88 protein-coding genes, 1 tRNA gene and 4 pseudogenes (2 of these 93 cut by a window edge) are annotated in these 115,343 nt (G+C 67.1%); 58 read left to right on the forward strand and 35 right to left on the reverse strand.

Annotated features, from left to right (window positions below; genetic code table 11):
• Window positions 1–629: the 3' portion of a chitosanase gene (locus F9C41_RS15925; RefSeq protein WP_330164770.1), read on the forward strand. 343 nt of this gene lie to the left of the window's left edge; the window shows 629 of its 972 coding nt (coding positions 344–972); its start codon lies off the left edge, out of view; its stop codon occupies window positions 627–629.
• A 188-nt stretch (window positions 630–817) separates the two neighbouring features.
• Here the strand turns inward: F9C41_RS15925 and F9C41_RS15930 are convergent, their stop codons facing one another.
• The 3 genes from F9C41_RS15930 to F9C41_RS40685 all read right to left on the reverse strand — a co-directional run bounded on the left by F9C41_RS15930 (window position 818) and on the right by F9C41_RS40685 (window position 2,206).
• Complete coding sequence (locus tag F9C41_RS15930; RefSeq protein WP_155387590.1) at window positions 818–1,117, reverse strand: hypothetical protein; 300 nt, start codon at window positions 1,115–1,117, stop codon at window positions 818–820.
• Between the two features lie 439 nt (window positions 1,118–1,556).
• Entirely contained in the window at window positions 1,557–2,030 is a 474-nt protein-coding gene (locus F9C41_RS15935; RefSeq protein WP_196279795.1) for an RNA polymerase sigma factor, read from the reverse strand.
• Complete coding sequence (locus tag F9C41_RS40685; RefSeq protein ID WP_196279796.1) at window positions 2,027–2,206, reverse strand: hypothetical protein; 180 nt, start codon at window positions 2,204–2,206, stop codon at window positions 2,027–2,029. The genes F9C41_RS15935 and F9C41_RS40685 overlap by 4 nt, the downstream gene beginning before the upstream one ends.
• 342 nt (window positions 2,207–2,548) lie before the next feature.
• Between F9C41_RS40685 and F9C41_RS15940 the strand changes: the two genes are divergently transcribed.
• Window positions 2,549–2,917 carry an effector-associated constant component EACC1 gene (locus F9C41_RS15940; protein WP_196279797.1) on the forward strand — a complete coding sequence of 123 codons (369 nt, stop codon included), beginning with the start codon at window positions 2,549–2,551 and terminating at the stop codon, window positions 2,915–2,917.
• A 2-nt stretch (window positions 2,918–2,919) separates the two neighbouring features.
• A complete protein-coding gene (locus tag F9C41_RS15945) occupies window positions 2,920–4,845 on the forward strand; it encodes a caspase, EACC1-associated type (RefSeq protein ID WP_155387593.1) in 1,926 nt (641 codons plus the stop codon).
• An 817-nt stretch (window positions 4,846–5,662) separates the two neighbouring features.
• On the opposite strand, the gene F9C41_RS15950 is transcribed toward F9C41_RS15945, so the two are convergent.
• The 4 genes and pseudogenes from F9C41_RS15950 to F9C41_RS15965 form a co-directional block, all read right to left on the reverse strand.
• A tRNA-Pro gene (locus F9C41_RS15950) sits at window positions 5,663–5,736 on the reverse strand.
• Between the two features lie 418 nt (window positions 5,737–6,154).
• Window positions 6,155–7,186, reverse strand: a complete 1,032-nt coding sequence (locus F9C41_RS15955; RefSeq protein WP_230689659.1) for a tyrosine-type recombinase/integrase — start codon at window positions 7,184–7,186, stop codon at window positions 6,155–6,157.
• Between the two features lie 193 nt (window positions 7,187–7,379).
• Window positions 7,380–7,700: a helix-turn-helix domain-containing protein gene (locus tag F9C41_RS15960; protein ID WP_155387594.1), complete on the reverse strand. Its 321-nt coding sequence runs from the start codon at window positions 7,698–7,700 to the stop codon at window positions 7,380–7,382.
• Between the two features lie 255 nt (window positions 7,701–7,955).
• A pseudogene (locus tag F9C41_RS15965) lies at window positions 7,956–8,648 on the reverse strand (IS6 family transposase).
• A 333-nt stretch (window positions 8,649–8,981) separates the two neighbouring features.
• Between F9C41_RS15965 and F9C41_RS15970 the strand changes: the two are divergent.
• The 5 genes from F9C41_RS15970 (at window position 8,982) to F9C41_RS15990 (ending at window position 18,193) form a co-directional block, all read left to right on the forward strand.
• Window positions 8,982–10,070, forward strand: a complete 1,089-nt coding sequence (locus F9C41_RS15970; protein ID WP_155387595.1) for an IS110 family RNA-guided transposase — start codon at window positions 8,982–8,984, stop codon at window positions 10,068–10,070.
• 466 nt (window positions 10,071–10,536) lie between these two features.
• Window positions 10,537–14,055, forward strand: a complete 3,519-nt coding sequence (locus tag F9C41_RS15975) for an NACHT and WD repeat domain-containing protein (protein WP_155387596.1) — start codon at window positions 10,537–10,539, stop codon at window positions 14,053–14,055.
• A 473-nt stretch (window positions 14,056–14,528) separates the two neighbouring features.
• Window positions 14,529–15,161, forward strand: a complete 633-nt coding sequence (locus tag F9C41_RS15980) for a hypothetical protein (RefSeq protein WP_155387597.1) — start codon at window positions 14,529–14,531, stop codon at window positions 15,159–15,161.
• Window positions 15,162–15,184: 23 nt separating this feature from the next.
• Window positions 15,185–16,279 carry a helix-turn-helix domain-containing protein gene (locus F9C41_RS15985; RefSeq protein ID WP_155387598.1) on the forward strand — a complete coding sequence of 365 codons (1,095 nt, stop codon included), beginning with the start codon at window positions 15,185–15,187 and terminating at the stop codon, window positions 16,277–16,279.
• A gap of 66 nt (window positions 16,280–16,345) precedes the next feature.
• A complete protein-coding gene (locus F9C41_RS15990) occupies window positions 16,346–18,193 on the forward strand; it encodes a hypothetical protein (protein ID WP_155387599.1) in 1,848 nt (615 codons plus the stop codon).
• Between the two features lie 69 nt (window positions 18,194–18,262).
• Here F9C41_RS15990 and F9C41_RS15995 read toward each other — a convergent pair whose 3' ends face one another.
• The 6 genes from F9C41_RS15995 to F9C41_RS16020 all read right to left on the reverse strand — a co-directional run bounded on the left by F9C41_RS15995 (window position 18,263) and on the right by F9C41_RS16020 (window position 28,320).
• Window positions 18,263–20,200: a CHAT domain-containing protein gene (locus F9C41_RS15995; RefSeq protein WP_196279798.1), complete on the reverse strand. Its 1,938-nt coding sequence runs from the start codon at window positions 20,198–20,200 to the stop codon at window positions 18,263–18,265.
• Window positions 20,201–20,638: 438 nt separating this feature from the next.
• The gene (locus F9C41_RS16000; protein ID WP_155387601.1) at window positions 20,639–22,648 is read right to left on the reverse strand and encodes a hypothetical protein; all 2,010 of its coding nucleotides are present in this window, start codon (window positions 22,646–22,648) and stop codon (window positions 20,639–20,641) included.
• A gap of 136 nt (window positions 22,649–22,784) precedes the next feature.
• Window positions 22,785–23,726 carry a protein NO VEIN domain-containing protein gene (locus F9C41_RS16005; RefSeq protein ID WP_155387602.1) on the reverse strand — a complete coding sequence of 314 codons (942 nt, stop codon included), beginning with the start codon at window positions 23,724–23,726 and terminating at the stop codon, window positions 22,785–22,787.
• A 6-nt stretch (window positions 23,727–23,732) separates the two neighbouring features.
• Window positions 23,733–25,622 (reverse strand): DEAD/DEAH box helicase, encoded by a 1,890-nt coding sequence (locus tag F9C41_RS16010; protein WP_155387603.1) that lies wholly within the window; start codon window positions 25,620–25,622, stop codon window positions 23,733–23,735.
• A complete protein-coding gene (locus F9C41_RS16015) occupies window positions 25,619–27,079 on the reverse strand; it encodes a hypothetical protein (protein ID WP_155387604.1) in 1,461 nt (486 codons plus the stop codon). Before F9C41_RS16015 ends, F9C41_RS16010 begins: the two co-directional genes overlap by 4 nt.
• A complete protein-coding gene (locus tag F9C41_RS16020; protein ID WP_155387605.1) occupies window positions 27,076–28,320 on the reverse strand; it encodes a hypothetical protein in 1,245 nt (414 codons plus the stop codon). Before F9C41_RS16020 ends, F9C41_RS16015 begins: the two co-directional genes overlap by 4 nt.
• Before the next feature lie 177 nt (window positions 28,321–28,497).
• Between F9C41_RS16020 and F9C41_RS16025 the strand changes: the two genes are divergently transcribed.
• Together F9C41_RS16025 and F9C41_RS16030 are read left to right on the forward strand one after the other, a co-directional pair.
• Window positions 28,498–28,701, forward strand: coding sequence for a hypothetical protein (locus F9C41_RS16025; RefSeq protein ID WP_155387606.1), 204 nt, complete (start codon window positions 28,498–28,500; stop codon window positions 28,699–28,701).
• Between the two features lie 749 nt (window positions 28,702–29,450).
• Window positions 29,451–32,021, forward strand: coding sequence for a DEAD/DEAH box helicase (locus F9C41_RS16030; protein WP_155387607.1), 2,571 nt, complete (start codon window positions 29,451–29,453; stop codon window positions 32,019–32,021).
• Between the two features lie 166 nt (window positions 32,022–32,187).
• Here F9C41_RS16030 and F9C41_RS16035 read toward each other — a convergent pair.
• Window positions 32,188–33,063 (reverse strand): annotated as a pseudogene (locus tag F9C41_RS16035) (TRM11 family SAM-dependent methyltransferase); the annotation flags it as partial.
• Between the two features lie 68 nt (window positions 33,064–33,131).
• Window positions 33,132–33,641: pseudogene (locus F9C41_RS42175) on the reverse strand (PEP-utilizing enzyme); the annotation flags it as partial.
• Window positions 33,642–34,352: 711 nt separating this feature from the next.
• On the opposite strand from F9C41_RS42175, the gene F9C41_RS16045 reads away from it, so the two are divergent.
• The 8 genes from F9C41_RS16045 to F9C41_RS16080 all read left to right on the forward strand — a co-directional run bounded on the left by F9C41_RS16045 (window position 34,353) and on the right by F9C41_RS16080 (window position 49,275).
• Window positions 34,353–34,610 (forward strand): hypothetical protein, encoded by a 258-nt coding sequence (locus F9C41_RS16045; protein ID WP_155387608.1) that lies wholly within the window; start codon window positions 34,353–34,355, stop codon window positions 34,608–34,610.
• Window positions 34,589–35,764: a hypothetical protein gene (locus F9C41_RS16050; protein ID WP_155387609.1), complete on the forward strand. Its 1,176-nt coding sequence runs from the start codon at window positions 34,589–34,591 to the stop codon at window positions 35,762–35,764. Before F9C41_RS16045 ends, F9C41_RS16050 begins: the two co-directional genes overlap by 22 nt.
• A 1,197-nt stretch (window positions 35,765–36,961) precedes the next feature.
• The gene (locus F9C41_RS16055; protein ID WP_155387610.1) at window positions 36,962–37,279 is read left to right on the forward strand and encodes a hypothetical protein; all 318 of its coding nucleotides are present in this window, start codon (window positions 36,962–36,964) and stop codon (window positions 37,277–37,279) included.
• Between the two features lie 534 nt (window positions 37,280–37,813).
• Window positions 37,814–39,316, forward strand: coding sequence for an ATP-binding protein (locus F9C41_RS16060; RefSeq protein ID WP_155387611.1), 1,503 nt, complete (start codon window positions 37,814–37,816; stop codon window positions 39,314–39,316).
• Complete coding sequence (locus F9C41_RS16065) at window positions 39,313–40,296, forward strand: PD-(D/E)XK motif protein (protein ID WP_155387612.1); 984 nt, start codon at window positions 39,313–39,315, stop codon at window positions 40,294–40,296. Before F9C41_RS16060 ends, F9C41_RS16065 begins: the two co-directional genes overlap by 4 nt.
• On the forward strand, window positions 40,293–43,133 hold the full coding sequence (locus tag F9C41_RS16070; protein WP_230689660.1) for a Z1 domain-containing protein: 2,841 nt from the start codon (window positions 40,293–40,295) through the stop codon (window positions 43,131–43,133). The genes F9C41_RS16065 and F9C41_RS16070 overlap by 4 nt, the downstream gene beginning before the upstream one ends.
• A 215-nt stretch (window positions 43,134–43,348) precedes the next feature.
• Window positions 43,349–44,206, forward strand: coding sequence for a lipase family protein (locus F9C41_RS16075; RefSeq protein WP_155387613.1), 858 nt, complete (start codon window positions 43,349–43,351; stop codon window positions 44,204–44,206).
• Complete coding sequence (locus F9C41_RS16080) at window positions 44,203–49,275, forward strand: caspase family protein (RefSeq protein WP_155387614.1); 5,073 nt, start codon at window positions 44,203–44,205, stop codon at window positions 49,273–49,275. The genes F9C41_RS16075 and F9C41_RS16080 overlap by 4 nt, the downstream gene beginning before the upstream one ends.
• Before the next feature lie 78 nt (window positions 49,276–49,353).
• Here F9C41_RS16080 and F9C41_RS16085 read toward each other — a convergent pair whose 3' ends face one another.
• Window positions 49,354–50,160 carry a hypothetical protein gene (locus F9C41_RS16085; protein WP_155387615.1) on the reverse strand — a complete coding sequence of 269 codons (807 nt, stop codon included), beginning with the start codon at window positions 50,158–50,160 and terminating at the stop codon, window positions 49,354–49,356.
• Between the two features lie 125 nt (window positions 50,161–50,285).
• Between F9C41_RS16085 and F9C41_RS16090 the strand changes: the two genes are divergently transcribed.
• Window positions 50,286–51,242 carry a NaeI family type II restriction endonuclease gene (locus F9C41_RS16090; RefSeq protein WP_196279799.1) on the forward strand — a complete coding sequence of 319 codons (957 nt, stop codon included), beginning with the start codon at window positions 50,286–50,288 and terminating at the stop codon, window positions 51,240–51,242.
• On the opposite strand, the gene F9C41_RS16095 is transcribed toward F9C41_RS16090, so the two are convergent.
• Window positions 51,172–52,377, reverse strand: a complete 1,206-nt coding sequence (locus F9C41_RS16095; protein WP_155387617.1) for a DNA cytosine methyltransferase — start codon at window positions 52,375–52,377, stop codon at window positions 51,172–51,174. The two genes, F9C41_RS16090 and F9C41_RS16095, sit on opposite strands and share 71 nt — an antisense overlap.
• 10 nt (window positions 52,378–52,387) lie before the next feature.
• Entirely contained in the window at window positions 52,388–52,939 is a 552-nt protein-coding gene (locus F9C41_RS16100; RefSeq protein ID WP_330164771.1) for a very short patch repair endonuclease, read from the reverse strand.
• Window positions 52,940–53,259: 320 nt separating this feature from the next.
• Here F9C41_RS16100 and F9C41_RS41275 point away from each other — a divergent pair, with 320 nt between their 5' ends.
• A complete protein-coding gene (locus tag F9C41_RS41275) occupies window positions 53,260–54,108 on the forward strand; it encodes an NgoMIV family type II restriction endonuclease (RefSeq protein WP_155387618.1) in 849 nt (282 codons plus the stop codon).
• Window positions 54,109–54,367: 259 nt separating this feature from the next.
• On the opposite strand, the gene F9C41_RS16110 is transcribed toward F9C41_RS41275, so the two are convergent.
• The 6 genes from F9C41_RS16110 to F9C41_RS16135 form a co-directional block, all read right to left on the reverse strand.
• Entirely contained in the window at window positions 54,368–55,909 is a 1,542-nt protein-coding gene (locus F9C41_RS16110) for a HEAT repeat domain-containing protein (protein ID WP_155387619.1), read from the reverse strand.
• 270 nt (window positions 55,910–56,179) lie between these two features.
• Window positions 56,180–57,316, reverse strand: a complete 1,137-nt coding sequence (locus tag F9C41_RS16115) for an IS701 family transposase (protein ID WP_155387975.1) — start codon at window positions 57,314–57,316, stop codon at window positions 56,180–56,182.
• A gap of 443 nt (window positions 57,317–57,759) precedes the next feature.
• Entirely contained in the window at window positions 57,760–58,866 is a 1,107-nt protein-coding gene (locus tag F9C41_RS16120; RefSeq protein WP_155387620.1) for a tyrosine-type recombinase/integrase, read from the reverse strand.
• The gene (locus F9C41_RS16125) at window positions 58,863–59,216 is read right to left on the reverse strand and encodes an AbrB/MazE/SpoVT family DNA-binding domain-containing protein (RefSeq protein WP_155387621.1); all 354 of its coding nucleotides are present in this window, start codon (window positions 59,214–59,216) and stop codon (window positions 58,863–58,865) included. The genes F9C41_RS16120 and F9C41_RS16125 overlap by 4 nt, the downstream gene beginning before the upstream one ends.
• Window positions 59,217–60,426: 1,210 nt before the next feature.
• Entirely contained in the window at window positions 60,427–64,779 is a 4,353-nt protein-coding gene (locus tag F9C41_RS16130) for a response regulator (RefSeq protein ID WP_155387622.1), read from the reverse strand.
• A 63-nt stretch (window positions 64,780–64,842) separates the two neighbouring features.
• Window positions 64,843–66,498 (reverse strand): hypothetical protein, encoded by a 1,656-nt coding sequence (locus F9C41_RS16135; protein WP_155387623.1) that lies wholly within the window; start codon window positions 66,496–66,498, stop codon window positions 64,843–64,845.
• A gap of 412 nt (window positions 66,499–66,910) precedes the next feature.
• Between F9C41_RS16135 and F9C41_RS16140 the strand changes: the two genes are divergently transcribed.
• The gene (locus F9C41_RS16140) at window positions 66,911–67,402 is read left to right on the forward strand and encodes a hypothetical protein (RefSeq protein ID WP_155387624.1); all 492 of its coding nucleotides are present in this window, start codon (window positions 66,911–66,913) and stop codon (window positions 67,400–67,402) included.
• 431 nt (window positions 67,403–67,833) lie between these two features.
• The gene (locus F9C41_RS16145; RefSeq protein ID WP_155387625.1) at window positions 67,834–68,505 is read left to right on the forward strand and encodes a DUF7002 family protein; all 672 of its coding nucleotides are present in this window, start codon (window positions 67,834–67,836) and stop codon (window positions 68,503–68,505) included.
• A gap of 129 nt (window positions 68,506–68,634) precedes the next feature.
• Here F9C41_RS16145 and F9C41_RS16150 read toward each other — a convergent pair whose 3' ends face one another.
• Both F9C41_RS16150 and F9C41_RS16155 read right to left on the reverse strand, forming a co-directional pair.
• On the reverse strand, window positions 68,635–69,513 hold the full coding sequence (locus tag F9C41_RS16150) for a TRM11 family SAM-dependent methyltransferase (RefSeq protein ID WP_155387626.1): 879 nt from the start codon (window positions 69,511–69,513) through the stop codon (window positions 68,635–68,637).
• Window positions 69,510–70,133 carry a hypothetical protein gene (locus F9C41_RS16155; protein WP_155387627.1) on the reverse strand — a complete coding sequence of 208 codons (624 nt, stop codon included), beginning with the start codon at window positions 70,131–70,133 and terminating at the stop codon, window positions 69,510–69,512. The genes F9C41_RS16150 and F9C41_RS16155 overlap by 4 nt, the downstream gene beginning before the upstream one ends.
• A gap of 344 nt (window positions 70,134–70,477) precedes the next feature.
• Between F9C41_RS16155 and F9C41_RS16160 the strand changes: the two genes are divergently transcribed.
• The gene (locus F9C41_RS16160; protein WP_155387628.1) at window positions 70,478–71,251 is read left to right on the forward strand and encodes a hypothetical protein; all 774 of its coding nucleotides are present in this window, start codon (window positions 70,478–70,480) and stop codon (window positions 71,249–71,251) included.
• Window positions 71,252–71,567: 316 nt separating this feature from the next.
• On the opposite strand, the gene F9C41_RS16165 is transcribed toward F9C41_RS16160, so the two are convergent.
• Complete coding sequence (locus F9C41_RS16165; protein ID WP_155387629.1) at window positions 71,568–72,275, reverse strand: hypothetical protein; 708 nt, start codon at window positions 72,273–72,275, stop codon at window positions 71,568–71,570.
• 837 nt (window positions 72,276–73,112) lie between these two features.
• Between F9C41_RS16165 and F9C41_RS16170 the strand changes: the two genes are divergently transcribed.
• The 7 genes from F9C41_RS16170 to F9C41_RS16200 all read left to right on the forward strand — a co-directional run bounded on the left by F9C41_RS16170 (window position 73,113) and on the right by F9C41_RS16200 (window position 81,534).
• Window positions 73,113–73,532, forward strand: coding sequence for a pilin (locus F9C41_RS16170; RefSeq protein ID WP_155387630.1), 420 nt, complete (start codon window positions 73,113–73,115; stop codon window positions 73,530–73,532).
• A gap of 1 nt (window position 73,533) precedes the next feature.
• Window positions 73,534–74,511, forward strand: a complete 978-nt coding sequence (locus F9C41_RS16175) for a hypothetical protein (protein WP_155387631.1) — start codon at window positions 73,534–73,536, stop codon at window positions 74,509–74,511.
• A gap of 20 nt (window positions 74,512–74,531) precedes the next feature.
• Window positions 74,532–75,419: a PrgI family protein gene (locus F9C41_RS16180; protein WP_155387632.1), complete on the forward strand. Its 888-nt coding sequence runs from the start codon at window positions 74,532–74,534 to the stop codon at window positions 75,417–75,419.
• A gap of 23 nt (window positions 75,420–75,442) precedes the next feature.
• Window positions 75,443–77,272 carry a VirB4 family type IV secretion system protein gene (locus tag F9C41_RS16185; protein WP_155387976.1) on the forward strand — a complete coding sequence of 610 codons (1,830 nt, stop codon included), beginning with the start codon at window positions 75,443–75,445 and terminating at the stop codon, window positions 77,270–77,272.
• An 18-nt stretch (window positions 77,273–77,290) separates the two neighbouring features.
• Window positions 77,291–79,804: a type IV secretory system conjugative DNA transfer family protein gene (locus F9C41_RS16190; protein ID WP_155387633.1), complete on the forward strand. Its 2,514-nt coding sequence runs from the start codon at window positions 77,291–77,293 to the stop codon at window positions 79,802–79,804.
• A 203-nt stretch (window positions 79,805–80,007) separates the two neighbouring features.
• A complete protein-coding gene (locus F9C41_RS16195) occupies window positions 80,008–80,838 on the forward strand; it encodes a replication-relaxation family protein (RefSeq protein ID WP_155387634.1) in 831 nt (276 codons plus the stop codon).
• A 63-nt stretch (window positions 80,839–80,901) separates the two neighbouring features.
• Window positions 80,902–81,534, forward strand: a complete 633-nt coding sequence (locus F9C41_RS16200) for a hypothetical protein (RefSeq protein WP_155387635.1) — start codon at window positions 80,902–80,904, stop codon at window positions 81,532–81,534.
• 213 nt (window positions 81,535–81,747) lie between these two features.
• Here the strand turns inward: F9C41_RS16200 and F9C41_RS16205 are convergent, their stop codons facing one another.
• Entirely contained in the window at window positions 81,748–82,416 is a 669-nt protein-coding gene (locus F9C41_RS16205; protein ID WP_155387636.1) for a DUF6308 family protein, read from the reverse strand.
• A 228-nt stretch (window positions 82,417–82,644) separates the two neighbouring features.
• Window positions 82,645–83,052 carry a hypothetical protein gene (locus F9C41_RS16210; protein WP_155387637.1) on the reverse strand — a complete coding sequence of 136 codons (408 nt, stop codon included), beginning with the start codon at window positions 83,050–83,052 and terminating at the stop codon, window positions 82,645–82,647.
• Window positions 83,053–83,960: 908 nt separating this feature from the next.
• On the opposite strand from F9C41_RS16210, the gene F9C41_RS16215 reads away from it, so the two are divergent.
• Window positions 83,961–84,674 carry a hypothetical protein gene (locus F9C41_RS16215; RefSeq protein WP_155387638.1) on the forward strand — a complete coding sequence of 238 codons (714 nt, stop codon included), beginning with the start codon at window positions 83,961–83,963 and terminating at the stop codon, window positions 84,672–84,674.
• Window positions 84,675–85,081: 407 nt separating this feature from the next.
• Entirely contained in the window at window positions 85,082–86,236 is a 1,155-nt protein-coding gene (locus F9C41_RS16220; protein ID WP_155387639.1) for a M23 family metallopeptidase, read from the forward strand.
• Window positions 86,237–86,467: 231 nt separating this feature from the next.
• Here the strand turns inward: F9C41_RS16220 and F9C41_RS16225 are convergent, their stop codons facing one another.
• Window positions 86,468–86,611, reverse strand: a complete 144-nt coding sequence (locus F9C41_RS16225; protein ID WP_155387640.1) for a hypothetical protein — start codon at window positions 86,609–86,611, stop codon at window positions 86,468–86,470.
• Between the two features lie 115 nt (window positions 86,612–86,726).
• Between F9C41_RS16225 and F9C41_RS16230 the strand changes: the two genes are divergently transcribed.
• From F9C41_RS16230 to F9C41_RS16265, 8 genes are all read left to right on the forward strand, one after another.
• A complete protein-coding gene (locus F9C41_RS16230; protein ID WP_155387641.1) occupies window positions 86,727–87,749 on the forward strand; it encodes a DUF4262 domain-containing protein in 1,023 nt (340 codons plus the stop codon).
• A gap of 15 nt (window positions 87,750–87,764) precedes the next feature.
• Window positions 87,765–88,010, forward strand: coding sequence for a hypothetical protein (locus F9C41_RS16235; RefSeq protein WP_155387642.1), 246 nt, complete (start codon window positions 87,765–87,767; stop codon window positions 88,008–88,010).
• A 115-nt stretch (window positions 88,011–88,125) separates the two neighbouring features.
• On the forward strand, window positions 88,126–89,199 hold the full coding sequence (locus tag F9C41_RS16240; RefSeq protein WP_155387643.1) for a hypothetical protein: 1,074 nt from the start codon (window positions 88,126–88,128) through the stop codon (window positions 89,197–89,199).
• Window positions 89,200–89,321: 122 nt separating this feature from the next.
• Window positions 89,322–89,534: an Lsr2 dimerization domain-containing protein gene (locus F9C41_RS16245; protein WP_155387644.1), complete on the forward strand. Its 213-nt coding sequence runs from the start codon at window positions 89,322–89,324 to the stop codon at window positions 89,532–89,534.
• A 28-nt stretch (window positions 89,535–89,562) separates the two neighbouring features.
• Window positions 89,563–89,844: a hypothetical protein gene (locus F9C41_RS16250; protein ID WP_155387645.1), complete on the forward strand. Its 282-nt coding sequence runs from the start codon at window positions 89,563–89,565 to the stop codon at window positions 89,842–89,844.
• A 461-nt stretch (window positions 89,845–90,305) separates the two neighbouring features.
• Window positions 90,306–90,965, forward strand: coding sequence for a hypothetical protein (locus F9C41_RS16255; RefSeq protein WP_155387646.1), 660 nt, complete (start codon window positions 90,306–90,308; stop codon window positions 90,963–90,965).
• Window positions 90,966–91,104: 139 nt separating this feature from the next.
• On the forward strand, window positions 91,105–91,821 hold the full coding sequence (locus tag F9C41_RS16260) for a hypothetical protein (RefSeq protein ID WP_155387647.1): 717 nt from the start codon (window positions 91,105–91,107) through the stop codon (window positions 91,819–91,821).
• 134 nt (window positions 91,822–91,955) lie between these two features.
• Window positions 91,956–92,657, forward strand: coding sequence for a GGDEF domain-containing protein (locus F9C41_RS16265; RefSeq protein WP_155387648.1), 702 nt, complete (start codon window positions 91,956–91,958; stop codon window positions 92,655–92,657).
• 547 nt (window positions 92,658–93,204) lie between these two features.
• Here F9C41_RS16265 and F9C41_RS16270 read toward each other — a convergent pair.
• Window positions 93,205–93,876, reverse strand: coding sequence for a hypothetical protein (locus F9C41_RS16270; protein WP_155387649.1), 672 nt, complete (start codon window positions 93,874–93,876; stop codon window positions 93,205–93,207).
• Window positions 93,877–93,934: 58 nt separating this feature from the next.
• Here F9C41_RS16270 and F9C41_RS41280 point away from each other — a divergent pair, with 58 nt between their 5' ends.
• From F9C41_RS41280 to F9C41_RS16305, 7 genes are all read left to right on the forward strand, one after another.
• A complete protein-coding gene (locus tag F9C41_RS41280) occupies window positions 93,935–94,138 on the forward strand; it encodes a hypothetical protein (protein ID WP_155387650.1) in 204 nt (67 codons plus the stop codon).
• Between the two features lie 675 nt (window positions 94,139–94,813).
• Window positions 94,814–95,983, forward strand: a complete 1,170-nt coding sequence (locus F9C41_RS16280; protein WP_155387651.1) for an AAA family ATPase — start codon at window positions 94,814–94,816, stop codon at window positions 95,981–95,983.
• Entirely contained in the window at window positions 95,980–97,608 is a 1,629-nt protein-coding gene (locus F9C41_RS16285) for a vWA domain-containing protein (protein ID WP_155387652.1), read from the forward strand. Before F9C41_RS16280 ends, F9C41_RS16285 begins: the two co-directional genes overlap by 4 nt.
• A gap of 183 nt (window positions 97,609–97,791) precedes the next feature.
• Window positions 97,792–98,748 (forward strand): hypothetical protein, encoded by a 957-nt coding sequence (locus tag F9C41_RS16290; protein ID WP_155387653.1) that lies wholly within the window; start codon window positions 97,792–97,794, stop codon window positions 98,746–98,748.
• A 92-nt stretch (window positions 98,749–98,840) separates the two neighbouring features.
• Entirely contained in the window at window positions 98,841–99,410 is a 570-nt protein-coding gene (locus tag F9C41_RS16295) for a hypothetical protein (RefSeq protein WP_155387654.1), read from the forward strand.
• On the forward strand, window positions 99,407–99,970 hold the full coding sequence (locus tag F9C41_RS16300; RefSeq protein WP_155387655.1) for a MarR family transcriptional regulator: 564 nt from the start codon (window positions 99,407–99,409) through the stop codon (window positions 99,968–99,970). The genes F9C41_RS16295 and F9C41_RS16300 overlap by 4 nt, the downstream gene beginning before the upstream one ends.
• A gap of 107 nt (window positions 99,971–100,077) precedes the next feature.
• Entirely contained in the window at window positions 100,078–100,311 is a 234-nt protein-coding gene (locus F9C41_RS16305; protein ID WP_155387656.1) for a hypothetical protein, read from the forward strand.
• A gap of 10 nt (window positions 100,312–100,321) precedes the next feature.
• Here the strand turns inward: F9C41_RS16305 and F9C41_RS41780 are convergent, their stop codons facing one another.
• A complete protein-coding gene (locus tag F9C41_RS41780; protein ID WP_269058922.1) occupies window positions 100,322–100,450 on the reverse strand; it encodes a hypothetical protein in 129 nt (42 codons plus the stop codon).
• Between the two features lie 83 nt (window positions 100,451–100,533).
• Between F9C41_RS41780 and F9C41_RS16310 the strand changes: the two genes are divergently transcribed.
• Entirely contained in the window at window positions 100,534–102,978 is a 2,445-nt protein-coding gene (locus F9C41_RS16310) for a tetratricopeptide repeat protein (protein ID WP_155387657.1), read from the forward strand.
• A 190-nt stretch (window positions 102,979–103,168) separates the two neighbouring features.
• Here the strand turns inward: F9C41_RS16310 and F9C41_RS42265 are convergent.
• A pseudogene (locus F9C41_RS42265) lies at window positions 103,169–103,303 on the reverse strand (IS982 family transposase); the annotation flags it as partial.
• 240 nt (window positions 103,304–103,543) lie between these two features.
• On the opposite strand from F9C41_RS42265, the gene F9C41_RS41785 reads away from it, so the two are divergent.
• The 8 genes from F9C41_RS41785 (at window position 103,544) to F9C41_RS16345 (ending at window position 109,702) form a co-directional block, all read left to right on the forward strand.
• Window positions 103,544–103,669 (forward strand): hypothetical protein, encoded by a 126-nt coding sequence (locus tag F9C41_RS41785; RefSeq protein WP_269058923.1) that lies wholly within the window; start codon window positions 103,544–103,546, stop codon window positions 103,667–103,669.
• A gap of 99 nt (window positions 103,670–103,768) precedes the next feature.
• Complete coding sequence (locus tag F9C41_RS16315) at window positions 103,769–104,410, forward strand: hypothetical protein (protein WP_155387658.1); 642 nt, start codon at window positions 103,769–103,771, stop codon at window positions 104,408–104,410.
• Window positions 104,377–104,994: a hypothetical protein gene (locus F9C41_RS16320; protein WP_155387659.1), complete on the forward strand. Its 618-nt coding sequence runs from the start codon at window positions 104,377–104,379 to the stop codon at window positions 104,992–104,994. The genes F9C41_RS16315 and F9C41_RS16320 overlap by 34 nt, the downstream gene beginning before the upstream one ends.
• A 117-nt stretch (window positions 104,995–105,111) precedes the next feature.
• Entirely contained in the window at window positions 105,112–105,825 is a 714-nt protein-coding gene (locus F9C41_RS16325) for a MarR family transcriptional regulator (RefSeq protein WP_155387660.1), read from the forward strand.
• 64 nt (window positions 105,826–105,889) lie between these two features.
• Window positions 105,890–106,606, forward strand: a complete 717-nt coding sequence (locus tag F9C41_RS16330; protein ID WP_230689662.1) for a DUF6283 family protein — start codon at window positions 105,890–105,892, stop codon at window positions 106,604–106,606.
• Between the two features lie 143 nt (window positions 106,607–106,749).
• Window positions 106,750–107,142 carry a hypothetical protein gene (locus tag F9C41_RS16335; protein WP_155387662.1) on the forward strand — a complete coding sequence of 131 codons (393 nt, stop codon included), beginning with the start codon at window positions 106,750–106,752 and terminating at the stop codon, window positions 107,140–107,142.
• 102 nt (window positions 107,143–107,244) lie between these two features.
• Complete coding sequence (locus tag F9C41_RS16340; protein WP_155387663.1) at window positions 107,245–108,306, forward strand: hypothetical protein; 1,062 nt, start codon at window positions 107,245–107,247, stop codon at window positions 108,304–108,306.
• A gap of 190 nt (window positions 108,307–108,496) precedes the next feature.
• Window positions 108,497–109,702: a hypothetical protein gene (locus tag F9C41_RS16345; RefSeq protein WP_155387664.1), complete on the forward strand. Its 1,206-nt coding sequence runs from the start codon at window positions 108,497–108,499 to the stop codon at window positions 109,700–109,702.
• Between the two features lie 403 nt (window positions 109,703–110,105).
• Here F9C41_RS16345 and F9C41_RS16350 read toward each other — a convergent pair whose 3' ends face one another.
• Window positions 110,106–110,648, reverse strand: a complete 543-nt coding sequence (locus tag F9C41_RS16350) for an NUDIX hydrolase (RefSeq protein WP_155387665.1) — start codon at window positions 110,646–110,648, stop codon at window positions 110,106–110,108.
• Between the two features lie 832 nt (window positions 110,649–111,480).
• Between F9C41_RS16350 and F9C41_RS40695 the strand changes: the two genes are divergently transcribed.
• Together F9C41_RS40695 and F9C41_RS16360 are read left to right on the forward strand one after the other, a co-directional pair.
• Window positions 111,481–112,041 (forward strand): peptidoglycan-binding domain-containing protein, encoded by a 561-nt coding sequence (locus F9C41_RS40695; RefSeq protein WP_196279800.1) that lies wholly within the window; start codon window positions 111,481–111,483, stop codon window positions 112,039–112,041.
• Between the two features lie 856 nt (window positions 112,042–112,897).
• The gene (locus F9C41_RS16360) at window positions 112,898–114,568 is read left to right on the forward strand and encodes a pentapeptide repeat-containing protein (RefSeq protein WP_155387667.1); all 1,671 of its coding nucleotides are present in this window, start codon (window positions 112,898–112,900) and stop codon (window positions 114,566–114,568) included.
• A gap of 149 nt (window positions 114,569–114,717) precedes the next feature.
• Here the strand turns inward: F9C41_RS16360 and F9C41_RS16365 are convergent, their stop codons facing one another.
• Window positions 114,718–115,343: the 3' end of a BTAD domain-containing putative transcriptional regulator gene (locus F9C41_RS16365; protein ID WP_155387668.1), read on the reverse strand. Its footprint extends 2,164 nt past the window's final position; the window shows 626 of its 2,790 coding nt (coding positions 2,165–2,790); its start codon lies off the right edge, out of view — the gene reads right to left on this strand; the stop codon is at window positions 114,718–114,720.

Here is a 115,343-nt window from a genome sequence, read left to right on the forward strand (position 1 = left end):
CCCAGTACCGCTACATCGAGGACATCGGCGACGGCCGCGGCTACACCGGCGGCATCATCGGTTTCTGCTCCGGCACCGGCGACATGCTGGAGCTCGTCGAGCTGTACACCCGGCGCAAGCCGTCGAACGCGCTGGCCGGCTACCTTGCCGCGCTGCGGCGCGTCAACGGGTCGGCGTCGCACGCCGGGCTCGACCCGGGCTTCACCGCCGCGTGGGCCAGCGCGGCCGGGGACAAGGCGTTCCAGCAGGCGCAGAACGATGTGCGCGATGCGATGTACTTCAACCCGGCCGTCGCGCGGGCCAAGTCCGACGGGCTGCGGGCGCTCGGCCAGTTCATCTACTACGACGCGATCGTGACGCACGGGCCCGGCAACGACCCGGTCAGCTTCGGCGGTATCCGCGCGGCCGCGCTCAAACACGCCCGGCCCCCGGCGCAGGGCGGCGACGAGACCGCGTACCTGAACGCGTTCCTCGACGCCCGGGTCGCCGCGATGCGGACCGAGTCCGCGCACGAGGACACCAGCCGGGTGGACACCGCGCAGCGGGTGTTCCTCAAGGCCGGGAACCTCAACCTCGCCCTGCCGCTGAGGTGGAAGGTGTACGGCGACGCGTTCAACATCACTGGCTGACGTCGCCGGGCTCGCCTGTGGGAGACCGACTCTCGCCGTACAACACTTCTCGCGAGCCCGATGCGGCCCCGCCGCCGCGCCCCAGCCTCCTGAGCCGGCTCGCCCGGGACTAGAAGTAGCCGAGGTCCCGGCCTCGCCTTCGGCGGCGCACACCGGCGGAGGCGAGGCCGGGGGCCGGGGCGGGCAGGTCAGCCCTTGCCGGTACGCGACTTGGCCAGGTCCCGCCCGCCGACCTGGTGCCCGGCGGCGTCGAGCAGGGCCATGTCGATGACGCCGGATCCGTCGGGGACGTCGAAGGCCGCGTAGCGCGGGCCGTCCGGCCGGGCCGGCGGGGTGACCGTCGAGACGGTTTCGGCGCCGGCAGGCGTGCTCACCCGCACGGACGTCACCGTCGGGTGCACGGCGACCAGGTAGATGCGGTCCCCGTCGAGCTTGACGTGGCCGGCCTCGAAGCGGGCCGGATCGGCAAGCCAGGCCGTCTCGTCCACCCCGCAGACCGTGGACGCCCCCGTCCGGACTTCGCCCCGACCGCCAGGCCCGGGAGACGCGCTGGGCGTGCCGAGAGCCAGGTCACGACCGTCTCGCCGTAGCTCACACCGGCGGTGTCCCATTCGGCGCCGACGGTGTTCCACTCCCCCACCACCAACTCCACCGTGCTGAGCGGGATCCCGCACTCGTCGCGCAGCCGGCCCGGGACCAGCCCGTAGCGCTCGCCGTGGGCGTCCCCGGCGAGCAGCGCGTTCGTCGGCGGCATCTCGTGGACGTACTCCGAGCCCAGCACGTAGCCACCGGCGGCAAGCGGAACCACCAGTGCGGTGAGCAGCAGCGCGACTCGTTTGCGAGGGCGGCGGGGCGTTCTCACCGCAGCCGTCTCGGGCATGGCCTGGGCCACGGCGTGCAGGGTGCGGCGCAGCCGCTGGTCGATTGTCATTTCAGCACTTTCCGGAGCCGTTCGAGGGCGCGCCGCAGGTCCGAGCGGACGGTGGCGGCGGGCCGGGAGAGTAGTTCGGCGATCTCGTTGAGTGGCCGGTCGTCGTAGTAGTGCAGGACGACGACCGCCCGCTGGCGTGGCGGCAGGGTTTTGATGTGGGCCCAGGTCTCGTCGAGTTCGGGCACCTCGGTGATCGGCTCGACCCGGGCCCGCTGGCGGAACAGCCGGTCGCGGATGCCGCGCCGCCGGGCGTCGGCAGCCTGGTTCGCGATGGCGCGCTTGAGGTACGGCAGCGGCTGGTCGATCGCCTGCCAGCGGTCCCAGGCGGAGGCGAACGCCTGCTGCACCAGGTCTTCGGCCTGCTCCCGGGAGCCGGTGAGCAGGTACGCCAGGCGCACCAGGTGGTCGCGGTGGTCCCGGTAGACGGCTTCGGCAGGGGTGGCGCGTGGCGGTATGTGCACGTCGGTCACGTAGGAAGGTCGTTTCGGGGCCGGTCGCAGGCGTCGGCGAGCGCGGCCGCCTGCGCCGCCTGCGGTGCCGTCGGCTGCTCGGCACAGGCGGCCGGTGACGCGGGCGGCGCGGCCGTCGCCGGCACGGCCGGCAGCAGCAGCGCCGCGGCGCAGGTGTACAAGAACAGACGACGCATCATGGCGCCCGGCCCCCACTGTCGCGACAGGATGAATGCCGCGACAGCCTGCGGCAGGCCGGTTACTCGACGCCTACATCACGGTTGCACCGCAGGCCCGGCGTGGTGGGGTTGCGAACTGTTCCCGTGTTCATCGGCAGGCGTGGTCAAGTGTCGCCCGTCACCGCCAACGGCAGCCGACACGCGCATGGCGGGAGCGCGTTCCCGCCATGCGCGCGCAGTCGACCCGGCCTTGGGATCCACCGGCCGGCGAGACGCGGTTCTGACACTGCACGCGCCTTGTCGGCGTCGCAGGATGGCGGTTGACTGTCTCCGACTACAACCTCACCAGCGGTGGTGCCGATGCAGATACAGATCGCGGTCGACGGTGACAGTACCCAGCTCGAATCGCTGTGGGGCTGGGTGCACCAGGAGCGGGAACTGCGGGGCCGCGTGCGGATCGCCCGACCGCCGGTCGCCGCCGGGCAGATGGGCGCCGTCGCGGAGCTCGCGGTCGCCCTCGCCTCGACCGGCGCAGCCACCGCCCTGGCACGGGCGGTGTCGACCTGGCTCATCCACCGACGCGCGAACATCACCGTGAATCTGACACTGCCCGACGGCAGCACGATCAAGGTCACTGCCGAACGGGCCAAAGACGAACAGGAGATGCTGCGCACCATCCTCCAAGCGGCGGCGCAGCTGCCCGGCCAGCCGCCCACCGCCGAGAGCTGACCGTGCGCCTGCCCGACCCGACGCGCTCATACGCCGTGCTGATCGGTGTCAGCACCTACCAGTCAGCCGAACTGCCGAACCTGCCCGCCGTCCGCAACAACCTCGCCGACCTGGCGCTCGTGCTGACCGATCCGCTGCTCGGCGGTATGCCCCACGACCGCTGCATCGTGGTGCGGGACCCGACGTCGGCAAGGGAGGTGTACCGAACTCTTCGGCAGTACGCCGAACACGCCGAGGACACCCTGCTGGTCTACTTCGCCGGGCACGGGCTCAAGGGCGTCCGCAACGAGCTCTACCTGACCTTCGGCGAGACCGAGCCGCACGAGCTGCCGATCACCGCGCTGGCCTACGACGCCCTGCGCGAGATCCTGACGGACGGCCCGGCCGAGAACAAGGTCGTCATCCTCGACTGCTGCTTCAGCGGCCAGGCGGTCGCCAGCATGAGCGGATCATCCAGCACGATCCTCGGCCAGCTCGGCATCGAAGGGACGTATACGCTCACGTCCGCCCCGGCCAACGACGTCTCCCTCGCCCCGGAGGGCGCACGACACACGGCCTTCACCGGCGAGTTGCTAGCCTTGCTGAGGTCGGGGGTGCCAGGCGCGCAGCAATATCTGACCTACGGCACCGTCTACCGGCGGCTGCGGCGCACCATGGCCGCTCGAGATCTGCCCCTGCCGCAGCAGCGGGGCACCGGCACCGCCGACTCCCTGGCCCTGACCCGCAACGCCGCCTATCTGCCTGGGCAACAGACCCGGCCACCGGGTCCGACCGCGCCCGGTCCTGTGCCGTCGCGGCCTGTCAGCCCGCGGCCCTTCCGATTCGGCCGCCGGGCCGCCGCGGTGGGCACTGCCGCCGCGGTCCTGGTCGCGGCAACGGTCATCGCCGCGAAGCGGCCATGGCACGACCGCCCCGAGGACGCAGGCCTGCCGAGCCATCCCGCCCTGTCAACGGCCGCATCGACGCCCACAACCAGCACCGCGGCAGCGGTTCCTGAGCCGGTCCTGCTGACGGCGCTGACGCTCCGCCCAGACCCGTCAGCCGGCCCCGAGTCCGATCCGACCGCACACCGAGCCGTTCCCAGTCTCACGTTCAGTCCGAACGGCGAGATCCTCGCCGCCTCACTCGGCAGCGGCCAGATCCAGCTGTGGCGGGTGAGCACGTGGGAGCCGATCCAGCGGCTCGGTGTCAGCGACAAGGATTCGGCGCCACACGCGAGCTTCAGCCCGGACGGGAAAATGATCGCCGGTGCCGACTATGACGGCCACGTTCGCGTCTGGGAGATCGACACAGGACGCCAGCTGCAGGACCTCCCGGGTCCGAAACGGGGCCAGAACGTCGACTTCAGTCCGCACGGCGGACTGTTGGCGAGCGCGCACGACGACAAGTCGATTCGGTTGTGGGACCTGGCGACGGGCAACCAGGTGCGCAAGATCTCGCTGGCCCATGACGGCGTGGTTCGTTCCATTGCCTTCAGCCCCGACGGGAACACCCTCGCCAGCGGTGGCTACGACGGGCAGATCCACCTCTGGAACCCCTCGACGGGCGAGAAACTTCCGATCCCCTTCAAGGGACACGGCAAGAACTATGTGGTAGATGTTACTTTCAACGCAGACGGCTCGCTGCTGGCCAGCGCCGGTCACGACGAGGGCAAGATCTGGCTGTGGAACACGTCGACCGGTGAAGGCGTCGGCACCTCGGGCAATTCCGTCGCTGCGTGGGCGGTCGCTTTCGGACCGGGCGGCCAGGTGATCAGCGCCCACACCGACGGCATCCGGCGATGGAACACTCGGACGATGCAGCCCATAGGCAAGCCGCTCACCGGTGGGATCAAAGGTGGGTTCAGTGTCGCTGTCAGCGTCGATGGACTGCTGGCCGGTGCGGGCAGCAACGGGCTCGTCAACGTGTGGCGCCTGCCCGCCGCATAAGGCCACCGAATTTGCTCGTGTCGCAGGCCAGCTGCCAAAACCCCGCTCTAACGGTCTTGGCAGTGGTAAGTGTGCCCGTGTATCCGGTGCGCGACGCGACCGGGGGTGCCGGCTCTGACACCGGCGATCTCGGCTGGGCCGCCGGCGCGGCGTAGCGTGGCGGCGTAGCGTGGCGTACCGCCAGGATCAATGGTCGATGCCACGGCTCAGGCTGCGGCGCGCCGCCCAGAACCCGACGTGGGACCGCGGGTGATGCGTCATTTGGTTGCCCCAGCGCCGTTATTCGGGCCTCGGCGCCCCAACGGTCCCCGCCGCGCCACAGCGCGTACGCGAAGCTCGAGTGGGCCTGCACCCAGCCGCGCATCCGACGGCAGTCCTGGGTGCCCAACCGACCGGGCACGGCGTCCTTGACATCCTGGAGGACCGCACGAGCCTCGACGCCATCTCGAGCGATCCGAGCACCGTCGGCCAACATCATGGCCAGGTCAGGCAGATACGGCATACACCCTCCAGCGATACCAGCACACCTGGCCCCTTGGAACCGATCAGCGGTCAGCCCGCCGTAGCCTCCGCCTGCCCGGCCGAACCATGGTGCGCCGATTTCCGCATTTCCGGACATGCATGCGTTCGCCCTCGCCATTGCGACCCGATCCCTCAAACGGTGGGTGCCCTGTCCGGCGCCTGCATCACCTGGGCTACTTGACCCACGGTCAGGATGCGCTTCCTGCCGAGCGCACTTAACCAACTGGTCCCCGGGCAAGCAAAGAAGGCCGATCCCATGATCGGGAACAGCCTTCTGACCTGCATATTTACCCTGTCGGGCTGGCCGGATTCGAACCGACGACCCCCTGACCCCCAGTCAGGTGCGCTACCAAGCTGCGCTACAGCCCGTTGCCGTGTTGATCTCTCACCGCGGCAGCCCGTACAGCGTAGCGCACTCAACGCAGAGGTGCGCGCAGGGCCCCCATGTCCGATTTCAGCCGCTTCTAGGGGGTGATTTAGGGCGCTATGCCCAGCCCATCCTAGGAACCTGGCTCACCGACCGCCGGCCCTGGGCCGACAGCGCACGCCATCGCATCGGAGCGCACTGTCGGAGTACACGGTCGGATTGCTTCAATTTTCATGATCGGCGCTGTTCGGCGCTGTTCAGCGCCGTTCGGCGTCTGTTCAGGGAGCGGCCGTGCTCCCATTTCTGCTCCCCGCATCCCCGCGTGCCCCCGCGTCGGTCGGACACGGCCACTCTGGTCGGTAACGAAGTGTGGCCGGAGCCCAAGCGGGTTCCGGCCACACTTCGGGCAGCGGTGTTCTGTCAAGCGGCTCTACGCGGGCAGCGCGGTTGCCGTTCGGCTGCCGCATGGATGGCCAGGGCGAAGGCGGGTCCGTCGTTGGACTCCCAGCGGCGCTGCAGCCCGTCGATGATCGCTTGTTCCATCGCGGGGGTGACGTGGCTGTAGATCCCACGGACACCTTCGAGCCGGTGGCCCAGACGGGCGCATTGGGCGACCTCGGGGATGTTGTCTTCGATCATCCACGTCTTGTGGGTGTGGCGCATGTCGTGCACGCGGATCTTGCGGATCGTGCGGTGCCCGGCCGGGGCGGTCGCCCTGGCCACCCCGGCGCGCCAGGTGCGACCGAAGGTGCTGCGCCGTTGCAGCGCTCCCCTGCTGCCCACGAACACATGCTCGTGTTCGTGGGCGGACATGACCAGCGCGAGCAGGTCGATGAGGAACTTGGGAAGGACGATGTAGCGGCCGCGGGAGGCGCGTGTCTTGGGCTTGCCCTTGCTGAGGTGCCCGTTGATCTCCTTGAGCGCGCCGTCCTCGTCCGCGACGAAGATCCACCCCTCTCTGAGGTTGACGTTGTCGCGGTGCAGCCCCGCCAGCTCGCCCCACCGCATCCCGGTGTACGCGGCGGTGATGACCAGGACCTGGTTGGCCCAATACGGCAACTCGCCCGCCAGCAGCAGCACCTGGGTCGCACTGGCGTGGGGACGCTCGGTACGGGCGGCGTGCCACTTGACGTCCTTGCACGGGTTACGGCCCAGCCTTCCTTCGGCGACCGCCTCATTGAGGATCAGCGACAAGACCTTCATCACATCCTCGACCGAGGTCGGGGCGAGCTTCTCGTGCAGGTGCGCGACGAACGACTTGATCCGCCGCCGATTGATATCACCCAACTCGGTGGTGCCGAGTTCGGGCTGAATGTGGCGGCGCAGGTGACCGAGATAGCTGTCCCACGTCGTTTCGGCAACACGGTGCTCGGCCGCCCACACCTTCACCCACTCGTCGAACGTCACCCGCGCTTCCCGCGGGTCGCGATAGCGGCGGCGGGCGACCTCCACATCGATCTCCTTGGCCCGCAACTCCGCGGCGCCCGGTGTCTGGTGGACGGAGTCGGTGACGACCTTGCCGTCTATCCTGACCCGGACCCGGTATCCGCCCGTGCGTTCTTCTACCCATGCCATCGTCGTCTCCCCAGGGTGCAAAGGTGCGCTTGACCAGCGCTGGCAATGGACGCTCCGATCCGCCCGGTGATCAAGTGGACCCACTTCGTCGGCGCGGCGGATTACGACGCCGCGCTCCGATGGGTTGGACTGGGCGGTGCCCGTGCGTGGCGATCGCCGCCAGGTCCGCAGGTGAGAAGCGCAGCAACCGGCCCATGAACGTGCACGGGATCAGCCGCTTGGCGGCCTTCTTGCGCAGCCACGACTCCGAGACCCGCAGCACCACCGCCGCTTCGGCCGGGGTGTACAGCAGTTGTCCTATCGGCTGCGGCCGACCTTCAGGCGCGTTGCCTGCGGCTGGCTCTGTCGCCCGGATAGGCTGGTCCGGGCCACCTGAGGTGCGTTGGTTCATGATCTTTCTCCTTTCTGATGGGGACAAAAGAGCCGCGGCGAGTCAAGCCAGCAATCTCGCTATGTCGTGCCGGCTGTCGAACTGGGCCCCACATCAGTGATCGGAATAGCCGCCGGCGCGAACACTCCCGACCACCGGCCCTGGGCAAAGAAAAAGCCCGGCTCACTGAGCCGGGCTGAGTTGAGCTGGGCAATGCTGAGGGTGCCGTTGCGTTGCGGGATCGGGGGACGTGCTGGACCCGTGTCGGACCTGCGGTCAGATCGTTGTAGCGAGTTCGGCGAACGCCGCGGCGACCCGCTGGCCGGGCGGGACGTCTATCGCGACCTCGTAGTGTCCGCGGCGGAGATTCTGCATGAACGCATGTCCGGCGATGATCACCTGCGCGGTCCTGTCGGTCTGTAGTCCGCGCATCGGTCTCAACCGGTGTTTGAGCTGGCTATGGTCGGCCTCGATCGGGTTGTTCGCTTAGCCTTCGACGTGGTGCCACGCCTGCGGAAGTAGCTCCTCGATCACTGCCGGGTAGACCGCTGCGGCATCGGTCACGACCTCGTTCGGTGTCACCTTCAACGTCGACAGCGCCCGGCGGAAGAACCTGCGGGCCGCGTCGGCGTCACGGCGGGTGGACACGAGCACGTCGATGACCTGACCGTGCTGGTCGACGGCCCGATACACGTAGCGCCAGACCCCGGCGACCTTGACATAGGTCTCGTCGACGAACCACCTGTCACCAGGCGAGTGCCGGCAGAACCGCGCAGCGTCGGCCAGCAGCGGGGTGAACCGCTGCACCCACCGGTAGACCGTGACGTGATCGACCTCAACACCACGCTCAAGCAGCAGTTCCTCGACGTCGCGGTAGGAAAGGTTGAACCGCAGGTACCAGCGCACGGCGACCACGATCACCTCCGGCGGGAATCGGAACCCGGCGAACGCCGTCTTCGCCGGCGACAACGGACGTGAGCGGGCCGACGACTTCACCGCTCGAGTGTGCCCCGACCACGCCGAGGCTCAACGCAACTGTGAGGCTCAGGTTGCGGCTCTGGGAGTGTGGAGCCGTACTCCCGGGACCGTGGTCTGACCCCCAACGCAACTGGCTCGGTCGATGCCTTCGGTCTGATCTGTCGACCCGGTCCAGGGAGTGCTATCTGTCGCCAGGCCAGTGGGGCGTGTCCCGATAGGGGCCTTGCCGCAACAAGGGCACCGTCACAGTTCTGACCCCCTGCCGGCCTGGCGACGGCCATCCGTCACCCGAGCCGACCAGGAGACGAGTAACCGATGCCCGGCATGCAGCACACACGCGAAGCCGGCCACACGCACGCCGGCGACGAGGAGATCATCGTCGGTGTCGACACCCACAAAGACACCCACGTCGCAGCGGTCATAACCGTCCAGGGCGTCGCGCTGGCCAACGCGGAGTTCCCGACCACCGCCACCGGCTACCGGAGCCTGCTGGCGTGGGCACGCGACTTCGGCGTGCTGCATCGCGCGGGAGTTGAGGGCACCGGATCCTACGGCGCGGCGCTGACCCGATACCTGCGCCGCCACGACGTCACCGTCGTGGAGGTCAACCGCCCGGACCGGGCCGCCCGACGCCGCCAGGGCAAGACCGACGCCGTCGACGCCACAGCCGCCGCCTACGCGGTCCTGTCGACACGGGCCACCACCACACCCAAGACAGGCGACGGACCGGTGGAGATGCTGCGCATGTTCAAACTCGCCAGAACATCCGCGGTCAAAGCCCGCACCCAGGCAGTCAACCAGCTCAATGCTGTCATCGTGGGCGCCGACCCGGCCCTACGCGACACCCTGGGCGGCCTGACCACCCCAGCGCTGATCCGTCACTGCGCCAGCCTGCCCGACACCGCACCGCACGACGTGGCCACCGCCACCACCTACACCCTGCGCCGCCTGGCCAGACGCATCCAAGAGCTCACCGCCGAAGAGCGCGAACTGCAACAGCAGATCACCGCAGTCATCGACGCATACGCCCCACACCTGCTGCAACGCCACGGCATCGGCCCCGACAGCGCCGCAGCCCTGCTCATCACCGCCGGCGACAACCCCGACCGGATGACCAGCGAAGGATCCTTCGCCGCCCTATGCGGCGTCAACCCGATCGAGGCATCATCCGGCAAGACCCGCCGACGCCGCCTCAACCGCGGCGGCGACCGCCGCGCCAACGCCGCCCTCTACCGCATCGCCCTGACCCGAACACGCAGCGACCAACGCACCCGCGACTACCTCAACCGACGCGCCACCCAAGGCATGACACGCCGCGAAGCCATCAGATGCCTCAAGCGCTACATCGCCCGCGAGATCTACCAGATGATCCAACAGATCAACCCATCCACCGCATGTTTCCGAACGGCTTGACAGACATAGGGGCATCAGGCCCAAGTATAAGCCCGGCTCACTGAGCCGGGCTGAGCTGGGCAAGGCCGAACGCTCTGGTTAGACGATGAGCGGCAGGCGGATTGAACCGATGACCTCTTCCGTGTGAACGAATCGGTCACCCAGGCCCTGACCTTCGCGTTTGTTTGATCTTCCGCGACTCGCCAGTGCAGTTCGACCAGATCCCGGTGCGCGCCCCCGCGCTTGCTCCAGCTTGTCGACGACGTACGCCGCGACGGTCGCGCCGTCGACCAAGCCAAGCGCCTACACACCCGGTGCGGGACCGAGGGCAGGTTTGGGGTCTGGTCGGCGGAGAGCGACGGGCGGCGCAGGGGTGCTCCAATGGTCTCTGTCCACGTCGTCGATTGACTTGTTTCGGGGTGTTGTGGCGGTCAGGCAGCAGGGGAGGTCCCCCTTCGACTACTGGGCTTTTGTGTTCGGGACCGGTATGGGGCTGTTCACGAACCTGGCCACAGCCACGGCGGATGACTGGCCAGGCTGGTTGCAGCCGGTGGTGTCGTACGCATGGTTAATGGGCGTGATGGTCATGGTCGTGGTCATCTCGTGGTGGCTATGGGCGCGGCGGGGTCCTTTCCGGGCTGCCCCGCGTTGGGTCGATGGTGACCGCAACCCATACCCGGGCCTGACTGCGTACCAGGCCCAGCAGGCCGCGGTGTTCGCCGGACGCGTTGACGAGACGCGGGATCTGGTTGAACGGGTCGCGATCGGATCGTCGTCGCGGTTGCGTTTCGTACCGGTGGTGGGCCCATCAGGGGCGGGTAAGTCGTCCCTGGTACTGGCTGGCCTGCTGTCTCGCCTCGATGCGCGCTGGAGGGTCCTGCCCGACATCACTCCCGGCAACGACGGCCTCGGCCGGCTGGCAGACGTGCTGGGAGTCGCTCTCGGCCCGGCCGCGGACCGGGCCGCCGCCCATCCCGACGTCAGGGCCGGCGACCCAGTGCTAGGGCCGGTGCTGTCGCGGCTGGCCGAGTTGCGGCAGCGAGCGGACCGGCTGCTGATTGTCGTCGACCAGTTCGAAGAACTCGCGACGCTGCATACCGCCGATGAGCGGGGACGGTTCATGGGGTTGCTGGCGTGGCTCGTTCGGCGCGACTCGCGCCTGCACGTAGTCGCTACGGTTCGGTCGGAGTACATCGGGGTGTTCCAGCAGGGTCCGGGATCGGAGCTGTTCACGGCTCCGTTCATGGTCAACGTCATGACCAAGGACCAGCTACGCCAGGTCATCCAGCAGCCGGCGGCCGAGACCGACACGACCTTCGACGACGGGCTGGCCGAAGACATCCTGGCTGAGGCCGGAGGCGGCGATGTGCTGCCCCTGCTGTCGTACTTCCTGTCTGATCTCTACGACCGCCGCGGCGATGACCACCACATCAGCCGCGCCGACTACCAGGCCGCGGGCACCGTCTTCGGGATCATCGACCGTCGCGCGCGGCTGGCGGTCGATGACACGGGCTTATCCGAGAAGCGCTGCCTGGACGTGCTGCTGGCGTTCGTATCGCTGGCCGGCAGCGAACCTACCCGACAGGCCGTCTTCGCAAACGACCTAGGCCCAGACGAGCGGGCCGTGGTGGAGGCGTTCGTCGAGCAGCGTCTCATCACCAGCGACGTGCGCGACGGCGCCACGGTGTACGCCATCGGCCACGAGGCGTTATTGCGCCGGTGGGACAGGATGCGGGAGCACATCGCCGCCCACGCCGAGCAGCTGCGCCGCACGACCGAACTGGCCGCCCTGGCCGCGGCCTGGCAAGCCGTCGGGCGCAGCCCGGACTATCTGGTGGACGGACGGCGCCTGCGCGACCTGCACTCCGCGACCAGACAGCTGTTCCTGCCCGCTCGCGACCGGCAGTACCTGACGGCTTCCTACCACCGCGACCGGCAATCGCGGAAGTTTCGCGCCGACAACGCCGCCCGCACCACGCTGGCAATGCTGAGCACCGACCCGGTCAAAGCATTTGCCTTGGCATACGGCATCTACACCGAACTGGCGCCCACGCCCCTGGCCCGGTACGCGCTGCAGGCCGCCATGCCAGCCGAAGAAGTCCTGGCATGGCGGGCATTCGACCATGTCGGGGCGCTGGCATACGCCGCCGACGGTCGCCTGTCCACCGGCACCCAGGACGGGACCGTCCTTGTTTGGGACGAGCAGGGGCAACTGTTACACATCCTCACCGGCCACGACGGGCCAATCCAGACTGTGGCGTTCGCCGCCGACGGCCGCCTGGCCTCCGGCTCGGACGACAAGACCGTCCGGGTCTGGGACGAGCAGGGGCAGCTGCTGCACACTCTCACCGGCCACGACGGCATATTCGTGGCGGTGGCGTTCGCCGCCGACGGCCGCCTAGCCACGGGCGCCGGTGACAGCGTGCGGATCTGGGATGAGCGTGGCCAATTGCTCCACACGTTGCCCGACATCGACGGTTCGGTCGAGGCGGTGGCGTTCGCCCCCGACGGCCGCCTGGCGACGGGCTGCCGCGACGGAACGGTCCAGGTCTGGCACGAGCGTGGGCCGCTGCTACAAACCGTCACCGACCACCACCGTCATGGCCCCGTAGTGTTGGCGTTCGCGGCCGATGGCCGCCTGGCCACCGGCGGTGTCGAAGACAGAGTCTTCCGGGTTTGGGACGAGCACGGGCAGCTGCTGCACACCCTCACCGACCACGACGGCTCCGTCGCGGCGGTAGCGTTCGCCGCCGACGGCCGCCTGGCAACCGCCTACCACGACGGAACGGTCCGGGTCTGGGACGAGCACGGGCAGCTGCTGCACACCCTCACCGACCACGACGGCCCCGTCGGTGCGGTGGCATTCGGCTCCGACGGCCGCCTGGCAACCGGCTCCGACGACAGGACAATCCGTGTCCGAGGGCTGGCAGGTGAAATTCTTGTTGTACTGCGTGGCTTTTCAACGCTCGGCCGAGCCGGCACAGTGTGTGACGTTCCCGCTGCCGCCAAGCCCGCCCATCCATCAAGAGTGCTTACCTATGACCTTCTAAGCGACGCCATATCCGTGGCGTTCGCTGCCGACGGCCGCCTGGCCGTTGCCTCAAAGGACAAGACCGTCCGGGTCTGGGACGATCATGGGCAGCTGCTGCACACCCTCACGGGTCACTATGGCCCCGTCCGGGCGACGGCATTCGCCGCCGACGGCCGCTTGGTCACCGGCTCCAGCGACAAGACCGTTCGGGTCTGGGACGAGCAAGGGCAGCTGCTGCACACCCTCACCGGCCACGACGGGCCCGTCAATGCAGTGGCGTTCGCCACCGACGGCCGCCTGGCCACCGGCTCCGACAACAGCATGTTGGTTTGGGACGAGCATATGCAGCTGCTGTCCCGCACCCTCACCGACCGCACTGGCCCCGTCTCGGCCGTGGCGTTCGCCGCCGACGGCCGCCTGGCCACCGGCTACCAAGACGGAAGGATCTGCGTCTGGGACGAGCATGCGCAGCTGCTGCAAACCCACGCCAGCCACGGCGGCCCCGTCCGGGCACTGGCGTTCGCCGCCGACGGCCGCCTAGCCGCCGGGTCCACTGGCCGGACCGTCCGGGTCTGGGACGAGCAAGCGCAGCTGCTGCACACCCTCACCGGCCACGACGGCCCCGTCAATGCAGTGGCGTTCGCCACCGACGGCCGCCTGGCCACCGGTTCCCACGACAAGACCGTCCGGCTCTGGGACGAACAAGGGCAGCTGCTGCACAACCTCACCGACCACTACGGCCTCGTCGAGGCGGTGGCATTCGCCGCCGACGGCCGCCTGGCCACCGGTGATGGCCATGGGAGGGTGCGTGTGCGGTTCGAGGCGGTGGACGATGCGGCCCTCGTCTACCACGCACGCGCTCTCCGCCCCCCTGCACTGACCCCGCGTCAACGCATCGAACTGGGCCTTTCAGCGGACCCTGGTTCCAGAGGCGGCGAGCCATCCACCACGGAAGTGTGGTCCGTCGTCGAGTAGCCAGGCCGAGCCGGAGCAGTACTGACGGCCAGGCCCGAAGAGGTCGCGGCGACCGATTGGCAGGTCCGCAGACCTCGCCGAGTGCGCCAAGGTCGCCGACCCAAGTCCATACAGATGCCCTTCACCGACGCGGCGGCTTTCTGCGCCAGGTGACCGGCGCGAAGTCGTCGATCCGGGCGCCGAGCGGCGATCGGCCCTTGTACCCGTCAACGGCCCCATGAGGGCGGGGCCGTGGTTGTCATGGCTGGGCGGCCCCGAAGTCCGCGGCACATAGCGGGTGGCGCGCTTCCGCGAAAGCACGCCACCCGCTCACTCGTGTCACCGGCGGCCTGGCGGTCCGTGTACACCATGACGCCGCACGCACTGCACGGGAGCGTCCGCGGCACGACGAGACGACACCACATGCCGCGTTTCTTGTTTTTCTACCTCAAGTGAGGGAGGATTTCGCGAAGACTTGATCGCATGGAGGACTCGTGAGTCGACCCCACCTGGTACACGAAAGCGGGGATCGTGATCCCCGCTTAGAGAAGCTCGGCATCTCCGCGAAGATCATCGCGATGGCGGTCGAGGCCGGCGAGGCCGAGGCCCGCCAGTGCACCGACAACGATCCCGTGATGGCCCGCGGCTTCGTCCGGTACTTCCGCACCGTACGGGTGCTGCGCGAGGGCACCGCCCCGCTCGGCTGGAGCAAGGACAATCCCCGCAACCTCGCGCGGACGCTCAGCCCTGACCGTAAGTTCGCGATCGTGACCGCGCTCGGAGACGAACGCACCGGGGATTCGAGTGCGCAGCCCTCGACCAAGTACCACAAAGGGCCGATGATGCTTCAGGCGGTCGGCGACAACATCCAGCTTGAGCTGTTCACGCTGCCCGAACAGGATCTCCAGGACGAGCACGCTACGGCGACGTGGATCCTGCTGTATCACATCAGCTCCGGCGAGATCCGCTATGAGTTGTCGCTGCCGGTGGCGACCACAGGCGGTCGTCTATCCGGTTGGCAGGAGCGCATCCTGTTCCCGTCGATGCCGCGCGAGCCTCAAGCGCACCTGAACCTGCCGCCAGATGAGTTCCCGCCGGACATCGACATCCTCGTCGCACGCCGCTGACCTGAACCTGATTTGATCATCTAATGGACACGCTGACCACAAGTCGCCTGATCTTGGCCCGCAAGCGGCGAGGACTGTCGCTCGTCAAGCTCGCTCAGGTGACTGGCATCAGCGCGCGCAGCCTGTCAGCGTACGAGAACGGCCATCAGCAGCCCAGCCTCGACAACCTCCGCGCGCTCAGCAGGGCACTCGCCTTTCCTGTCTCCTTCTTCTTCGCCGCAGAGCTGGACGAGATCCCCATCGAGGCGATCAGCTTCCGCGCGCTGAGCAAGACACCGGCGTTCCGGCGAGACGCCGCGCGGAGCGCCGGCCGGATCGCACTGCTGCTCAACGACTGGATCGACGAACGCTTCGTCCTCCCCGCTCCCGACGTGCCGCATCTGCCGAAGACTGACCCGGAGACCGCCGCCGAGATGGTCCGCGCTCGCTGGGGCCTGGGGCAAGCACCCATCGCGAACATGGTCCATCTTTTGGAGGCGCACGGCGTCCGGGTGTATTCCCTCGCGGCCGAATGCACTGACGTAGATGCATTCTCCACGTACCGCGGCAAGGATCCGCTGGTTCTGCTCGACGTCAGCAAGTCCGGCGAGCGCATTCGGTTCGACAGTGCGCACGAGCTAGGTCATCTAGTGTTGCACAGCGAACACCGGGAGCCGCACGGCCCGGATGCCGAGCAGGAGGCCAACCGGTTCGCGGCAGCCTTCTTGATGCCCCGCGCCGACATTCTCTCCCACGGCCTGCAGGGTGCCATGACCGACCGGATCATAGCTTGGAAGGCACGGTGGCGAGTCTCGGCGATGGCTCTGGCGCACCGCCTGCACGAGGTCGACATGCTGACCGAATGGGGCTACCGAAGCGTCTGCGTCAACCTGTCACGGATGGGCTACCGCAGCACCGAGCCTGACGGCATCCCTCCGGAGACTTCACAGGTACTTGCCAAGGTCTTTCAGGCGGTCCGTGCCGACGGGCTGTCACCTGCCGGGATCGCCAAGGAGCTGCAGCTCCACCTTCCCGAGCTGAACAGGCACGTGTTTGGCCTCATCCCGACGGCGATCGAAGGCGGGGCCACTCGTGATGCCGGCCGAGGGCGGGCGAGGCTCACCGTGGTGAAGAGCTGAGGCCATGCCGTCAGTCCCTCGGTACCGCTGTAACAGGATGTCAGCCCGCGACGGAGAATGTCGAGCGTGGAATACGATCTGTCCGATCTCGGTGAGCGCCAGTTCGAGCAGCTGACACAGGCTGTCGCGAGCTCGATGTTTGGCTCCTCCTTCCATGCCTTCGGCCCAGGGCCAGACGGTGGTCGCGACGGAACCTTCGAAGGGCAGTTCGTGCTCGATGATGCGCGCTGGGATGGGTATGGTGTGCTTCAGGCCAAGTTCAGAAACGGCCCTTCGCCCGATCCTTCCGTGGGTGCGTCGTGGTTGAAACAGCAGATCCGGGGCGAACTCGAGCAATGGGCCGATGTCGAGCTGGCCAGGGTGCGCAGTGGCCGAAGGCCGGACTACCTCATCTTCGCGACGAACGTTCGCCTCTCGGCGGTACCCGGGACTGGCGGCAGGGACGTGATTGCCAAGTTGGTCAGCTCCTACGCATCCCGTATCGGCATTAAGGACTGGCGGGTCTGGGATCACTACCACTTGTGCACCTTGCTGACCAGGTACCAGGATATTCGCGCCCACTTCGGGCTAGACACCCAGGGAGACGTGCTGACCCAGATGCGACGAAGCCTTCAGGGCCGATCTGAGGTCGGCGCGGGAGACCCGCGTTTCACCATGGCGTTCAGAACCGCCTTCCGTCAGGCTGGTGGGCGTGCGGTGATCGGAGATCCTGTCACGAGCATCTATCACGAAGGCCCAGGTGCCGTTCAGGTCTTTGAGACAGACGAAGGCACGACTACCGTCCTAGCTGGGATCCTGAACGAACCAGTGGCTGTGATATGCGACGAGTGGTGGAATGCTCTGCGGTCGCTTAGCCCAGCTCCGCAAGCGTTGGGCGGCCTAGCAGGTGCAGGCTTTCCCGTAGCCAGCACCGGAGTGATCGGACAACGCACCGTAGGCGTCAGGTTGCGCGGTGGATCTTGGGGTGCTGGTTTGGTCGACAGAGATCCGCACGGATCTTATCGTTGGCGTCCAGAGGTCACATACACGATGACAGCGTCTCGAGACCGAACGACATGGTCGAGTTCTCATGATCGCGAGTGGCTGCGGTTGAGGGTTGCGCATCGCCCTGCTTTATTCGTGCCCGATCTCATAATCGACGCCGTTGGACGCCGACGTCTCGTTGAAGCGTTGACACGCAGTACTTTGCCTCGTGTGGTTGCCTCCCTTCTGCAAGATCGAAACACGATGACCCGAACGCTCTTCGCCAAAGGCACAGACGCGCCTGCCTGGAAGTTGACCTCCGATGAGTACCGTCGGAACGACACCCGTTTCGCCACATACGGCATCCGTTTCACGGATGGTTCAGATGAGATCGCCGCAGCCGACCTTCGGGTGCAACTCAGCGACGGGATCTCGGATGCGCTGCTACTTGCTGATCTTCGCATCGATGCAAAATTGATGAGGCCACTCCCAGTACTGCATGCATCAGAAGCATTCGAGGCCTCAATGCTGGACCGCGTCTACGGAAATGGCTCCATCGCTCCGCGCCTGAAGACCGACGAACTGTTCAGGATCTGGAATAGCGCGTGGGAGCTAGCGGACGACATCGCCCTTCACGCCTTCGCCGAGCAAGCACAGACACTGCCCGCACAAGGCCAGCCCAAGCTCGAACTCCACCTGGGCATGCTATATCCGTATGGGACATCATCAGCTGACCGAACCCGGCTGGGCGATGTCCTGGATTTCCAGGATCTCGGGATGCTCCAGCATCCGCTGCTTGACGATGTTGCGGTCGGGGTAACCGCTCCCGTACGGCTAAAGGCAGAGGAGCGCTTCGTCACACTCACCGGCGCGGTGAGGCACTTTGCGCTGGCATATGGCTACCTGGACGCAGATTCTTGGCAGCCCGATTCTCAGATTAACGCTTACTAGAAACAGTTCGACTCGAGCCACTGGTAGACCTAGTCCCGAGCTATTCGCGCGGACCGCAGAACTCGGTGTTCATGACACGCTCTCCCTCACCTTTTCAGACAGCGGCTGGAGATAAATCCGGTCGGGGCATCCAGCAAAGATATAGAACAAAGACTCGGGCACATAGCCTGGGCGCCTAAACCAGTTCCGAACCCGGTCTCCAATCCCCCGGTCCTCCGCTATCTCCGCCAATACATCTTCCGTATCCGCATAGATTCGGCCGGCGCGTAGTCGTCCGACCGACCTTGTGCCCATAAACTCCGCCACGACCGATTGCTGATTGTCATTGCGGTCACGTCCCCAGGCGTGAAGCGAAGGACTTCCGCTGAGAACGTCAAAGACCGCATTTGACGTCTGTGTATGCTGCCAAACCTCCAACAGCGTAAGATGATTTACACGGCTGGCTAGCACCTCGGCGATATACACAAAGAACCGCGACATGAGTATCGCGTTGCGATAGACATCAACAGGGACTTGGGTGCCGAGCACCGCGACGGCCCCTTCGCGTAAGAGTAGGTCAGTTATCGATACTGTTCCAGCGCCTCTTGGCGCGACGGAGCACGCGCTCAGGATTACCACCGGAGGCAGCGTGCCGACACCGTCACCCAGCCAAACCTGGTCTCCTACCTGAATTCCCGCAACGTTGTTCTCCCTTAAAAGGACCCCATGCGCACTTATGACAAGAATATGCGGCTCGTATGAGGCGATCGCATCGCGCATGGCACGCACCGACGAGGTCTCGACGATCTTCATTGCGATGCGCGGTTGCTCCGAATTGACGCGCTCAGCGGCGACGGCCCAACCACTTCGTGATTCTGGGCCGATTCGGTCATCGATGGAGATGCACTCACAAACGAGTACCCGCAGGCCTTGCGTGAGTTCGATAGGCGGTATGTAGGCGAGCTGTTTTTGGACGGTCCTGGTGAGCGGCAGAAGCGGGCGGTACGCAATCGGTACACGAGTCAACAATGGTGACGTGTCTCCCGGCAAGCGAAGTAAGCCGACGGGAAAGTTTGAAAAGACGGTTAGGGACGACGCACGGCCGATGGTTGTGACGACCGCTTCGCTCAGAATGGGCGCGCCGATCGCATTCAGCTTGTCGAGCATCTTCCAGACCGCCGGACCGTTCTGGGTTCGCTGCTCGAAATGTCGTTCGAGTTTAGCCAGGACGACGAATGCCTCCGGTGAAATCGCCGGAAGTACTATGCCGACACCACTCTGGGCGAGCGATTGGTGAGTCGTCACAAAATTTATGGCGGCGTGTTCGACGATGGCATCGGATTCGCCGGTGTAGTCAGGCACCCAACTGTCCGCGGGTTCGCGATTTTTCGGTACCATTCGGTCCCGTGCCGTGGCACCGTAGGCGTTTCTGATGTAGGCGGGAGCAACCCCAGGCACGGCGATGGTAACGGGAAACTTCATCTTGTGGCGTTCATCCAGCACCGTCGGTATCAGTAGCCCTTCGGCTTCCGCTTGTTCGCGATCTTCGCGTTCCAGACGGGCAGTTGCGGCCAGGTACGCTTGAGTTATAAGAGCCTGCCCAATGGTCTCGGCAAGCTTGGCATCGGCATTCTGCTGAGGATCGCCGTCAACGCCGAGCTGGCGTGCTATCCAGCGCCTTGGCAGGTCGACGGCGGCGAATTCGAGATGCTTGGTGAGGGTAGGTTCCTTTCCAAGATAAGGCAGCTCGGGTGAGAAGTGGCGGGGTATGGCCCGCCAGTGCTCTTTCAAACTTTCATCTGATAAGGATGAGATAGCTGCCGCTGGGAGTGCGAACCCAATTTCGCGAGAGCGTTCGGATACTTCCTCTAATAAATCATCCGCACACAGGGTTAGTGTAGGCACGAAGGGAATAGAACGCGCCTTTATGTCATCCGACATAAAACTTGTCAGAGGAATCAGAAGGATGCCGTGACCAAAATAAAGGAGCTGCGATGCCTTCATAGCAAGAGGCGGATTGTCAATCAAGTCGTGAAGTGTGCGGGGGAGATGAAGACAATACCAAAGCCCCGACAAGACCGGTGCTAGATCCCCGTCAAACCCATGAGGAACCGTAGACCCTGATTGAGCGCCCTCCCGCTCATGCTGGAATACAACTGGCTCATATGGGCCAACACCTGCACTTGGGCGGAACACGACAGCATAGAGAGGCGGCCACGGCGGCACGGAAACCTTGCCTGTCACGTCATCCACCACTTTTCCCGCCCCAGCCCGGCGGGCCAGAAGTTCGCACACATAGGTTAGCCCTATGAGAAATGATGGGGCTAACCGCGGGACCATCGTTTCTCGTTACCAGATGTTTTCGAGACTCCGACCGGATCTAGGTGGCCAGGTCTGATGATGACCTACAGCGATACGGCCAAGCAGCACCGCGCGGCGATGATCGCTCTCGCCGTCCGCCGAAATTCACGGCTTGCGAGCAACCTCTTTGTTTTGCGCAGTGGGTGACATGATGAAGGGGTGCTCAGCGAGCTTTTGCTGAACCTCGGCTCGCCATCCAGTCTTGAGGTCGCCAACCTGCAGGAACATATCAGCAACCACGGTTAGGAAGCGCCGTTCGTCAGTGAGCGGGATATCCGGAGCGGGGTGAGGCCGGTGCTGCTCAACTGCGGACGGGCCGGCCGGCACCAGGTCGAGCAGGAGATCCAGAGTACAGGCTCGAACTCCGCGCTTGGCATGGTCTGTCTCGTTCTCGCTGTGCACCATCTCGCACCCCACTGCGCGCAGGTCGGCGCTTTGCAGGGCGCCCAACACGGCGACCCAGGCGCGCGGGCTGCGGTTGGCGTAGCTGAAAATAAGGTGCCCGTCCGGGCGAAGCGTTCGACGTGCCTCTTTGAAGATGCGACCAAGCAATGCCTCGTAGGCCCCATCATCGACGAGTTGACCAGTCGCACTGTTGACCACGGCTTCACCGGTGAGGGCCTCGTTAGTGAGCTTTTCGTTCGCCAGGCGTGCCCACGCACGCAAGGGGGCAGACAGTTCTGCGTACTGCACGTCGTCGTGATAAGGCGGGTCGGTCAGGACCAGGTGCACCGAGTTTGAAGGCAGGACCATTTGCTCACTACTGCCTTCGACAACGCGGACATCCCACTCGTTCATGGGAGTCACCGGGGTGGCGCTGGTGAGCGGGCCTTGGACGTGCAGCTCACGGCGGGTTTTTCCCTGCAGCCATGTTGCAGACTTGACGAGTTGGTTAAGGCGTCGCAGCACGGTTCCGCGCCCGCGGCCCTCTCCGCCCCAGACGTTGGGCTCGACAGCAAGGGTCGTGAGGTTGAATCGATGGCCCGCCATTGATTCGAAGCCCTTGAGGTAGAACCGGTCCCATCGTGACAGGTGTCCGGCCATCTCGGCGCTTCCGACTACGGCCAGTTCTGCCGCGCGTACGACAGCCGGATCCTCCGAACACTTGCTCGCAATGTCGAGAATGCGCTCGAGCATGTGGCGCTGCCTAGCAGGGTAGAGGTCCTGCCAGCTTTGGAAACCGTGCCGTGTGAGGACGCTGGTTTCTTGGCCGGGCGTTATTGGCCCCAGGTCGTGGACCGGCTGCCATCCACGTGATTCGGCTTGTTCGCGTTCGGCGTCGGTTGGGGTGTCGACCTCGCGGGCCGTTCGGCTGGAACGGTCGACAAGAACGATTTCCCATTCCCATGTACTGGCGCGGTCAGCGAGGCGGTCTGTCTTGCCGCATTCGCAGGTGATCGTCCGCATCGGCGTGTAGGCGGCAGTCGGCTCGACGAGAACGCGGCAGTCTGGGCAGCGTCGACGCTTGTCGGATTTGGCAGAGAATAGGTGCCCGCGCCGGCATGCCATCCATGCTTGGGGGTTTCCGCTCTCTTTCCGAAGATGTAGTGACACGAGCGCGTGGGGGAACATGCGCGCTCGTGTACCGCAGCCAGTGCATTTGCCGGTCGCCACCCGGAGGGTGTGTGATACGACGCCTCTGGTGCCGTCAGCGAGGGTTGTGCCGTAGGCGGCTTCAACTTCGGTGTGGATCCATTGCTCGATCGTCGATGCCGCATCGCGGAGTTTCTCCGGAGCAGGAAGTCCGAGCATCGCGGTGAGTCCCGCAGCAGGCCAGGGGTTGAGGTCCTGCGCGTATATCTGGTGGCCACGCACGACGGCTGCAAGCGGGATGACGCCGCCGCCGGCGAACATGTCAGCGACGACGAGCCGGCCGGGCATCATCTTATTGAACTCGTCGATGATCGCGCCGTTGACGGCACTGGTTCGCCGTGCCCACCAACGGTAGGTGCTGACTGGTGGCAGGTGAATCTCGCGGTTGCGACTCTCGGCTCGGGCTTCCGCGCTGACCTTGACGTAGTCGAGCCCTCCGAGTGGGCTGCAAAGAGGTTCATGTTGCGGAGACGACTGAGCCGACTGTGGTAGGTCGGTCGTCGGGGCCGTCATCGCACTCATGGTTATCCTATGGTCACTCACTGAAACGTTGGAGCGTTCGCGTCACGTACGTGCGGGGTTGTGTGTCGTACACCCGAACGACTGATCATGCTACGTCCCTGTTCACCCGATCGGGAGTCGTCCTAACGGACTACTGTCAGGGCGGTTCGTGTCTGAGCGGAAGACCCGGCCGCAGGCACTGAGCACTGATCGTAATCCGACATGATGCCCAGCGACCTCGCGGCTGCCCGCCTCCCACAGGGGGGTCTGTCGGCAGTGCCGCAGCGAAGTCTTCGTGGGTGAGCCATCCGGCGACCTGCATGACCGGTTCGCTGCTCGTGGGACCGTATTCCCGTCGGGTGACCACCAGCGACCAGCGCGGATCACGTTCAGCGACGGTGGCCTCGTTGCGACTGATGAAAAACTCGACCCAGCCCGGTGGCGCCGAGGTCGCTTTGACCTCGAGTCGGTGGCGCTGGCCTGTGGCATCGGGGCTAGCGATGTCGTAGCCCAGCGTGTCGTCAAGGAGGCTGACCTGGGCTACATCGGCAAGCATGTGCTGCTTGCCGGCACCGCGCAGGTGGATCCGGCATGCCTCGAGTACCGCCCGCTCGCCTTCGTCCCCGAACTCCTGGAGCACCTCAAGGTCGACCTTCCGAGCTGCGGCCAGCAGCATTGCGTCGCGTTCGTTCCCGTCCTGGAAAGTCGATGTGAGCGCTGTGGCGATGTCGGACGGCACCAGTTCCCAGCGGACCTCATCGGTCGTCGCCAGTTGTGCCAGCCAGGCCTCGCGCTGATCGGTCAGGATCTTGAAAAACAGCGCCTCAACGAACGTGTCGACCGGCAACTTGGCCATGTCCAGCAGACCGCGGGAAGGGACGACCATGTGTCGCTCGATGGCGAGCAACCCGATGCGGATGAGCAGGCGTTCACCCTCAGCCAGGCTGCGATGGTCGTGTAGCGCACCCGTTGCAAGTTTTCGGTAACTGCGGTCGAGGGCGTTGCGGGGTTCACCGTCCGGGCTGAGTAGCTGGGCAACGTGAAACGCTGCCTGAAGGTGACGATGACTCGGATGCAGAGGAGGCGGCTCGGGCAGCACCGTTGCTCACTGTTCCTGGCCGTTGATGTGGGCAAGCAGCGCGGCCATGTCAACGTCTGTCTCGATCGGTGGACCGTAGTCTTCGTCATCGGGCAGGGACATCCGTGCGAGCTCCTTGTCATCCAAGGCGCGGCCCAGGTTGGTGGCCTTGTCCCGGATGCGGCTATCGACGACCTGATCGATGGTGTCATTGGTGATCATGAATAGAAGGGTCGTGCGTTGGTCGGGATTCATGCCGAGCCGATGGATGCGGTCGATGCTCTGTAGGTAATGGCCGGCGTTGAAAGTTCGGTCGAAGTAGACCGCGTCATGGCAGTCGTGGTGAAGGCTTACGCCCTCGCTCATCGCCGCGGGATTAGCCAGCAGGACCTTGCACTTGTCGTCTCTTCGAAATCGCTGCAGCTCCGACTCCCGGGTGACCGTCGCGTTCGGCGCGCTCGTTACAGATGGAACCCCACCGTGGATCATGGCGGGCTCGTAGTCGGCCAGCCACCGCCTAAGGCCTTCTAGGTTCGAGACGAAATTCGACCAGACCAACGTCTTGCGGGGACCGGCAGGGTCAGCGACATTCTGCGCGATGATCTCCCGCAGGCGGATGAACTTGGGGGGCGTCTCGTAACGCCCGTAGCCGACGATCATTTCCCACAACCGGCTCCCGGGTTCGACCGGCAACGGCGGATGGGCGAACTCACCGGGCAGGTCTCGAGATCCCACTGCCAGCAGTTGGGGGTTGCTTGCCGCCTCAAGAAGGTACATGACGATTGTGCCCATGCGTGCCAGCTCGACACGGTCGTTCATCGACACGCGCAGCATTCCCGCGTAACGATCACGAAGACCCGAGTAGATCTCGCGCTGCAAACCGCTCAATGGCACCACGACACGTCGCAGGGTAGGCGGAGGCAGTTCCAGCTCCTTCTTCGTCGTTCGCACGAAGAGCGGCTGGATGGATCGGTTGATAGCCTGCAACGCGTCCGGCGGAGGGCTTGCCGACAATGCCTCCGACGGCAAGATCCGCCGAGCCTGGCCGGGCCAAAGAAACTCGTACAAAGCGACAAAATCCGATGCCGACTGAGGGGCGGGTGTCCCGGTCAGGATGTCCCGCCGGGACGCAGAGAATGCGAGATCCAGACATGCGCTGCCGTGCTGGCCGACACGGCCCGCCTTCATCCGGTGTGCCTCATCAAGCAGCACTAAGGTCCGCCGCTTCCGGACCCAGTTGGTGAGGTCTTTCTGGTTCATCGCCAGTCGGTGGTAGTTGACCAGCAGGATCTCTGCAGCCTTACTGCCCGGCGTCCCGAAAACCTTGACGATCGGTTCCATGCCCGGCTTGAAGCATTCCTCGACCTCAGTCTGCCACGCGTCAAAAGCCGACAGCGGCGCAACGACGAGGAGCTGGTCAATCTTTTCGGCGTGATGCTCCGCCTCATAAACCGCATATGCGACGGACGTCTTACCGGCGCCCGGCACGGAGAAGTTCGCACCGTGCGCCAAACCGAGCAGCTTGGCCGCGTCACGAAGCTGGAACGGCTTCAGCGGTCTGGCAAACCGACTGCCCTCAAGTCGACGACGAACGTCCTCGGCGGTTATCGGCGCAGTGGACCGGTGTCGTGCATGTTCGAGCTGTCTGCGTTCTAGCTTGATCGTCGTGATGATCGCCTCGGCAGCCGGCTCCCAAGCAATACCGACGTTGTAACGATTACAGGCTGGCCCCAGCCAACCGATGTTTTCCCGGAATCGTTCGAGCGGCACCCGGACAGCCCGTGCCGGGTCACCGTCATAACCCCACTCGACTCTTAGCTGACCCCAGAACACATCCGGGACTGCTCCCACCTTCTGGGCAAGGACCACGTTCGCCGCCGGGTCGAAGTCAAGCGAAATGGCCGGGCTGGCGGTCACAGTCGATTCTCCGCGGCGGCGAACCCGCGATCAGCCAGGTAGCGCAGCAGCTCATCATGCGAGCGCAGATAGGCGTCAAGCGCCCGTTCGAGCGCATCCGGATCCGGCTGATCGCCGTCGCCCTCAAGCTCGTCGTATGCCCGCCGCACCCGATCGCACGCTGCTCCTGCAGCGTTCAACTGACGCCTGGGGATGTCGAGGGCATCCTGGCCCTGATCATCGTTTGCCTTACTGTCTGCTGCCGTCTGCATTGCATGTTTGACCGCATCGAAAAAAGTGTTTGCTGGCAACGTCGTGGTGCCTTCATCGGTCGGTACCTCAACTTCGGCTTCCACGTCGGCGACGCCGTCCGTCTTGCTGTGGCGGACCAGTACGTCGAACAGTGGTTGAAGAGTGACCTCATTGTGTTGATCATCAGTCGGGCTATCGTCGAGATCGTCGAGGAGGGATAGCCCTCCGAGGTCTGCACGAGGGGTCTGCTGTTGCCCGATAGCCAGAGCCTTCGCAGCGGCCCGCAAGCTCGGCTGCTCCTCAAACGCCTGAAGCACGTAACTATCGAGGTACACCTGATCAATGTGCCGCACACGCCGATAGTCCAGCCCGGCGAGAAGGCCGACGAGCTTGGCCTGCTTGACGCGGCGCGCGACATCCGGACCCTTACGTGCGGCCAGCCTCTGGTAAGACTCGTCAATCTCGATCAGATTCTGCCGGTCATCGTCAAAGTCCGGCCATTGCCGTGCTCCACTACTCGCGGCGATCAGCTCCTCGAGGATCTGCCTAAGGCGATCCTCAGCCTCCACTTCGGACGCAGCTGCCTTCCGATCCTTAGCCGAACTCGCGTCGTAGTGGGGTTTCATCTGCACACCGATGTCCTCCGGCTTCTGTCCGGAGTCCAATAGATCCTTGATGAACAGCAGCTGATTCGTAAACGAGTACGGCTGTTGGTAGTTCCGCCGCATCTGGAAGACGAACTCGAGATTCATGATTTCGGTACTGTCGGCGTTCTCCGGCAGCACCTGAACCTTGATATATCCAAAGGCGCGCTCGTGCGGCAGCTCTTCATGCAAGTCCCGCAGCACGACCGCCCTGGTGTTCGCATTGACCAGCACGCCCTCGTGCGTGATGAGTCCTGGCTCGCGCTGCTTTTCCAAGCGGATCATAGCTTTTACTTCGTTGTATCCACTGGTCTGCCGGATGAGATCGGCCAGCAGCCGCTGAGCCTCCTCGCTGTGCGGATTCGTCTCGACGACGGCACCGCGCGCCCCGAGGCTCTCGACCTGGGCGCGTACGCGGTGGGTCCGGTGGTTGAGCAGGACATCACCCACCGGAACGGTGACGACGGGCAGCATGATGTTCGTGCCGCGCCACTCGAACAGTCTCTGCTCATCCCGGTCGGTGACGGCCGCCTTGGCCTGCGCAACAATCTCGCGCCGGGCTTGCTGGGTAAGCGAACTCATGACCGGGCCTCCAGCAGATCGTCAACCGTCGCGGGCTGTGTGCCGACATTCTGCCCGGCCGGTACGACACCGATCTTCTGATCGACCATCCGGCTAAGCGCATCCGCAAGATCAGCGATCGTCCGCTCCGTGTAGATTCGCCCATGAAATGGTCGAGCAAGTTCAGATGTGGTGTTCCGCTCCGCCCAGCCCGGTCCCACCAACACGACACTGCAGTCGATGCCTAGGCGCGCCGTGAGCGTTCCGAGCCTGGCTCCACTTTTTCTTGCCGTCCCTCCATCGCGCGCAACCGAGACTGCGACCGCATGCGTCAGCATCGGCGTGTGCACCAGCACGGCGAGTTGCCCGCCTTCGTTACGTCCATCTTCCGCAGCATGTGCCGGATTGGCCCCCACTCGTGTCAGTAGCGCTCGTGACGCTCCGTCCATCGCAAGTCGGTCAAACGGCACCGACCGTTGATCGAGCAGCTCGCACAGGGAAGTCGTCACGGCAGCCTGCAGCTTCTTGCCCGTGCTGCTCCTGTGCGCGACCCATGCGCTGCCAACCGCACGCTGGGCGAGCAGTAGGCCATACGGGACGCCTTGAACCCTCATCTGCTCGACCAATGCCCATCCGCGCTCACGCGCAGGCTCATCGTCGATGTCGGGAAGCAGGTGTTCCACCGGGCGGGCTGGCTGGGCAGCCGGAATGCTCGCCGTCACTCGGCCTGTGATCACCGCGTCGATGACCTCAAAGACCGCCTTGATCTGGTCATTCTTCCAGTTCCCACGTAGGTCGGTGGGGACCGACGCATCGCGAACCCTGGCCCGCAGATCACGGTAGGACAGGCCCGCAGCCGAACAGAGCGCGGTCACGACATTGCGGTCGTCCTTCTGTGCGGCGGTGACTGCGGCTAGCGTCATGCTGACCAGGGTCCGTGTCTCCGTTCGGGCGGCAAGAGCGTCGAGGGCTGCCTTGTAGTCTGCAGGCCGCATCACCTCATCCAGCGCGAGGAGCTCCTGGCTGGGATCCAGCTCTGACACCACCTGAGTCCGACAGACCTGCCGAATCACCCGAATGGCCAGTCCTTGGATCTCGGGTGCCGACGCCTGCTCCTCGATCGTCAACAACGACGCCAGCAGTTTCGGCAGAACGATCGGCCGGGAAACCGCGCGCTCCTCGCTGAGCCACGCGAGCGCGTCTTTGATCGACGTTCTGTGGGTGACATGCATGACGTACGCCTCGGCGTCTTGCAGCTCCAAGCCTAAATCCTTTCGAACGCACGAGATGAGCACCAGACAACCCACGCGACATGCACAGTGATCGCCGACGCGGGACAACGAACGACAGCCCGGTCCGGCTTTCCGATTCTGCCGTACGGCGATGGATGCGTCTCCCACCGAAGGGCGGACATTCGGTGTCGCCGTGAACATGGAGCCATGGACCTGATCACGCGGCGCCACGGGCAGGGCGGGGTACTCGAATCCCAGCCAGCACGCGGCGAACTGTTGGCCATCGCCGCATTGCGCGGCTTCAGTACCTGCGACGACGGCTTCTGGCCCTGCTCTCAGACTCAGGCCGAGTGCAGTTTCGTGGCCAGCGATCTGCTGCATATCCTCAGTAGCGCCGCCTACTGCTACTAACGTCGATCGCACGGCGCCGCCACCATCTCCTGGCAGCTCAACGACCGGACACGCAACGGCCGGCTGCACCCGACCCCTGACAACACCGCCCGGCTCAACGACCTCGTCGCCGCGCAGCGTGCCGTCCCCGGGGCCGAGGCGGTTCGGAGTAGCGCCGTTACCGCTTGTGACGCCAGACGGCGCCCTCCCCGGCCTCATAGCAGCGGGCGGCCAAGGATGCGGTCGCCCGCGCCGACGCTCGTCTCGCAAACGCTCGAGACCGCCTCGCCACTTCTGAGTGGGCGCTCGGCGGCAGGCGGCCGCTTCCGGCGGTGCATACCTCCACGGAGGGTGGCGAGTACGCGACAGCCTTGGTGACGAATTCGATGCCCTCCGATGTCGCGGTGGAAATCCAGCGGTATGCCGTCGAAGATCGCGGATGCGGTCGGCTCTGGGTGGGTGGTGGGTAGGTGGGCGGGTGGTCAACGCAGCGCACCTTGAACGGTCACCATTCCGGCCACTACCTGCTGGTCGACATCTCTCAGGCGTTAACTCTCCCCATCACGGCCAGCAACACGTCGGCGTTCACCGGTGCAAGTCGGCCGGCTGCGCGACAGACGGCCGTCGTCGGTACTTGCCAAGGTCCAACCGGCTTGGACCAGACCCAGGCGGCACCTGTCGATAAGGCAGTTCACGTAGGATCACTTCGCCGCCGCCCTCATCCTTATCTGGGTATTCGGTCATGCGGCGAGAACGACCAGGGAGGACCGATGCCGTTCAAGGGCGGTGTGAAGACCACCGCAGTGCCGATGAGCCCTGAGGCCCACTACAGGGACTTGCCACGCCGCGCCGACGCGGTCTCGGGCCTGTGGACGCACCAGGGTGATCTGCTGCGCATCTATGCCAGCTCCCATCTCGATGCACCTGATCTTGCCCTGGAGCTTCCTACGGGCACCGGGAAGACCCTTCCGGGTCTGCTGATCGCCGACTGGGTTCGACTCAAACGATCAGGGCGGGTCGCCTATGCCTGTCCTACACGTCAGCTGGCCCAGCAGGTAGCTAAGGTCGCGGCCCGAGAAGGCGTACCGATCGTCACGCTTATCGGCAACCACGGAAACTGGAGCACTCTGGACAAGGCGGCCTACGAGGGTGCCGCAGCGGTGGCCGTCACGACCTACAGCACAATCTTCAACAGCAGCCCGAAGCTCGAAACGCCCGACCTGCTGCTATTCGATGACGCGCACGCGGGTGAGCAGTATGTCGGGGAGCAGTACGCGATAAAGATCCGCCGGGACAATGCCTCCCTCTACGCTGCTGTCCTGGATGCGGTCGCACCGGCCATCGATGGCATCCCTCTGCGGCGTCTCCGCGACGCGGTACCGGATCCTGGGATGTACCGCAGCGCTCGGCTCATCGTGCCGTTGCGCCAGCCGAAGATGGTCACTCGGCTGGACGCCGTCCTGTCCCAGTTGCCCACGCCGTGGTCGTTCCGGTACTCCATGATCCGCGGCGTGATCGAAACCTGCCTCGTCTACGTCTCCTACGGCGAGATCTTGATTCGGCCGATTATCCCGCCCACCGCCAACAACGTGGTCTTCACAACTGCCCGCCAGCGCATCTACCTTTCGGCGACACTTGGCAGCGGCGGCGAACTGGAGCGCGCCTTCGGCCGTGCCCCGATCACTCGCGTCGCACTACCTGAGACCACGCCCACACCGAGGTCCGGGCGCCGGTTCTTCGTCTTCCCAGAGTTGATCGCCGACGCTGACCCGGGTGCAGTCGCAGCCTCGATCGTAAACGAGGCTGGCAAGGCGCTCGTCCTTGCGCCGGATACCAATACGGCCGTCACCACGGCCCATCAGCTGGCCCAGCCCGGCTGGCCCGTGTTCACGGTCGACGACGTCGCCGACGGGATGGAGCCATTCGCTGCCGCCTCGAACGCAGTGTGCGGCCTCGCCGCCCGGTATGACGGACTCGACCTGCCAGGTGATTTCTGCCACGTCGTTGTCCTCGACGGCAAGCCGGATGCCGACAACCTGCAGGAACGATTCCTGTCCCAGAATGTGCGGGCCGGCGCAGCGCTGGCCGAACGACTGCGCACCCGGGTCGTCCAAGGTGCCGGTCGCTGTACCCGCGGTCCGAACGACTGGGCGGTCGTTGTCATCAAAGGGTCAAACTTGACGACCTATCTCGTCCGCCCTGAGACCCGGCAGAGCCTCGATCCAGAGCTGCAGGCTGAAATCTTTTTCGGCATCGAGAACAGCCGCGGCGCCACTGCGGCGGACCTGTTGGACAACGTCAAAATCTTCCTCGCTCAGGGAGACGAGTGGCGTCAGGAGGCAGAGCCGATCCTGACCGAGCAGCGCAACGCCGCGACGGTCACCCTCCCCGCGGGCACCGAAGCGCTGACGGCCTCCGTATCCTCCGAAGTCGCGGCCTTTGCCCACGCTGCCTCCGGACAGTGGCGGGACGCCAGCGCCAAAGCAGCTGAGGCCGCAATGAAGCTTGGCTCCGGCGGCGACGCGCTGCGCGGATACCGTTCGTTCTGGCTGTACATCGCCGCCACATGGGCCGATCAGGCCGTCGCGAGCGGCGGCGAACCAGGCCAGCGGGAGCACGCCCGCGCGCTGCTCGCTCAAGCCGAGGCCGCTGCCAAGCCTGCTACCTGGATCCGCGACATGGCTGCGATTCCTGAGGCACCACGTCCGTCACTCTCCCCGGCCTCCGCGTGCGCGGCTGCGACCATCGTCGCGCGGTTGCAGCAGACAACCGTCCCCAAGATCGCGGCGATCACGGCCGAGATGCTGGCCGGACTCCAGCAACGAACGCCGGGGATCTACGAGCCCGCGCTCACCCGCCTGGGCCTGATGCTCGGAGCGGACGCTGCGAAGCCGTCAGGCGATGGACGGTGCGACTCCACCTGGTGCTGGGCAAACGACCTTTGGATTGCGCTCGATGCCAAGAGCGACCACGAGCCGAAAGGGCTAGTACCGTTGAAGGACGTGCGGCAGGCGAACCACCAGCTCCGGCTACTCGCCAGTGACCGAGGCGCGGAGGTCGTACCCCCCGACAGCGTCGCTGTGATCATTTCGCCGAAGCCAGCGGTCGATCCCACCGCGGTTGCATCCGCTGAGCCGAACGTGTACCACGTTCATCCGGATGCGGTGAGCGAGTTGGCCGAGGCCGCCGGGCGGGCGTGGCAAGATTTTATGTCCAGCAGAGCCGGCAGGTCGGAACAGCAGCTACGCGAACTGGTCGCGGACCGGTTGAGCCAAGACGGCCTTCTGCCTGAACAGGTCCACGATCGGCTGACCGCCACGCCAGTGAGTGAGGCCCAGTAGGTCGTCAGGATCGTTGATACTGAGGCAAGTTGCCATGGGCGGGGCGGCGACCTCGAACAAGCGGAACAGACCTTCAAAGCGGTCGGTGAGTCGAAGCGAACTTGCGTGCCCGTTGACGCATTACGGCCTGAACTGACCCGCAGGTTCCCTCCGAATCCCCCGCAAGTTAGAGCGAACCTGCGGAGCTTCGCAAGCGCCGGAAAACGACCACGTCCTCATGACCGATGAGCGCTTGTGGCACTCCGCCCCCGATCGCCTTACGGACCGAGTACAGCTGGAAGAACGACGCCCGAGCGGTGAATCGAGCCGCCCTTCGCGGACTGCGGCCAGCAAAGCCACGCACCGCTCAACCGGCTCGAGCCCAGCCGCGATCCCGCTTGCCACGACCGCAGAGGGCAGGTCGACGAGGCTGCCGCCACGGCCGGGCCGTGACCGCCACGTATCCACCGGGCTTGAGCAGTACGGCGCATCCGGCCAGAATCTGGCGGAACCCCTCGGTGAGGCCCTGCCAGCCGGCGTGGGCGAGGTCGCGGTTGTCGCTGTAGCGGTCGTGTCGCTTGTGTACCCCTGCCCCGGGCTGGGCGTCGACCTGCCCGTGCACGCCGGGCCCGTACGGCGGGGAGGTGACCACGAGCGAGGCCTGCCCGAACAGCTCCGCAGGGACGAGGTCGGTGAGCATGGTGGCGTCGCCGGTGTACACCTGCCCGCTGCCGGTGGCGCCGTGGGTCGTGGCGTGGGCGAGGTTGGCGCGGGCGATGTCGGCCCAGGCGGGCTCCAGCTCGACGCCGACACCACGGCGGTCCAGGTATGCGGCCTCGACCAGGCTCGTGCCGATGCCGCACATCGGGTCGACGACGATGTCGCCTGGGTTGGTGTAGCGGCCGATGGCGTGCGCAGCGATCGCTGGCAGCATCCGTGCGGGATGCTTGGTCGCCTCCGGCAGGTAGCGGTCCTTGCGCTGGGCGCGGGAGGTCTGCTGCGCGGTGATCCACACGGAGACTGGCAGCTGATGCACGCCGCCGCACGCACGCCCGCGACCTGCCGCAGGCCCACGGTGGCGACGCCGGTGCCGACGACGGAGGGTGTGCCGTAATCGCGGGCGACGAGAGAGGCAAGCACGGCCGGGGTGCCGCCATTGGTGACCACGGCGGCGGCTCGAGCGAACAGCGGCGTCCACGCCGGTGCGGTCGCTTCCGCGACCAGGACATGTCCGTCGCGGAACCCGGCGAAGTCCTGGGCTCGAGCGAACAGCGGCGTCCACGCCGGTGCGGTCGCTTCCGCGACCAGGACATGTCCGTCGCGGAACCCGGCGAAGTCCTGCGAACCGTGCACGATACGCACCGGGCCGGTGGCGCGGCCCGCCGACGCGGGATTCCCGATGATCACCCACTCGCCGACCTCGCCCTCACCGCGGGCCTGCTGCACGGCGCGGTCGATGATGTCGCCGATGAGTCGAGCCGGGCGCCCGAGCGTCAACGGCACGGCGAGGACTCGCTGACGCTGCCACTGCGCGCGCCGCTCGCCCAGCGTTGGCGCCGAGGGGCTCGGGCTGGCCAGCCAGGCGGGCGGCGACCTCGTCGAGGGTGTAGAAGTACACGTCCACGGCCCGTTCGATCTCACCGGCGGCGGCCAGCGCTCGCCGAGCTGGCGGGCGCAGGTCCGCAGGACCGGCCAGGCGACTGTGAGGTCGCGGGCCTGTTCCTCCCGGATGACCGCGTAGTGCTGGTTGACCTGCAGCAACTGCGCGAAGCTCTCGCATGATCAGACGGTGCCGCGGGAGGCGTCGCGGTCCGACTCGACCAGGGCGATCCATTCCAGAAACGCGAGCTGAGCAACCGATCCAGTGCCTCGGACCTTGGCCCGCCGCTGTGGACGAACCGCTTCGGCTCGGACATGAGAAGCGAGCCAGGCTCGTCCCCCGGGGGTCAGCCTTCCGTCGGGGAAGGCGGCGTCTGGCGTTTGCCGACGCCGCGAATCGTCAGATCCAAGCGCGCTGAGAGGTGCGGCGATGCGGGCCGATCAATCGGGGCCACGGCCGAAATGGCGGATGGCTCCCACGGCGGACGTCGATATGTTCGCCTAGTGAACCGATCGCGGCGCCGTACGTCCGCCCTCTTGCTGGTCGTGGCGCTCGCTGGCGCGCTGCTCGGATGCACGAGTAAACCACGACCGTCCGCCAGTGCGGGTACTGCGGCGCAGGCATCGCTGGGACCGACTGTGACCACATCGGCCCAGCCTGCGGTGCCTGGAGGTGCCCTAGCCGAACCATCTCCAGGAAGCCCGACCTTCTGCTACTCCCTGAGCCGATCATCCGCGATCACGGAGATACCTGTGGCGCTCAACCAGTTGTCGGCGCCGGAGACCGCAGACGTGGGGGCGGCCGGGCTCCGCAGCGCAGCGAACGACCTCAGAGTGATCGGGTCCGACGCGACGCCTGCGAAGCGCCAGTCCTTCGCCCAGGCGGCGGCCGCGCTGGACTGGGCGGCCGGTGCGGGCCTCGCCGACCATGAAAGCGGCGACGAGTTGTCCCGAGCGCTGCAGCAGCTCGGTGAGGAGGTGCAGGGCGCGTGTCAGTTCCCACTCGGCTGAAGCGTGCGTTGCTCGCGGGCGTCTGCGGCGTGCTGATCGCGCCGGCAGCCGTCGCGAACGCGGTCCCCGACTCGTCGTTGTGCAAGATGGATACGGCCCGTGGGGCGGTCCCGGCCAAGTTCCCGTTACAAGCCTGCATCGACACAGGCGGGGTCCAGATGCGCAACCAGCTCGACGTGCCCGTCTGGCTCACCGTCAGCGGCGACACGAAACCCATGGTCAAGCTGAGCACCGACATGGGCGCCGCGGCGATCGCCACACGCATGCTGCACCCCGACCCGCGGCTTATCATGCCGGGCGACCACCTGCGGGTGCCTCTCGGCACCAGGGTGGCCACGCTACGAGTCGACCCTGACCCCGATGCCTATCGCACGTACATATTCGCCACCACAATGCTGGCGTACGTGCCCGCCGGAAAGATCATCGAAACGTACGAGGTCTTCACCGGCCTGATCAAAGACTGGTCTGCTGCGTTCGCCAACTACCAGACGTGCCTGGCCCGGGCGAACTGGATCCAGCAGATCGGATGCAACGCCACGCTCAAGTGGGACGTGACATTCGCCTTCGGAAAGGCCGCGGTGCTGGGCCTTGGTTCTGCTATTCTCAAGATCATTATGAGCCCTACTTTCTACGCTCAGTGGCTCGCCAACCAGCCCCCCTCGATCGGAGCGCTCCTCTTCGGGGACCGGACGATCCCGATCGCAGCGAAGATGTCGGCCGGCAGCAGTGGAAGCCAGGCCAGCCCTCCACCTGCCGGCGGCACGGGAGGCACACGACGCTGCCCGACCAGCTCCGACTGGGCGCGCATCGTGAAATGGTTCTACAACGACCAGTACCATCCCGCAGCGCACCTGGTCTCCTTCACGAAGCGCCGCGGTCCGGTATGCGAGGGAATCCATGCGGCCGCCCTCTTCTACGTCGACGCGTACGTCTTCGTGAACGGTCGGTGGGAGGATCCGGCGATCCGGCGCCAGTTCGAGGTTTACGTCCTCGCGGTCGACGGTTCGAGTTACAACCCGCCCTTCAACCCGCCGTGGCAGCAGTACACCCTCGTGGAACTGCCCATGCGCAGCGGCACCTGCGCCGAGCTCGCGAGCACCTCCGACGAGTGGCGTCCGGTAGCAGCCGGAGTCCGCCGATTCATGGGCTGCTGATGGCCAATGCATGCCACTGCTCACCCCTGGTCTTTCGAGTCCAGTCAGAGTACGAGTTCATGGAGGGTGGTGCTTCCGGGAAAGCATCGGCTACTAATGGAATCCTAGCCCGCATCCTGTTGGACATCCTAACGTCCGCTACGGGACAGTCAGCACGCTTGAACGCGGTAAGAAATAGGGGACGCTGCGCTGAACGTGCCCGTTGCCCGACTGGGGTCCTTGCTGGCGCGCCGTACCCTGAGCCGACGCATTCATGAGGAGTGATCGGATTGACGCAGAAGCTGCCCAGGTCCCTGATAGCTGGCCTCGCCATCCTGGCGGCCTTGTCGTTCTCGGTATCGATGTACCTCGAATGGCTTCACTTTGACTTCCTTGTCAAGCATCCGATCTCAGTAAACCTAATTTCCGGGGTAGTTGGGTTCTCGACCGGCGGCTGGACAATTGCAGTAATTGCGAATTGGTTTATCGAACGAGATCGCATTCTGCTTCACAGTAAGGAGTTGAGCGATAGGCTATTGGAGTTCAAGAATTCGCTACTCGACGTCACTTCTACCTTGCCTGCCGAACTTCTGCCATCAGGGTGGCCGGGCGACAATGAACGATGGCGACGCGAGCTTAGGAACATGGATATCGGTTGGATAGCGTGGTCCACACTGTTTGAGGACGCTTCGAGGCGCGTGGATTACAGCCCCAATGCGCGACAGCCCTCTTCGGCTGGCATCGACTGCGAAGAGTTCAGAGCCGCTGCGGAGAACTGGTGCGATAGAGTGGTTCCCCATTTCATGGTCCAATTCGGCGTCGCCTACTCCGGCAGGATACGACGCAAGAGGTCCTCTACAAGCTTGCTTATAAGCAGAACTGCTATCAATCCTCACATGGTTCTTCTCAAGCTTCAGGATCTATTGGACGCCGTCCTTCGAGACGCGATAATCCGGCGATGGATAGCGACCGTACCGGGTCAGTGGGCGTTAGTAGGCGTGGATTTGCGAAGGCTGAAGCGACGGCCATTCGCCGTTCTGATTGCGCAACCAGCGCGGTTTTTTCAATTCCTGTCACGTCTGATCAGGTTGTATCGAGCTAAGCCGGTTCCGCTACCGCCTCAAAAGGAGTAGCTTGCCCCCGGAAAGGGCAGGCTAGGTGACGCCCGGAGCACTCTCGCCGACGAGAAGGCGCACTGCTTCTTCGATCTTGGCCTGGATGAGCTGGCCCAGCGTGAGATTGTCGAGGCTACGGGCCGGCTGGAGCCCGAGCCGCGTGCGGGGCCTTGCCATCGACACCGCGCTGTATGCCGCTTCGCTGGCCCGCTCGCGGCAGGTTGAGCATGCCTGCGCGATGGCGCACCGCGCTGTCGCCTACGCGGCGAATGTTGCCTCGTTCCGCAGCGCCCACCGCATCGTGATGATGGTCGCCGAGCTGCAGCCCTATGCCGCGCTGCCCGAGGTGCGGGACCTGTTTGAGGATGTCCGGACGCGGCTGCCGTCGCTGGTCGGCTTTGCGCCGAGCCGGCTGTCTTGAGCACCGCGGCGTAGGCGTCGAGCTCTGTTTCAGCGCCGCGGCCAGCCCGGTCGGGTTGGACAGGTAGTGCCCGGCGTACTCGATCTCCAGCAGCCGGACCAGCAGCTTTCCGTCGTGACGGTGTGCGACGTCTGCGAGAGCTTGCGCCACTGCGACTCCCCAACGACCCGCCGGGCCACGATAGCTACACGTCCGACGGTTCTCGGTAGGCGGGTCGTCTGCGACAACCCGTGGCCGCTTTCGGCTAGGCGGCCACCACTCATCGTGATCGCACGTCGACGTTGGTCACGGTTCAACCGGATGGGGCGAGCACCCCCACTAACGGGCGGTGCCGCTGACGAACCGGTAGGAACTCCGGCGCATGCCTGGACATTCCACCACCCACGACAGGTAGGCTGCTCGACTCCGGGTAAGGAAATCGCGACCGGGTGTGGCCGGACTCCCAAGATCCACCAAACCTGCACGGCGGGACTGGCACCGCCTGAGCACCAAGAACGGTCCGGATCATGCATGACGACGGGGAGGAAACGCGCGATGGTTGACTGGCTCGACGAGGTTCCCACCGATGGGTCGGTGGAGCTGCCGCCGGACAGGCGCGCTCTCGACGGCCTGGGCCGAAACCACTCGCTGGAGACCGCGCTGGCCGATCTGGTCGACAACTCGTACGATGCAGGGGCCAGCCACGTCCTCATCCGCTTCGTACGCACGTCAGGGCGCCTCCGATCCTTGTACGTAATCGACAACGGCAAGGGAATCGCCTCATCGGCTGTGGACCAGGCGATGACTCTCGGTGGCCGCCGAGAGTATGGCGCAAGCGACCTCGGGCACTTCGGACTCGGACTAAAGGTCGCGTCATTCAGCCAGGCAGGTGCGCTCACCCTGCTGACCGCAGCCGCGGGCGACGTCGCCACTGGCCGACGGTGGCGAGTCGACGACGACAGACACGGGTTCCACTGCGACACAGTTCCTGCCGACTTCGCCGCCGCCGAGCTGACCCGCGATCGCGGGATCCCGTCGGCGGGCAGCGGCACCATTGTGCGATGGGACGATGTAACCGCGTTCCCCACAACCGAGGACCTGACACGGATCGAGACGTTTATCTCCCGATCTGTCACAGCGATCCGCAACCATCTCGGTCTGGTGTTCCACCGACTACTAACGGCAGAGGCCATCGAGATCGGTGTCGACGTTGAGGACGTCGACCTGGGTGTCGTCGGGTCGCGATTCACGGTCGTGCCGCTGGATCCCTTTGGCTACCGCGCCAGCGGCCGCTCTGGCTACCCCAAGACGCTCACGGCAACCGAGGGCACAAGTGGCCTCGAGTTTCGCTGCCACGTGTGGCCCGGCCGTTCCGACATGATCCAGTTCAAGCTGCCCGGAGGCGCCGAGCGGCGACAAGGGCTCTACTTCTATCGGCGCGGTCGTCTTTTGCAGGCCGGCGGCGAATGGCACGGCCTACACCCGCAGGACCGACGCCTGCAGTTGGCGCGGGTCGCGATCGACATCGATGATGACGTCGTAGGTCTGTTCCGGATGAATCCCGAAAAGTCACGCGTCGTCGTGGGGCCGGAGTTCGGACGAATCGCCGAGAGTGCCGCGGCGGAGGACGGTACAAACTTCGGCCGCTACCTCGCCGACGCAGAGCAGTCGTTCACGGAGTCTCGGCAACGCTCCCGCACCCGCGCCAAGATGATCCCGCCCGGCAAGGGCTTCGATCCCGCGCTCAAGCGCGCCATCGAAGACGAGATCCCCTTGCGTACCGACGAGGCGCCGATCTCTGTGAAGTGGCGGCGGTTCGACGACGACACGTTCTTCGACATCGACCGCGAACAGCGCACACTCTGGCTCAACGACCTCTACCGGCCCGATCCCATCGGAGAGCGACGCAGCGTTAATGACGCTCCGCTGGTCAAGGCGCTGATGTACCTATTGGCGGAGTCGCTGTTTCAGGGCGAGTACCTGGGTGTGCGCGACAAGGACAATCTTGATCTGTGGCAGGAGGTCCTGACGATCGCCGCGCTCAGCGAGCGCCGATGACGTCCGAACGCCACCTCAGCATGGAGCACTTCGCACAGGTGCTTGGTGCCGGCGGTCCGATCCTGCAGCCGATTGACGGTTCGCCGTACATCATGTTGTTCACCGATCCCGTCAGGACTGAGATCGGGATACGTATTGCCGCCGACTCCGCGGTGCGCGCCCCCGTCACCGGCTTGGAGCATCTCCGTTCGCGCGTCGTGTCGATCGCCGGTGAAAGGTGGATTGATCTCTACGTGGCCGATCGGATGCTGTTCACGGTCGCCTACCCGGTGCTGTGCTCAATCGCCGATCGGATTCAGCTGAACGCTATGGGCGTGCGCGCGGCCGTGTCCGAAACAGCCGAGCGGCTGGGCAGACTACTGGCGCATCCGGACGGGATCAGCGTGCAACTGGAGCTCGGCCTCCTTGGGGAGCTGATGGTGCTCGGGGGGCTGGTTCGCACGCTCGGACCCGTGCAGGCCCTTAAATCGTGGCGGGGGCCTCTTCGGGAGGAGCACGACTTCGCGTTGTCGGACATCGACGTCGAGGTCAAGACCACCTCCTCGGAGCGGCGTGCGCATTGGATTACATCGGCAACGCAGCTCAATCCGACGCCCGGACGTGCGCTGTGGCTGGTTTCGCATCAGCTGACCACCGCGGGCGCAGGTGGCGGGAGGACGCTGCCGGAGGCTGTCGGACGGGTACGCGCGCTGATCGGCGACGACCTACGGAGTGACTTCGACGCGCTGGTGGCGGCGGCGGGGTGGTCTGAGGCGTATATTCCGACGTGCGTGACCCGGTGGCGGCGCCGCGACGAGTCCTCTGCGTTCCTGGTGGCCGAGGGCTTTCCTCGGCTGACTCCCCCGCAGCTGCAGACGGCCGGTGTGCCGGTATCTCGGATGCCGGAACTCCGCTACAAGATCGACCTCACGGGTTGGCAACCCAACACGCCTCCCGACAATCTGTCCACCGCCCTAGCCGATGAGGAGCCGACCGCGTGAGGGAAGATCGGATCAAGGCCTACCAGGGCGCCTTGAAGATGATGGAGTACGTCGGACCGTCATCGATCCATGCCAAGGCCGCAGGAGCCGCTGGTGTGAGCGACGGGTTCGACGATGAAGCTCTTTGCGAACATCTCCGCGGCGCGGGGGTAAACGATCCGTTGCGGATGGCGTTGCGTCTGGCTTTGGCGACGTTCGATCATGCGCCAGCTGATTCGCACCCATGGGCCCAAGGCACGGTGCCTGACAGCGCTGAGCGAAGGTCGCGCCTCATTTCGGCGTTGGAGGTCGGAGCGCCGACGGCGGTGTTGTTTGCAGAGCTGTTCCCCGTTTTGATGTCGGGCACCACGGTCATCGCCGGTAAGTGGGATCCCTGGTACATCGAGGAACGCCGGGTGGACCGGTTCTACTGGAACAGCTACAGCAGCCATCTGCTGCGTCGCGGCTGGGACGCCGATGTCGTCGCCGAACTCGATCGCGCCACGGACCTTGTGGTTGAACGCCTTTCCGAACCGACTCGCACTGATGCCTACCAGTCCAAGGGTCTGGTCGTCGGGTATGTGCAGAGCGGCAAGACGGCCAACTTCACCGGCGTGGCGGCCAAGGCGGTCGACGCGGGGTACCGGCTGATCATCGTGTTGACCGGCACGACGGAGAGGCTGCGAGCCCAGACCCAACGGCGCCTGGATATGGAACTTGTCGGTCAGGAGAACATCCTGCGCGGGATCGACGCCGGCGACGAAGAGGCCCTTGCGGGGGTCGATTATCACAACGATGACCCCGACTGGCCGATGTTCCTGCGCCACGGTGTGCGTCCGGGCGATGCCGGTCGGCCCGATCTGTTGCGTATGACGACCCGGCGGTTCGACTACCGCAGCCTGGAACAGGGCATCAATGCGCTGGACTTCAGGAAGGCCCGGCCGGGCCTGGCTCTCAACCACCCGGACAACCTGGCAGGTTGCGATGCCCGGCTGGTCGTCGTCAAGAAGAACGCCACGGTCCTCAAACGTCTCGCCAAAGACCTCGGCAAGATCACCATGCGATTGGCCGAAATCCCCACTCTCATCATCGATGATGAATCAGACCAGGCTTCGCTCAACACCATGAGCCGTCGCAAATGGGATGAAGGACACCGCAAGCGCACGGAGATCAACCGCCTGATATCCGACCTGCTGCACCGCATGCCCCGCGCCCAATACATCGGCTACACCGCTACTCCATTCGCCAATGTTTTCGTCGACCCCGCCGACGCTGGCGACATCTTCCCCAAAGACTTCCTCATCGCGCTCGACCGGCCGGTCGAGTACATGGGCGCCCGCGACTTCCACGACCTCAACCCAATTACCGAACCGGCGGAACGCAGCTTCGCCGACTCCCGCGAGCTCGCCCACGTGCGACCCATCGTCGAGCTCGACGACGACATGGCCGACGACGACGGCATGCTCCACGCCATCGACACCTTCGTCATCACCGGCGCCGTGAAGCTCTACCGCCGAGACCAAGGGGTAGGGACCTTCCGGCACCACACCATGCTGGTCCAGGAGGCGATGCACAAAGACGTCCACGCCGAGCGCGCCGAGCACATCAAGAAGCTCTGGTACGCCGGCGGCTATTACTCGGGCACCTACCTGACCCGACTGCGGAAGCTGTTCGACACTGACATAGCGCAGGTCAGCACCTCCATCAGCCCTCACGTCCCGAGCCCGGCGAACTTCGACGAGCTTCAGCCCTATCTGGCCCAGGCCATCGGAATGATCGGCCAGACCGGCAACCCTGTGCTCGTTGTCAACAGCGACCAGATTGAAGGCGAAGCCCTCGACTTCGAACGCAATGACGTCTGGCGCATTCTCGTCGGCGGCAACCAGCTCGCCCGCGGCTTCACGGTCGAAGGTCTCACCGTGTCCTACTACCGGCGCCGCACCAAGCAAGCCGACACGCTCATGCAGATGGGCCGTTGGTTCGGCTACCGCAAGGGCTATCGCGACCTGGTCCGACTCTTCATCACGCCCGAGCTTTATGAAGCTTTCGAGGCGATCTGCCGTGACGAGGAGTACTTCCGCAACGAGCTCAAGCAATACGCGGTCGTGATCAACGGCGAACCGTTGATCACCCCGGCCGACGTACCACCGCTGGTCGCTTCACATTTGACATGGGTTAAGCCCACCTCGTCGAACAAGATGTACAACGCCGAGCTCGCACAGCGCCGCACGCCCAACAAGGAACCGACCGCTTACCCGAGCCTGTCCGACAAGGACCTGCTCAAGCACAACACCCACATGTTCGGCCCGATTTTCAAAACGCTGGCGAGCGAGCCCGTCCAGCAACTGGCCCAGGGCGGCAGGCCGTTCCGAGCCCGGGTCTGCGAACTCGACCATGCGACCGTTCTATCTGTCCTCAGACAGCTCAAGTGGAGCAACAAGGAGAGCTTCAAGGCCGACGTCGCGTGGCTCGAGACTCTCCCCGAGTCGCAGCTCGACCGCTGGCTGGTCGTCGCACCCCAGTTGAAGAACGCGGAATGGACTGCATTGATCGATGGGGTCGGTCCGTTCAGCCTGCACCAGCGTGCAGCGACCGGCGAGCCCCGCCGGGTCGGCGTAAAGTCGACTCTAGTCGAGCGTTCGGCCCTGGAGACTCTGGTCCGCGTACCCGGGTCGACCCGCGCCGGGATGCTCCTCTACCCCACCGTACCCAAGGACTTGTCCACGCCGCCGAACGGAGGCGTAATCGAACCGGGCGAGGTCGTCATCGCGTTCCGGCTCATCATGCCGGAGTCGACGACCCCAGCCGACGGACGGCTGGTCACCTTCAGGACACGCGACAGCTCCGCCGAGGCATGATGGTCGGCCAACCGGCACGGTCGCGGCAGCCACGTATCCTGGCACCTCGCGTCCGTTCAAGCACCATGCGAGCTCGGTTCGATCGGCCTTGCGCGGCGGCGCTTACCCGTCCCAATCGGCACGCTCGGGCCAGGCGTGTCGACGGCGTGCGTGTGTCGCCTACCTGACTCATTGCGCTGGCACCGATTGGTTTGGTCGTGTTCTACGGTTCGTGCATGGCTCGGGTCTTGGCGGTGCATGGGATCCACAACACGTTCGGCACCGCGGAGCAGATGGCATCGACGTGGGGGCCTGCGTTGGCGGGCGGGGTGAGCCTCGCTGGCGGGAAGCTGAACGTTGACGACGTCGCGTATGCGGCGTACGGCGATGTCTTCCGACCGCCAGGCCGGTACCTCGGTGACGACGTGCCGATGCTGTCCGCGGATGACGTCGACGACGGTCTGGAACTCGAGCTGCTGCTGGCCTGGTGGGCCGCCGCTGCGCTGGTGGATCCGGGCGTCGTACCACCAGGGGCCCGGACGCTGGGAGCACGCGCCACGGCCCGGGCGGCGGTCTTGGCGTTGTCCGGCTCTCGGTTCCTGGCGAGGGTGTCGGAACGGGCGTTGGTCTGGTGGCTGAAGCAGGTGACGGCGTACTTCACCGACGGGGACGTGCGGGCTGCAGTTCAGGCGCGGTTTATCGCGGCGATCGGCGAAGACACACGAGTGGTCGTGGCGCATTCGCTGGGTTCGGTGGTGGCGTATGAAGCGCTGTGTTCGCACCCACGGCCGGGGGTGTCCGATCTTGTGACGCTGGGGTCGCCGCTGGGTGTCGCCCACGTGGTGCTACACCGATTGACCCCACCACCGATCGAGCTGGCCGGCGGTCCTGTCGGCATTTGGCCAGGCGGGCTAACCCGTTGGGTGAACCTCGCAGACCACGGTGACTTCGTAGCGCTGCAGCCGCGACTGCGCACGGTGTTCGGAGATCGGGTCACCGATGTGATGATCTCCAACGGCATGCATGCGCATCAGGTCGAGCGGTACCTGTCCGCGCCTGAGACAGGGGCCGCGGTGATGGCGGGCCTACAATGACACAACTCGATCCCCATCGTGATGCCCGCCGATACTTTATCGGCACGGCCACGGCCACGTATCGGCCGGAGACCGGGCTGGAGGACAGACCCGAACTCGAACAGGAACTGACGGCCGCGCGGCGACTCTTTGCCAACATGGGTTATACGGTGGCGCCTGGGTTCGACGGGGGAATGGCGGTACGCGAATTCCAGGACCGGCTGCGGGAGTTCTTCATCAGCCCCGAGCGCAGGGCATCGGACATCATCGTCGTCTACTACACCGGCCACGGCCTCAACCTCGACGATGGCCTGCTGCTCCCGATGGCCGACACGACCGCCGACCTGGACTACACCTCGCTGCGGGCGGCGGACCTTCCGGATCGGATCCTGAGGACTCACTCCCGCGACGCAACGGTCGGACAGCAAGTGCTGTTTGTGCTTGATGTGTGCTACGCGGGTTCAGCCTCCGCGGGAATGGCCGTCGGTATGATCAGGTTTGCAGACCGGCTGCGCGGCCTGGCGGTGGCTCCGTCGATTGCAGTGATCGTGTCGGCGCGCGACTACGAGCAGGCCGAGGCGGGGGCGTTCACCAATGCGCTCGCGGCGGCGATGGACGACCGCTCGGTAGCGGGATACGAGGTGCCATTCCTGCCCTTGGAGCCGCTGACCGCAGCCGTGAGCGCCGGTCTACCGGCGCACCAACACCCCAGAGTGTCGTTCGTCGGCGAACGAACCGGTGGATTCTTCCCGAATCCCCGCTATGACAGGTGGCATGTCGAGTTCGACCTGCGGACCCATGACCTTCGGCAAGTGCGCCAGGCTCGAGAACAAGACCGGCGCGGCCACGTGGCGTCTCGCGCCCAAGGGCTGGACCGACCGGATGATCGTGAAGACATGTGGTTCTTCACCGGGCGGCACCAGGCGCTGCGCGAGATCAGCGCCTGGTTGACAGGTGCAGGTGAACAAACCTTGATCGTGACGGGGCGGCCGGGGTCAGGCAAGTCGGCGCTCCTGTCACGACTCGACGTCCTGACCGATCACAGACGCAGGGCTCGCGTTCCCGAGCTGCACAGAGTGCCCGCGGACACCATTCCGCCAGCGGGCTCCGTTTCACGGTTTATCCACGCACGCGGACTGACGCCACAGGATCTGCTGGTAGGACTAGCCGAGGCATGCGGCATTGACGATCTTTCAGGATTGGTCAGCCCTGGCAAGCTCCTGGATCGACTGCGGACTATTGCTGGACCAGTCACAGTGATCGTGGACGCCTTGGACGAGGCAGTCGACAGGCCCGAGGACCACGGCGGAGAATCTTCGCTGATGGTTGAACAGGTCCTGGCACCACTGATCCGTGCAGGTAGACGCAGTCCACTGCGGCTATTGGTGGGTACCCGCGCCCATCTCGTCGACGCGCTTGGCGGACCATCTCAGCGGATCGATCTGGACAACTCCGCCTATGCCGACCGGCCCAGCATCCGCACGTACGCTCGGGCCTGCCTGACCCGCTTGATCGACACCTCTCCCTACCGCGCGCAACCAGCTGCCTACCTCGATGCGATGGCTGACGCCATCGCCGAGGCTGCTGGTGATTCGTTCCTGATCGCCTTGATCACCGCCCGTAGCCTGGCGCTACGTGAAAAGGTCGTGGCTTCGCCCTTCGACGCCGCATGGCGGGCGGGACTGCCGCGCCATGCCGCCGGCGCCATGCGTCAGGACCTCGACGAGCGGTTGACAGACCGGGCCGACCGGGCACGACATCTGCTGGTGCCGTTGGCGTACGCGGAGAGTTCCGGTCTCCCATGGGAAGATCTGTGGCCTGCCTTGGTCCGGGAAATCACAGGCGAGCCCTGTACGAACGCGGACCTGGATTGGCTGGTCGAGCAGGCCGGCTACTACATTATCGAGACCAGCCTTGATAGTCGCTCGGCCTACCGGCTCTACCACGACTCCCTGGCGGAGCACCTACGAGAGGGTCGCGACCACGAGGCGGACCAAGCCAGCATCGTAGGCGTCCTCAGCCGGAGGGTTCCTCGTCGGGCGGACGGAACCACCGACTGGCGTCAAGCCGACCCCTACACCAATGCGACCATCGCCATCCACGCGGCCGCCGGCCATATGCTCGACTCGCTGGTTGTCCAACCCCTGTTCCTGCTCGGGACGGCACCAGCAGCCCTGCAGGCGGCGTTGCCGCACACGCGCACCGCCGACGGCCAAGCCGCCGCAGACGCCTATCGACGTGCGTCGACCCGAATTCGAACCAGCCCACCTCATGTACATGCCGCCTACCTGCAACTTGCCGCCAGATGCGCACGCGCACCACACCTGGCCGAGGCCATCAACGGTAGCGACATCCCCCTCGCGTGGGGCACCGACTGGGCATCCTGGCGACTGCAACCACCCCACCACACCCTCAACGGTCATGCCAGCGACGTGGGGAGCGTGGCACTCGGACAGGTCGACGGCCGGCATATCGTCGTCTCCGGCGCCGACGACGCCACGATACGAGTGTGGGACGCGACCACCGGCGAACCGATCATGAGCCCGATCACCGGTCACACCGGTCCCGTACGAGCTGTGGCGTTCGGACACGTCCATGGTTTACCCGTCATCGTCTCCGGCAGCCACGACAGCACAGTACGGGTGTGGGACGCGGCCACCGGCGCTCCGGTCGGAGGCCCGTTCACGGGCCACGGCAATTGGGTACGCTCCGTCGCGTTGGGCCAGGTCGGGGGTCGACCTGTCGTCGTCTCCGGTGGCGACGACTCCACGGTACGGATATGGGACGTGACTACCGGCGAGTTGGCCACGGGTGTGTTAGCGGGGCACAGCGGCTGGATTTGGTCGGTCGCGCTAGGGCAGGTTGACAGCCGCCCTGTCGTCGTCTCCGGCAGCAGCGACACGACCGTGCGGGTCTGGGACGCGACCACCGGTTCCCTGGCCGCAGGCCCGTTCACCGGCCACAAGGGTTGGGTCCGGTCTGTAGCGATAGGACAGGTCGACGGCCGATCGGTCGTCATCTCCGGCGGTAGCGACGACACGACCGTGCGGGTCTGGGATGCGACCACCGGCGAACCTGCCATGGGCCCGATCACCGGCCACACGGACGACATACACTCGGTAGCGTTCGGACACCTAGATGGTCGACCTGTCATCCTGTCAGGCGGCAGCGACACCACCGTGCGCGTCTGGGACGCGGCCACGGGTGAGCCGACCATGGACCCGATCACCGGCCACACGGACGCCATCCACTCGGTAGCGTTCGGACACCTAGATGGTCGACCTGTCATCCTGTCAGGCGGCAGCGACACCACCGTGCGCGTCTGGGACGCGAGCGCTGGCGCTCAGCTCGCCGACCCGTTCAACGGGCACACTGACGGGATCCGTTCGGTAGCGTTCGGATCCGTCGACGGACGCGCTGTCGTCGTTTCCGCAGGCGACGCGACCGTGCGGGTGTGGGATGCCAAGACCGGCGAAGCGGTCATGGACCCCATCGCTGGCCACACCGGGCAGGTGTACGCCGTAGCGTTCGGAAACCTCGATGGCCGGCCGATCATCGTCTCCGGCGGCCGCGACGGGACGTTGCGGGTGTGTGACGCCGCCGATGGCAAGTCGTTGATAGACCCCGTCGTCGGCCACACCGAGGCTGTCGTCGCGATCGCCATCGGACACATCGACGATCGAGTTGTCATCGTCTCCGCGGGCGGCGTGACCATACGCATATGGGACGCGGCCGACGGCAAGCCGGTCATCGACCCCATCATCGGCCACACCGAGACCGTGGCGGCGGTGGCCTTTGGGCAAATCAATGGTCGGCCTGTCGTGGTTTCCGCCAGCGGCCAGGCAATCCACCTGTGGGACGCTACCAATGGCGAACCGGTCGCCGGCCCGTTCTCCGGCCACGCCGGGCACGTACTCGCGGTGGCGTTCGGACACATCGACGGCCGGCCGGTCATCGTGTCCGGCAGCGACGACGAAACCGTGGGAGTCTGGGACGCGACTTCCGGCGAACCGCTCGCAGATCGGTTCACCGGACACCGGGACTGGGTACGCTCCGTGGCGTTCGCCCAGGTTGACGGCCGACACGTCGTCTACTCCGGCAGCGACGACACCACGGTACGGGCGTGGGACGCGACCACGGGAGAACCAATCATGGATCCCATCATCGGCCATCACGACGAGGTGAACGCCATCGCTGTGGGGCACGTCGACGGCCACCCCGTCGTCGTCTCCGGCAGCGACGACGCGACCGTTGGAGTCTGGGACGCAATCACTGGCACCCCGATCGCAGACCGGTTCACCGGACACAGTGAATGGGTAAGGTCAGTGACCTTCGGAGATGCTGATGGCCAGCTGTTCGTCGCCTCAGGCAGTGACGACGCCACGATACGCGTTTGGGATGCCAGCACAGGCACTCCGATCGCGGGCCCATTTATCGCGAAGTCCGGAAACGTGAGTGCGTTGGCGTGCGGACGCGTCGAAGGAGGATCCGTCGTCTTCGCCGCCAACGGCGCCGAGGTACTCGCCTGGAACGCAACGACCGGCAAACATTTCCTGGCCCCACTCACCGGCCACACCGATGCCATCATGGCCTTGGCGTTCGGGCACATCAACGACCAACCCGTCATCATCTCCGGCAGCAACGACACCACCATCCGCGTGTGGGACGCAACCACCGGCGACCCAGTCATCACCCCCATCACCGGCCACACCGACGCCGTCAACGCCGTCGCGTTCGGGCACATCAACGACCAACCCGTCATCATCTCCGGCAGCAACGACACCACCATCCGCGTGTGGGACGCAACCACCGGTACCACAGCCGTCAGTTCGTTCACCGGTCACACCGGTCGCATCCGCTCTGTTGCGATCGGACAGCTGGATGGTCGGCCTCTGATCGCTTCCGGGGGCGACGACGCCACCGTCCGGCTTTGGGACGTGGCCGCAGCCATCGCTCCGGGCGTACCGACGCCGACGGACGCCATCGCGATCAACATGGCTGCCCCGGTTCTTAGCGTCGCATTGAGCCGAACAAACCAGCTTGCCATCGCCAGCCGCCAAGGATTGGCGATCCTGAGGCTGCCCTACTGAGATCCTGCCGCAAATGCCGCCAGACGCGCATCCCCCGACGGCGATGATCTGCTGCCTACCGTGGCCAACCTCGCCCGTCTATCTCCGGAGACGCGCAGCAACGATGAGGATCGACTTCTGCGTCGGCAAGTGAACTTTGCCGTACTCCTTGCGCGGTTGGAGCTCGACAGTTTCGATCTTGAACGGAGGACTTGCCCCCCGTAGCAAATCAGCGGCACGAATCTTCCGACCGGTGTGGCCCTTGCGGTACTTCGAATTACTCACATAGATGATCAGTGCGGTTTGACCGCACCATGCATCAACCCGAAGCAAGGCGTCGGCCAGCGGATGGATGCGCACGTCGACCCCTGCCTCACGTAGGTTGACCACCACCCACAGCTCTCGAAGGAACGAATAGTAGGCGTTGCCGATACGCCATCGCATGGCATCGTCGACGAGTCGCTCATCGAACCCGTTCTCAACGAGCTCGCGAGTCCTCTCGTCGACGGCATCCCCGAGCATGAGGCGGCCCATCCGATTGTTTCGGTAGTACAGAACGAAGTCACGCCAGGTGGGGACGGCTTCCGTTTGCTCGACGATGTGGTGCAGCAGATGGGTGAACGCGAACGCCGGGTTCCAGTCGACGATCTGCTCTACCGATTCGGCACGGTCCCGTTCGACGGTGCCGAGCGCGTGGGCGGTCAGTTCACATGCCTCAGCGATCTCCGCTGAGGTGAGTCGATAGACGATTCTGGTTGCGTGCCCCTCCACGTGAGGCACCACGGCGGTATATCGAGGATCAGCACGCCAGCCGGCGAGCGCTCGTTGCGCGCCGGGCGCTGCAAAGTGGGTCATCACATCGCGGGCGGTGGTCACCGTTGTCGGAGTCACGCTGGTCGCGTCCAAGGCTGAGCTCCCCCGGGCAGTCATCGATGTCGGCGAGAGGAAGGTATCGACGCCCTCCGACAAATTTGACCGCAGCGACGCCCAGCGGATTGCCACCACGAGTGGTCTTCGTTTACCGTGCGCCAATGCATTCGGACCCAGGCCTCTTCGAGATTTCACGCCCCATCGGGCCGCGTGCCGATGGCGACGGTCTCGCAGCGGTGGAAGGTTGGTTTCGAGCACAGCCTGGGATGGCGTCGAGGTTCGCTTTGGCACTCCGTCAGTCCATCGACGAGGTGTTGGACGGGCAGCGAACGGGACGGTTCGATGTCGCGACGCTAGAGAAGACCGAGAAGACCTATCTTGGCACCAAGGTCGAGATCGTCGTGCGAGCCGAGTTTGGGCTGGCGCGGGGCGAGTCGATGGACTATCGGGTTGCCGGTTGTGATGTCGATGCCAAGTTCACGATCGGGCGAACCTGGACGATTCCTCGGGAGGCGATGGGGCACGTCTGTTTGGTCATGGCGGCCGATGATCTTCGTTCGCGGTTTCGCGTGGGACTGTTGCGTATCACCGAACAAGTGCTCACGACTGGCCAGAATCAAGACGGCAAGCGGGCGGTCTCGCTCGACGGCCGGGGCGCGATCAGTTGGCTGGTGGTGGACGCAGGTCTTCCGGAGAATGTGTTGCTGCAGTTGCCGCCGACCGATCGCGAGGCGATCTTCAGTGCATCCGATGGTCACCGTGGTTCAGGCAACGGCGGACAGTTGAGGATCAACGAACTGTTGCGACGAGTCCATGGGCGCATGATTGACAGGACCACGGCGATAACTGTGGCCAGCCAGTTGGATGGTCCGAAGCGTGTGCGTGACGCTCGCCATCTTTTGCGCGACGAAGGCGTTATCGTCCTCGGCCATCAGAATGACCACCCACGGATCGCTCGAGCCCTTCAGCTTCCGGTCCCACCGAAGGGCTCCTGGATTGCCACGCGTCTGGTCACCCATCCTGCGGGTGACCAGACGCGCGCCGTGGTCATCGGGGGGCAGCGCTACGCGGTTGCCCGGCCCGGCGAGCCTTCGGAACCCGGTCCGACTGACTATTGATCGGCTGCTGCGGCACCGCCTTGCCCTGAAGGTAGGGCTTGAGGTGCCGGGCGACGGCCTCGGCCAGGCGTGGGGGCACTGCGTTGCCGATCTGCTTCGCAATTTCGATCTTGCTGCCGCACCAGAGGAACTCGTCCGGGAATGACTGGAGCTTGGCTGCCTCGAGCTGGGTGATCGGCCGGTTCACGTTGTCGGCGTGCTTGAGCCCCAACCAGTGAGGGTGCAGATATTGGCCCTTCTCCGGCTTGTAGAACTCGGTGCGGATCGTCAGGGAGGGGGCATCCCAGCGCATGCGGCCCATGACGTCGGTGGTGCCGGTCTTCTTCTTGCGCCAGCAGTCCGACAGCAGCTCATCCGGCAGATTGAAACGGCCTCCGCCGGGAGGGATGTGGTCGTAGCGCGCCAATGACCGGTCCGTGGGGTTGCGCCCGATGTGCAGGTCGAGACCCTTGAAGACGCCGGCGACCTCTTTGCCGAAAAATGCAGTGCGTGAAACAGGGAGTTCCGTGGTGGCCGGCATGGCTGGTAGGCCCTGGATTGCGTCGCGGACGGTTGCCCAGGGTTTGAGGCCGAGCCCGTCGAGGATGTCGCCGCGGGCGTGCGTGGGCTGCGGCATTGAGATCTTGCCTATTCGGGAGCCGATGACGATCGCGCGGGTACGCCTCTGCGGGACCCCGTAGTCGGCGGCGAGCAGCAGCTCGTGGGTGAGTTCGTACTCTTCGAGGAGTCCGCCGGGTGCGGCCTCGGCGAGTAGCAGCTGGAACTCCGATGAAGATCGGAATCGGTCGACGTTTTCGATCACGAACACCTTTGGTCGGGCGTGTCGGACGAAACGGATGTATTCCTTCCACAGCTTGTTGCGTGGATCGTTCACATCTCTGCTGCCGAGGTTGGAGAAACCCTGGCAGGGCGGACCACCGATGATCAGGTCCGCTGCGGGAATGTCGCCGTCAGGAACCGCTGCGATATCACCCCAGCGGGTGTGTGCTTCGCCGAAGTTCGCCGCGTAGGTGGATGCCGCGTTGAACTCCCATTCCACCGACATTACCGGGCGGTAGCCCTTGGCGTTGGCGAAGCCTTGGGTCATTCCGCCGCAACCGGCAAACAAGTCGATCATGGTGATGGGATCGGGCATGTGGACCAGGTTAGGACACACCCCCGACACCGTGCCGCAGACCCGGCCGATCGTGACCACGTCGATCCCGAACTGTTGCCGCCACGCGCAGGGCCGCATCGACAGCCTTCTCATGCTCCCATATGCGTACCGTAAGCCAGCCGGCGGCCGCCAGGCGCGCATCCGTATCGACGTCACGGGCGCGGTTGCCCTCGATCTTGGTACGCCAGAATTGCTCGTTGTTCTTGGGCCACGTCGCATGGTCGGGACATCCATGCCAGAAGCAGCCATCGACAAAGACGGCGACCTTGACCCGCGTGAAGATCAGGTCGGCTTCCCTGCGCACGCCCTGTAGCGGGCGGCGATGGATGCGAAACCGCAGGCCCATGCGGTGTAGCTCCTGGCGCACAGATACCTCTATACCCGTATCACGTGCCCGCTGACGACTCATTCTCGAGCGCACGACCTCGGTCGTTTCGAGTCGTGGCCTTGGGCTTCGTTCGTCCGAACCCTGTCGCTCCGTCATCGGTAACCATCGCTGCACTCTGCCCCTGGCACAACCGGCATACCGGGGCGTGATCATCGTCTACCGCAGATGTTACCGCTCGCCGGGAGAGCGTCGAAACGGAAGGCCGTCGTACCATGTGGCACCACTCACATGTCATCCGCCGCTTGCCCGGGCGGCACTGACGTGAGGCAGTCGAGGACCGCTGCCTGATCCCGCCCGCATCGGCCGAGACCCAATGGTCGATGCGTGGCCAGCCCACCCACCGAGCTGACCACATGCCACCGCTGAGACACATCCGGCCGCGCGCGGGCCGACCTCACGCCGGGCGGGTTTGACACCTTCGTGCTTCAGTTGCCCGGACATCGAATGTCGTATGCGGCAACTAGAGTCGCTCCGTGACGACGACCGACGTAACCGCCCCAGCTTGGCTCATTCCCCTGCTGGGCTATCGCAAGGCCACGCAGAAGCAAACGCAGGTGTGCACTCAGTTGTTCGGAGAAGCGCACGCGCCCAACATCGCCGACGCCAGCAGCGCCACCAGCACCAGGATCGCCGGCGTGGCATACAAGATCCTCGGGATCTCCCAGACCGGTGTTGCCGATCTTTCCAAGGCCGACGAGCCTGACGACGATGACGCCGAGGAGACGACGCGACCCAAGCGCAAAAAGAGCACCGGCGTCACGTTGGAACACCTGATCCGGGACGACCTTGCAGAGGCGCTGGTGAAGGCTGCACCGGACAGGGACTGGAAGGCCGTGTGCGGTCGCAGGGCGTCGTCGTATCAGCAGTTCTCGCACCTGGATGCGCTGCATAGGCTGTTCACGGACAACCCCGCGCTGCGTTCGACCGTGGGCCAGGATTACCAGGTTCAGACCGACGTGTGCATCGGCTTGCCTCACCACGATGGATCCGCCGACCTTCTCCACGCCGCCGTGTCCAGCAAGTGGTCGTTGCGCTCGGACCGGGCTCAAAACGTGCGGCACGAGTTTGCAACGCTCGTGCGCAACCGACGCGGCCGGCTGCCCCACCTCGTCCTCGTCACCGCCGAACCGCTGCCGACCCGCCTACTGTCCATCGCTCGCGGAACAGGCGACATCGACGCGGTTTACCACCTGCTGTTCGATGAGATCGCCAAGGGAGTTGAAACGTCGACGCGACAGCAGAAGAGCGCATGGGCCGAATTGGTGGGCCAGGGTCGCCTATTGCCATATCGGGCCCTGGCACCGACGCTCGCGCACAGCTAGCCATCGACGTCAGCGGCTGATGACGGCCGTAGACCACGTGTCTTCAACGTCGCCGCAGGGGGCAGCGATGCATCCCTGCGGCGCTCCTCCAGGCAGACGCCTCGCCGCGATATGCAGGTCGTGCAGCCGAGTCGAGGCAGCCGAGTGGCTCGTGGCATACCGGCACTGGGTCGGCGCTGACTCTGGCGGCAGTTCACGGCACCTGGCGGGAGGGGTCACGCTGCTGCGCGCACGCGCCGCCGCCTCAGCTGAGACGAGCCTAGAAGCGGATCAGGTCGACGAGTGGTTTGCCCAGGACGGGGACGGCCAGCGCGAGCAGCGTGTGGAGCTCTTGCACGAGCTGCGGGTCGATGGGGCGTAACCGGCCGTAGCCGGGCCAGGTCCGCACCTCGTGCTCGGCTGCCCCTCGCAGTTGCTGGTCGGTGTCGTGCAGCAGTCGCAGCGATACGGTCAGCCGGGTCCACGGGTCGCGGGCTACGCAGATCCGGAACGCGGCCATCCGCACGTTGGGCGCCTGCTCTGGTCGGAGCAGCGCCTCCAGTTCAGGCTCGTCGACTTCGGCGGCTCGTACGCTGAGTGCTGCTGCGGCGTGCCGGACCACTGCGGGGGATGGGTCGGTCAGCCGCGCGGCGAGCGCGTCGACAGGTGCGGTGCCGAGGCGGCGCAGTGCTCGCACCGCAGCGACCCGGCCGCGCGTGGCAGGGTGGGTGAGCCATGGCGTGATCAGGGCGGTGTCGGCGGCGTTGCCGGTTTCGCCAAGTCCCGCAATGACGCCCGGAGCCGGCGGCTCGGCCGCGATGAGCCGGCGGTAGTGGTCGGCCGGATCGCCGTCGCGGCGGCGCAGCGCCGCGTACGCGATCTCGCGCACCTGCGGGTGGCGGTCGGACAGGCCCGCGTCCGCGTCGAACTCCCCCGCCCGTGACAGGCGTCGGATCGCCTCCGCGCGGATGCTGCCGGTGCGGCTGGTACGCAAAATCCGCAGTACGGACAGGTCCGCGTCGGCGTTCATCGCCGCGTCGGCACAGCTCCGCCGTACCCCGAGATCGGGGTCGGCGAACGCCGCGGTGAGCAGGCGGGGCACATCGATGCGCCCGCCAGCGATGGCGATCCGGTATGCAACTCGGCGCAACCGCGGGTGTGCGGTGGACAGCAACGCCGCCAGTCCGTGGTCGGGCAGTCGGGGCACGAGCCGCTCGATCTGTTCCATGAGCCAGCCACCGTGTCTGCGGGCATGCAGAGTCAGCGCAAGGTCGGCGGTCAGCCGCAGCCGTGCGATGTCCAGGTCGTCGGTGAGTTGACGGCTGAGCGCAGTGCGGGCGGCCTCGCGTACCGGGTGCGCCCAGTCGGCGCAGCGCAGGGCCAGTACGGCTATCGCTGCCGGGTGGCCGTGCTCGGCGAGGCGGATCGCTGCGGCCTCGCGCAGCCGCCCGTCGTGGTGGCAGCCGGCGCCGATGAGGGTGACAAGGTCTGCGGTGTCCTCGGCGAGTGCGCTTGCGGCCTGTTGCGACCAGCGCTGCACCCACCACGACTTCGCGCGCAGTGCCTCGTCGAACCGTGCCCACCAGCTGCCCGACGAAGCCGCCAGGATCTGCAGCGCCGTCGCGCGCTGAGCATCGTCGCCGTCACGAGCAGCGCTGTAGTAGCCGGTCGCGACGCCGCCCGGGTCAGCGTGGGGGTCACTGAGCGACTGCGCCAGTCGCGCCGGCTCGGCAGGCAGCGGCAGGTAATCGGGATCTGCGACATAGGCCGCAGGCTGGGGTGGTTCCAGCAGCCAGCGTCTGAGTCGTGCGCCGATCGTCATCGCATACCCCCGTGGGCGCCGCCGCGGCCGGTCCACGGTGACGTGCGCAATTCTGCGGACGAGACGAGAAGGCACGCCAGCGGATATCCGTCGCCCGCGATCACACTGGCCCACCCATGAGCACAGGCGGATGACCTACTTGCTAGTACTCCAGTTGCAGTTTGCCTTTCGAGTATCTGTGCTGGTAGTGGCCTAGTTTTGCCCTGTGTTGATGGGCTCGACGCCACCATGACCATCGATTGACTTGATCGTTGGTGGGGGTCGCGGCGGTCAGGTGTGCCAGGAGACGGCGGACCTCGGCGAGGGTGAGCGGGATGAGCCCAGGTCGCCCGGCGCCCCCTTTTTCGCCTGGTCGGCGGTGACGGCGAGGAAGGCGTGGGCCAGCATGACGAGCGTGATGTAGCGGTACCAGCCGGGGTATTTGCGGACCTGGTATTCGTCGAGTCCGACCTGGCCTTTGGCGCTTTGAAAGCATTCCTCGATGGACCATCTGGCTCCGGCGACCCGGATCAGCTCCTCGTCAAGGGTGTCGTCGGGTCCGTAGCAGAGGTAGAACGCAAGTTCGGCGGGATTGGCGATCGATCGGCGGATCAGCAGCCATCGGGTGTGTCCGTGGTCGGCGGTTCCGGTGTCGGGCAGGGTCGCTGCGGCCCAGTCGTAGAGGCGTGGCCCTTTGGCTCCGTTGCCGCAGCTGCGGCGCTTCCAGGCTTCTTCGGGCGCGAAGGCGATCAGGGCGTCGGCGCGGGCCGAGCCGCCTTCGGTAGGGATCTTCTGGCTGCGCGGCACCGCCAGGACGTAGCCGACGCGCAGCTCTTGAAGAGCAAGGCGGAACTTGGAGTCCTGGCCATACGCCTCGTCTGCGGTCACCCACCGGGCGGGCATCCCGGCCCGCAGCGCCCGTTCGACCATCCGCAGTCCCAACGCCGGCTTGGTCGCGAAGGTGATGTGGTCGTCGACGCCTGCCTCGCGGCGTCGCGGCAGATCCTCGCACCAGCCGCGGGGCAGGTAGAGCTCCCGATCGATCAGCGTCCTGCCGTGTCGGCCCGCATAAGCCAGGAACACGCCGAGCTGGCAGTTCTCGGTCCGTCCGGCGGTGCCGGAGTACTGGCGTTGAACGCCGGCGGACTTGACGCCCTTCTTGAGAAACCCCGTCTCATCGACGATCAGGACGCCGTCGGGGTCACCGAGGTGCTCACGGACGTAGTCGCGCAGGTCGTCTCGGACCTGGTCCGGGTCCCAGCAGGAGCCGTTGAGAAGCCGTTGCATGCCCCACGGCGTTGCTTCGCCAGCGGTCTCGGCGATCGTCCAGCCGTTCTTGCCGGCGATCGGCGACAGCAAAGCGAGCAGGTACGAACGAACTCTTCTGCGTGGTTCGGCCCGGTAGAACCGGCCGGCGATACGCGCCATCAGGTCGTCGAACGACGCCGTCCAGCCGTGAAGGTCATCAAGAGCCACAAGCGCGGGAGTCTACATAGGATGATCGATCTGGCTGGCGACGGCCTGGCTCGTCCCGCTCACAGTCGCCGAGGTCCGCCGTCTCCTGGCACACCTGACCGCCGCGACCTCCACCAACGATCAAGTCAATCGATGGTCATGGTGGCGTCGAGCCCATCAACACAGGGCAAACTATGCCACTACCAGCACAGATACTCGAAAGGCAAACTGCAACTGGAGTACTAGGACGCGTCGAAGCCTGACTCACCCGCGTGACCTGGAAGCCACCGACGCGACAATGGCGGCGCCGCGCCCTTGCCTGCTTAGGACGGCCACTAGGCCGCACGAACCGTGATCAACGCCGTTCGGCGCTCTCCAGTCCGTTCGAGGTCTGTTCAGGGGCAACTCTGTTTCCCTTATTCTCCCCGCTCCCCCGGCGCGCGGACGACGGGCCCGGACGCCGCGGCACAGGTGATGGCACACCGTAGGCGTTCGTCCAACTCAAGCGGGTGGCGCTCGTTGGTGTAGGCGGCTAGCGCCATGGCTACCTCGTACACGTCGGCTCTGACGTAGGTCGCTGTGGCGCCGGCGTTGCCCTTTCCGTCGTGGCCGGCGTAGGCCCTGGCGATGCCGTAGCCGAACGTGCGCTCGACCCAGGTGAGTGTCGTGTGACGCAGCCAGTGGGTGCTGACCTGCTGGACAGCCACCCACGGAAGGTGCTTGCCGATCTGCAGCCACAGGCTGTCATACCTACGACGTGTGACCGGTTCGCCTTTGCGGCTGCGCAGGAGTTGGCCGAGGGGGTCGTCGACTCCCCTCTCCCCCTCGTGCGCCAGTAGCCGGCTCATCAGACTGGGAGAAACGGGCTGCCAGCGCTCGGTTCCGCCCTTCTCACGTAACCGCACGAGGCACTGTGACGCGTCGAGGTCACACCCGCGCAACGCAAGCGCGCCGCCGCGGCGGCACGCTGTTTGTGAGTGCAGATCGATCAGCAAGGTGTCAAGATCGGGGTCCTTGCCGGTCTCTTCCGCGGCTCGCCTGATCTGCTCGAGTTCGCCGGCCCGCAGCGCCCGTCGGGTGCTCGCCAGTCGTCGCGGTTTGGCGACCCGTAGCGCGGGATTGGCTCGGTCGAGGATCAGCCCGTCTGCCACCGCGGATCGGTAGAGGCAGCGCAGCGACGCGATCAGGTGTTCGGCGGCGGATCGTCCGCCTCGGGCGTTGCGCCTGATGACGAGCTGCTCTTTCATGCGTTCGGCCAGCTCTCTGATCTCCAGGGGCGTCGGCTCGTCGAGTCGCCGACCGCCCCAAGCCGACCGCACGCGGTTCCAGTACGTTTCGTACACCCTCAGCGTCCCGACGCTGACGGATTTGGATACACGGTCGATGTAATCGTCGAAGGTGGGAACATGCTGCGGCGCTTCGGCGGAACGGTCGGTGAGCTGTTCAGGGCTGATCCCCAGCCGGGCGAGGAGTAGGCGAGCCGCCTCCAGTTCGCGTGCTGACGGGTCGTTGGACTGATTCATCGGCCTGTCCCGGTTCTGATGGTGGTGTGGTAACTCGACACCATGTAGTCGAGCGCAGCCGAGGTGTAGGCCGCGATCATGTCCGCGTCGGGCAGAGCTGCCACGAGTAGCGTGTCGCCGATGCTCGTCCGGAGGCGATGACGAATGATCGCCGGCAGTCGCAGGTGACCCTGCCGAGTGATCACGTAGGGCCCGTGCCGTTGAACCAGGATGATCCCGCTGTGCCGATCGGCGGTGATCGAGACAGGCAGGCCTGCCGGCCAGCCGAGACACCTAACAGGTGTTCGATCGGCAAGGCGACCGCTGGCGTCGATGGTGGTCGTGACGTAATGGGGCGAGCTGATGGTCATGGCTGTGTTCCCGCAATGCGTCAGGTGGACGTGGGTTGCCGTCGAGCTGACTTCTCAATCGAGACACTCGTCCCAGACGGCCAGGCCGAGATGCCAGTTCTCGCGTTCCGACCCAGCACAGATCCGTGACCTTGACCGCTGCTGCTGCAATCAGAACGCTCGGGCGTGGCGTTCGATTGTTTGCAGCGCCTTCGGCCCGCCGGGTGTGGCTGGCTCAAGGCCTCCGCGCCGTCAGGCATCATTCTCGCCGGGTCCGACAAGGTTTGCTACAAGAGCACCGCACATTCATACACTCGGTTGACAACGCGGCTCAGGTACGTAGGCCGACCCCCTACGCATGCCTGCCCGGGATCCACCCCGCATTGGTGCGCTGATCAGCGGCCTTACCACCACCTACGGGAAGTAACCCGCAACGACGTGACCGCCTTCCTTGCCAGGAGTACGTCTGCCTGCGACTCGCGCAAGCTTGAAATCGCTGTTCGGCTGGGGCCGGGCACCACAAGATCGTCTTCTAGAACCCGACCTGCTGCGTTCGGCGTCCGACCAAAAGCACCCGACCTGGCAACACCGGACGCAGGACGACATCGACCAAGCTGTACGCACACGGACTACCACCGCAGTAGAGTTCTTCGTCGTTCTCGCCGCTATCCCCGCCGCCGTCCTGGCCAGATCTGAGCCCTGCTGCTTGGCCACGTCGACCTGACCGAGCGACGCACCACCATCGCCAGCCATGACCGGCCACTCGACGAACTGCCCTTGCGCATCCTCTCCACTGGTGGCACCGAACGCCGCCGTCGCTGACCGAACGCCGCCAACCCGGCGAGTCGCCGCGAACTTACGGGTCCGTTGACGCATGAAGGCCTGAACGGACTCACAGGCTCCCGCCATAGCACCCGCGAGTTAGAGCCGACCTGCGGACTTTCGCGGGCACCGCAAACGACCACGTCCTGATATGCCATAAGCGCGTGCGGCACACCGCCCCCGATCGCCTTACGAACCGAGTACAGCGGGAAGAGCGACGCCCGGGCGCTTAGCCGTCCTTCGCGGCCCGCGGCCAGCAAAACCACGCGCCGCTCGGCATGGTGGCGTCGCCGGCTTATACCTTCCCGCTGCCGGTGGCGCCGCGGGTCGCGGCGTGGGTGAGGTGGGCGCCGGGGATGTCGGCCCAGGCGGGCTTGGCTCATTTCCTGCAGTGTTGGCCAGGTTGCCGTCAGAGACTTGACCGATCGCTTGGCTGGCGCCCCGTCAGCAGATCCGTGAGTTGCCGGTCGGCGGGTGCCTGCCAGACCTGGTCAGAGCCGAATGCCCGGTACCGCACCTTAGCGAGATCGCCCCTTCCTGCGAGGTCGAAGCCGTCGAAGCATGACAACGACCATTCACCGCGTGACTCGCCTTGCCGTGCAACCAGCCAGGGCAGCATCGGGATCCAAGAACTCTGCGGCCGCCACAGCCCCACGGAGTCACGATCGACCGGAAGAGCACTGCTCATGGTGACGCTCGGCAGCACGGGGCCAGGTCCGGTGACCCGGGCGGCCGTGATGAAAAACTGCTTATCGTCATAGTCCAGGCTCTGCCGGATTAGAACCGCGTCGGGGGCTACCTGCGCAAATCCGACAGCGAGCTGATCGAGTACCTGCGTTGTGAGGTTCAGCATGCGGTCGAGTTCGTCGCGGCGCGGCTCGGCGCCGTGGCCGACGTTGTTGCGATCGGTGACGACGGCCCTGAGTCGGTCGGCATCAACGTGGCGCAGGACCTGGTGGGTGTATGCGTTCCTGTCTGGCAGTCGCTGCAGCCGTTGGGCTAGGCCACGCCATCTGCCCATGGTCATGTTGTTGGACACGGCGCTGGCAGGTGCGAGGGGTGTCTCGCCGACCGCCGTCTCGCCCAGGCCGATGCAGCACAGGAAACGCAGCGAGTCCTCTACGGCGCGGTGGCCGAAGCGCAGCTTGAGGTTGAGGTCGCCCTCGGCCTGAAAGCGCTGGATCCCGAGCACGAACGGCAGCGGTAGGCGGTGGACGTCGGCTATGGCGTTTCGCTGGTGTTCGGCCATGACAGCCTCGAGTCGGGGGGTCAGGTCCTCGCTCGCCTGGGCCTTGACCACGTATGCCTTCGCGCCGCCGTTGAGGGCGTCGATTGTCTGCGCTTGTCCACCCTCGCCGGATAGCACCACCACCGGTGTGCGTAGACCACGGGCGCGTATCTGGTCAAGCAGCCAGATACCGCCCCAGGTGCCCGGTGGCATCTGCAGGTCGCTCACGATCACGTCGTATGACTGTTCGTCGAGTCGTGCGAGTGCGCTGGTTCCGTCCGCGGCGAAGTCGATGACGTCGGCGACGCTCTCGATGTGCTGTGCGATCGTGTGCGCTACGTTCTGCTGGTCGTCGACGAACAGCACGCGCCATTTCCCGCGTCCGACGATCGTCGGTTCAGGCGTGCCGGTTTCGCTCGTCTCCTCAGGCGTGCCGTGCGACTCCACTGGAATGTTGGTCTCCTCGTCGTCCTGGTCTGCTGCCGGGGCCGGGGATGGGTCCTCGGTGAGGCCTTGCACAGGCAGCCGGATTAGCCATCGCACGCCGCGGTCGGTAGGCAGGTAGCTCATGCCCGCACGCATCCGGCGCAGGGTGTTGCCCACCAGCCACAACCCGAGGCCGGACCCGTGGTTCTTAGACGACGGGACCGTCTCGTCGCGCATGAATGCCTCCCGGACACGTGGTGGCAAGCCGGGGCCGTCATCCTCCACCACGATGGCGACATGTCCGGGTTCGGAGTGCCAGTCCACCGAGATGACACCGCCTTCGGCGAGTGCCTCGGCGGCGTTCTTGACTAGGTTGTCGAGTACCTCGGTGAGCAACGACGGCGCGACCTGGATTTCGAGCAGACCCGTTCGGCTCGGTGGAGTGAGCCGTAGCCCCGTCCTCAGCCGCAGCATCTGCCCGGCGCAGTACTCGTCGAGCCAGCGCCCGATCTCTATCGTCTCTTCGCCGGTGTGGCCGGCAGTGCCCCTGGTCCGGCTAAGGTGCCCTGCCAGCTGGCAGGCAGACTGGTGGTGGGCGACCGCGTCGGCCAGCTTCCGCAACCGCGACAGGCGGTCGCCGGTCCGGGCACGGCGTGCTGCGTCCTCCAAGCACACCAAATCGTTCTTTAGACGGTGCAGCACGTTGGCTAGCTGCCTGAGCTGGCTGTGGTCGATAGGGCTGCCACTTGCCAGCAGCCCGACAGCGGCCACCGAGCGGTGGTCGGTCTCTGGTATGAACCGTGCGGTAATCGCGAACTTGGCGGGTTCGACGAAGATCTGGACGCCCGGCACCAGCTCGGTGAGCAGGTCGGCAAGCGGCCGGATCCGGTCCTGCTGGTCCGGTTGTGCAAGGGCGCATTCGACTCGTACGCCGTCGCCAAGCACCCGGACGGCTACCGCCTGACTAGCGTCATCAGCGCCGGTCGTGCGCCGCAGCCAGTTCATGCATTCATCGATCGCGGCGGCCTCGCCCGGTCCCAGTACCAGGTCGGTTGATGGCCCACCGGCAGTTTCTTTAGGCGATGACTGCTGCCACCTGGCGACAAGTTCTGCGATCGGCTCGCGGCGCCTGGTTGTCGCAGCTCGTAGCGCGGCGGTCACCGCCAGCATCTGGTCCCATTCGGCAGCGGCACGTACTTCCACCTCGCCTTCGGGGTCGAGGCCCATGACCCAGGTCGCGACGCTGTGCACAGCCTGCTCTAGGCGGCGGCCCCGCGAGGTGGTCCAGACGCCTCGGTAGATCGAGCACAGTTGTTCGTAAGTGGTCTCCGGCATCGGACCGAGGATCTCGTCGACGCTTTCCGCCCAAGTCAGGAATGCATCGATGCCGTTGACTGCAGCGGATCTGATCCGATCTAGGCCGAGTAGGCCGTCGTTGACGCACCGCTGCAGGCGGCGACCAGACAGCTGCGGGAACTGCTCGATCATGGTTTGGATGAGTGCGGCGCTCTGGGCACGCTCGGCGCTTGTCAAGCGAGTGCCGTCGTCACCGGACCCGAGTGCGAAAAGTCGCAGCAGGTGGTGTGCGGCCTGTTGCGATGCTCCGGATTTTCCGGAGGTGGGGCCTCCCGCGCCCGCGAGGACTATGTCTCCCAGGGTGGCTTGAAGTTGTGCCGTGACTTCCTGCTGGTGTCCTGGTCCGACGATGGTGTGTTCGGCCGTGACGGTGCCGCCGAACGCGGCGCAGATGCGCGTCAGGCGGGAGAGGCTATCAAGATCGTGTTCGAGCGCCGCAGAACGGATCCAGTCGATCATGAAAGGGGGAAGTCGGTATGTCTCCCGGCCCCCTCCGAAGCGCCACCCAACGGCGGTGAGCGCCTGCACGACGTCGGCCTTTATCGTCGGCGGACATTGGTCCTTCTGTCCGGCGCCCAGCAAGAGTGCCGGTCGCACTGCGAGGCGATCGAAGACAGACGAGTACGCGCCCTCTGGCAGGTTCCTGATCGCACCTACATTGCCCGCTTCTGATAGTGCGTCGACGAGCCGTTCCTGCGCGACGAAGCTCGCCGCATAGGCGTCGAGCACGTATGAGCCATGGTTGGCGAGCAGTCGGTAATCAGTCTGGTTCGACTTCTGCAGGGCGTCGGGGTGCTCGTAGGTCCATGAGGCGTGGGTCAGGGCCTGCTGGAGGTAGGCGCGTCGGCCCGGTTCGACGTCGAACTCCATATGGAGGCGGTCGACAGTCCGGTCGTGGAGGTCGGCGAGGCGGCGATACGCCAGCGGCTCCCCCTTCAGCCTGACTGCCTTCTCGCGAGCCGGTGTCGGCACGGCGCCCACCTCGCGCAGGTAGTCGCGTGCCGCCGCTGCTCGCGCGTCCTTCTTGCGACGACCCTCGCCGCGCCCGCAGCGGGACCCACGGTCGCGGATCACCGCGACGTGAAACAGATCATGGTCAGGTCCCGCCGTGGAAGCCTCGAGCTCGAACTCGCCATGAGGTTTCGAGTTGACCAGGTGCGTCCACCAGTCAACGTTGAGCTCATGGTCATCGCCGTCGTTGACGTCGAAGTCCCGCTCCGCCATTTGGCGCACTGCGCGATAGCCACCCGCGAGCGATATGACGCCAAGGATCTGCAGGGTCACATTCAGCTCGACGCCGTCAGGCCGTCCACGGTTGGGCTCCTCCCCCTTGCCGAGAGCCATCACCTCGGCAACGGTCAATGTCTCGGATATACGTCGCAGGATCGGGTCCCGCAGTTTCACGATCAGTCTGTTCTGCACTCCTCGGTCGGCTAGCCGCTCCTCGGCCACCGCGACGTCGGCGACTGCCACTCCAAGCCAGGCCGATCCGACGGTGGAAAGAGCCCCCAGCGCGGCTATAGATACGGGCGTTTCACCTGCTTCGTACATGAAGCTGGAGTGGCAGGTCGCCAGGCGCAGCCATCGCGACGCGTCGGAGTTCGGTTCCGGCTGCCAGCCCGCAGCCGCAAGGTTCGACATCAAACTGCCGGCAAGAGGTGGCAGCTGCGGAAACTCTCCCAGTTCGGGCAGCGGCCAGCGCAGCCGGCCACTGTCCAACGGAGTCTCATGCGTCGTCCTCGACAGTGCCATCGTGGCTGGTGCTCCTCTCAGCGCGACCCAATCGGTCTGTGTGACATGGCCTGGCGGCGATCGTCACGTCTGGGTGTTAGGCAGGTGCTTGCCGATATAGCCGACATAGATCGCTTTGCCGCCGGTGTCGAGGTAGTGCATGCGCGGTGCCACCATAGATGAGTTGCCTAGCCTGATGTGTGCGCCCATGAAGGCATGGCCGCGAGGGTCCACGTCGACGGGTACAGGCAGTACGCGCATGCGGCTGAACCGGCCGTTGTTGCGGACGGTCTCGGACTCGTCACGGGCAACCTTCCCCGCGGGAATGGTCGCATAGTCACCGTCTGGTGGACATTCGCACCAATGTTTGAAATCGCCCTGGAAACCGGCTTCTGACTTGGCGCGGGCGTAGTCACTGAGGGCTGTGAGCGCCTTCCACGCCAACTGGGCCGCGGACGCGTTGAACGCTTGCTCGTCGAGGTCCAGGCAGTCGTCTACGCTCCCGGTAAAAGTCACGTACGGGGCGAGCTCCAGCACTCGGTCCAAGACCTCCGCGAACGAGCTCGGAAGTGATGGTGCCTCTTCCACGGGATGGAACGCATCGTCGTACCGGCCTGCCGCGACCAGGCGCCGCCGCAACTCGCTGATCGAAGCTTCTCTTGACTCGATCTGGTCTCGCGCTATCTGGACTTCGTCCGTGAGATCTAGCAGCACGGCCTGCTGGTAGCTGATGGTTTGGGTGAGCTGTTCGATGTTGCCGTCCGCGATGGATAGCAGCTCGTCGAGCACCTCCACCTGTTTCCGCAGGGCCGCGATGTCCGCATCCGGAGTGCGGATTTCCCTAGCACTATCGCGCAGTGCGATGCCCAGCCCACGTACCGCAGCCGGCGGGAGTGAATGAGCCGCAAGCTGGCGCGGCAATGTCGCGATCACCCGTGCAGCGCGGGCTGGTTCGGCTTCGATTCGGCCACGGCTCAGCAGACGGTGGCGTATCGCGTCCTCCGACATCGCCGGATCAACACCTGGCAGGTAGGTACGCACCCAGCCGGGCGCGATCGCGTGGGTGGAGCCTATGCCCTCGTTGAAAAACTGCACCGCAGTTGGGTCCAGTAGGTACGTGCTGGCCAAACCTGGTAGGTGATACGCAAGCCGGTCGATGACCTGCCGCCACTCCTCGAAAACCCCGTCAGCCGGAGAAGCGGCCACCACGATCGGAAGACGCCGGGTGTCGAGGCATACCAGGTCGAGTAGGTCGTCCACGCTCGATGAAGGAACGACCGTGGGACGTGCCCGAAGCAGCGAATCGCCGTCGAACGCATCAACGGCGTCGAGAATCAGCCGGACAATCGTCGGCACCTTAGCCGATGGTGCGGCTACACCATGTGGCGCCGAGGGTTCGACGTTGACACAGATCCAGTTGTTCTCGTCTGCTCGCCCACGTGCGACGCCTACGGTACTCACCCAGACGACGCCGCCGCCAAGCTCTTCCCTCATCTGCCAAACCGAAGCGGAGCTGGTCTGCGTGTGAACTACGACGGCGGTCGCGGCAACCCTAGTCTCGTCCGCGTCAAAACGTCCGACGTCGTAGCCTTTTTGGCGTAGCCACGCACGCATCTGCTCGCGCACCCGGATCGACGCGTCACGGTAGTCCAGGGGTGTCTCGAAGGCGGTCCGATAGGGTACGAACCTTCGGCTGCCAGCATCACCGCTAGCACGGTCGACAGTCTCGGTGGCCGACAAGGCAGACCTCCGTTCAGGGCCGAATCGCGAAAACGGCGCGGATGCAGATCACTCCAGCACACTAGAGCAGTCACGCTCCGCACACGAGTGTCAGGCGGCTAGTAGATCTCATGTGGCCCGATCGGTTAGTACGTACAGCCTCCCGTGGTGGCACGAAGGGTCAAGATCGGCGGCCTTAAGGTTGTGTCGCATTCGGAGTGAGTGCAACGGGCCAAAGCCAATCGGGGATCGGCTAGTGGACCGCGGCTACCCAGCGGCGACCGGCCCCACCGCCGATCGAGCCCCTCGGCGCCAGACCTGCACCCCGCCCATGCCCGCGATCGGCGGGGAGTCCAGACCTCTCCACTTCCCGGGTTCATCAAGGAAGCCGGTCCGCTAAGTTGGCGGGGCGTTGATGGACAAGGAGGCGAATGTGGCCGAGTGGGCCGGAGTGGTTTCTGCGGCAGTGGCGGCTGTCGGCTTGCTGTTTGGTGGTTGGCAGCTGTTCCTCTTGAACCGCCAAGCTCGTTATGACCGCCGCGTGGCCGAGACCGGTGTGGTGGTGTCATGGCGCGCGGTCGAAGCTCCGGACCGCGGTGGCGATGATGGGCTGGCATACTGGGTGTATGAGGTGACCGCACAGAACCCGGGGCGACTGCCCATAGACCATGTCAAGATCTTGTGGTCCTTTGGCGCTCCGGTGCGCCGCGTGCACAACACCGGACGCATCGACGATCCCGCATTACACCTTGCCCTCGTGACGCCAGTCCTTGCCGGTGGTGAATCACGCCAGTGGCGGCGTCGGATCAGGTTCACATACGCCGACCAAGATGCGGTGCTGCACCCGATGTACGCGGAGATCACGTTCATGAACATCGACGGCCAGATTCGGACCAACCGCTGGCCACGAGCACGGAGGCCCTAATCTTGCGCAAACTCGGGTCTGTGCCGGGCCATGGCAGCCCCTTCTCGCACTCGTGGGAGGACGTTGAATCCGGCCCCCCACAGGCTGACGCCCCCGACCCCGTCGGTACGGCCGAGCCGATCCAATTCGCAATGATCGAGCGCCCCAACGGCAACGACCTCAGATTTAGGCCGCCCAGGGGCACGAGGTTCCACGGGCGCCGCCTTGTCTGACGGCGCACTGTGAGCACGGATGCGGCCCGATCAAGCCGATGGGTGGTTCGACAGCTGGCGCTCCCTCTAGGCATTGACTGACTACGCCAGGTTGCCATCGGGAGCGAGTTCGTCCAGGTGCGGCGAAATCACAAGGCCAGGCGGAGTGACGCTTGATCAGCCTCAGTTAAGGACGTTCAGGTGATCGAGGCTCGCGCCGGCGCGCCGTAGCCTCTGCGCATGGAGCGAAGCGAGCTGGTCAGGCTTTATCCTGTTCTGTTTCATATGGCCGAGGACGGCACATGGCCCTCAATACGTGCGAACGGGTTGCTGAGCACGCGTGCGATCGTAGATCTGTTCGATCCAGCTGCAACAGTCCGCACGTCGATACTGGGCAGCGTGCGCAGCAAGCCCGTAGTGATCGAACATCCCCAGCACGGTTATGCCGTCATCCGCGACCAGGCTCCGTTGAAGTTCTTGGATCAGTGTCTGACCGAAGGCACCGCAGCTCAGGACTACCTTAACGCTCTTAATGAGCGTGTTTTCTTCTGGCTCAGCTTCACCCGTCTGCGACGCCTGCTTGACGCGAAGCGCTATCGCAACAACGCGGCGACGGTTATCCACGTCGACACCGCCCGGCTGTTGGCCTGCCACGCCGACACAGTTCAGCTTGCGCCATACAACACAGGCAGCATGCACGTGCCGAGCGCGCCGAGACGCGGCACTGACGTGTTTGTCGATGTTGACCGTTACCCGCATGACCGATGGCAAGCAATGCGAGGTAAGGGCGCTGACGCGGTCGTCGAGCTCACGGTCAGGTACCAGGTGAAGGATATCGGCGATCTAACCCGGCGGGTGGAGCGATGGGTTGGCGGCAGCCCGGTCGATGTTCTCTACGACGCTGACCGCTGACCTCGTCTGCCTGCTCGCTCGTTGGATCGCCCAAGTGGCCAGCGTAACTGGCGCGTCGCCGCGAACCCGCGGGTCCGTTAATGCACGCCTTTGAACGGATTCGCGGGTTCCAGCGAAGTCCCACGTGAGTTAGAGCGAACCTGCGGGGTTTCTCGGCCTGCGGAACACGACCACGTCCTCGTGGGCGATGAGCGCTTGCGGCACTCCGCCGCCGATCGCCTTGCGGACTGAGTGCAGCTGGAAGAACGACGCCCGGTGCACCAACCGTCCGTCACGGACCGCGGCCAGCAGCGCCACGCATCGCTCCACAGGCTCGAGCCCTGCAGCGATCCCGCACGCGACCACCGCCGATGGCAGGTCGACGAGGCTGCCGTTCTGCCGCCACGGCCGGGCCGTGACCGCCACGTATCCACCGGGCTTGAGCAGTACGGCGCAGCCGGCCAGGATCTGGCTGAACCCCTCGGTGAGGCCGTGCCAGCCGGCGTGGGCGAGGTTGCGTCGGTCGCGGTTGTCGCTGTAGCGGTCGTGTCGCTTGTGTACCCCTGCGCCTGGCAGGGCGTCGACCTGCCCGTGCACGCCGGGCCCGTACGGCGGGGAGGTGACCACGAGCGAGACCTGCCCGAACAGCTCCGCAGGGACGAGGTCGGTGAGCATGGTGGCGTCGCCGGTGTACACCTGCCCGCTGCCGGTGGCACCGTGGGTCGTGGCGTGGGCGAGGTTGGCGCGGGCGATGTCGGCCCAGGCGGGCTCCAGCTCGACGCCGACACCACGGCGGTCCAGGTATGCGGCCTCGACCAGGCTCGTGCCGATGCCGCACATCGGGTCGACGACGATTTCGCCCGGGTTGGTGTAGCGGCCGATGGCGTGCGCAGCGATCGCTGGCAGCATCCGCGCCGGATGCTTGATCGCCTCCGGCAGGTAGCGGTCCTTGCGCTGGGCGCGGGAGGTCTGCTGCGCGGTGATCCACACGGAGACTGGCAGCAGCCGCGTCGGCTCGTTGGCGTTCATGAGGGGCCTCCCGCGGGGTTGAGGAACAGGTGCACGTCGCGGTGCACCGGTACGTGCACGGCGCCGCGCGGGCGGGTCTGTTCCGGGTGGGCGGTTATCGCGGTGTCGTGGACCGTGCCGGTAACCGCGACCAGGTGCTGCAGGTAGGTCAGGCCGACCTCGGCGGCGGCGCCGGTCAGGGCGCTGACGTCGCTGGCGTGGCGGCGGGGCTCCACGATCGTGGCGAGCACGCCGCCGGGGGCCAGCAGCACGCGGGCTGCGGCCAGCAGAGCGTCGGTGGGCAGGTCGGCGGGCCAGTACGCGGCCAGCAGCCCCCCGTCGCCCGCCCCCGGGGCTGCGGTGACCTTGCGCAGGCGGGCGGGGGTGAGTCGGCGGTGGGTGCAGCCGACGACCGCGGCGGCGGTGCCGAACGCGCGGGTGCTAGTGGTGTCGTAGACGATGGCGCCGGCGCCGGTGTAGGCGACGGTGAGCATCATGGCCAGCCGGGTCAGGCCGAGGCCGTCGGTGGTGTCGGCGGGGTCGGATGGGGTGCGCAGGATCGCCAGGGGCACGGCGGGTTCGCCGGGTACGAGGTCGAAGCCTGCGGTGCGCAGTCGGTCGGCGGTGGGTTTCGGGGTCATGGCCGTGGTGGCCCTCGCCCCCTGAGGCGTGGCGTGCTGACATCAGGTAATCGCGTCTGTCAGCGGAATCGAACGCGGCGATTTCCTGACAGCGGAGATCAACTTTCGTTCGCGCCGACGGCGCCGCTGACAGCGCCCGAATGCCATCCGCACCCCTGCATCAGCTCTGACCACCGGATATAGACCTGTCAGAGATCGCGCGGTGGGAAGTGGGGAGATTGTCCCGCGCTGACCGCCGGCGAGTGCTCGGACGGCCGAGCTGGCCTGTCAGCGATTGTCAGCGTGGGCGGCTGCGCTGGTGGCACGTCGCGATCCGTGCGGCGTCCGACCCGCAGGAGACACCGATGACCACCGAGACCGTCCTCACCCCGGCCGAGGATCGCCGTACCCGGACCCGTCCGCGGCCCGGATCCGCGCTGCGGGCGGCGCAGCGCGCGTTCCACCTTCTGGTCCAGCCGCCGGTGCCGCTGTCGCTGGACTGCCGCGACTTCGACCCCGAACTCGGCATTCCCGCGGCGATCGTGCCGTTGGACCAGCTGCAGCAGATACTGCTGTCGGCCGATACCTCCTACGCCGCCCGGGACGCGGTGTGGCGCAAGGTCTGCCGCGCCGCCCGCGAGTGGGGGCCGCAGTGGGTCGTGGCCGCCGCGGGTCTGGCACTGCCCGGACTCAAACGCGCCGCGCGTGAGCTGTATGAGGAGTACGGCGGCGACCGCGACGACATCGACTCGGAGGTCCTGACGGGGTTCCTCGAGGCCGTGCGCGGCGTCGACCTAGACAGCGACCGGCTGGCGGCGGCGCTGGTGTGGCGCGGCAGGCGGGCCGGTCACCGCCTCATCTGGGCCGACAAGCAGCACCGCCTGGCCCGGTCGACGACCCAGGAGTCGCAAGAGCCCCGGCCCTTGTACGGACACCCTGATCTGCTGCTCGGCCGTGCCGTGGCGCGTGGCGTCATCACCGTCAGCCAGGCCGTGCTCATCGCCGAGACCCGCCTGGAAGGCGCCTCCGTGGAGACGGTCGCCGACCGGTTCGGCCGGCCGGCGCAGGCGCTGCGCATGGTGCGGCGCCGAGCTGAACTGCGGATCGTCGCCGCGCTACGGGACGGCACTCTCACCTGAGCCCCTCCCCCGGCACGACACGAGCTCTTGGTTCCCGCTGTTGATCGGCGAGGAAATAGGGGGCCGTCCGACTCCGCCATTGAGACATAGCGTGAGCGCCGTGACCGTAGTCAATGGCCTTCACGGCCGCACGCACGTGAGGAACCCGACCGCCGAGAAGGCTCCCGGAAGCGAACCCCGGGGGCCTTCGCCTTGCTCCTGGCGAGCTACGGCACCCTGACGAACGGGGCGTCCGGCACCTCCAGCCAACCCCGGAAGTCCTTGCGCGCCCGCTCCAGGTCCGCGCCGAGCAGCGGTCGACGCGGCGGGAACGTAGTCACCGGGGCCGGTTAGGCCAGATAGGTCTCCAGCAGTCGGCCGGTGGCGCGGGGCGCAGGTTCTCCTGGTGGTCGAAGGTGGCCACGTAGATCACCAGCTTCCTAAGGATCAGCAGCGTCACGAGGGCGTGCTGCTCGACCTCGCCCTCGTCATACCCCACGGCCTGCTGACTGTGGAAAACGTTGTCGATCGCTCGCTGTCCGATCGCCACCGTCGCGTTGGCCGGCGCTACCTTGCTGGTGAGCAGGTCACGCCGCATCTCCGGGGTGGTGACCGGCTCCCGGTTCCCGCGTTCCCAGTTCGACACCTCCAGCGTCCAGCTCACGAGCACCGCCCAGGTCGCAACCGCGCTCGCCTCCTCGGCGTTCAGGTCGACGCGGTGACCGGAGCCCACTGAGGCGGCCGCCACCAGGGACCTGATCGCGTTGCGGGAGGCCGCCTCGATCTCGTTCGTCCAGCCGCTGTTGCAGTCCCGGCAAACGGCCATGGCGACAATGTCGAGCAGCGGCCGGCTCCGATCGGTGCGCGGCTGATACTCCCTGACCTGGTACTGGTCGCCCGCGTACTCCGCGGTGTACCGGAGGGTGGTCCGGGACGGGTGGTCACCGAGAACGGGGTGCAGCGCCTGGCCGATCACGTGCGCCTTGGAGGAGCCGAACTGCCCGCAAAACTGACATACCCGCCGGTGCTGTGCTTTGGAGGACACCAGTTCTTCCTGCCCTGAAGAGATTTAAGGAGGTGAGTCTACCGTTCACACTGGGTGAGCAGCGACTCGATATCCACTGCGCAAAGTAATGGCCAACGGATAGGCAGGCGCCCGTCGCGCACTCCTCGTCGATCCCGTCCGAGATCACTGTTGCCACGGCCAGCCGGTACCTGGACGCTGATCGACTCGAACGGAGCTTGCGACCGGGTGCCGGCCACCATCACCATGGTCGCCTCCGCAGGGCAGGTCCCCTCGATCGTGTCCGCAGCCTCGCCCACCGCCGTGACGCTGTCAGCACTGTCGTGACGGGTCGGCGCTGACAGCAGATCCGCCGCACGCTGACAGCCGCGCACCGCTAGCTGTCAGAGCCCATAGGAACCGCGCGGATTTACCGGGCACTGGATCACTGTCCTACGCCTGCCAACGCCCCCGAGAGCTGCCCTGTCAGCGCTGCCCGCGGGTGCGCTGCGGCTGTCAGCGGCCACGCGCTGAGCCACTGTCAGCACGACACGGCGTTCGATTCCGCTGACAGCAGCTGATTACCGGTTGCGTCACCACCCTGCCCCATCGGCGGGACCGGTCGCGCAGTGCGGCAGGACAGCCCCTCTCAAGGTCACGCGGTTCGCCCGGCACTCCTGAACGGGCGTGCTGACACGTGCCCCATCAGGTGACCAGCCAGGGAGGAGAGCCCTCACCGGCCGATCCGCCGACCGGGGGGGCTGACCTGCCGCACCTTCCACCAACTCGTAACGCCCTCCCCGGAGGCGAAGGTGCGAACGGCGCGCAAGCCGATGCCACCTGAGCCGCACCCCGGGGCCGGGCGGGGAAGGACCGGCAGTGTCTACCGCCTACCAGCTCACCGAACACCTTGCGGCCTCAACCGACGTACTAGCCGCCGTCAAACCACTCCCGGACATCATCGACGCGATTCAGACCTGGGTCATGAACCTGATCTTCGCGGTCGCGTCGGTGTTCGCGACCATCGGCGCGGCGTACTACACGATGGCCGGCGGCGACCCCGCGAAGATCGAGAAGAGCAAGGAGCACTTCAAGAGCGCACTGAAGGGCTACGCCCTGGCGCTGCTGACCCCCATCATCTTCGGGATCCTCAACAGCATCCTCGGGGTCGGCGCCGACGACAGCGACGGCGGCAGTACCGACAGGCCGAGCAACGGCATGAGCGCGGTCGTCGCGCTGCAGACCCACACCCCTGCCTCCGGCGCCGCCGCCGTGATGCCCGGGCCGATCGGGCGCTGACATGGGCGCCGTACTGAACGCCGCCTTCGGCTGGCTCGTTGCCGCGCTGCTGACCTGCTGGGAGTTCGCGCTCGAACTGCTGCGCAGGTCGGCGTTCACGATGCCCGACGTCACGCTGCTGCCGGCCGTGGAGGAGTTCTCCCGCAAGTGCCTGTGGATCGTCGACAGCGCCTACGTGCTGGCGATCCTGGCCTCCGCAGTGACGGTGATGACCTACGAGAGCTACCAGATCCGTTACGGGGTCAAGGAGCTCATGCCGCGGCTGCTGGTCGGACTGATGGCCGCGCACTGGTCGCTGCCGATGTGCCGACTGCTGCTGCAGGGCGCGAACTCGCTGACCATGGCCCTGGTAGACGCCAACCTCGACCCGTGGGCCGGGTGGGGCACCACCTACACCCGGATCAAGACCGACGTCGACGCCGGCAACATCTCGCTGCTGTCGGCGTTCCTGCTCATCGTCGTGATCGCCATGGCGGTGTGGATCTTCCTGCTGTGGGACATCCGCATCGCGATCCTCATCGTGCTGTGCGGCCTCGCACCCCTGGCCATGGCCTGCTACGCGGTGCCGCAACTGGAGGGCGTGCCGCGGCTGTGGTGGCGCTCCACGTTCGGGGTGCTGGCAGTACAGGTCCTGCAAGGTGCCACGTTCACGCTCGGTGTCGCGCTGATCGTCAGCCCTCCCGACGACGTGAGCACCAGCGAGGCACCGATGCCGTTTCCGGACGGCGCCGAGGGGCACCTGCTGGCGTCGCTGGTCGTGCTGATGCTCACCGCGAAGATCCCCGCGCTGGTCGGCCGGTATGTGATGCAGCACCCCACCCGCAGCCTGCTCGGCTACATCAGCCAGGTCCTCATCGTGCAGCGGCTCACCCGCGCCAGCCGCGGCGGCCGCCGGCCGGTTGCGTCCGGCCGGCCCGCCCAGCCCCAGGGCCAGGCCCCACGGCCGGCGACGCCGGCCGAACCACCTGTCGTTCTCTGACCCTGTTGGGAGTCATCGTCATGTCCGATCACGGGCCCGGCGCGGTCATGCCCGCCGACATCGAAGCCCCCGACAAGATCGTCTGGGGCTTCACTTTCCGTCAGATCGCCGTCCTCGGCGCGACCCTGTCCACCTGCTACGGCCTGTGGCGCCTGCTGCACAACGTCGTACCCCTGCCGCTGCTGATCGTCGGGGCGGTCCCTCTCGCCGCACTGGCCTTCGGCCTCGGCTTCGGCCGCCGCGACGGCCTGCCGATGGACGCCTGGCTCGCCCACGGCGTCACGTTCAGGCTCAAGCCCCGCCGCCTGGCCACCAACAGGCCCGCGACAGGTCGCGGGCCGGCCAAGGCCCGGCCGGACGGGCTGCTGCGGTTACCCGCCACCGGCATCGACACCGACGGCGCCATCACCACGCCCAAGCACACCACGGTGCTGGTGGCCACCGGCACCGCCAACCTCGCCCTGCGTACCCCCAACGAGCAGGCCGGGTTGCTCGACGGGTTCGGCCGCTGGCTCAACACCCTGGCCACACCAGCGCAGGTCACGGTATCCACCCGGCCGATGGATTTGGTCGCCCACGCCGACGCCCTCGCCGTGCAGGCCGACGACCTGCCCTCCCCCGCGCTGCGCGCCGCTGCAGTCGAGCACGCCGCGTTCCTGCGCCGCCTCGACCAGGCGCGCCAGCCGCTACGGCGGCAGGTCCTGGTCGCGGTCACCGGCCGCGACGGCCTGTCAGCGGCCCGCACCGCCGCTGACAGCGCCCGCGCCCTGGCCGGTCTCGGTCTACCCGCCCAGGTCCTGACCGGTGACATCGCCGCCGCGGTGCTGGCCGCCGCGGCCGACCCCGGCTACCCGCCCGCATTCAGCCGCCGGGCACTGCCCGGCCAACCCATCCGGAGGAAGCCATGAGCACCAAGACCACCAAGACCACCATGACCGACGCCGGCACCATCACCGACGCTGCTGCGGACCTGGCCGGGCTCGGCCCGGCGGGAGCGCAGGTCAGTGCCTGGCACGTGCAGACCGACACCGGCTTCTCAGCCACCTACGCCGTGGTCGACTACCCCGCCGAAGTCGGCGCGGGATGGCTGACCGGCGTGCTGTCGCTACCGCTGCGCATCGACGCCGCCGTGCACATCGAGCCCCTGGCCGGGCAGGCCGCCGCCGCGCTGCTGCGCCGCCAGCGCGCCCGCCTGGAGTCCACCCGCCGGCTCGACGCCGGCCGCGGCGCCCTGGACGACCCACGGGTCAACGCCGCCGCCGACGACGCCGCCGACCTCGCCGACCGCATCGGCCGCGGTGCCTCCCGGCTGTTCCGCGCCGGGGTGTACCTCACAGTCCACGCCCCCACCACCGCCGCCCTCGCCGACGCCGGAGCGCAGCTGTGCAGCGCGGCAGCGGCGACCCTGCTCGACTTGAAACCGGTCACGTTCCGTCACCTGCAGGGCCGCACCAGTACATTGCCGCTGGGCGTAGACGAGTTGCGGTTGCGGCGGGTGTTCGACACCGAAAGCCTTGCCGCGGCGTTCCCGTTCGCGTCCAACGACCTGCCCGCGCCGCTGCCTGGCCAGCCGCCGGCCAGCGGCGGGATCCTCTACGGCACCACCACGGGCGGGACCGGGGTCGTGTGGTGGGACCGCTGGTCCTGCGACAACCACAACTCCGTCATCATCGCCCGATCCGGTGCCGGCAAGTCCTACCTGATCAAGCTGGAGATTCTGCGCAACCTGTACCAGGGCGTGCGGATCGCGGTCATCGACCCCGAGCACGAGTACCAGGCCCTCGCCGCGCACGTGGATGGCAAGGTCGTCGCGCTCGGCGACCCGAAGGTCAAGGTGAACCCGCTGCAACTGCCCGCGGGGGATCGCCGACTGGATCTACTGTCACGCCGCGCGCTGTTCCTGCACACCCTGGTCAGTCTCATGCTCGCCGCCGTTGACGAGCAGCACGGCACCGGTCGCGCGGGCATGGACGCGGCCGGGCGTGCGGCGCTGGACCGGGCGATCCTCGCCACTTACGCCGACGCCGGGATCACCGCCGACCCGTCCACCTGGCAGCGGCCTGCGCCGCTGCTGGCCGACTTGGCCGCGCAGCTGGACACCGACCCGGCCGCGACCGACCTGTCGACGCGGCTCGCGCCGTGGGTGTCGGGCAACTGGTCGCACCTGTTCGACGCACCCGACACCACCGACACCGACAGCCACCTGGTCGTGTGGTCGCTACGGCAGCTGCCCGACGAACTGCGGACCGTCGGCACGCTCCTGGCCCTGGACGCGATCTGGCGCGGCGTCGACCAGCCCACCGATCCCGGCCAATCCGACGGCGGTAGCGGTCAGCGCACGCTCGTCGTCGTCGACGAGGCGTGGCTGCTGATGCGCACCGGCGAGGGCGCGAAGTTCCTGCTCAAGATGGCCAAAGCCGCCCGCAAGCGCCACGCCGGCCTCGCGGTGGTCACCCAGGACGCCGCCGACCTGCTCACCTCACCCCTGGGCACCGCCGTCATCTCCAACGCCGCCACCCAGATCCTCATGCGTCAAGCACCGCAAGCCATCGACGCCGTGAAGACGGCATTCGGGCTCACCGCCGGCGAGGCACGCAGCCTGGCCACCCTCGGCCGTGGACAAGCGCTGCTGGTCAGTGGTGCCAGCAGGGTCGCCTTCGATGTGGCTTCGTCCCCGGCCGAGCACGCGATCGCCCGCAGCGACGCACGCCCCACCGCCGCCAAGCCTGCCGCCGATCTCGGCGATGGCGACGACCTGTGAAAGGACGGTACCTCCACCATGGCAATCAGCCCGCCCATCACCAGCGATTCCCTGCTCGAAATCACCCGGTGGGTGCTGGACCGGCCCTGGCTGGCCGCGGTCGCCGGCCTCGGCGTATTGGCGGCGCTCGGCGGCCAGCAACTGCTGGCCGACTGGCGCCACCGGCGCATGACCGACGGCGCGGGCCTGCTGACCATCGCCCCGCCGCCGCAGGTCGACCAGGGCACCGCCGCCGACCTGTGGCGCACCCTGGCCGGGGTTCTCACACCGTCGACCTGGCGTCGACTGCTCTACGGCATCCCGCACGTCGTGTTCGAATACTCCTGGACCGGCCGGCAGCTGCAGATCCAGCTGTGGGTACCCGGCAGCGTCCCCCGCGGCGCGGCCATCGCCGCGATCCGCTCAGCATGGCCCAGCGCGAGCATCACCGAAGCCGACGCTGTCCCGCCGCTGCCCGTCGAGGGCACCCTGGCCACCGGCGGGCGGCTGTATACGCGGCTACCTGACGTACTGCCGCTGCGCACCGACCACGACAACGACCCCCTGCGGCCGCTACTGGCTGCAGGTGCCGACACGCGCAACGGCGAGCACACCCTGGTGCAGATCCACGCCCGCCCCGCACGGGCGTCGCGGCTGCGCCGCGCCAGAGCCGTCGCCGCGCGGATGCGCGAAGGCGGCAGCGTCTCAGGCGGTGGGCCGGACCTAGTGGGGATAGCGGTGGCGCCGCTGCTGTGGCTGGTCGAGCTGTTCCTGCCCGGACCGTCGACCCGCTCGGCGACCGCCCGCGGGACGGCCGTGCGGCGGGACCCCGTCGCCGAGCGCGACATCCGCATGGTCGTCGACAAGGCCCTGTCCGGGGCCGTGTTCGAGGTCGACGCCCGCTACATCGTCGCCACCGCCGCGCCCCGCAGCCAGGACCCGCAGGTCGCGCAGCGGCTGAACAACCGGCTGCGCGGCCTCGCGCACGCGGTCGCCTCAGCGTTCGCAATCCACGCCGGGCGTAACAGCCTGCAGCGCCGCAAGATGCCCCACCCCCTGGCCGTGGCCGCCGGCCGGCGGATGAGCCACGGGTTCCTCGCCGGCGTCGACGAGCTCGCCGCGCTCGCGGCCCTGCCACAGGACCTGGCCGTGCCCGGCCTCGACCGGGCCCGAGCCAAGGCTGTTCCGGCACCGGTAACGATCCCCGCAGGCGGCGGAGGGACCAAGCCGCTGGGCATCGCGCAGGTCGGCGGCCACAGGCTGGCCATGCCCGTCGCGTCTGCCAGCGAGCACATCCACCTGATCGGCAAGACCGGGTCGGGCAAGTCGACGCTGATCACGCACATGGTCCTCGACGACGTCGCCGCCAGCCGCGGCGCGGTCGTCATCGACCCGAAGGGGGACCTGGTCAACGACATCCTGGCCCGGCTGCCCTACGAGGTCGCCGACCGGGTCGTGCTCATCGACCCGGAACAGGAGAACCAGCCGGCCATCAACCCGCTGGAAGGAGACGACAGAGAGCTGGCGGTCGATAACATCGTCGGGATCTTCGCCAAGATCTTCGCCCGGTTCTGGGGGCCGCGTATCGACGACGTGCTGCGGGTGTCGCTGCTGACGCTGCTCACCAAGGCCAACGCGACGCTGTCGCTGGTTCCGCCGCTGCTCAACAGCGACCAGTTCCGGGCCGAGTACACCGTCGACCTCGACGACCCGTCAGGTCTGCACGGGTTCTGGGCCTGGTACGACAGCATGAACGCCGCCGCCCGCGCCCAGATCATCGGCCCGGTCCTGGCCCGGCTGCGGGCGTTCCTGCTGCGCGACTTCGTGCGGCGCACCATCGGCCAGCCGAAGTCGACGTTCGACCTCGGTGACGTGCTCGACGGCGGACTGCTGCTCGTGCGGCTGCCCAAAGGTGTGCTCGGCGACGAGACGTGCCGGGTGCTGGGAAGCATCATCCTGGCCAAGACCTGGCAGGCCGCCACCGCACGCTCCGCGCTCCCGGAGGCCAAACGCCGCCCGGCCATGCTGTACGTCGACGAAGCGCAGAACTTCCTCAATCTGCCCTCTCCGGTGGGCGACATGCTCGCCGAAGCGCGCGGCTACCGCCTCGGGATGCTGCTGGCCCACCAGAACCTCGCCCAGCTGCCCAAAGACGTCGCCGAAGCCGTCAGCGCCAACGCCCGCAACAAGATCTACTTCAACGTCGACCCGGGCGATGCCAAGGACCTGGCCAAGCACGTCGCACCGGAGGTCGACGAGCACGACCTGGCCAAGCTCGACGCCCACACCGCCGTCGGCAGGATCGTGATCAACCACCGGGAACTGCCGGCGTTCACGTTCACGACCCTGCCACCAGTGGCGGCCGCGCAGTCGACCCTCGCCCTGCGGCAGCGGCTGTCGGCCGCGCACCCGGCACAGGCGCAGTCAGCGGCCGAGCGTAAGGCCCGCAACGACATGAGGGCCGAACGGGAGCGCCGCGCCGCGCGGTCCAGGGCCCAGTCGGGCGCCGGGCACCAGACCGACGACAGCGTCCAGCAGGCCGGCAAGCAGTAGCGGACAGTGACCGGGCATCGACGAGCGGCGTGTCGCTGGGCCGTCAGGTCGCTGTCGGGCTGGGCGTCAGGCTGCCGTCGGCCAAGATCGGCCGGCGGTGGCCGCTGACAGGCCCACGAGCTGCGCTGACAGGCCCTGACAGCCCGCGGATCGAAACCCCACTCCCTACCGGGAGTTCTCCCTGAGGGTAAAGGACCACTGACATGACTACATCGTCTTCCTCACCCATCGCACACTCCGCCTACCTGGTCGCACGCAGCCACCTCACCCCTCGGGACCTGATCTTGCTGGATTGGCTGGCCCATCACCGTGCCCTGACCACCCCGCACGTCACCGCTGCCCTGTTCGGGTCCGAACGCCGCGCCCAGGCTCGCTTGGCCGTGCTGCGGCGGCTGCGTTTCATCGACTCGACCATGCTGCGGCCGAGCCTGGCCCGCAGCGCCCCGTACCTGCACACCCTCGGCCCATTCGGACACCAGTGGGCCGCCGCCCGCCGCGACGAACCGCCGCCCACCGCCCGACAGTGGCGCCGACAAGCCCACGCCATCATCGACAGCCCGTTCCTGGGCCACCAGTTGGGCGTCAACTCGTTCTTCATCGCCCTGGCCGCCCACAGCCGCACCCACCGGCACGCCCGGCTGCGCCACTGGCTGAACCAGGCCCAGGCCGCGCAGCTCACCTCCGGGGTGCGTCCCGACGGGTTCGGCCGCTGGCACGTCGGCGACCGTGACATCGGGTTCTTCTTCGAGTACGACACCGGTGAGGAGGAGCTGCACCGCCTGGTCACCAAGGTCCGCACCTACGCCTTGGCCGTCGACCTCGTCGACACGGCACGCTGGCCGGTGGTGTTCTGGCTGCACTCCCGCCGCCGGGAGGCGAACCTGCACCAGCGTCTGACCGACGAGGGTGTCAGTCACCCGGTGGCCACCGGAGTGCACGCGGACAACCCTGCAAATTCGTGCCTCTTCCTCGTCGGCAGCGATCCAGCCCGGCGAATCCCGCTCATCGCTCTGGCCCGGCCGGATGGGCGCTGACAGGCCATCGCCAGCTTTGGCCTTGGCAAGGATTAATTGACAGCTGCCCATAGGCTTTCGCGCATGGACGGTGCTGCGACGTGGCTGAGTGCGATTGCGACCGCCTGCGGCTCCCTCGGCACGATGGGCGCATTGCTACTGACCTACCTGCTGCTGCGCAGGGAAGCCGAACGCGACAGAGTGAACGAGGTCCGGCGCTCGTCGGAGGAGGCATCCGCGAGGCGGGCCCAGGCAGCGAAGGTATCGGCTTGGGCAAGGACTGAGCCGAAAACGGTCGACGCCGTGCCGACAGTCAGGATCCGTTACGGCGCCTATGTGCACAACGGCTCAGAATCACCGGTGTTCGACCTGACCGTCTTCTGGCTGCGGCAGAGGACGAGCGATGCCCGAGACGCGAGCTGGGAGAACGTGCGCATCATGCGGGCCATATTTCCCGTATTCCCGCCAACCGCTGAACCGCGATTCATCCCCTGCATGAGCGAGGGGCGAAAGCTCGAACGAGCGGAGGCGCTGCCATCGGGCGAGGAGCCCACGGCCCTGGCAACGGCCATCACGTTCAGAGACTCAAACGGAGTGAACTGGCTTCGGCGGGTCGATGGCCGACTCGTTGAAGAACCGGCGGACGACGAGCCATTAGCGTCCGATCAGTGGATGCCCGTGGATTTAGATCCATATCCGATGATCAACTATCCATAGTAGCCGTCGTACCTCGGGCGCCTAGCGGGCCGGGTTGTATGCGCTCATCGACACACACCACCTCCCGCGGCGCTCCGGAGGAGTGCTAACTCCGCTGGCTCAGTGTGAGCCAGCATTGACCGACGATCCCGTGATCGCCGACCCGACCCGTCAGGCTCTGGCAGGTGACCCCCCACCGGCAGCCACCGTTTGGCCCGCGAGCGTCGGCGCTGATCAACCGGGAAGGTGTCGGACGCTCATCCATATGAGAATGTCGTAGAGACGCAGATGCGAAAGGCTGACGTCGCCGGGACCGCAGGCGAGCTGGTCGAACGCGGCGGCGAGGTCACGGAACTGCTCGGCGTGCGCATGGATCTCATCATGGATCTGCTGCCACGCCGTACAGCCCCGTGACGTGGCCGCCGTGTCGATCGGTGCGATAGTCCAGTTGTCGAGCAGCGGCACGAGCCGTGGCCGCTTGTGGTGCAGCACCTTGTGGACGCGAGCCACTTTTAGTCCGGGAGTGGCCGTGCCTTGCCGCCACGCCTCATGCAGATGCCAGCCTGCGGTGCCCTGCGGCGGGCTGTCACCCAGTTCGTCTCGCGGCAGAAGCAGGAAGTCCGGCTGTATGCGGTGTGCGGCTTCCAGGTGCTCGGCGGCTCGGTCGGCGAAGCTGCGAAGCCGTACGAGCGTGCGCACGTTCAGGTCAGCGTTGAGCCCGGCGCTCACCAGTAGGTCCAGGTCAGTGAATGCAGGGCCGGGCGAGCTGGGTACGCAGTCATAGGTGCGGTAGCCGTAACGGGGCACAGGATGCGGCGTGAACGCGTACGGGAAGCGTGGGCCCGGGTCGAGCGTCTCGGTCGCGAAAGCGTAGGCGCTGACCGTCTCCAGTGCCTGGGTCACCGAATATGTGACCCTGCCGCCCGCCAGGTTGAACTCCAGAAGCCACCTCCACCGAGGGCACGTCGCGCAGACCCTCATCGTAAGGCGAGCACTCAGTGTGCCAAGCTGCCCTGTCGACGGCCGGACAAGCGCTGTCAGCGCGTGCGATTCCTCTGTCAGCGATGTGCTCCGCGCTGTCAGCGGCCGGCCCCGCCGCCGGTCCGCTGTCAGCCGTCGCGGCTGAGCCTGTCAGCGCCGCTTGCCGCGGTCGCCGACTGCACGCCTGCCTGTCGCCGCAGCGCCGGTAGGCACCCCCTGGCGGTAGGGGGCTGTGAAATCGGAGTCCTGGGCTTGTTCCCGGACCTGGGCCAGGTCAGGCCAGCGCCGCTGCGCTCCCTGACGGGTCATCTTTACCGCCTGGCCCAGGTCCGGGTACTCCGCACCCGCACGAGCCGAGGCATGGGCGAGCGCATCGACGAACCTCTCGCAGCTGCGGCGCAGCACGTCATAAGACGTGAGCATCCCGAGCCTGCGGCCGAGTTCGCCGTCGTGGGCAAGCCTGTCCGTACTGGTCAGCGTCTCTGTCATCGCCTCTGCCATCACGGTCAGCATGTCCTCGATCCGGAAGCACTCCTCCTCGGTGAATGGTTCTTCCACCTCACTCTCCTCGAATCCGACAATGGTGAAGATCCGACCGTCCCGCGCGCCACAGTCCGATGTCAAGACCATTCCCCATCAGACATGTCCAACTGCCGATCGAAGTCTCGGCACGCGCACGGGGGTTGAGGGGTGCAACACATGTTGACGCAAGATCAACCGGCTGCAACAGCCATTGACGCAAGATCACCTCCTTGCAACAAGCGTTGACGCAAGATCGCCCGACCTGCAACAGATGTTGACGCAAGATCGACTGCTTGCAACAGGTGTTGACGCAAGATCCGCGACGTGTCCGCGCAGCCCTCCAGCACGCCGACCTGCCGCATGCCTCAGATGTCTGTCACAGCCAGGCGCGCCGCGCTCGCGGCCAACGAAGGCGTCCTGTCGACACATTTGCAGCCAGTAGCGCGGGCGGTAGGCGCCGTGCGGCTGCCGACAACCGCCACGCGCTCATTGCGCAGATGACGCCCAGCCTGCGGCCGACCGCGCCAGTCGAGCTCCCGGGCGTCGGCCGCGGCCATAGACGCGAGCCAGTTCTGCTGCCCCCTCTCTCGGCGTTCACAGGTGCTCGCACTCAGAGGCGCGGGGTGCTGGCCAGTGGCCGAGGCAAGCCCTGTCAGCGAAAAGTCGCCGACTTTCTGCTGACAGAAATCGCGGTTTCACTGACAGGGCAGCTCACACCCCATCCGGCCGATCTTGGGCTGTCAGCGGGCGGAGCCATGGTGAAGGCACTTGCACAGCAAGCCTCTCCGGCACCACCCCGCAACGCGCGGGATGTCGGGCGTACAGCCCCGGCCAGCGACCCTCCACGGGTGAGCAGACCGGCGCCTACGGCGCCTCAACGACCATCCCGCCCGGACCGGGCACCAACCAACCCCACAACCCCCACAGGGGAAGGAGCATCCCGTATGACCGCAAAGCCAGGAACCACCGAGTTCACCTTCCGCACCTTCGTGGTGTGTGCGTCTCCGCGACCCGTCGCGGACTGGGAGGAGCTCGTAGAGCCCGCGCTCGAGCGCAACCCGAACGCCACGCCGAGCGTGCAGTTCCCGGTGAAGGCCGTCCGCCGTCTGGCATGGCTGACCCGCCTGTTCGACCACGGTCTGGTCGGAGCCGAACGTGGCCGGATCCACGTGATCCGCGCCGCAGGAGGCCGCCGTTCCCGCCTGGACCTCAAGGCCGCACAGCGCAACGCCTTCACCCAGGCATCCCTTCGTCACGCCCGCTGGAGCGATGCCGTCGCCGGCACCGCGACCGCGCAGGGCTGGAGCCACTTCCAGAACCGCGCGAAGACCAGCAACGGCAAGCTGACGGAGCAGGCCGCCTGGGACATGTTTCTGGCTCAGCCGCGCATCGCGGCGATGATGACCGTCAGCAACGGCCTGTCGGCCAACGACACCTTCGACCCGATGGATGTCGAAGCGTTCCAGGCCGGAAGCATCGCCTACTCCACCATGTGCCAGTACCGGGCACTCGCCGGCGACGTCGTGATCACCGAGTCCGGCCTGCGGCTGGAGCCCGCAGACGACAGCTACGCCGCCCGCATCGCCTTCCTGAAGAAGGCAGCCACCCATGTGGCCAAGCTCCCGCGGCACTGCGTGCTCGTCGCCATGACCATCTGACCCACCCGACCGGGCCGCCTCACGGCAGTCCGGCACCCGGTCCTCGCTCGAGGGCCATCGCACCCCGCCACGTTCGCGTGGCACAGCACCAACCGCACTACCGCCACTTCGTGTGGCGCAGCACCACCCCGCCGGACGGCGGGCGCGACCAAGGCAGCACCGCCACCGGCAGCCCCCTGGGGCAGCCGCGGCAATGCCGCTGAGGGTCGCACACCTCCCCTTCAACCCCGCACGAGGTGCGGGCCCGCTCATGCGGCGGGCCCGCACCCAGCGTGCCGGCGCGACGCCCGGCCATTTTCCCGTTCACCGCCGGACCACCACCCACAGCGACCTGGCCCACCCAGGAGAGCCCATGACCTGTACTGCCGCACCGACCCGCGCAGCGCACAGCCAGAGCGGAGGCAACCATGTCAGCACGTAACTGGCCGCTGCTGACCAGCGTGGCCACCGGCGTCGTCCTCATCTGCTGCACCGGGTTCCTCACCGCGCTCAGCGGCGGCGCCTCCAACGCCGCCTGCCTAGCGGAACCCAGCACCGGCCCGGCTTCGTCGGGCGGCTCGACCGCCTCAGTGAGCCCAGCCATCTCGGTGAGCCCGAGCAGCGCCTCGCCCTCGGCAAGTCCGGCTGCGAGCCTGCCGGAGGGATTCGACGACAAGCAGGTCGCCAACGCCGCGGCGATCGTCGGTGAGGGGATGCGACGGCAAGTGCCCGCCCGCGGGTGGGTCATCGCGGTCGCGACCGCGATGCAGGAGTCGAGCCTGTACAACCGGGCCAACCCGAGGGTGCCGGAGTCGTTGCACGTGCCGCATGAGGGCACCGGCAGCGACCACGACTCGCTCGGGCTGTTCCAGCAGCGGCCCAGCCAAGGCTGGGGCACCCCCGCCCAGCTAATGCTGCCCACCTACGCGGCCGGCCGGTTCTACGACGCCCTGGCGCGCGTCGGCGGCTGGCAGACGATGGCGTTGACCGAAGCCGCGCAGAAGGTCCAGAAGTCAGCCTTCCCCGGCGCCTACGCCAAGCACGAGGCCAAAGCGACCGCCCTCGTGCAGCACCTGGCCGCCCAGGCCAGCCTTTCCGTGCAGATCTGCACCCCGGTCGCAGGCGCATGGGTCAAGCCGGTCAACGCCGACGTCGTCTCCGACTTCCGCACCGAGCACCGGCCCCGGCACAACGGCGTCGACCTCGACGCCGCCCGCGGCGACATCGTCGTGGCCGCCTCCGCCGGAACCGTCGTGCAGGTCCGCTGCGACATCAGCCCACAGTGGTGGGGCTGCGACCGCGACGGAAACCTGGCCACGCCAGGCTGCGGCTGGTACGTCGACATCAAACACGCCGGGAACTTCATCACCCGCTACTGCCACCTCGGCAAGCGTCCCGACGTCACCATCGGTGACACCGTGCTGGCCGGGCAACCCATCGGCGTCGTGGGCAACAGCGGGCACTCCAGCGGACCCCATCTGCACTTCGAGGTCCACGCCGACGGCGACCGGTCATCAGCCGGAGCCATCCCCCCGGTGCCCTACATGATCAATGTCGGGGCGGCGCTGGGCAGGACCGGCTAACCCTCCAGCGGCCGGACTCCGCCGGGACCCGGAGCGATCACGACCCTGCCCGGGGCGGTCCATGTCCGGCGAACCAGATCCGCGGACCACTCACGTGGCCGCCGGACCACGCCGGCGGCTGCCCCGGACGGACTTCTACGCATTGCGCACATCACCGGTTCACCAACCACGGCGGCTCACCGTGCCGGCGCTCCCACCCATCCCTTGAGCAGTTAAGGAGCTGTTCCATTTTCACCTCTCGCGATCGACATGCACGCCGCTGAGGCGGTCAACACCCGCAATTGGCTGCTGCAGACCCGGTGCCGTCAGGAACTGCTCGACGCGGTCGTCGACGGCCGACGCACGCTCGACGATGCCAACAGCGCGCTTCGGCAAGCCGGCATCGACATGCTGCCCCAGCGGTGGCCGGCCGTATCGAGCGTCCGTATGCGGCTGTCCCTCGCCAGCTCTGCCGTGACATCCGCGACGCAACCGATCGCTGCCCAGGCTCGTGAGCCGCCGCCCGCAGCGACCCGCAGACCGGTCGCGACATCACCACCTGCTCGACGACGGCACACCGCAGACCGCCGTCTACCCCATCCCCACCATCAGCAAGGAGCTGCTCGTGGACGACAACGTGTTCTTCTTCGACCTGGAATGGGTGCTGCGGCTGACATCGCACGCCGAGGTCACCCCCGCCAGCGGGCCCTGCGGCGAGCACCCCGACGGTGGTTGCCCCGGGTCCCTGCTGTGGGTTTCCGACGACACCGGCGTCTACCTAGAGTCCAACGGGCTGCCGCCGGCCGAGTTCGGGCCAGGGATCAGCCCCAAGATCTACGCGCAGGGCTGGGAGCCCGGTAGCGGTCGGCAGGATCCCGACCACCCCTTCGACGGCGGCTTCTTCAGCCCGCTGCACCTGCAGTTCCACGCCGAGACCGCCACCGCGTTCGTGCAGCGGATGCGTACCTCCGGCTGCCAGTACATGTACCTGCGCTTGATCGATGAGGACGCCGTGGACATCGGGTTCACCACAACCGCCGAACTGCCTCCGCAGCACCCGCTGTCGCCCGAGGAGATCGCGCAGCGGCGCCAGAAGCTCATCGAGGACATGCGTGCCCTCGTAGCCGACGGCAAGTTCGCCGTCATGAACATCCACCCCGACGAGCAGCTTCCCGCCTCGATGCTCTACACCGTCGGCCTGACCGCAGCGGGCCACCCCGAGCTGGTCATCGTCGGCCTGGCCATCGACGCCGCCCATCACATCCTCAACAGCCTCGGCTCACAGATCCGCCCAGGCGAGCAGACGCTGGCCCACGGCCAGATCCTGACCGACGTCATCGACGACTACGACCTGCACGTCATCGACGCGGACGGGCCCATCCCGACCAGGTTGATCCCCGGCATGGCGTACGAGATCTTCGGCCACCGCAACGTACGGCTGCAGCAGATCGTCTGGCCCGACACGTTCCACCAGCTGCCCTGGGACAACAAGTTCGACCACAAGCTCATCCAGCCCGTCATCGGCCGCCCCTGACCGCCTGACCCCGAGGTGAGCAGCGCCGCCGTTGGGTGTGGCACCACACTCGGCACCCTGACAGCGGCTAGTCCCGGTGACACCCAACTCGGCGACGACGACGTCACCGAGCACATCGGCCTCAACGCCTCCAGCATGCCGCTGCTGGACCTGTGCCGCTACGCCCACCGCATGGGCGCCTGGTGGCTGACCCTCAACGTCATCAGCCTGACCGAGTACCGCGTCGAGTTCGCCCGCCGCGGTATACGCACCTCCCGGTAGCGCCACCGCACCACCCGGCCGACAGGGCCGCAGCGTTCCACGATGCCTGCGGCCTCGGCCGCAGGCCCCTACCTCCGGGAAACATACTCATGATCCTCTCGCATTCGGCCCGGCCATGAGCCGCGCCGCCGACGCCGCCCGCGCGGCGATGACCGTCTACGACCACAGCCGGACCATCGCCCGGCGGCTGACCGCCATCGGCGTCCCGCCGTCGGAGATCACCGACCTGGAGGCACAGGTCATCCGCGGTGCCGAGTTCGCCTACCCGCCGCGACTGCACCTGCTGTCGATCATCAACTACGAGAACGGCACCTGGGCCGAGCACAACGCGCACCTGTCCACCATGATCCAGCTGACCTGCTGGAACCAGCACAAGATCGCCTACTGTGTCGACGCCGACCTCGCCAACGAACTCGGACGCGTCCGCGACAACGACCTCATCCACCGCGACGTCCTAACCCGGCTGCCCCATCCCGACCCGTACGTGCACCTGTCCCGCCAGGTCCGCTTCAGCGCAGTGGGCGGTCACAGCATCGGCATCAGCGGATTCTTCATCACAGGCACACGCCTGTTGCACGACCAGCCGATCCCCTGCAGCTCCCACCACCCGCAGCGCCACGAGCTCGTGCTGCTGTTCCCCCGCGTCCACTACGGCCCCAACGGCCAGCCGATCGATGAGGCCGGCCAGCCGCTGGTGTCGTTCAGCCGGATCGTGCTGTCCTTCGACGGCCCCACCGCCACCCTGGCCGACCTCATCGCCAGCGTCCAGCGCCGCTTCCGCAACCAACTCGGCGGACAGGCCCACGACGAGATCAGCCGGCTGCTACGCGAAAGCGTCGGCGTGCTGCTCTACGTCTGCACCGCCAAGCCCGACCTGGTCCGTGCCCCAGGCGGCAAGTCCAAGAAGCAGCGCCGCAAGGGCACCGCGGTAGCCGCCTACGAGCTGGGCTACCACCTCGGCGCCGCAATCCGGTCGTGGAAGCAGCCAGCCAGCCAGCGCATTACGGCCGACAGTCCCGGCGGTGAGGGCGCTAGGCGCAGCCCACGGCCGCACTTCCGGCGCCCGCACTTCCACACCTACCGCGTCGGCGCCGGCCGCGCCAACACCGTCATGCATTTCATAACCGGCACCCCGATCAATGGCTACACCGGCGCCGACAAACCCACCGTCATCCCCGTCAGACCCTGACTCCAGCTCGACCTCGCCGTCCGCGCCGACGAGTTACGCGACCACATCTGACCCCCACACGCCGCTGCGAGCGCGGCCAGCCCGCATGAGCCCGCGCCCTCCGGTCAGGAAGGAGCATCTGCATGGCAACCCGCAAGATCCTTCTCACCATCGACGACCTCGACGGCACCCAGCCTGCCAAGACATTCACGTTCGGCTACCAAGGCCGCAACTACGAGATTGACCTCAACGACGCCCACGCCGCCCAACTGCACGACGCGCTGGCCCAGTTCATCGCCGCCGCCCGCGCCATCGACCGCCGCCGCAAGGCCGGTACGCAGCGCGCCACGGCCTGAACCCGTTCCCGACATCAGGCAGGAGACCATGCCATTCAACGGGACGGCCGCGTCCCGCACCACCGACCCGCGCACCGAACCCGGCCCGCGCTACCCGATGCTGCTCGTCCGGATCCCGCCCGGACCCGTCGACGACGAGCGCCTCATCGGTCGCATCACCCACCAGCTGCGCGCGCATGCAGGCGCGAGCGCCGCAGCCGAGTTCGCCAGGACCGCGCTGGCCTGCCGCACCCCAGATGACGTGCTCGCACTGGCCCGCGCCACCGTGACGGTCCTGACCAGCACCCACCAGGGCCGCCAACACATCTGACCACGCCGCTGCGCTCACGGGCCGCCACAAAGGCCGGCCCGCGATCACCCCTGCCCGGAAGGAGCCACCGTGGACAACAGACCCTGGCGGCTGCGTTCCATCGAGGCGACCAACAGTCTCGGCACGCTGCGCACCGCCATCACCTACGCCGACCTCACCATCCTGTACAGCGCGCACCCCGACCACCTGGCCGCCCAACTGCGTCTGCCCGCCCACCTGCGTGCACTCACAGAAGGCCACCCCGACCGCCTGACGTGGTACAGCACCGACCCGCACACCAGCGTCGAGGTCAGCGTCTGCTTCACCGACCCCACTGGTGCCGACACACTCCACCTGGCCATCGGCCTGCAGCCCAGCGGCCGCGAGCGAGCCCACCTTCGCCAGGTCACGCTCACCCGGGCCACCGGCAGCCGACAGCAGCGGCTGTCCCTGGCCCGCGCCGAGCCCGGTCGCCCCGGCAGATGTCGAGCGGCGATGCCGACGTCCAGGACGCCGAGCCACAGTTCACCGGGGTCCTGCCCTGGCTCATGGCACTCGACCCCGCCGATCAGACATGGACTGCCGAGGTTGCCCGGTCCCTGCGGCACGCCATCGGCCTCGTCGTCACCGCCACCACCGGTCCCCTGCCCGATCCTCACACCAGCGCCATCATCGAGGAGAACCTCGTCCAGCTGGAGGACAACCTCAACACCGGCGCCGACACGGCGCTGCGGCTGCTCGGTGGTCTCACCCGCCCGCCGAACGTCGCGCTCGCCCAGGCGGGCGGGCTGATCGTGCGTACCGGAGCCCTGACCGTGCCGCTGACCGACGCCTCACCCGGCACCCGGGCGCTGGTGCAGCTGGCTGCGGACCGCACCTGCCGCTGGCCGTACATCCACCTCGTCGAACAGCCCGAGCGCCACCTGCCGGGCCGCGACATGCCCGCACTAATCGAGTTCATGGCCGGCTGGGCATGTGACAACCGGATCGTGTGGTCTACCAGCGACGACACGGTGCTCAGCCACCTGCGCCATCTCCGAACACTGGTCGACGTCGCGTTCTACGCCGACAACGGCACCGGACCCCAGCCCTTCGACTTGTGGCCCGCCCGCACCATCCGGTCCGCCGACACCGCGCGCTGACCAACAGTCCGTTCTGCGCAATCGACGCCTGATCGAGCCGTGACGGCTCGACCGGCGGCCGCACCACCACAACCCGATCTCGGGGTGGGCGGCCCGCCGGGCCGCTCACCCCTGCCCTCAACCCGAAAGGGAGCAGGCCATGCGCCGTCACGGAATCACCCTCGAGCACCTGCTGCACATGCGATCGACCACCCTCCGCCGGCCCGAACCCGCCCAGTCCCGGCCCGCCGCGGGTGAGCCCGCCACGCCCGCCGGCCGTCGGCCCAAGGCCGTCGGCAATGCCAACGCCATCGCGCTTCGCGCCGCTCGGCTGCGCCGCGAACTCGCCGATCGCGCCGACACCCTCACCAGCGACGAACTCGAGCAGATCCTCACCGAACTCAAGGCCGCCGTCGCCGACCTCAACGCCACCATCGGCCTGATCGTCGGCACACCCGGCTGCGGCGCCGACACCGCCGTTCAGCAGGACGCGCCCACCGCCGCGGCAGGCATGGACGTCGACACCCCTCTGGCCCACACGCCCCGCGAGCACGCCATGCCTGCCACGACGAACCGCGACCGCGACACCCCCGGCCAGGTGGCCACAGCCATCTCGTGGCGCACCGGTGGCCTGCGCCGCCATGTCGCCGGCCACGGCGTCGACAACATCGCCGACGAAGACCTGGCCCTGCTGGTCGACCTGCTGCACGCCGCGGCTGTCGACATCCACGCCAGCGTCGAACTGATCGCCGCCGCGACCGCCTCGGCCCGCCCCCGCGTCCGGACCCGTCGCTACGACGACCCCACCGCCGACGGCAGCACCGCAGCGGCCGAGGGACAGACCGGGCCGGCCGCCGGGCTGCTGCAGACCACTTGATAGCAGTGCCGATCAGAGCGCCCATGTGACTCTGGCGGCCCCTGCCGCCAGCCCTGTTCATAGCCCGAAGGCGGCAGCCAGCCTGGAAAACTCCTGCCGCCTTCGGTGCTCCTAGCTGAGAGGAGCACCATCCAATGTCTCACACCCTGTACCTGTTCGGGCTGCTGGCACTGGCCGCCTTCGGCGGCTGGCTCACCGGCCGCCGCCAGCGCAACACCGCCCTGCAGACGCAGGTCAACGAGTTGAACGGCCAGCTGTGGCAGGCACGTCACGTCAACCCGCTCACCGGGCTGCGCAACCGCGCCGACGCCGAGACCCGCATCGCCGCCATGATCGCCGCCCGTGGGCCGGTCTGCGTCGGGTTCGCCGACCTCGACCGGTTCAAGGAACTCAACGACTCCTACGGACACGCGACCGGCGACCGCGCCCTGCAGCACTTCGCCACCGTGGTGCGCGCCCTGCTGCCGGACCTGTTCGTCTGGCACCTGCACGGCGACGAGTTCGTGTTCGCCTGGCGGTCCACCCTCGACGAAGGCCTGATACACGCCCAGTACCTGCGCCACCTCGTCGGCGTGAACCCGATGCCGTTACCCGACGGCGGCAGCATCGCCCTGAAGATGTCGATCGGTCTGGCCGCCCCGGCGGCGGGCATCGACGTCGCGCTGCTGCTGCACCAGGCCGACCTGGCCATGCATGACGCCAAAGGACGCCCGTCCGGCATCGCGTCCTACGACCCCCGCCACGGCGCGACCACCCTCGCGGTCAGGCCCGCACGGCGTGCACGCGACCAGCGCCACGACCTCGCCGATGCCGCCGTCCACGAGCCGGTCGTCTGACCCGCCTCCGACCTACGGTCGCCGACGCCGCTGTCGGCGACCGCCTCATCTGACGGGAGTCGCATGTCCCCCAAGCCTTCCACCGATACCGTGTCGATGGAGACCCAGCACCCCCACACCGGTGGCGTACACACGGTCCTGGTATGCGTGCCCGGCCGCTACGTCTACGGGGCGCAGCTACTCACCGCGCTGCGGTGCGCTGGCAGAACCGCGGTAGGCCAGGCTCAGCGACCACAGCGACTACCTACTCGCCCGGACCCAGCACGTCCCGCCATCCAGGTCGTGGTGCCCGCGCGGCCAGGCGCCCCGGCCGTGGACGGCCTCACCCCACGGCTGCCCGCGCACGTCGCGCAGGCCGCCGCTGACACCCTCTACGCCGTCGACGTGAGGGGGTTTGGACGACGCCGACCTCATCACCACTTGGCAGCAGGCCCAGGCCGTTGCCACGCTGCTGAACCTTGCCGACGGCATCGGCGTCAACGATCTGTTCGACGACCGGCACGTCATCGAATGACCGCCGACGGGTGGACGCTGCAACCGGCGAGTCTCAGACGTCAGCGTCCAGTGCGAGGTGCGGCGCGGCGAGGGAGAGGGCGACCTGCAGCCGACGCATCGAGTCCTTCCCGGTGCCAACGCTCGTCACCAAAGCACCCGTCGGACCGACCGGTCCGGTCCGAAATCGGCGGCGTAGGGAAACGGGCAGGTACCTGAGCCACGGCCTGCGGCGGCTGCTCGCGTCCAAGGCCGCCATCAGGTCCTCGCCCGGGGCGGGCGCTCGCCACTCCACGTGGCTCCAGTTCCGATTGTGCGGTTGCGGAGAAGACCACCAGATGAGGACCCACGCTGCGGCCTGGTCGCATGGCTTAGCGAACAGCCGTACAGACTCGCCGGCCTTGATGCTCCCGACCACAGGGAAGTCGTCGCTGAACACCAACTCGCAGTTGACCGGGATCAACTGCAGCACCCGGGCGTCGGACGTGCCGTTGTTGGCTAGCTCCCAGATGTGCCCGACGAGCGACTTGTCGGAGTTCTGCCGCGTCTCGCCGATCGCGCGAATGAAGAACTCGACGTGCGGCAATCCGCGCAGGGTGCGTGCCTCGCCGCGGATGACGAACGCAAGCGTCACCACCGCCACTACCAGCGACGAGAGCGCGATCCAGTCCGCGCGCGTCCACGGCGTCTCCGCGGCTACGGCCGCGATCACCTCTACACCGTTCATGCCCCACACCGTACCGACGAGCACACCATCCCCCACCGACCTGATCAGAGGACCACGGTTGACCACCGAACAGAACGAGATTGAGCAGCAAACTCCGCGGCCCGGCGTCCAACAGCGGCGTGTCAGGTCCGAGATGGCCGGTCCGCGTGTCTACGACGCCGACGACGGCTCCGTGCGGGCCCGCAGCGACCGGGCCATCTGGCGGGTCGAGCGCGAGCTCGTCGATTCGATGGTCGCGGCCGGGTGGGCCGCACCTGACTGACCGCCATGTGCGGTCACGCCCTGCTACCGGTGTCGGGGCCGCTGGTGCGCAGCGGAGCAGGCCTCCCGCACGCCGACCGTCTGCCCCGCCGCAGAGCCTACGCCGTGGCCGCCGCCGACTACCTCACCTGGCTGCGCGAGACCACCGTCCTGACCGGCCACCACTATGCCCGCCGACCGGCGCCGGGAGCCGGCTGCGGCCACGCCGGGACTGGTCCTGCTCGGCCCAGCCATCAGCACTAATGGGGCGCGGCTGCTCGACGAGGACTTCGGCACGATCGACAGCAAGTACCACCTGGCTGACCCTCGCGCTCTGCGAGCACACGCTACACGTCACCGTTCACCGCGGCCCTTACCCGTTCCAGTCGCACGCCCACGTCGACATCCTCAGCGGCGCAGGCACGTGGTCTCGACTGCTGGCCAGTTCCGCATCCTCGTGGTGGCAAGACACCAGCCCCACGCTCAAGACCCGCAGCCAGCTCGACCCGTCGCCGCAGCGCTATTGCTGCGCGCCACATCGTCCTGTCAGCCCACGCCGCCTGACAGGCCCCGCCGCTGCCTTTGCCAGCACAGCGCCAGAACCCATCTCGGTGGACCGGCTCCCGCAGCCGGGAGCCGGCCCGCCACTCCCTTTCACCGGCCCCGCACGATCGGGGCCGCTACGGAAGGCACGCCGATGACCACACCACAACCAGCTGCGTCAGCACTGTCGCCGGCACCCGCCGCCGCGGCCAACGCCGCCGGCGACCAGAACCAGGCCGCCACCACGCTCGGCGCCCGGGCGCTGCAGTTCCTGCAGGACCACCCCACCAGCGCCTACACCGTGCGTGACCTGAACACCCAGCTGAGCATCACCACCGCCTCAGGCGGGCTGCACGCCGCGCTGGTGCGGCTGGCCGACGCTGGCTACCTGCTGCGCGACAGCACCGTGAACCCGCAGACGTTCGCCGCGCACCCGAGCCCGCCGGCCGACCCTCCGCAGTTCGGCGCCGCCAACCGCGCCCCCACCTCATCCGGTCTGCCGCGGCGCACAGCCGCGGCCGGATCAGTCGTCAAACGCCCCAACGGCAGGGACTACCACACCCGCATGCTGGCCGGGGGCCGTGACGTCGATGTGCTGCGCAACCTGCGCCAGCACGACATCCCAGTGCTGCTGTATGGCCCGCCGGGCACCGGCAAGACCTCTATGTTGGAGGCCGCCTTCGGCGACGACCTGTACACCGTCAACGGCGACGCCGACACCGTTGTCGGTGACTTCGTCGGCGACTACATCGCCAACGGCGACGGCACCTACTCCTTCGTCGACGGCCCGCTGGTCCTGGCCATGGAGACCGGTGGAGTTCTGTTCGTCGACGACGCGACGATCATCCCACCGCAGGTCATGCCCGTGATCTACCCGGTCATGGACGGCCGCGGTGTCATCACCATCAAGTCACAGAACCGGCAGGTCACCGCCAAGCCCGGCTTCTACGTCGTGGCAGCGCACAACCCGTTCGTGCACGGCGCGGTGCTGTCGCCGGCGCTGGCCAGCCGGTTCAGCATCCAGGTCGAAGTCCCCACCGACTACCACCTGGCCCGCCGCCTCGGTGTGCCCGCACCGATCGTCGCCGTCGCCAAAGCCATGGCCGACAACGACGCCTGCACCTGGGCACCGCAGATGCGCGAACTCACCGACTACGCCCGCGTCAACGACGCCCTCGGCCGCACCGTCGCTGTCAACAACCTCGTCTCGGTGTGCCCGGAGGACGACCGGCCGGAACTGATCCGGCTGCTCGCCGACAAGATCCCCGGCGTTGCCGCCGATCCCCTAGCTGTCGGCGGCACCCGCAAGAAGGCCACACCGTGAACCTCGCCGACCTTGCCACCTTGCTGAACAGCCACAGCCACGGTCCCCGGATCACCTCTCAGCACCCCGCCTGGGAGGACTGGTCCAAGGCGTTCACCGCCCACATCCCGACCCTGACCGGGCTGACCGGGCTGAGCGTCGTGGTGACCCCCGGCGGTGGTGCAGGAGCACCCGGCTGCCACTTCCCGCACCTGCACCGCATCGAGATCGACGCCGACATCATCAAGGTCCCGCCATTCGCGGCCAACCCGCACAGCAAGAAGATCAAAGAGCGGCAGCTGTACGCCGCCGCGTACGGCGTGCTCATCCACGAAGGCGCCCACGCCCTGCACAGCCGCTGGAACCCGCCTCCGGACACACCCGACCTGCTCGCCGAAATAGCGATGATGCTCGAGGAGTCGCGGGCAGAGGCCCTTCACCGCAACCGCAGGCCCCGCGACGGCCGCTGGCTTCGTGCCGCGGCCGCCGAACTGATCATGCCGAACTTCGCCACCACCGCCAGCGCCTGGGACGCAGGCGTAGCAGCGGCACTGCTACTCACCCGCGCCGACGCCAAGATCCTGCGCCAGCGCGACGTCCGGCACCTGCGCAACGCGATCGTCGCCATCATCGGCACCAAACGGCTGCGCCGGCTACGCGACATCTGGCGCCAGGCGCACCAGTGCGCCGACACCGACGCCACCACCATGATCGACCTCGCGCGGCAGTGGCTCGAAGTCCTGGACATCGACCCCGACAGCCCCGACCCGACAGACAGCGCCCCCTACAGCCCGACCCTGCCCGCCGCCATCGCCGGCGCGCTCACCTCCGCCACCAGGCTGCCCGTCAAAACACCGCCTCCGCCGCCCGATCCACGGCACAAGGCCGCCGGACGCGTGTTCGGCCGAACCAAAGTCACCTGGACAACCAGGCCACCGACACCGCAGGAGCGCACCGCCGCGCACCAGCTGCGCCAGCAACTGGTCAAGGCCAGCACCCGCGACAAGACCGTCACCCCGATCCGGCGGCCCACCCCACCGGGCCGGCTGATGGTCCGCGCCGCGCTGGCCGCAGACGCCGCCCGCGCCCACGGCCAGCAGATCAACGCCGAACCGTTCCGCGCCAACAAGACCCGCAAGCCGCCCGTGCCGCCGCTTCGCGTCGGCATCGCCGTCGACGTCTCCGACTCCATGAGCGGCTTCGCACCGCAGGTCTCATCACTGGCGTGGATCATCGCCCAAGCCAGCCACAGCCTCGACGCCAAGACCGCCACCGTCGCGTTCGGCCCCACCGTCCAACCACTGACCCGCCCCGGCCAGGCCCACCCCGCCGTGCAAGAACTGGACCCCGGCGGCGGCACCAGCTACTTCGACCAGGCAGTGCTCGCCCTCGACGGGGCACTCGGCCTGTCCGGCAAAGGCGCCGCCCGCCTACTGGTGATCATCTCCGACGGCGACATCCCCGACCTGCGGGCCGTGAAACTCGCCCTGCACCGCATCACCCGCGCCGGCGCCGCCCTGCTCTGGCTGACCCCGCCGGGCACCACCCTGCCGATCAGCGGCCAGAACCAGATCCAGGTCACCGACCCGGCGCAGTGCATCGCCATCGTCGGCCAAGCCGCCGTCGACGCCTGGGCCAAAGCCTGACCCCTGCCCGCCCCGGACCCGCAGTCTGACGCTCGCCGCATCCATGGCCGCCCAGCCCGGCAAAGGACCCTCGCCGGTCGACCGCTGAATCTCGCCCGCCAACCGGCCCGCCGCAAGGTTTCTTACCCGGCGGCGGGTCCCTGCCTGCGCACGCCGGGCACACCCGGCAGCCAGGAGCACACCATGACCAAAAGCTTCGACGTCATCGCGGCGCAGATCGGCCACGATGTCGTCGTCAGCCGATTCGGCTACCTACTCCCCTTCGACCCGCTGATCGCCGCGGACCGGATCGCCGCCGCATGCGCCACCGCACTGGCCGGCACCGCCCTGAGCATCAGCGCCACCGACCGTGATGCCGCTAGCCTCAGCGGCGCCGGCTTGGCCGGGTCGGCCACCGACCTGACCGCCGTCCATGACCACGCCCTCGACCTGCTCATCCGATGGATCGACCTGCGGCTGCCACCCGACATCACCTGGCGTCCAGCCGCCGTGACCTGCCCTGGCTCGCCCGCCAGCGGCGCCTACCCCGCCCAGGTCCGCACCGACATCCTCGGCCGGATCCTCGACGCCCGGTTCACCTGCACCGTCGCCTCTGATATCGGCGAGGACCTGCGTACCACCGACGGCCACGATCCGGTCGGCTGGCAGCGCGACTGCGACGGCATGGTGCACGCCGCAGTGGGCGTGCGCTGGCGGCGCTACGCAGGCGGGCTTCGCCGCCGGATCCGCACCGCGCAACCGGCCGATCCCGAGCTGTGCCGTATCGACGACGAGATCGTCAGTCGGCAGCTGGCCAAACTCGAAAGCGCCGCGATCGACGACGCCGCCGAAGCACTGCGGATCTGGCTGCTGGCCTACGACCGCGCGAGCGGCCACGGTCTGCACGGACGCGGGCTGCTCGACGCCGGTGACCCGGCCGCGCTGGACGTGATGTCGCCGCTGAGCACCGATCACGATCCCGCCCGTCACGTCGCACAGCGCTGGAACGCCGACGCCGGCCGGCAGGGCCTGCGGTTCTGCGACCTCGACCCGGTCCAGGCCGAAGACGCGGTGCACCTGTATGTCAGCACGTACACCGATGTGCTCCTACGGCTCGGCGCGATGCAGGTCCGCGGGCAAGTCCCCGACACCACGCGATGACACCCGCGGGCCGGTCGCATACCGCACGGGCGGCGACCCCCGCCCCGCTCGCCCGCCCGGCCCCAGCATCCGACCCTCCAGGAAGGACACCGATGGGCTACACCCGCTCGTTCACGCTGCAACCCGGCAGTGCCGCCTACGCGGCCGCGTGGCCGCAGATGCTGGCCGACACCGAACTCATCCTGCAAACCGTCAGCCGCCGCGGCATCGCGCTGTGCGGCCCCCTCGGCACCGGCAAGCCACAGCTCGACCCTGCCGTGGGCATCGGGTTCAACGGCAACCTCGACTCCGGCCACGGGTGCGACTCGCTGTGGCTGCCCGCACCCGGCCCGGTCGCCGCAGGCGCACCCGACGACGCCAGGGTCTGGCGATACACCAAGACCATCGGCCTGCCCTACGACCTCGCAGTCACGAGCGTGCTACTGCGCTGCCACCTGCTGGCACCCGACGCGTTCACCATCGGCGGCAGCGGCACCTGGCACGACTGGACCACCCCGGTCGGCCACAACCCCCGCGACCTCGTCACGGACCTGTTCGGCACCCACGTCGCCGACAGCCCACTGGTCGACACCACCGAAGGATTCGCGCTGACCCAGTCCGGCGGCTGGGTCGACCCGCGCCTGGCCACCGAACCCATCGTCGTGACCCGGCCCCCACGTTGAACACCAGCCAGCCACAACCCCCGTCCACTCCGAAGCTGTCCGACAGCCAGAAGACCGTCCTGAACTGGCTGCGCCACTGCGGGCCGGGCACCGCCGCCCAGATCACCGCAGTCACAGCCCTGGCCTACCCCACCGTCACCCTCGCCCTGCGCCGCCTGCACACCGCCGGCCTCGCCACCTCCAGCGGCCGGGCATGGACAGCGACGCCCAGCAGCCCGCACACTCCCGAGGACCCGACACCGCTCGACGAGTTCCCGCAACGCCAACCCGGCCTCGCGCCTGACGGACCAGAACAGCCTGACGTCGACCCGCCAGCGCCCAACGGCCGTCGGCCCTACCGCCGGACCGGCACGCCTCGGCTGGCCAAAGGCGAGCTGCGCGGCCTGGTCCTGGACTACCTGCGCGAACACCCGGACCTGGAGTTCGGGCCGACCGCCATCGCCAAGGCACTCGGCCGCGCCGACGGCGCGGTGATCAACGCCTGCAACAAACTCGCCGCCAACGGCCAAGCGCTGCGCACCCAGGACGCACCCGCGCGCTTCAAAGCGACTCCGAGCTGATACCCGACGCCATGAGGCCGGATGCGCACGTCCTGCGCATCCGGCCTCACCAGTCGCGCCTCCGGCATCACGCCGCGGCCGACGCGTCCCATCTGAAAAGGACTGCCATGCGACTCATCCACCCCGACGGCTCAGCCGACCACCGCGTGCACCTGGACCCGCTGCACACCCACCCTGTCGGCGAGCACGCCCTGATTGTCTGCCAGCCGGGCACGTATCGTGATCTTGGTGATCTGCTCAACGAACTCGACACCCGGCTGCGGCTGCAGGTCGGACCCATCGACGAGCTGCCCGAGATACTGTGCGACGAGCACATGCTCAGCCCCGCTGACATCCCTTGAAATAGATCGTCTAGCGGCCGTTGGTTAGGTGGTCGAGCAGCCAGTCGGCTACCGCACGGGTGGCGCCAGCGACGAAGCCGGTGATGACGGCAAGGGTGATTCGGGTACGCCGGTCGGGCTGGTCCTGAGTTGGTGTCATTGGATGCTCCATCGGTTTGAGGTGAACGCGGGAGCCGGCGCCGGCTGTGTGTTCAGAATCAGGCCACCGAAAGGTGGCGTGCTGTGGTGCCGATGAGAGCCGCCGAGATGTCGGTGGAGCGGATAGGGCATGCTGGTTTGGCGATGGATGCCGATGAGTCCCGACAGCCGATCCGCCGTGTCAGGCCGGTGGAACGCGTGCTGCTGCCCGCAGGGGCGACCCATGATCTGCAGGAAAAGATCTATTGGCTGTACGCGGAGGCCGACTGTCCCCGACTGGGCGACCTCGCCGCGATGATCTACGCCGACGAGCGGGGTACCCTGCCCGGGGCGCCGAAGAAGGACGTCGTCCACGCCATCATCAGTGGTGACGGACTAGCGTCGCAGCAGGACACGATCACCGTCGCGATGACCCTGGCCCACATCGCTGGCCGCAGCGACATCGCCATGGTGGCCGAGCTAGTTCGTGAGTTGTGGATCGCGGCCCGTGCAGCGCCTCCAGTCCCGCCACCGGTCCGAATGGGTCGGCCGGTCGGTGACTGTGATCCGTTCGTGTTGGAGGTGCACCCCGCGATCCATGGCTCCAGCGAGCATGGCGAGCGGCTGGACCCCTTACCCCGGTACGTGCCGCGGGCGCACGACGGGCGGTTGCGGACGGTGGTCCACGAGTTGCTGGCTAGCGGGATGTCGCGGTGGGTGACTCTGGTGGGCGGGTCGTCGACGGGCAAGACCCGAGCCTGCTGGGAGTTGGTTCGATACCTGGAGCAGCAGCAGCCGGGCCGATGGCGATTGTGGCATCCGTACGATCCGACCCGCCCGGAAGCTGCTTTGGCAGATCTGGAGCGGGTTGGCCCGAACACGGTCGTGTGGTTTAACGAGGCCCAGTTCTATCTCGGGCCAACCGATCCAGGACTCGGTGAACGTATCGCGGCGGGGTTGCGCAGCTTGCTCGGCGATCGAGGGCGGGGGCCGGTGCTGGTGTTGGCGACCTTGTGGCCGGAATGGTGGAACACGCTGACCGCACGACCCGCAGGCGGGGAGCCTGATCGGTTTGCGCAATCCCGGTATCTGCTGACCGGGACCAGGATCGGAGTGGCGGACGGGTTCACCCCAGAAGAGGTCGCCGGGTTGCGGGATGCGGGTGTGGATCCGCGGCTGCGGCAGGCCGCCGCCCGCGCTGAGGGCGGCAGGATCACCCAGTACCTGGCCGGCGCACCCGAACTACAGGACCGCTACGACACCGCGCCACCGGCCGCCCGCGCGATCATCCAAGCGGCGATGGACGCCCGCCGGCTCGGCCACCCGCTTCCGGTGCCACACGCCCTACTGGAACGGGCGGCAACCGGCTACCTCCACGATCACGACTGGGACAGCCTCGATGAGGACTGGCTGCAACAGGCCCTGGCCTACACCGCCCGACCGTGCAAAGGCGCCCGCGGGCCGTTGACCCGCATCCGGGCCCGCGACGGCGACCCGATCGGCGGCAGCGGGCAGCCGCACTACCGGCTGGCCGACTACCTCGAACAGACCGGCCGCCGCGAACGCGCCTCGATATACCCTCCCGCCAGCTTGTGGACCGCGTTCATCACCACCGTCACCGACCCCAGCCTGCTCCGGCAACTCGGCCACCAAGCCCGCGACCGGGGCCGCTACCAGCAAGCGATCCCGCTGTACACCCGAGCCGCCGATCACGGCGACACCAACGCCCTGCGGAACCTGGCCGAAATGGCAGAGAGGTCCGGGGACACCGCCTGCGCCGAGGCCCTGGCCGTGCGGGCCGCCGAGCTCGGCAACACCAATGCCCTGCGGGACCTGGCCGTAACGCGGGAGCGGGCCGGGGATACCGCCGGTGCCGAGACCCTGTACCAACGGGCCGTCGACCACGGCGACAGTGACGTCCTGCCGAAACTGGCCATTATGCGGGAGCGGGCCGGGGACGCCGTCGCCGCCGAGACCCTGGCCGTGCAGGCCGCCAACAGTGGCCGCTCCTACGTCCTGTGGGACCTGGCTGTGATGAGGGAGGAAGCCGGGGACACCCTCGGCGCTGATGCCCTGGCCGTAAAGGCCGCAGCCCACGGCAACTACTCCGCCCTGAAGCGCCTGGCCAAACTGCGGGAGCAGGCCGGGGACACCGCCGGTGCCGAAGCCTTGCACCGGCAGGCCGCCGCCGTCGCCCCTTTTGACGTCCCCCCAGATCCCAAGATAGATATCTTGGTCCTGGCCGAGGCACGGGAGCGGGACGGGGACACCGAGGGTGCCGAAGCCCTGTACCGGCAGGCCGCCGCCGTCGCCCCTTTTGTCGGCATGGACAGCCTGGCCAAATGGCGGGAGCGGACCGGGGATACCGCCGGTGCCGAGGCCCTGTACTGGGAGGCCACCGACCGTGGCTACTCCGCCCTGTACGCACTGGCCAGAATGCGGGATGAGGCCGGGGACGCCACCGGCGCTAACAGAATACGGAGGTTCGGGCTTACCGAGTCCGGCGAGATCGCGACCACGCTGAATTTCGGACCTCTGGACCTGGGCTAACGTCTGGTTGGGGTACACCTCGACACAACATCCACGAGTGCGCCGATGGGCGTGACAGTTGCTCGCGGCCACGGTCGCCGCTGGACCAGCAGGGATTCAGTCCGAAATCAGCCGGGGATCAGGTCCGAAATCACGCCCGAGCCCTGGCGGGAACCGCTGTCATCTAGTCTAGACGGTCTAATCCAAGGAATCAGTGGTCGTATGCGGTCAGCGATCGCATGATCGGTTGCCCGGTTCGCCAGTTGAACCAGATCGCGGCGGTCAACGCGAGGATGCACCTCGGGACACGTACGACCACTCCCTCGACCGTGCGTCGTCCCTCACGCCCTCGACGACGTCCTCGCACAGTTTCTCGCCCGGCCACGCATCCACAAGGTCCTGCGCCACGGTGCGGCGCTGGGTAACCCACGTCCGGACTGGCTCCGCGCCGCGATCGAAGCCCACCAGCAACTCGACCCTGGTGCCTACGTCCACGGGCTGGCGCACAACACCCTGCTCGGGCAGGCCTACTCCGACCAACACGGACTGCTCAATCCCCGGCCCCACACGCTCGCCGCTGTACAGCATGGCCGAGTTGCGCACGTTCTGGACCGCCGCGATCGAGCGGATCAACGCGCTGCGTTCCGGCAGCGTGCTCGCCGTTCTGGACGCCGGTCTGCTGAGCGATCCCGCATCCGTCAGCCGCCCCTGACACGAATTCCGGGTGCGCACCTATCGGCGCACCCGGGGTCACGGCAGGCCGACACCTTGGCAAGGGCATCAGCCCCGACCTGCGAAAGAGCACGCCACCATGGGAAAGAGACAACGGCGGCGGCTTCGTGGACAAGCCCTCGCCCGCACGGCGGCAGTAGCGGCGCTGCGCGCCCATCGAATGCTGGTCCGTCTGAACACGCTGACCCTGCAACTGGTCTGTGGGCACACCGTCGAGCACCACGGCGACGGCACCTGGCTGCCCGCCGCAGCCGACTGCCCCCGCCACGACACCCAGCTGATTGCCCACATCGACGCCGTCACCTGCCAGATCGCCCGCGCACCCGACCCGGGTGCAGCCACGGCCTGGCACCTCGGTCAACTGCGCGCCACCACCTGGCGGCAGCGGCTCGGCCGCCTGCGATACCGGCGCACCGCCTACACGATCACGATCACCGGACCCGAGCGCCTCGACGGCGAGAAGCCTTACGACTACGTCCTGACTGCCCGACACCCCGCCCATACGATCGCCGCCGCGGCCCGGACCCACCTGTTCAACCAGGAAGAACCGATCACCGCGCTCACCGAACCCGGCCCCGACAAGCTGCCGATGATCCACATCACAGCCATCCAGCCCGGCACTCCCGCCTACGGGCCTGACACCCCAGGGCTGTTCTGGAACGACCTGCGCACAAGGAGAACCTGCCGATGGGCCAAGACGCTTCGCAGCCGATCATCCTGATCATCGACGGCAGCAAAGCCGCACGCTACGGAGAACGTGCCCACGCCTACGACGCCGAGCACGACGCCGCCTACGAACGCGAGCGCGTCCGCGGTGACGTGTCCGCATCCAACTGGCACGCCATGACCGGCCTTGCCGAGGAATTCGCCGGCGACTGCGCCCACTTGTGCACCGGCGCGCTGCCCGCCCTGCCCCAGCACATCGGCGACGACGGGCGCCCGTGCCCGTGGTCCGGGGCATTGTTCGACGCGGACGAGATCGTGTGCCCTCGCCGATGCCGCACCATCTCACCTGCACCATCGGATGAAAGGGCCGTGAGCCTGCACGGTGCCCTCGACCGGGTCACCGCGATGGAGAGCGACTACGCCGAGGGCTCCGACGAGTTCCAACTCGTCCAGCTGGTCGGCGTCGATCTGAGCGACGGCGTCTCCCACGTCATCGAGGGCTGGCGGGAAGCCGCTGAAGACCTCGGGCACACCCTCGGCTGGCTCGCCGACAGCGGACAGACGCCCGAAGCGGTCGCACGGCTGCGCGCCCTGGTCGAACAGGTCCGCGCCGGCATCCTGCGCGACCTGCCCAACTAGCACCTAGACCCGAGACCAGCACGCGGAGCCTGGCTGCCGCTCCCCCGGCGGCCACCACCCCCGCATCCCTGCGCGGTGCTCGTCACCGCATCCGTGTTGCACGAACAGGAGCACCACATGAAACTGACCGAACGGCAATCACTGGTCGTCGACCACATCCACGATCACGCGCCCATCACTGCCAAGGACCTCGCCACCCAGACCGCCATCGCCTACTCCAGCCTCACCCCGATCCTGCGCGGCCTGGCTAACCTCGGCCTGATCGCCAAGAACGGCGACAGCTGGACCATCGCCACGACCGACCAGGCCACCGACCTCGCCACGATGCCAGACGGACACGACGGCTCGGTCGAAGCCCCGAGCGCCGACACGACCGCAGACGAGCCGGCCACCGACCCCGAAGCCGAAAGTGAGGCCGGAGGCAGCGCCACGGACGAGCCGAGCGATACCGAGTGCACCGGCAGCACGGACGCTTCCGCCGAAACCGGGCTCGGCACCACCGCTGACGAGCCGATCGCCACTGAACCAGGTGCGCCCGACGGTGATGAGGCCGACGAGCAGACCACCACGCCGGCGGCCAAACGCCGCTACAACCGCAGCGACATCCCGGCGCTGGGCAAGGGCAAGCTGCGCGAGGCCGTCGCGGCCTACCTGCACGGCGTGCCCGGCGAGCAGCTGACCGTGCCCCAGATCGCCGCCGGTGTCGGCAAGCAGCTGGGCCGAGCCGTCGGCAACGGCGCGGTCCAGAACGCCGTGCTCAAGCTGATCGAGCTCGGTCAGGCCGTGCACCTGCCCGGCAAGCCGAACAAGTACCAGGCCGCCACCAAGTAGCTGACCGCGTCGCGGAAGCCGGGCCCGCCGGCTCCCGCGACACTTCCGATGCAAGGAGGACCCGGTGAACCTGCTACCGCACCGCGCCACGCCCTGTCCCCGATGCCCATGGCGCACCGACATCTCCGCCCGTGCCCTGACAACCGACCGTGTTCGCCTGTTGCGTGCCGCGTGCGGAAGCCGCGGCCACGAGGCGGCCCCGTACGCGCCGATGGATTACTGCGACCAGCCGGCCGCAGGCCCGCAGCTGATCTGCGCGGGCTGGCTGGCCGTACACGGACTCGACCACCTCGGCGTACGCATCGCCGCCAGCTTCGCCAGACTGCCCGCCGCAGTGCTGCGTCCCGACCCGACACGACCACCGCTGTTCACCGACATGGCCGCGATGCTGGCGGCACTGCCCGACCCCGAACCGCCACAGTCCCTCGACGTCGAGACCTACCCAGCCGAAGACCGGTCCCTCGACGTGGCCGACCCTGCCACCGGGTTGCCCCGAGTCCTGTCCCGGCGCTGCTCGACCTGTGTACTCGACCCGGCCGACCTCATGCACCTGGGCACCGAGCACCGTCGCGACTTCCTGCGTGACGTGCGCGCCCGCGACGGCTACGTGGTGTGCCACCAGACCCTGCCCGCGACAGCGCCACCCGGCTTCGCCCCCGCGGTCTGCCGCGGCTCCTACGACAAGATCCACACCACGACGGTCGCCGCTATGAAGCTCTTCGGCGTCGTAGAGGTCGAACCCCCGTCACCGGCCGATCCCACCGACTCCGCGGGAACGTGACCGACGGCATCGGTTAAACGATCCGCCAGCCCCGGATCACTCCGGCCGACCGCCAGCACCACCACTTGCTCAATGGCGCGGACCACGGGTCGATGGTCGCGGCCGCCCGGCACCCCGCCGGGCACAACCGCTCCGGAGGCATCATGCGCACCGCACTACACGAACCCGACACCGACCGGCAGGACCCCGCCGCAGAACCCGCGCCCGCCGCACCCGCGGACGCGCCCACCGGTGTTCCCGACCCGGCCACGGAGGTCGCGCAGGCCCTGCGCCTGCTAGACACCGCCGCCGGTCAGGCCCGCGACCTGCTGCACGAGAACGCGGCCGTCCTGCCCAAAGCCATGCTGGCCACCGCCCGGACCCTGCTCGCCACGGCCGCGCACCTCGTGCGAAACCTCGACGGCTGGGTCCTGGACATGGCCCGCCCCACCCACAACGACGTGGCGCAGGTGCTGGCCAGCACTTGCGACGCGATCCGGCACACCGGCGCCGCCCAGGCGCTGGTCGAGCTGGCTCACCCCGACGACCGCGTGTGACCCATCGCCAGACCCTGGGTGGGCGGCTCATGCCGCCCACCCAGGGCCCTTTGTCTTTCAGCGCTCAAACGCCCGGCCCTGGCCGGGCAGGAAGGACACGACATGCGTGTGATCCCTCTTCGCGGCGGCGACATCGACGCCATCAACGCCGCAGCCCACCAGGCCTACCGCCACTGGGTCCTCACGGCCAACCACGGCCCCGGCAGCGCCCAAACGCAGCTGCGTCACGAGCTGAAGGACCACCCGCAGCTGCGCCAGCAGCTGATCGCCTGCGCCCTGCACTCCGAACACGTGCCCGGCGCGCTGCTCGACCGCCACCGCCACCCGGACCAGCCCGGCATGGTCTGCATTCCCGAGACCGACATCGCCGCGATGACCGAACTCGCCACCGCCTGGCAGAGCGCAGCAGCCGACGCGGTCGCCGCCCTGCAACCGCTCTACCCCGCCATGTCGGCCCACGACCTGCACGGCGGACATGTCGCCGTCTTCGGCGAGCTGATGCACGACGCGGCCCAGATACCGGCGATCGACATGCCAGCGATCAACGCCCCCGAGCCCGGCATCTGGTACACCGACGGGGGTTGGACCCAGTTGATGCACTACCTGCACAACACCGACCCCCGCCCGGACACCACCACCTACATCGGGTTCCATCCCGGCCGGGCCATCACCGTCAGCCAGCACCGCGCCGACGGCGAGCCCCAGTGGCTGACCGGCCCGTACAGCCATCTCGACGTCCCAGCGGTGGCACCCCGGCCGCTGCAGTTCTGGACCAGCCACCTGCACGCCCGATTCACTGCCGGCGGCCAGCCCGTCACGGTCATGGACTGGAACCCGCACCTGATCAACATCGGCCGCAACGCACACGCGCTCGCCGCGTACGCCTTGGGCCGTCGCGCCACCGATGAGACCCCTGACTACGCTGCCGACCCCGTGCTGCGCCTGGGTCTGGGCCACACGGCCTACGTCGAGTTCCTGCCCGCGCTGCGCCGCGACCACACCCCAGCCGAGCAAGAACGCCTCAACAACACCGACGGCGAGCAGACCCCGGCGTCCGACGACATCCACTGCACCGACCTGGCCATGCTGGACCGCCAGCTGTCCAGGCTGTACGGCTGGCTCGCTGCCGACCTGGTCCTCCCGGCCGGATCCACCGCACGGTAGTCGTCGGACTCACCGCACCCGGCGATAGGCCCGGCCGAGCGCCGTCCCGCGCGGGACGGCGCTTCCGCCTGCCCCAGGCATGCGAGCACCTCTGACCCAACAGGACGGGGTGCTCTGGCTGCCAATCGTCCAGGTCGGCACCGGCGGCACCCGCCATCGCATTGCCCTGCCCTGAGGGAAGGCGTGCCCCATGACCACCTCACCCACCCCCACTACCGTCGACCTGACCCCGGCCGAGCGCACCGCCATGCGGCACATCGCACGGCTGCAGACAACGCTGCTGGCCGCCCGCGCCCGACGCGTCGCGATCGCAGCCGTACGCGCAGGCTGGTGGCAGCACCACTCCGCCGACGTGGCCCTAACCGCCAACGGCCTGCCCGGCCTGCCCATGATCTGGCCCATCCACCTGCACCTGCCGCTACGCCGCACACTGTTGGCCGCCGACGCCCAAACCGCGATCGCCGACGCCCGACGTGACATCACCGCGACGATCGGCCGTGTCTTCGACCACGACCAGCCGCTACTACACCTGACCATCACCAGCGCCTCACCCGACACCACCGGCCCCGCCGAGACCAACGGCCACCACTATCTGATCGACGCCACCGCCGTGCTCGCCATGCCCACGATCGCCACCAGCGACCGCGACGCGTACGCCCAAGCCCGGGCACTGGCCGCCGAGCGGCTGGCCGGCCAAGACGACCTCGCCCTCCGCGGGGCTCCGGCCTGCTACCTGCCCGCCGACCACAGCGTCCACGACCTGGGCGCCCCGGTCCTCGATCCCGACGTCGACGGCCCCGACAGCACCGGCCTTCAGTGCGCACTGGCCGGTGACTCTCTACAAGACACCCCCGAACCGGACGCGGTCGCCGCAGCTACTTCAGTTCTGGAGCGGCTACGGCGAAGCCTGCGCCGCCACATCATCGACGCCATCGGCGACGGCATCGGCAACCAGCGCGGCGACGACGGCCATCACTACGCCGACCAGATCCTCACCGCCATGGGCCTGGACCCGCTTCCCCGCTCCTGGCAGTACCACGTCACGGCCACGATCACCCACACCATCACCGCCGACTCGCCCCAGCACGCGCGGACAGCTAGCTTCCGGCAGCTGCGCGACATCAGCCCGACAACCCCCCAGCGGGCGCTGCCGCTCACCTACCCCGACGACCTCGACCCCGGCCCCCGGATCGATCAGGTCGGGCCGGGCCGCTACCGGGTGACCCTCGAGATGACCTACCTCGTGTGCCTGCGCGGTGCCAACTGCCCGGTGCTCGCCGAAGCCGCCGTACGTGAGCAGCTGACGACCTTCGAACCCGCCCACGCGGCCTTGCCGCTCCGCCTGACCGCGCTGGGCCGGCGGGTCGACAGGATCCTGGACCGCGCAATCGACTGACCTGTGCCTGGCCGTGGCGCAGCCCCCCGCTCAAACTGTCACATCTCAAAGACGAACAAGGGTCGCTCTTCGTACCATCGTGTGCTGCGACCTCGGATGCCATGGCCCGACAGCTGAAGCGCCCTACACGGATGGAGCATCGCACCCGGCACCGGACGACACCCGCGCCCGGTTCGGCCCAGATGCCACCGCCATTCGGCCCGGTCCGTCGGCTACGCCGCCGCGGCATCGGCACGCCCGGCCGCTGGAGCCGACAAGGCGCTCCGGTTAACCTATCGATGAACGCGTGTTCGGCTTGCTTCCCCCGTGGCAAGCCGAACACGCCTTCTTTTTTGCTTTCCGGACGCGGCGGTGTTGGCGGCGTCACCCAGCGCTCTGGCCGATGGCACCTGCAGCCCAGCGATCATCCGAGCAGCTGGACAACCCTGTCGGGCAGGTGTGGCGGGTCGAGCTCAGCCAACGGCAGCCATGCGAAGGCGCCGACCTCCGCTGTCTGCAGCGTGACCGCGGTGCCATCAGCCACGGTGAGCAGAAACCGAAAGTCGAAGTGGAGGTGCGCCGGCTCGTAGCGCGCCGCGTTGGCAGGAATCGCGTACACACCGATGTCGGCCGGGATGTCGTCCACCAGCACCAGCTGGTCGGCGGGAATGCCGGCTTCCTCCACGGCTTCACGTACCGCGGCGTCGACCAGGCTGAGGTCGCCAGGTTCGAGGTGACCTCCCGGCCCGAGCCACTTGCCCAGGACGTTGTGACGAAGGTGAAGGGCACGCCTGGCCGGATCGACCACGATCGCCGAGGATGTCAGATGCCCGGGAAACGTGCCGCGGAAGGTGATGTCGTCCGACTCGGCCAGTGCGGAACCGATGGGCGCGAGCCTGTCGGCCTCACCCGGATGACGCTCAAGGTAGGCCGACATCGTCTTGGCGATGTGGTCGTAGTGGATCATCCGGTCCCCCTTTCGTAGTGCCGGCCGCCGGACGCCGCCGATGCGGCCGCCCTACTCGACAACGATCCACGGCCCACCGGGCGGCACCCCCGACGCCGTCACCATCATGCGACGCACCCTGCGGCCGTAGCCAGATGTGGCTGGCCCGAGCTGCTCGCGAACCACCCCCGACACACACCATTGCCGGAAGCAAGGCACCGGCACCGGCTGGTTCACACACGTAATACGACCTGGTCGCCACAAACGCAACCCAGAGACCGAGTATTCCCAGTACCTAGGCGGTCCAGGACCGACGCCAAGTCCAACCATCAGGGGTGTCATTCCAAAACGTAATACGCTAGGCTTCCTTTGTGCCTGGCGGGGGCGCGTTCTGTCGATGTGCCGAGCAGACGCCCTAGGAGTGCCAGTGCCTCACTGTAGAGACGGCGCGAGCGCGCCGTGCGCGGGTCGCCGCCGTTGCGCGGCCAGATCTCCCTCCGCCTGTCGATGCCGCCCAAGGCAGCGGGCTCCGCCGCAAACGGCGCAGGACCGCGCTCCATCGGGCGCCGAACGATCTCCACCGCGCTATCACGCCGTCGCGATCCATCACGTGAGGGCATCGCACGACCCAACTCACTCGCCGGCCGCACAGGCCGACAGATCCCGAAGGAGGATCGGTGTGCAAGACACGCAAAAGCAGGCACGAACTGCGCTCGGGCTACGGCAGCCGACGCGACCCGCGCCGCGCCGCGCCGCGCCGCGCCCATCAGCTGACCGTCACACCGCACAACGCCTGGTTGGCGCAGCCGACGGGCAGCCCACGCGTAACAACTGGCACGGTCAGGCGGCAGCCATGACCGCACTCGACAAACCGGCCGACCCTCATGAGGCCACGCAGGCTCGGCAGCGGCGCAGGCCGCAGCGGGCTATGGCTGCGGCGCTGGCCGTCACGCTGCAGACCGCGATGTTCGCTCTGTCGGCCTCGCCGGCCCAGGCGGCGACCCCGCCGTGCAACGGGTACGGCTACATCGTCGGGACCTACTACTACGACTGGGACATCCCCGCGGCCATGACCAGCCTGGCGCCGGTCGCCAACCCAGGCCCCAGCATGACCTGGAAGTGCACGATGTCGCCCGGTGCCAACCACTTGGGAGTGCGGGCACTACGGGACACCCTCAACAAGTGCTACGCCACGGTCATCGGCAAGCCGCTCAAGGTCGACGGCAGCTACGGCAGCCTGACCCAGGCCGCCGTGGCCAAGGCCCAGAAGTGGCACAAGATCAAGCAGGATGGTATCTACGGACCCCAGACCGCCGGCGCCATCTACCACAACAGCTACGCCGCCAGCCTGACCGCAGGCAGACCTGGCATTTGGGGCTGCGCACGCCTCGGCGTTCCAGGCCACGGCTTCTGACCCATCTACTACCCCCCTTCACCCCCACCCAGCACGTCGGCCGCGACCCCCAACCCGGCCGCACCGCACCCCTTCTTACCGGAGGTTGTGAGCCTCCTCCTCGCTCGGGCGAGCCGTGATGTAGGCGTCCGTCTCCAATATCTGATCGCAGGTCCCGCCTTCAGCGACCTCAGGACACGGAAGCAACTCCTTGTCACCGGTCGCGTTGAGACGAGCAGCGCTCGACGGGCCGTAGCCCGGACAGGGTGATCCGCGAAACGGAACCTAGACCCTGCGGGCGACGGCGGGCCGCAGCATTGCTGGACCGACCTGTTGCTTCCACGGTCGCACGGCTCAGCCTAGGCCGGCACAGTCTGACAGCCAGCAAGATCACTAGTGACATGTTGCACCGCGCCAGAGAGCGGCCGAGGATGTTCTCAGCTACTTCCGCACGAGTCGGCCAGACCGCGACCCCCAGCTGCACACGATCCGGTCGTTAGCGCCGGCGCTAGCCTAGCTGCGCCTGAGGCTGGGGCTGGCGACTCACGAGCGCGCTGGTTACCGAAGGTCACGCGTGTGGCGCGTGAGGTGGGTTCGGAGGGCAAGCTCGGCGGGGCCCCGGTGTGTGCTACCGGCGGAGGCCGCGGCCCAGGGCTGGCACGGTAGCCGCAGGCGTCTTGTGGCTGGATGGGGGCTTGGGGCCATCCAGCCCACGTCCAATCCCGGCAGATGTCCAGGCGGAGCCAGGCAGGGCCAGTACCCGCGTCCACGGTGTGTAGGTTGACGGGTCCGGACGCCATGCTTGTCACGCATCGGACTGCCCGGGCAAGCCGGTTGGAGGTGCCTGACCCGTGCGTTGGTTGGCTACAACTACGGCGTGACTCTTCCAAGTTGGCTCAAGCGCGCCGAACCGACCAAGCCTGTGACGCTGCTGCAGTTCTGGGTGGCGTTGACGGGTGTGATCATCGCCGGGATCGCGCTGTTTGCCAGCGCGGCAGTGCTGCTCTGGCTCGGTCTCGACCGCCCCGACCTGGGCACGGGGATGCCGCTTGAGCCCAAGGACCAGTTGGATCTAGTGCGCATCGCCCTGATCGTGACAGGTGGCATGGGCGGGTTGGTCGCACTGGTGGTCGCCTATCGAAAACAGCGCATCGCCGAAGACGCCAACCGACGGGCCGAGACAGAGATCCGCTGGGCTGAGGAGGCAAACCACCGGGCGATCGAGGCTGGCCAACGCGACGTGACCAAGCTGTTTAACGAACGCTATGCCTCAGCAAGCGCTCAGTTAGGCCATGACGCAGCAGCAGTTCGGCTGGCTGGCGTCTATGCCCTCGCCGGCTTGGCCGACGATTGGGAGGCTGGCCGCCAAACCTGTATAGACGTGCTTTGTGCCTACATGCGCATGCCCTATCAGCCCGACCAGCAGCAGCCTGATTGGGTGAAGGGGGAGAGGGAGGTTCGGCTGTCACTCATCCGGGTTGTCCGAGATCACCTCCTTGACCCGGGCGATTATCGAAGCTGGTGTGGCCGAGACTTCGACTTCACCGGTGCCACTTTCGACGGCGGCGATTTTGGCGGCGCACACTTCTCCGACGGCACCGTCATATTCGCCTCGGCGAAGTTCATCGGCGGCGACGTTGGGTTCTACGAGGCGGAGTTCTCCGGAGGCACGGTCAGGTTCGACGAGGCAGAGTTCTCCGGAGGCACTGTCAGGTTCTATACGGCGAAGTTCTCCGGAGGCACGGTCAGGTTCGACGAGGCAAAGTTTTCTGGGGGCACAGTCAGGTTCGACAGGGCCCAGTTCTCAGGAGGCACCATCTCATTCGACGAGGCGGAATTCTCAGAAGGCAGGGTCGCGTTCAACAGGGCTCAGTTCTCAGGAGGCACCGTCTCATTCGACGAGGCGCAGTTCTCAGGAGGCAGGGTCGCATTCGACGACGCGCAGTTCTCAGGAGGCACGGTCGCGTTCAACGAGGCGCAGTTCTCTGGAGGCATGGTTGCCTTCAACAGGGCGGACTTCTCCGGGGGCACGGTCGCGTACGACGCCGCGCTGTTCTTCGGAGGCACAGTCGAGTTCAACCTGGCGCACTTCTCTGGTGGCACGGTCAGGTTCGACAGGTCGGAGTTCTCTGCAGGCGCGGTTGCTCTCGGCGGGGCGCAGTTCTCCGCAGGCATTGTCGCGTTCGACAGTGCACTTTTCTCCGGCGGCTCGGCCTGGTTCCGCGCGGCGCAGTTCCATGGTGGCATGGTTGCCTTCGACAGGGCGAAGTTCTCTGCGGGCATGGTCGCGTTCGACAAGGCGCAGTTCTCCGGGGGTACGCTCTCCTTCAATGGCGCACACTTCTCCGGCGGTTCAGTCGGGTTCGACGAGGCGGAGTTCTCCGGGGGTACGGTCAGGTTCGACACCGCGGAACTGAGTGATCTGCTACTACCTTTGGGCAGCGCAGCAGCGATGCCCTCTAGCGGACCACCAGCAGCTGCACCAGAGGTCATCCAGAACAACTCACATCGGCAAGCTCAGCCATCGGGCGATTCAGAAGCGCTCTGACAGAATCCGTTTGGCAGGGAAGAGTCCGTGGTGCTTCAGCGCGTGTCAGTGACCGGCGGCTTGCGCTGGCGATGCGACGTAGATATGCGGGACGCCATCGGCGCAGAAGTCGACTGGCAATAATTCGCCTTACCGAAGATGATCCGTCTCTAGGGCCGGTGCTGGGTGCGCAGCTCCCGGGCCAGTTGCAAGGTCTGTTCGCCGGGTTCGGCGCTGATCTCGGCCAGCGCCGCGGTCGCCCGGCGGACGGTGCTGTTGACGGCGGCGATGTCGCCGAGGGCGTGGTGGGTGCGCATGAGCATCCGGTAGAGGTGCTCGTCGTAGGGGTCGTGTTCGAGCGCACGGGTCATGAGTTCGACGACGGTGTCCGGTTCGGTGTCCAGGAGGAGTTCGGCGAGGGTGGCGTGGACGTCGACGGTGCGGCGTCGGACGGTTTCGGTGTAGCCGTCGGCGAGCCAGTCGGCGTCGTGGTCGGTGGCCAGCTGCGGTCCGCTGATCTGGCAGGCGTGGCGCAGCAGTTCGATGCGCTCGGTGGGGTCGGTCGTTGCCGCGGCCAGGTCACGTAGGTACATGAGCTGCCACCAGTCGACGTCGACGCGGCCTGGGTCGAGGCGGTAGACGTCGCCGGTACGCAGGATGCAGTCCTCGTCGTTGCCTCGGGCGTAGGCGAGGACTTTGCGCAGGTTGGACACGCACTGCTGGACGGACACGGCGGCCTGCTTGCGCCGGGAGGCCGGGTAGAGGGCGGCGCCGAGGGTGTCGGTGCTGACACCGT

Origin of the sequence: Catellatospora paridis, from assembly GCF_009720365.1 — a bacterium.
Classification (GTDB): Bacteria; Actinomycetota; Actinomycetes; order Mycobacteriales; family Micromonosporaceae; genus Catellatospora; species Catellatospora paridis.

Excerpts from the sequence above, each read along its gene's own strand:
- F9C41_RS40685 (WP_196279796.1), bottom strand. The coding sequence starts at position 2,206 with ATGCGTCGTCTGTTCTTGTACACCTGCGCCGCGGCGCTGCTGCTGCCG.
- F9C41_RS15940 (WP_196279797.1), top strand. The coding sequence starts at position 2,549 with ATGCAGATACAGATCGCGGTCGACGGTGACAGTACCCAGCTCGAATCG.
- F9C41_RS15960 (WP_155387594.1), bottom strand. The coding sequence starts at position 7,700 with ATGAACCAACGCACCTCAGGTGGCCCGGACCAGCCTATCCGGGCGACA.
- F9C41_RS15970 (WP_155387595.1), top strand. The coding sequence starts at position 8,982 with ATGCAGCACACACGCGAAGCCGGCCACACGCACGCCGGCGACGAGGAG.
- F9C41_RS15975 (WP_155387596.1), top strand. The coding sequence starts at position 10,537 with ATGGGGCTGTTCACGAACCTGGCCACAGCCACGGCGGATGACTGGCCA.
- F9C41_RS15985 (WP_155387598.1), top strand. The coding sequence starts at position 15,185 with ATGGACACGCTGACCACAAGTCGCCTGATCTTGGCCCGCAAGCGGCGA.
- F9C41_RS16000 (WP_155387601.1), bottom strand. The coding sequence starts at position 22,648 with ATGAGTGCGATGACGGCCCCGACGACCGACCTACCACAGTCGGCTCAG.
- F9C41_RS16015 (WP_155387604.1), bottom strand. The coding sequence starts at position 27,079 with ATGAGTTCGCTTACCCAGCAAGCCCGGCGCGAGATTGTTGCGCAGGCC.
- F9C41_RS16025 (WP_155387606.1), top strand. The coding sequence starts at position 28,498 with ATGGACCTGATCACGCGGCGCCACGGGCAGGGCGGGGTACTCGAATCC.
- F9C41_RS16030 (WP_155387607.1), top strand. The coding sequence starts at position 29,451 with ATGCCGTTCAAGGGCGGTGTGAAGACCACCGCAGTGCCGATGAGCCCT.
- F9C41_RS16055 (WP_155387610.1), top strand. The coding sequence starts at position 36,962 with ATGAGCTGGCCCAGCGTGAGATTGTCGAGGCTACGGGCCGGCTGGAGC.
- F9C41_RS16060 (WP_155387611.1), top strand. The coding sequence starts at position 37,814 with ATGGTTGACTGGCTCGACGAGGTTCCCACCGATGGGTCGGTGGAGCTG.
- F9C41_RS16065 (WP_155387612.1), top strand. The coding sequence starts at position 39,313 with ATGACGTCCGAACGCCACCTCAGCATGGAGCACTTCGCACAGGTGCTT.
- F9C41_RS16075 (WP_155387613.1), top strand. The coding sequence starts at position 43,349 with ATGGCTCGGGTCTTGGCGGTGCATGGGATCCACAACACGTTCGGCACC.
- F9C41_RS16080 (WP_155387614.1), top strand. The coding sequence starts at position 44,203 with ATGACACAACTCGATCCCCATCGTGATGCCCGCCGATACTTTATCGGC.
- F9C41_RS16090 (WP_196279799.1), top strand. The coding sequence starts at position 50,286 with ATGCATTCGGACCCAGGCCTCTTCGAGATTTCACGCCCCATCGGGCCG.
- F9C41_RS16095 (WP_155387617.1), bottom strand. The coding sequence starts at position 52,377 with ATGCCCGATCCCATCACCATGATCGACTTGTTTGCCGGTTGCGGCGGA.
- F9C41_RS16100 (WP_330164771.1), bottom strand. The coding sequence starts at position 52,939 with ATGATCACGCCCCGGTATGCCGGTTGTGCCAGGGGCAGAGTGCAGCGA.
- F9C41_RS16110 (WP_155387619.1), bottom strand. The coding sequence starts at position 55,909 with ATGACGATCGGCGCACGACTCAGACGCTGGCTGCTGGAACCACCCCAG.
- F9C41_RS16115 (WP_155387975.1), bottom strand. The coding sequence starts at position 57,316 with ATGGCGCGTATCGCCGGCCGGTTCTACCGGGCCGAACCACGCAGAAGA.
- F9C41_RS16120 (WP_155387620.1), bottom strand. The coding sequence starts at position 58,866 with ATGAATCAGTCCAACGACCCGTCAGCACGCGAACTGGAGGCGGCTCGC.
- F9C41_RS16125 (WP_155387621.1), bottom strand. The coding sequence starts at position 59,216 with ATGACCATCAGCTCGCCCCATTACGTCACGACCACCATCGACGCCAGC.
- F9C41_RS16130 (WP_155387622.1), bottom strand. The coding sequence starts at position 64,779 with ATGGCACTGTCGAGGACGACGCATGAGACTCCGTTGGACAGTGGCCGG.
- F9C41_RS16145 (WP_155387625.1), top strand. The coding sequence starts at position 67,834 with ATGGAGCGAAGCGAGCTGGTCAGGCTTTATCCTGTTCTGTTTCATATG.
- F9C41_RS16150 (WP_155387626.1), bottom strand. The coding sequence starts at position 69,513 with ATGAACGCCAACGAGCCGACGCGGCTGCTGCCAGTCTCCGTGTGGATC.
- F9C41_RS16155 (WP_155387627.1), bottom strand. The coding sequence starts at position 70,133 with ATGACCCCGAAACCCACCGCCGACCGACTGCGCACCGCAGGCTTCGAC.
- F9C41_RS16160 (WP_155387628.1), top strand. The coding sequence starts at position 70,478 with ATGACCACCGAGACCGTCCTCACCCCGGCCGAGGATCGCCGTACCCGG.
- F9C41_RS16175 (WP_155387631.1), top strand. The coding sequence starts at position 73,534 with ATGGGCGCCGTACTGAACGCCGCCTTCGGCTGGCTCGTTGCCGCGCTG.
- F9C41_RS16180 (WP_155387632.1), top strand. The coding sequence starts at position 74,532 with ATGTCCGATCACGGGCCCGGCGCGGTCATGCCCGCCGACATCGAAGCC.
- F9C41_RS16185 (WP_155387976.1), top strand. The coding sequence starts at position 75,443 with ATGACCGACGCCGGCACCATCACCGACGCTGCTGCGGACCTGGCCGGG.
- F9C41_RS16190 (WP_155387633.1), top strand. The coding sequence starts at position 77,291 with ATGGCAATCAGCCCGCCCATCACCAGCGATTCCCTGCTCGAAATCACC.
- F9C41_RS16195 (WP_155387634.1), top strand. The coding sequence starts at position 80,008 with ATGACTACATCGTCTTCCTCACCCATCGCACACTCCGCCTACCTGGTC.
- F9C41_RS16200 (WP_155387635.1), top strand. The coding sequence starts at position 80,902 with ATGGACGGTGCTGCGACGTGGCTGAGTGCGATTGCGACCGCCTGCGGC.
- F9C41_RS16215 (WP_155387638.1), top strand. The coding sequence starts at position 83,961 with ATGACCGCAAAGCCAGGAACCACCGAGTTCACCTTCCGCACCTTCGTG.
- F9C41_RS16220 (WP_155387639.1), top strand. The coding sequence starts at position 85,082 with ATGTCAGCACGTAACTGGCCGCTGCTGACCAGCGTGGCCACCGGCGTC.
- F9C41_RS16240 (WP_155387643.1), top strand. The coding sequence starts at position 88,126 with ATGAGCCGCGCCGCCGACGCCGCCCGCGCGGCGATGACCGTCTACGAC.
- F9C41_RS16245 (WP_155387644.1), top strand. The coding sequence starts at position 89,322 with ATGGCAACCCGCAAGATCCTTCTCACCATCGACGACCTCGACGGCACC.
- F9C41_RS16250 (WP_155387645.1), top strand. The coding sequence starts at position 89,563 with ATGCCATTCAACGGGACGGCCGCGTCCCGCACCACCGACCCGCGCACC.
- F9C41_RS16255 (WP_155387646.1), top strand. The coding sequence starts at position 90,306 with ATGTCGAGCGGCGATGCCGACGTCCAGGACGCCGAGCCACAGTTCACC.
- F9C41_RS16260 (WP_155387647.1), top strand. The coding sequence starts at position 91,105 with ATGCGCCGTCACGGAATCACCCTCGAGCACCTGCTGCACATGCGATCG.
- F9C41_RS16265 (WP_155387648.1), top strand. The coding sequence starts at position 91,956 with ATGTCTCACACCCTGTACCTGTTCGGGCTGCTGGCACTGGCCGCCTTC.
- F9C41_RS16270 (WP_155387649.1), bottom strand. The coding sequence starts at position 93,876 with ATGAACGGTGTAGAGGTGATCGCGGCCGTAGCCGCGGAGACGCCGTGG.
- F9C41_RS16280 (WP_155387651.1), top strand. The coding sequence starts at position 94,814 with ATGACCACACCACAACCAGCTGCGTCAGCACTGTCGCCGGCACCCGCC.
- F9C41_RS16290 (WP_155387653.1), top strand. The coding sequence starts at position 97,792 with ATGACCAAAAGCTTCGACGTCATCGCGGCGCAGATCGGCCACGATGTC.
- F9C41_RS16295 (WP_155387654.1), top strand. The coding sequence starts at position 98,841 with ATGGGCTACACCCGCTCGTTCACGCTGCAACCCGGCAGTGCCGCCTAC.
- F9C41_RS16305 (WP_155387656.1), top strand. The coding sequence starts at position 100,078 with ATGCGACTCATCCACCCCGACGGCTCAGCCGACCACCGCGTGCACCTG.
- F9C41_RS41780 (WP_269058922.1), bottom strand. The coding sequence starts at position 100,450 with ATGACACCAACTCAGGACCAGCCCGACCGGCGTACCCGAATCACCCTT.
- F9C41_RS41785 (WP_269058923.1), top strand. The coding sequence starts at position 103,544 with ATGGCCGAGTTGCGCACGTTCTGGACCGCCGCGATCGAGCGGATCAAC.
- F9C41_RS16315 (WP_155387658.1), top strand. The coding sequence starts at position 103,769 with ATGGGAAAGAGACAACGGCGGCGGCTTCGTGGACAAGCCCTCGCCCGC.
- F9C41_RS16320 (WP_155387659.1), top strand. The coding sequence starts at position 104,377 with ATGGGCCAAGACGCTTCGCAGCCGATCATCCTGATCATCGACGGCAGC.
- F9C41_RS16325 (WP_155387660.1), top strand. The coding sequence starts at position 105,112 with ATGAAACTGACCGAACGGCAATCACTGGTCGTCGACCACATCCACGAT.
- F9C41_RS16335 (WP_155387662.1), top strand. The coding sequence starts at position 106,750 with ATGCGCACCGCACTACACGAACCCGACACCGACCGGCAGGACCCCGCC.
- F9C41_RS16340 (WP_155387663.1), top strand. The coding sequence starts at position 107,245 with ATGCGTGTGATCCCTCTTCGCGGCGGCGACATCGACGCCATCAACGCC.
- F9C41_RS16345 (WP_155387664.1), top strand. The coding sequence starts at position 108,497 with ATGACCACCTCACCCACCCCCACTACCGTCGACCTGACCCCGGCCGAG.
- F9C41_RS16350 (WP_155387665.1), bottom strand. The coding sequence starts at position 110,648 with ATGATCCACTACGACCACATCGCCAAGACGATGTCGGCCTACCTTGAG.
- F9C41_RS40695 (WP_196279800.1), top strand. The coding sequence starts at position 111,481 with ATGACCGCACTCGACAAACCGGCCGACCCTCATGAGGCCACGCAGGCT.